The following is a 112,669-nucleotide window of genomic DNA, read 5'->3' as shown; positions in this document are numbered from 1 at the left end:
ATCGCCGGGGCGCGGCTCGCCGCCAGTCCACAGTGGACACTCAAGGACCTCGTCGGCGAGCTGGGGAACGAACGCACCCGGCTGGCCGGCCTGGACGTGACCGGAGCCGACGACGGCGTGCGGGCCGCGTTCGACGTCTCGTTCCGCGGCCTGCCGGACAGCCTCGCCAGGACGCTGCTGCGGCTCGGCGCGGTGCCCGCCCGGCACACCGGACCGCACCTGACGGCGGCCATCGCGGAGATCCCGGTCGCGCAGGCCCGCCGCGAACTCCGCACGCTCGCCGCGCACAACCTGATCGCCGAAACCTCGCGCGACGCCTTCGCCCCGCACGACCTGGTCCGGCTCTACCTGCGCGAGCTCGCGGAAACCGAACTAGACCCGGCTGAACGCGCGGCAGTGCTCGACCGGGCGATCCGCTACCACCAGGCCGCCTCGGACACCGCGCGCCGGAAAATGCTCCGGATCGTCGACCCGCTCGACCTCACCGGCCTTGTGCCGCCGGACGCGCTGCCGCCGCTGGAAACCTTCGCCCAGGCCCAGGACTGGTTCGCCGCGGAATGGCCGAACCTGCTCGCCGTACTGGACGCCGCCCACGCCGACGGCCGCTACGCCGACGTCTGGCGGCTCGCCCGAGTCGCGCACACCTACCGGGTCGTCTGCCCGCTGTACGAGGAATGGATCCGGCTGGTCGACCTCGGCCTGGCTGCCGCTGAGGCCGCTGACGAGCCGCTTGGCCAGTGCTGGATGTTGATCTCCCGCTGCGCCATCGCGCTCACCTTCGAGCTGTCGCAGGGCAGCATCGCCGATGCCGAACGCGCGGTCGGCCTGGCCACTCGGCTCGACGGGCGTTCGCTCATCGTCGCCAAGATCCACCTGGGCAGCGTGCTGACCCTGCTCGGCCGCTACGCGGAGGCGATCGAACGGCTGCTGGAGGCGGTCGCGGAGACCGAACGCACCGGCGATCTCGAACTGCGCGGGCAGGCGCTCAACAACTGCGCCGAGACGGAAAAGCGCGCCGGCCGTCCGGCGGAGGCGATCACCCACCAGCTGGCGTCGCTGAAGATCGACCGGGAGCTTGGCGACGACAGCTACGCCGTGGTGTCGCTGAACAACCTCGCGGAACTGCATCTGGACATCGGCGATCTGGAAGCCGCCGAGCGCTACGCGACCGAGGCTGTGTCGCTGGCGGTGGCGCGGCAGTTCGAGCTGCAGGAGGGAATCCTGCGGGTGACATTGGCGCGGATCCTGCGCGGCCAGGAGCGGCTCGACCCGGCACGGGAGCAGTACCGGCGGGCGGTCGCGTTGTACGAGCGGATGAATCCTCGGCAGGTCGAGGACTTGCGCAAGGAAGCGGCCGACCTGGGCTGAGCGGCGATGCCCGGAACCCAGGCGGCGCGGGCTGCGTCTCCGAGGTCCGTGAAGGGAACCTTCAGGGAATCAGAGTCCCTCAGGGTTCCCCTCACGGACAAACTCGGTCCCGCCAGCCGACGGTCCGGTCGGGAGCTGCCTTGGCGGTGCCCGCGGAGGCGCTGGCGTTCGGCGGCGCGGCAGGTGCGGCCGCGGTTCGCCGGTTCCGCGCGGGAGCGGCCGACCTGGAGTGAGCGGGCAGTCGGCGCGCTGCGCTCTTGTACAACGTTCAGCTGTGTTTTCGCAGGTCTGCGTGGTAATAATCGCGCCCGCTTAGCGGATTCTTAGCCATCGGGCGGTCAGCGCGCGTAGGGTCGGCCGCGACGCTGGCGGAGCCCTAGGGGAGGGGCAGGCTGTGAAGCCGGCGACGGGACCGCGGCAGTACCGCGCGGACCTGGAAGAGCCGCCAGGAGCGGCTCGGTGGCGGTTGGCCGGCCGAGATGGGGGTAGGCCGGCCGGCCGCCAGGCTCTATTCGACGTTCGACGTGCAGAGCGCGATCGAGCTGCCGCTGCTCTCGGCGACCTTCTTCCCGTCGACGAGGATCTGGCAGCTGATCTGGTTGGTCACGCCCGCGTTCGCGGTGTCCGCGGTCAGCGAAAGGATCGGCGCGCCTCCGCTGTAAGACGCGTGGCCGTGCCAGTCGTCGGTGCTCGGCGGGGTGGACGCGGTGCGCTGGTCGTTCAGCGTGCCGTAGCGAACGGTCGCGCCGCCCGCCGAGGTCACCACGAAGTCGACCGAATGCTTCTCGCCCGGCTGCGGCGGGATGTGCAGGTCGCCCGCCCGCGCGGTGCCGAACATCGACGGGTACAGCGCCATCGCGCCGCACAGCAGGACGGCGAGTGCGGAAAGCGCGGTTCCGGTGAGGGCGACACCCAATCCGCGCATTGTGCCCTTGGAGGAAAGTACGATTCCCGCAATTCCGCCGACCAGTCCGACACCGGCGAGCGGCCAGGCGAGGAAACCCCAATCCGGCAGGAACGCGACACCGGCCGCGCCGAGGCCGAGCGTGACTCCGAGGCCGCCGGGCCAGTTCGCCTGCCTCCGGGACGGCGCTTGCTGGGGCGGGCGGGGCGGCGTTTGCGTCGATGGACGGAGCGGACCAGGGCGAGTAGTGGTCCGGCTGTGTCGTGCGGGTGCGGCCGGATACGGCTGCTCGGTCGTCATGCGTGCCTCTTCCGCTGTGTTGGCGAAGACGCTAACGCAGATGCCCGCGAAGTTGGAATAATCGTTATCGAGAGATAATGTCATTCATTTACCGCGTCCGGCCAATCGGGGTCATTTCCCGCCGGATTGCGCGAAGCGGCGCCATTTGCTGGCCGAAAAGGACTTCCGCGATGATTCCGAAGAGCGACCGAGCGCTTACCCCACGGCCCTGACCTGGCGACGCGGTCGTCCCCGCGCGCCATTCACTGATCGAAAAGGCTGACTTCCGGAGTGATCTCGAGAAGTTCGTGCACCGGCCTGCCGCGCCGTCCGTCGATGGTCGTCGTGCGCACCACGCGCAACCGCGCGGTCACCGGGCGATCGAGATTTTCCTTGATCTGGTCGAGCAGATCCGGGGCGACCGCGCCCTGAATGGTTCCGCCGGATTCCCGTTCCAGATAGAAAATCCGACGCCGGGTGCGCACGCCGTCGAGGCGTCCGGTCACTGTCTCGTAGCCGACCGCTTCGCGCGATTCGCGCAGGCTGCCCTGCAGCACCCGGGCCTGCTCGGTGGTCATGCTCCGGGTCACCTGCTCGCCCGCGGTGGGCGTGAGCGCCATTCCGATGCCAGCGTGCTTGCTGACCGCGTTGACGACGTCGCTGACCGCGTTGCGCACCGTGTCGCGCTGCAGCAGCACCGCGTCGAGCGCACCGTCGTCGGAACCGTTGGCGGGCAGGAAATCGCAGAGTTCCTTCACCGCGCGCTCGGACAGCGTTTCGATGCCGTCGTGGATCAGCGCGTCGTCGACCGCCGGTTCCGGGAAACCGAAGAAGATCGCGTTGCCCGCCTGCCCTTTTTGGATCAACGGGGCCTTGTCGCGGTCCGCCTGCTGAACGAAGGTGACCTCATTCGACGGATTGCGGATGATGTGGCCGATCTTCGCCGTCGCGTCCTGCAGCGCCCGGCTGATGTCGGAAAAGGTGTACGCGTCGATGTGCGTTTCGCCGATCACCGACACGTGCAGCAGCGGCGCGCGGCAGGTGCGCTCGAACTTCGCGTTCGCCGCCATCGCCGAGGCGCGCGCGAGGTCGTCGAGCCACGTGCCGCCGGGAATCTCGTCGGCGATCCGCCGGAACTCGTTCCTCACCACACCATCTCCGGGACGCCTCTGCCGCCTTCGGCCCACACCGATTCCCACACGTCCTCGTCTCCGGGACGGCACAGGAAGCCGTCGAGCATGCCGCCGACGGGCTGGATCTGGTCGAGGTACATCGCGGGCTGGCCGACGATGATGCCGCGCAGGGTCAGCAGGCCGTACAGCGCGGTGCGGCCGCTGTCGTCGAGCCGCTTCAGCGCGCCCCATTCGTCGGGCAGCAGCACCACGTCGAGCCCGCGCGGCGGATGCGCCGTGCGGGTGACGAACGCGCCGCCGAGCCAGGCCCGCCCGGACGTGATCACCCGCTGGGCGACCCCGAGGTAGCTGTTGAGCGCGCTGAAGAGGATCTCGCGCTCATTCTGGTGCGGCGCGTCGTAGACCAGCCGCTCGTAGACGTCGGCGAGGTCGGCGTGGTGGCGGCCGGGCGGCAGCAGGTTCTGTGGCGTCCAGTGCGGAAGCGCCATCGGACCTCCTGACGTCGTCCGGGGCCCTCGGCGCCCGCTTACCGTGCGTAGCCGAATCTACCAGGTGGGTGTCAGCCACTGCGTCCAGGTCGGCGGGGCGCGGGTTCGTCGTGCGGCCAGTGCGGACTCCGCTGGTCGTCCTCGGGCCAGCTCAGTTCGCCGGACAGCCGCGGCTCGGGATCGGGCAGCGGATGCCCGGCCGGGTCGTGCGTCGCGTGCTGCCCGTTGTACGGCTCGTCCGGGTCGACGTCCGGATAGTCGTTGTAGACCCGCTCAGGCTGGTCGTCGTAGTGCGGGTACGCCGGTTCCTCGTAGTCCTCGTACGGGTTCGCCGGCGGGATGTGCCGGGTCTCCTCGGCCGGTGTCTCCGCCGGCGCGACGGCGGGCCGGTACGGCTCGGCCTCAGCGTCGGCCTTCGGCCGGGACGCGCGCGTGAACAGCCACATGACCGCCGCCCCGAGCAGGAACGAGACGAGCAGCCACAGCCAGATCTGCCCGAAGAGCCAGAGCATCCGCCATCACCTCTGTTCCACTGTGATCTCGACCCGCCGGTCGCTGTCGTCCCCGCTGCCCGTACCGCTCGGGCCGCCCGCGCTTGTGGTGCTGCCCACCGCGAGCAATCGGTCGGGCGGCACGTCCTCGCGGATCAGCAACCGGATCACGGCCAGCGCTCGGTTGCGGGAAAGCTTCAGCGCCGCGCTGCGCCCGCCCGGACCGTCGGCGACCCGGCCGACGAGGCGGTAGCGGAAGTTGTCCGGTGCGTCGCGCAGCAACGGCGCGAGGTCGCGCGCGGCCTGCTCGCCTTGATCGGTGAGCTGCGCGGTGTCCGGATCGAAAGTGATCGGCGCGGCAGCGAGTTTGCGGTCCAGTTCGGCCTGGATTCCGTCGCGGTCGGTCGGCGGCGCGGACGGCGGGGCGGACGAACTCGGCGGCGGGCTGGCCGGCGGCGCCGTCGACGGCTCGGGCGAGGGCGACGGCGCGGATTGTGCCGGCCCGGCGCCGCCGGAGGCCTGCGCCGACTCGACCCCGTCGACGCCCTGCACGATGCCGAGCGCGCGACCGGCGTCCTCGGCCGGGAACCCTTCGAGGGTCGCCTGCCGTCCGGAGAACTTCACGTCGCCGCCGCGGAGACCGGCCGCGTCGAGCGCGGAGCGTGATCGCGCGGCGAGGTCGTCCTGGATTCCGCTGCCCTGCAGCCAAGTGACGATGCCCGCGAGCAGCGCCGTGACCACCACTGCGACGGGGATCAAGCGAAGCCACCCTCGTGCACCGGACATAAAGGGACCCTATGCCGGGCCGCTCGGCTTGGCGACCTGGTAAAGGCCGCCGTTCGGGTGGCTCTCGCGAGCGTGCCGGTACCGGTGGTTACCGGTACCGGCACGGTCGAGGGAACGGCGGTCAGGAGGCGGTCGCGTTGCCCCGCAGGTCGAGGTTGCCCCGCACGTCGAGATCGAGACCCGCCGGGTCGTTCGGGACAAGCGGAGCCAGCTCCGGCCGCTTCGGCGACAGACCGTCGCCCATGGACTCGCCGCGCAGCTGGCGGCGGATCCACGGCAGCAGGTGCATCTTGGTCCACGCGAGGTCGGAGCGCCGCGACGTCATCCAGGTGGCGGGCTCGCTGCTCGCCGGGTACGGCTCGCGCCAGTCCTCGTCCACCGGGACGCCGAGCACCTCGGCGGTGAGCAGCGCGATCCGGCGGTGCGCGTCCGGCGTGAAGTGCAGCCGGTCGTCGCTCCAGGCACGCCGGTCGTGCAGCGGCTCCATGTGCCACATGTCGACCATCTTCGCGTCGTGCCGGGCCGCGATCGCCCACAGATGCGTGTTGTAGATCGCGACCTTGCCGCGCAGCACGCTCATCACCGACAGCTGCTTGGTGTCCGGCCCGTTGAAGATCACCACCGGGATCCCGGCCGCGCGCAGCTTCGCCACCCCCGCTTCGAAGCGCGCCGCGATGGCGTCGACGTCCGCGCCCGGCACGATCACGTCGTTGCCGCCCGCGCACAGCGTGACCAGGTCGGGCTTCAGCTCAAGGGCGATCGGGACCTGCTCGTCCATGATCTCGTCGAGCATCTTGCCGCGCAGCGACAGGTTCGCGTACTGGAAACCGGGCTCCCCGCCGGCCAGCATCTCGGCGAGCCGGTCGGCCCAGCCCCGGAACGTCCCGTCGCCCCGATGGTCGTTGAGGCCTTCGGTGAAGCTGTCCCCGATGGCTACGTAGCTGTTGATCCCGTACACGCTGGGTTCCCCTTTCCCGCTGGTGCGCGCCTGTTCCCCGTGAAGTCCCGGATGTAGTTGTACACCCCAACTAACAGTCGGATATCCCCATATCCTTCCCGCCGGACACGACTGGTTCGCGGCGATGTCACAGTCTCTTACCTTGTCGGGGTATTGCGCCTCCCTATTACGGCATTTTCACCGGGACGAACCTCACGATCGGGGCGATACCAGGCGCCGTGTGGGGTAGGTCTCCCGACCTGGGGGTCCGCGGCGAGTTGCGGCAGTCTGGAAGGTGTGACAGACGAGACTGCGAAGGGGCCGGCGCGGGAGTCGCTCACGCAGATCCTCGGCGGGCGGCGCGGCGCGATCGACGCCAGCATCCCGCCCGCCGCGTTCGTCGTCGGCTGGCTCTGCTCCGGCCAGTCGATCGCCTGGGGAGCCGGGGTCGCGATCGGCGTCGCCGTGCTGCTGGGCGCGTACCGGCTGATCCGCGGCGACAAGGCGCGCGCGGTGGTGGTGAGCCTCGCCGCGGTGGTGATCGCCGCGCTGATCGCGATGCACACCGGCCGGGCCGAGGATTTCTTTCTGCTGCAGCTGTTCTCGAACGCGGCGAGCGCGCTGCTGTTCGCGGCGAGCATCGCGGTGCGCTGGCCGTTGCTCGGCGTGATCGTGGGACTGCTCCTCGGGCAGAAGACCCGCTGGCGGCGCGATCCGGCCCTGCTGCGCGCGTACTCGTGGGCGAGCGGCGTGTGGGTGCTGCAGTACTTGCTGCGCGTGGTCGTTTACGGCCTGTTGTGGTGGACCGGGCAGGTGGTGGCGCTCGGAGTGGCGCGCACTGTGCTGTCCTGGCCGCTGGTGGCGGCGACCGTGGCGGTGAGCGGCTGGGTCCTTTACCGGAGCCTCCCAGCAGAACACCCGGGCCTTCGCCTGGCGAAAGACCCGGGTGCGGGCGAGTCCGAAAACGGACCCGGAAGTTAAGGCGGCCCCCGGCGAGGGGGGAGGGTCCGGGGGCCGGTTCCTACGGTACCCGGACCGGAGGGGTTGAGTCGACGGTTTCGACTCTTCCGCTCAAGTTTTGGTGGCATTCACCCGTCGGGATGGTCGCGGGGTGTCCTCGCCCCACGCGCCCACCGCCGCGAGCCACGCCGCGCCGAGCACGCCATCGGAGCTGGTCAGAACGGTGAGGCCGGCGAATTCGGCCCGCACGCGAGCCCCCGCCGGGCTGTTTTCGGCCAGCACGCTGCCCACGAGCACGATCGGAGTTTTTTCTCCCGGCTCGCGCGTGGCGCGAGCCACGCGCACGAGATGCCGGGCGCCGCGCGCGACGATTTCCTCCGCGACGGGCTCGCCCGCGACCGCCGCGGCACTCACCAGCGGCGCGTACCGGGCGAGCCGGACCGGGGGTTCCGCGTTGGAATGGGTCACCAGCTCCCACATGACGGCGAAGCGGTCCGACAAGTCCACTGCGGACGGTCCGAACGCTTCGGCGAGGACCGCCTCGGCCAATCCGCCGAGCGGGCCGTCGCCTTCGAGCGCGGCGAGCGTGGCGCGCACGGCTTCGCGGCCGAGCCAGAACCCGGAGCCTTCATCGCCGAGCAACCAGCCGTGACCGCCCGCGGTCGCGACCATCCGGCGGCCGCGGATGCGCCCGGCGATCGAGCCGGTGCCCGCGACGAGCACAGTCCCGTCCGGCTCGGCCGTCGCGGAGGCGTAAGCCACCTCGGCGTCGCCCGTGACGCGGACGAGGCCGCCCAGTCCGATGCGCTCCCACGCCGCGGTGAACTCCGCCGCGACCGCCGGGTCGGACAGCTTGCTCTCGCCCGCCATGCCGACCACGACGCCGAGCACGTCGGTCCGTCCGTCCAAAGCGGATTCGATGGCTCCGGCGATCCGGGCCGCCGCCTCCGCGGGCGGATGCGCGTTGGGGTTCGCGCCGCCCGCCGCCGCGGTGCCGTGCACGACGCCGGCGGCGTCGATCGCGATCGCTCGCGTCGAGGTGCCGCCGGCGTCCACGCCTACTACGAGACTCACCGGGTCTTGGTCACCTTCAGCAGACCGCGCGGGTTGTCCGGGTTGCCCCCGCGAGCGAGCGACAGCCCGAGCGCGATCCGCTGGATCGGCAGGATTTCCAGCACTGGAGCCAATTCCTCGACGGTCGGGGCGACCGGGATGCGCAGCGCGGCGGGCACGTCCTGGGCCGCCGAACCGACCGCGAGCACGTCCGCGCCGCGCTCGCCGACCGCTTCGAGAACCTCGCGCATGGCTTCGCCGCCGCGGCCGAGGCTGGTGGCGGCGAGCACGGCGGTCTCGCCGTCGACCGCCGCGACCGGACCGTGCAGCAGGTCCGCGCCGCTGTACGCGCGGGCCGCGAGGTAGCTCGTCTCGGCCAGCTTCAGCGAAGCTTCGAGCGCGCTGGCGTAGGAGTAGCCGCGGCCGGTGGTGAGTACGCGGTCGACAAAGCGATATCGGTCCACCGCGCGCTGCACGCCTTCGACGGAACCGTCGAGAGTCTGCTGGGCCAGCTCGCCGATCTTGTCGGCGTCCTCTCCCTTGCCGCCGCGGATCGCGTCGATGAAGAGGTACAGCGCCATCAGCGTCGCGGAGTACGTCTTGGTCGCCGCCACCGCCTTTTCGAGGCCGGCGCCGATGTCGACACCCAGTTCCGAAGCCGCGCGCAGCGGCGAATCCGGGGTGTTGGTGACCGACACGGTCAGCGCGCCCTGACGGCGGGCGGCCTCGGTGACCTCGATCAGGTCGGGCGAACCGCCGCTCTGGCTGACCGTGATGAAGAGCACGTCGCGCAGGTCCGGGCGAGCGCCGTAAAGCGTCGCGGTGGACGGCGACACGAGCCCCGCCGGAAGGCCCAGGAGTACCTCGATCAGGTATTTCGCGTACAGCGCGCCGTGGTCGCTCGAACCGCGAGCGGCGAGCAGGGCGAACCTCGGCGGGTTCTGTGAAATCTTTTCCGCGACTTCTGCGATGCCGGACCGCCGCTCGACCAGCCCGGCGAGAACGCTGGGCTGCTCCGAGATTTCCGCGGCCATGTGCTCGCCGGGACGTAGTTGGGTCATCACTTTCCTCTCCGCCGGGACGGGGGTCCCGGTGTGCTGAGCGGCGTCCGGTCAGGTCTAGACCAATGCTAGCCGGGCGGAGCGGGTCGGGAGAAGGGTACGTTTCCTCACGGGGCAGTGGCGCGTTTAATGTGGGAAGACTGAGGGAGCCGGGCATGCTGGAGACACCCCCCGCGAGCGAGGCGGGGACTGCTGCGCGAGGGCAGCGCGAACCCAAGTACTGGGCGCTGAAGCAGCATCTGCTGGACCTGCTCGACGCACTGCCGCCGGGATCGCCGATCCCGACCGAGCGGGCGCTGGCGGGAGAATTCACCGTTTCGCGCACCACCGTGCGCCAGGCGCTGGCGGATCTCACCGCCGAGGGCAGACTGCACCGCGTCCAGGGCAAGGGCACGTTCGCCGCCGAGCCGAAGCTCGCGCAGCGGCTGCAGCTGTCCTCTTATACCGAGGACATGCGCAAGCAGGGCCTGAAGCCGTCGTCCCAGCTGCTGGAGCTCGAAGAGCTGCCGGTCGAGGGCGAGATGACGAAGCTGCTGCAGCTGCGCAACGGCGCGAAGATCCTGCGGCTGCGCCGGCTCCGGCTCGCCGACGGCCAGCCGATGGCGCTCGAGACCACGCACCTGCCGCTCGGCCGGTTCCGCGGGCTGCGCAAGCACATCACCGCGGGCGGTTCGCTGTACGCGGTGCTGCGCGAGCATTACGGCGTCGAGCTGGAGCGCGCGGAGGAGACCATCGAGACGTCGCTGGCCGGGCCGCAGGAAGCGGAGATCCTCGGCGCGGACGTCGGCATGCCGGTGATGATGCTGACCCGGCATTCGTTCGCCACCGACGGCAAGCCGGTCGAGTTCGCCCGCGCGGTCTATCGCGGCGACCGGTACAAGTTCGTCACCACGCTGCTTCCCTGACCGCGTGAGCATCGCGGGGGACACTGGCATCCGCTGGGGCACGCCCGCGGCTCGCGGCGTGCTCTGGACGACCATCCTCGGTTCGGGGATGGCGATGCTCGACGGCACCATCGTGAACGTCGCGCTGCCCCGGATCGGCGAGGAACTCGGCGCGTCGGTCGCCGGTCTGCAGTGGATTCTCGACGGCTACCTGCTGGCGCTCGCCGCGCTGATCCTGGTCGCCGGGTCGCTCGGCGACCGCTACGGCAGGCGGCGCGTGTACCTGGTCGGCGTGGTGTGGTTCGGGCTCGCGTCCGGGCTGTGCGCGGCGGCGACGTCGACCGAGCTGCTCGTGCTGTTCCGCGTGCTGCAGGGAATCGGCGGGGCGTTGCTGACGCCGGGTTCGCTCGCGATCCTGCAGTCGTCGTTCTCGCACGAGGACCGGGCCCGCGCGATCGGCTCGTGGTCCGGGCTCGGCGGGATCGCGGCGGCGGTCGGGCCGTTGCTCGGCGGACTGCTGGTGCAGGCGTGGTCGTGGCGGCTGGCGTTCCTGATCAACCTGCCGCTCGCGGTGGTCGTCGTGCTGATGGCGCGGCGGTTCGTGCCGGAGTCGCGCGACACCGCGGCGACCGGGCATCCGGACTACGTCGCCGCGGCGGTCGGCGCGCTCGGGCTGGCCGGGGTCACCGGGGCGCTGGTCGAGGCTCCGGTGCGCGGGATCGGCGATCCGGTCGTGCTGGTCGCGTTGGTGGTCGGTGTCGCCGGGCTGGGGTTGTTTCTTTGGCTCCAGCACCGTGCTGCCGAACCGCTGGTGCCGCCCTCGTTGTTTCGCGACCGGACGTTCACGCTGTCGAACGCGCTGACGTTCGTGGTCTACGCGGCGCTCGGCGGCGTGATGATGCTGCTGGTTCTGCAGCTTCAGGTGTCGCTGGGTTATTCGCCGACGCTCGCCGGGCTGGCCGGATTGCCGATCACGGTGATCATGCTGCTGCTTTCCGGCCGGTCGGGGGCGCTCGCGCAGCGGATCGGGCCGCGGCTGCAGCTGGTGGTCGGGCCGATCGTGGTCGGCGTCGGGATGCTGCTGCTGACGCGGGTCGGGCCGGGGTCGTCGTACCTCGGGTCGGTGCTGCCCGCGGTGGCGGTGTTCGGGCTCGGACTGGCCACTGTGGTCGCTCCGGTGACCGCGACGGTGCTGGCCGCCGCGCCGGACCGATACGCCGGGGTCGCGTCCGGGGTCAACAATGCGATCGCCCGATCGGGTGGACTTCTGGCGGTGGCGATTTTGCCCGCCGCGGCTGGTTTGACGGGTTCGGCGTATCGGGATCCGGTCGCGCTGACTGCCGGGTGGCAGACGGCGCTGGTCATCTGCGCGGTGCTCGCGATCGCCGGCGGGCTTATCGCGTTGGGAATTCACAACGGGGTGCTCGGCGCCGTCGAGCCGGATGACGCGCCGCATCCCGGGGATTGTCTGCATTGCGGGGTGGAAGGGCCGCCCACGCACGTCCATCCAGGCGGGCGTCGCTGATCTTTCGGTGGGGGAAATGTGCTGGGGTTTGTCGGTGCCGGTGAGCTGACCGCTGCCATCGTGACCGGGCTCGACGGGAGCTTGCCGGTCGCGTTGTCGCCGCGCTCGCGGGAAATCAGCGCGGCGCTGGCTGCTCGCTATCCGGACGTGCGGGTGTGCGCGAGCAACCAGGAAGTGCTTGATCAGGCGGACACGGTGGTGCTGGCCGTGCGGCCGCCGGTCTTGCGGGAAGTGGTGGCTGAGCTGACTTTCATGCCGGAGCACGTGGTGATCAGCGCGGTGGCCGGCGTGCGGGTGGAGCAGTTGCGGGATTTGGTCGCACCGGCTTCGCGGGTGGTGCGGTCGATTCCGTTGCCGCAGGCAGCGCAGCGGCAGAGCCTGACGGCGATGTATCCGGAGGACGGCGTCGCGCGGGAGTTGTTCGAGCGCGTGGGCGGGGTGGTGGTGCCCCGCGACGAACCGGGCTTGGAAGCGTTCAGCGCGGCTACGTCGACGTTCGCCGCGCACCTGGACTATCTGGCGACTATCGCCGGGTGGATGAGCGCGCAGGGGGTCGAGGCTGAGGTGGCTTCGGCGTATGTGACGCACATCTTCGCGCAGGTCGGGAAGTCACTGGCCGGTGGCGGGCCGTTGGCGGAGTTGACTGCCCGGCATATGACTCCGGGCGGGATCAACGAGCAGTTGTTGACGCACCTTCGGGATGAAAGGGTGCCCGAGACAGTGCGGCAGGGGCTGGACGCGGTGCTGGCCCGGTTGCGCGGATCAGCCGCGGGAGCGGGCGACTAGCCGGGTCTCGATGCGCTGCAACGCCGTGATCAAGGTGCTGGCCTCTTCGGCATCGGTGAACGTGCCGTCGAGGAGTGCGGACCAGCTGTCGCGCAGCCGCTGCAGGTTCTCCGCCGCCTTTTCGGTGGGGTAGAGGCGGACGCGCCGGGCGTCGTCGGGGTCGGACTCCCGGCGCAGCAGGCCCTTGTTCTCCAGGCCGCGGACGGCCCGGCTGACGTTGCTGGAGATCATCTGGGTGGCCTCGGCCGCGGCGTTGACCGTGGTTCCCGGGTGCCGGTCGACGAACCGCATCACCGCGCCTTCCAGCGGCGTCCCCGACTCGGCGTCGGCTTCCTTGGCGGCGTTGATGTGCCGGGCCACCGCGAGGATCAGGTCGGCGAGCTCGAAGAGCTGTTCGTCTTTCACCCGGCCAGCATAGCTATCTTTTGACAGGTATCTCCTCGACGGCGTAGCTTAGCTATCAAATGATAGCTATGGAGGCGGTCATGACCGAAGGCAAGAACGCGCTGATCATCGGGGCGTCGCGGGGGCTGGGCTACGCGCTGGCCACCGAGTTCCTCCGCCGCGGCTGGCAGGTCACCGCGACCGAGCGCACGCCCTCCGCGCTGCACGAGCTGGCCGGGCTGACGGTGGAGACCGTCGACATCGCGGTGCCCGAACAGGTCGCGGCGCTGCGCGAACGGCTGGCCGGATCGGCGTTCGACCTGCTGTTCGTCAACGCCGGAACCAACTACACGACCGACCCGTCGGCCACCTTCGCCGACGTGTCCACCGAGGACTTCGCCCAGGTCATGGTGACCAACGCGCTGAGCCCGATGCGCGTCGTCGAGACCCTCCAGGACCTGGTCCCGGCGACCGGCACCATCGGCGTGATGTCGTCAGGCCAGGGCAGCGTCGCCGACAACACCAAGGGCGGCTTCGAGGTCTACCGGGCGAGCAAGTCCGCGTTGAACCAGCTCATGCGCAGCTTCGCCGCCCGGCACGCCGACGACCCGCGCACGCTGCTGCTCCTGGCGCCCGGCTGGGTGAAGACGGACCTGGGCGGGCCGGGTGCGCGGCTGACTGTCGACGAGAGCATCCCCGGCGTCGCCGACACGATCGAGGCTTGGACGGGCAAGGGCGGGCTGCACTACCTGGACCGCCAGGGTCAGACCGTCAACTGGTGACCGCTGCGGTCCCGTTAATCGCCCCAATGCCACTTTGGGTGCGCTGGACGCACCGAATGCCACTTTGGGTGCGCTGGACGCACCGAACGCCACATTGGGTGCGTCAGATGCACCCAATGTGGCATTGGGGCGCGGTCTACGCGAGCAGCTCGGCCAGCATCGCCGGGTCGATGTTCCCGCCGGAGACGACCGCGACGGTGCGTCCGCCGGGGAGCTCGTCCGCGTGGTGCAGGTACGCGGCCGGGGCGGTGGCCCCGCTTGGCTCGGCGACCAGGCGGCCTTGCCGGGCCAGCGCGCGGACGGTGTCGCGGATTTCGTCCTCGGTCACGGTGATCACGCCGTCCAGGACGTGCCGCAGGTGCGCGAACGTGAGCTCGGACGGTTGCGCGCGCAGGCCGTCGGCGATGGTGCGGGCGCGTTCGGCGATGGGCCAGTCCACGATCTCGCCCGCGGCGAGACTGGCCGCGGTGTCGCCGGCCAGTTCCGGCTCGACGCCGTAAACCTTCGCGTTCGGGCACTTCGCCTTGATCGCGGTGCCGACCCCGGAGGCGAAGCCGCCGCCGCTGACCGGCACCAGCACGGTCTCGACGTCCGGCAGGTCTTCCGCGATCTCGAGGCCGACGGTGCCCTGCCCGGCGATGATGTCCGGGTGGTCGAACGGCGGGATCAGCGTGAGACCGCGTTCATCGGCGAGCGCGAGCGCCGCCGATTCCCGTTCCGCGATCGGCACTTCGCGGACTTCCGCACCCCAGCGAAGAGTGGCTTCGACCTTCAGCCGCGGAGTCACGTCTGGCACCACGATCACCGCGGGAATCCCGAATTCGCGCGCGGCGTAGGCGACTGCTTGCGCGTGGTTGCCGCTCGAATACGCGACCACGCCGCGTTTCCGTTCGGTGTCGGTGAGTGCGGCGATCGCGTTGTACGCGCCGCGGATCTTGAACGCGCCGATCGGTTGCAGGCTCTCGGGTTTCACCCAGAATTCGCCGGGAACCCAGAGCTGGCGCAGCAGCGGGGTGTGCACCGCGGTGCCCTTCACCCGCTCGGCCGCGGCTTCGATGTCGGAGATCGTCACGAGGTGCATGAGGCGAGTATGTCAGGAAAGTGTGAGCTTTAGTCTATCCATTTTGGACAGTCAACGTGGCGTCCCTCACGCCGAGGCAACGAAGGGAGCGTCTCAGGCGACTTAACCGTTGAAGAAACAGGGACGACGACCGGGAACGATCAGATCGGAATCATGAGCGAGGAGCAGAAGGAAACCGCGGAGGACAAGAAGAAACTCCGGACGACCTCGGTGCTCGCCGCGGCGCTGGCGGCGGTCACCGCCGCGTTGCTGGGTTCGACGCTGGGGGTCGCGGGGACAGTCATCGGCGCCGGAGTGGCCAGCGTGGTCAGCACGGTCGGCGGCGAGTTGTACCTGCGTTCTCTGCAGAAGACTCGTGATGCCGCGCGGAAGGCCATGGAGACGGCCGCACGACGCAGCCGGGCCGGGCTTGCTCCGGTGCGGGTGCCGGTTGACGACGTGGCGTCGGCGAATCCTGGCGAGGCGCCGACGGTGTATCTGCCCGCCGATTTGGCGAATATGCCTACGGTTCGGTTGTCCGAGCTGAAGCCGACTGAACCGGAGAAGTCCGACAGCCTGGGCGAGAAGCTGCGGAAGATGCGGTGGCCGTTGATCATCGCTTCTAGCGTGGTGGCGTTCGTTGTCGCGTTGGTTGTCTTGCTCGGTCTGGATTGGACGACCAAGGGGAGCGTGTCCACTGGGTTGATTCCCCGGCAGCCGGATACCAGTCAGCAGCGGGATGACCATCCGGACAACACCCCGAGCACCGCACCGCAGACACCCCCGCCCGGTGAGTCGAAGCAGAACAACCCGACGTCCACTCCGACCACGACGCCGAGCGCTCCGCCGTCCTCACAGCAGCCGACGCAGCAGACGCGCCCGCCGTCCACGTCCTCGAACCCGCCCACGAGTTCACAGGCCCCCGCGACCAGCCAGACGCCGACCGCCCCCGCAGTCCCGTCAAACGCGGGCGAGTAACTCCCCGCGGCGGTCCGTGAGGGGAACCTTCACGGACTCTGAGTCCCTCAGGGTTCCCCTCACGGCCCACCTGAGTCCGCTACGAAAGCCGGGCCTTCAGCCCCTCCGCGGCGGCCTTGGGATCCTCCGCCTCGGTGATCGCCCGGACGACCACAACTCGTGAGGCCCCCGCGTCCAGCACCTCCGGCAACCGGGCCTCGTCGATCCCGCCGATCGCGAACCAAGGCCGCTCCGTCCCGAGAGCCGCGGTAGACCGGACCAAGCCCAGCCCCGGCGCGAACCGGCCGGGTTTCGTCGGGGTGGGCCAGCACGGGCCGGTGCAGAAGTAGTCCACGCCGGTCTCTGCCGCCGCAGCCGCGGCCTGCTCCTCCGAATGGGTGGAACGGCCGATCACCACGTCGTCGCCCAGGACGCGCCGTGCCAGCGAGACCGGGATGTCGTCCTGCCCCAAATGCAACACATCCGCCCCCACCGCCAGTGCCACATCCGCTCGATCGTTCACCGACAGCAGTGCGCCATGCCGTGCGCAGGCCTCCGCCAGCACCTCCAGCGCGGCGATCTCCTGCTTGGCCTCCAGCGGCGAGCCGCCCGTCTTGTCCCGCAGCTGCACGATGTCGACGCCACCGGCCAACGCGGCGTCCGCGAACTCGGCGAGGTCCCCACGCGAGGTGCGCGCGTCGGTGCACAAGTACAGCCGGGCGTCGGCGAGACGGGTGCGAATTTGGTCTCCGGTCAAGGCAGGCATGGCGGTGACGTTACCCGCGCGCTACGGTGTGGGAGTCCGCACGGGAGCCCGAGGCACGGGCTGAGAGGGAGCTGCCGCTCCGACCGTGGAACCTGATCCGGGTCATGCCGGCGCAGGGAGCGTGATTCCACTGTGAACACCAGCACCACAACCGTCACTGTCGTCGGCGGCGGCGTCATCGGGCTGTCCGCGGCCTGGCGCGCGGCTGCCCAGGGATGGCGGGTCACGGTCGTCGACCCGGATCCCGTGCGCGGCGGCGCGTCCTGGCTGGCCGGCGGGATGCTCGCCCCGGTCACCGAGGCGTGGCCGGGCGAGGAAGCCGTGCTCAGCCTGGGCGAAGCGTCGCTGCGACGCTGGCCAAGTTTCGCGCGGGAGTTAGCCGCCGAAGGAACCGATCCCGGGCTGGCCGAGCACGGCACGATCGTCGTCGGGTTCGACAGCGCCGACGCCGGGCACCTCGACATCCTCGCCGGGTACCTGCGTTCGCTCGGCCGCGACGTCGAGACGCTCACCGGGCGTGCGGCGAAGCGGCTCGCGCCGGGGCTTGGCGCGGTTCGCAGCGGCCTGCGGGTACCGGGCGATTTAGCCGTGGACAACCGGAAACTGCTCACAGCGCTGAGCGAAGCGGCTACAAAGCGTGGAGTCGAGTTCCGTCGTGAACGGCTCAAGAGCCTCTCCGAAGTCTCCGGCCCGGTGATCCTTGCCGCCGGCGCGTGGACCGGCCAGCTGCATCCGTTGCTGGAGCACGCCGTACGCCCGCTGAAGGGCGAGATTCTGCGACTGCGTCCGCGTCGGGGCTGTCTGCCCCCTCCGCCGTACACGGTGCGCGCGATGGTCGAGGGACGGCCGATCTATCTGGTACCACGAGAAGACGGCGAACTGGTTCTTGGCGCGACGCAGTACGAAGCGGGTTTCGACCAAGCTGTCACCGCGCGCGGCGTACGCGAGCTGTTGGAGAACGCGGAGCGGATTCTGCCTGGCATCACGGAGTACGAGCTGGTGGAGGTCGCCGCTGGACTGCGTGCCGCTAGCCGTGACGCTTTGCCGTACATCGGCGAAGTGAGCGAAGGCGTGTACGCGGCGACAGGACATCACCGCAACGGTTTGCTGATGGCACCCGCGACCGCGGACGCCGTGGTCGCGTGGCTGGCCGGCGAAGCCCCGTCGCCGGAGGTCGCCGCGGCGACGCCTGCCCGGCTGGTCGAGAAGGAGCGAGTCTGATGGAGATCAAGGTCAACGGCGAGTGGCGGGAGTTTCCCGACGACAGCACCGTTTCCGCGGTCCTGGACGCGCTGGGTGCGGAGCGCCGCGGCGTGGCCGTCGCGGTCAACGGCGAGGTCGTGCGGCGTGGCGAATGGGAAGAAGCGGTCGTGCCGAAGGGTGCGAACCTCGAAGTGCTGACCGCGGTTCAAGGAGGTTGAGCATGGACGACCTGATCATCGGCGAACACAAGCTGTCGTCGCGATTGATCATCGGCACCGGTGGCGCGGCGAATCTCGAGGTGCTGGAACGCGCGCTGGTCGCGTCGGGCACCCAGCTGACCACCGTGGCGATGCGCCGAGCCGACGCCGAGGGCGGCTCCGGAGTGCTGGAGCTGTTGCGGCGCTTGGACATCGAGCTGCTGCCCAACACCGCGGGCTGCCGGACGGCGGCCGAAGCCGTGCTCACCGCCCAGCTGGCCCGCGAGGCGCTGGAAACGAACCTGGTCAAACTCGAGGTGCACGCCGACGACCGGACGCTGCTGCCCGATCCGCTGGAGACGCTCGAAGCCGCCGAACGCCTGGTGGCGGACGGATTCACGGTGTTCGCCTACACCAACGACGACCCGGTGCTCGCCCTCCGTCTCGAGGAGGCGGGCTGCGCCGCGGTGATGCCGCTCGGCGCCCCGATCGGCACCGGGCTGGGCATCCGGAACCCGCACAACATCGAGCTGATCGTCTCGCGCGCGTCGGTGCCGATCGTGCTGGACGCTGGGATCGGTACTGCTTCGGACGCGACGCTGGCCATGGAACTCGGCTGCTCGGCGGTGCTTCTGTCGACGGCGGTGACCCGGGCCGCGGATCCGGAACGGATGGCGTTGGCGATGCGGAGCGCCGTGGAGGCGGGGTATCTGGCGCGAGGCGCGGGACGGGTGCCGCAGCGGTTTTGGGCGCAGGCGTCCAGTCCGCCTCGCTAGACCTCGACGACGATTTTGCCGCGCACACCGCCGTTTTCGAGCGTGCGGTGTGCCTCGGCGATGTCCGCCAGCGGAAACACCCGATCCACCAACGGCCGCACCAACCCGGCATTGACCCACCGGCTCAGATCAGCGAGCAGATCCGCCTTGGGGTTCCCGCTGAAACCGCGCACCCACCGCTTCGGGCGTAGCGAGTTCGCCGCGACATAACCGACCGAGCGGGCCGGACGGTCGAGGTCGAACGCGATCGCGACCATCCGCCCGCGCGGGGTCAGCAGCCGCCGGAACGTGTCGAGGTCGCGGCCGACGGTGTCGAGAATGACGTCGAACTTCCCCAGGTCGCCGGGATCGCGGTAGTCGAGTGCGACATCCGCCCCGAGTTCCCTTGCCAGCTCCAGGTTTTTGGCGCTCGTCAGCCCGGTCACGTGTGCGCCCATCGCTTTTCCGAGCTGCGTCGCCACAAAACCGACCCCGCCGGTCGCGCCGCGAATCAGCAGGCGTTCGCCGGGCTTGAGATGGGCTTTGTCGCGCAGCGCGGTAATCGCGGTGATGCCCACGGCCAGCGACGCGGCTTGCGCGGGGTCGAGGCCGGCGGGTACGTGGTCCAGCCGATCCGCGGCCATCACGTAGTACTCGGCGGCAGTGCCCATGCGCCGCCCGCCGCCCCAGACGAGGTCGCCGACGGCGAACCGGCTCGTCCCGGGTTCCACCACCTCGCCGACGAGGTCCACTCCGATCCGCTTGGGAAAACGCTTGCCGCTGAACGGAAGCAGCTTCCCGGACCGCATGGAGAGTTCGCCGCCGTTGACCGAGAGCGCGCGCACTCGGACGAGGACTTCGCCGGGACCGGGCACCGGTGTCGGGACCGTGGTCTCGCGCAGGACTTCCGGCGGTCCGTAGCGGTCGTAGGTGATGGCTCGCATCGAAGTGGAAGGCATGTTCCACTTCTAGCACGGAAAGTGGAAGGGGTCTTCCGATTCGCGTAAAGTGAGAGAGTGCTGGAAAAACCGACTCGGTTGCGCACCGACGCCGCCCACAATCGCGCGCAGATTCTCGAGATCGCGAAGCGCACCTTCGAGACCGAGGGCCTGGACGTGTCGATGAGCGAACTCGCGCGCCGCGCGGGGCTCGGCGTGGCCACGGTGTACCGCCATTTCCCGACCAAGGCCGATCTCGTCGCCGAAGCCTTCGCCGAGCCGATGGCCGAATGCGCGGGGATGCTCGACGAGGCGCTCGCCGACCCCGACCCGTGGCGCGGGTTTTGCCGGGTGATCGAGGAAGTGTGTGCGATGCAGGCACGCAACCACGGTTTCTCCGCCGCGATCGTGACCGCGCTGCCGGATCAGGCGCGTTTCGCGGAGCTGCGGGACCACGCGTTGCGGGGGTTCACCGAGTTGATCCGCCGGGCGCAGGAAGCCGGTGCGCTGCGGGCCGACTTCGCGGTTTCCGACCTGTCGTTGATCTTGCTGGCGAACGGCGGGCTGCGGTCGGGCGCGGGAGCCGCGGCACCGGCGGCGTCGCGGCGGCTCGCCGGTTATCTGCTGCAGTCGTTCCGCACGGAGACGGCCGCGCCGCTGCCGCCGCCCGCCGAGCTTCCGCTCGACGGGTCGGTGCTCTGAATGGGCGGCCAAGCTGCACAAATAGCCTGGTAATGGTGATTTCGCCCGCGCTTGACGCGGATTGTGCACGGGTACGCCGTATGGTTGACGGCACCCTTTCCGGCGCACCCAGCGGCGGGCACCAGCGTCAGAAGGAGCCGATCGTGACTCTTTCCTCGGTCCAGGACGTAACGGGCCGGTTGTATCTAGCGGTGGGACGGCTTTCCCGCTCGCTGCGCCAGGCCGGCGCGCCCGGGCCCGGACACGGGTCGATCTCGGCGCTGGCCACGCTCGTGCACTTCGGCGAGCTGCGCCTCGGCGACCTCGCCGCGAAGGAAGGCGTCGCCGCGGCCACGATGTCGCGGATCGTGGCCACGCTGGTGGAGGCTGGTTACGTCACCCGCGAGTCCGACCCGGTCGACCGCCGCGCCTGGCTGGCCCGCGCCACCGAGGAAGGCGAACGCCTCGTCTCCGGCGTGCGCTCCACCCGCGTGCAGGAGCTCAACCGCCGCCTCGACCGCCTCACGCCTGAAGCCCGGGAGTCGATCATCGCCGCTCTGCCCGCGCTGGAGGCCTTGATCTCCGACGAGGGTTAGCGCTCTTCGGGGGCCAGCCGCCAGAACGCCGACACGGGGCCGACTTTGGCGCCCATCGGGTACGAGTGTTCGACGGCCTGCGACACGAACCACTTGCCGTAACGCGCCGCTTCGATCACCGGCATGCCCTTGGCCAGCCCAGCGGTCAGCGCGGACGCCATGGTGTCGCCAGCCCCGTGCGTGTGCGGGGTCTGCCAGCGCGGGCCGGGCAGTTCCACGAACGTCGTGCCGTCGAAGAGCAGGTCGACGCACTCCGGGTCGGACTGCAGGTGGCCGCTCTTCACGAGCACGTACTTCGGCCCGAGCTGGTGCAGCACGACGGCCGCGGTGTGCATGCCTTCGCGGTCGGTCACGGTCATGCCGGTGAGCAGCCGCACCTCGTCCAGGTTCGGCGTGAGCACGGTGGCGCGCGGCAGCAGTTCGTCGCGCAGCGCGGCGAGGCCGTTGTCGTCGAACAGCGACTGGCCGGTCATCGCCGCGGCCACCGGGTCGACCACGAACGGAATCGAGCCGTCGCGCCCGATCCCGGCTTTGTCGCAGGCCGTCGCGACCGCGCGGATGATCTCCGCGGACGCGAGCATGCCGGTCTTCGCCGCGCCGACGCCCATGTCCTCGGCGACCGCCTCGATCTGCCCGGCCACGATGTGCGGCGGCAGATCGGCGCGGTCGTGCACGCCGAGCGTGTTCTGGACGGTGACCGCGGTGACCGCGACCAGGCCGTGCACCCCGCAGGCGAGGAAGGTCCGCAGGTCCGCCTGCAGCCCGGCGGCCCCGCCGGAATCGGATCCGGCGATGGTGAGCGCGGAGGGCGGGCTCGGGTTCTCAGTCATGTGCGCGTTCCGACTTCTGGTCTGGTCCATTGAGGCAACTGTGCTTCATTCACAGTCCACCACGATGGCACAGTAAGTGTTCGTGCTGGTCCCCGTGACGAAGGAGACATCAGTGAAGCTCGCCGCGGCCGGTCTCCTGCTCCTGTCCACGCTGGCGGTACCGGGGGTCGCCAGCGCGGACAGCCCCAAGCTCTCCCACGTGACCACGGTCGGCGTGCACAACACCTACGATCCCGCCGCGTACCCGTACCTCGCGCAGGCGCTGGACAACGGCTCGTCCCTGCTCGAACTCGACGTCTGGCCGGACTTCTTCACCCACGAGTGGAAGGTCAGCCACTCCAATCCGCTGGGCAACGGCAACAATTGCGTCGACGCGCATTCGGCGGCGGACCTTTACTCCGGCGGGACGAACAAGGATCTCGAATCGTGCCTGGACGACATCCGGATCTGGCTCGGCGCGCATCCCGGGCGCCCGCCGCTCACGCTGAAGATCGAAATGAAGACCGGCTTCTCGGCGAATACCGGCCTCGGCCCGGCCCAGCTCGATGCCGCCTTCCGCGACCACCTCGGCGACGCCGTGTTCAAGCCAGCCGATCTCCTCGGCACCCACGCCACGCTCGATGAAGCGTCCAAAGCGGACAATTGGCCAACGCTGGACGCGTTGCGGGGCAAGGTGCTCACCGAGATCATCCCGGGCACGGTCGAAGAGGGAAACCCGACCGACACGCTGCACACCGACGTCGAGTACGCCGGCTATCTGCTGGACCAGAAGGCAGCCGGAAAGCTGAATTCGGTGCAGATTTTCCCGACCGTGCACGGTGCCGCGGGCGGCGATCCGCGCGACAAATACTCCGCGGAGCAGAAACCGTGGTTTGTCGTTTTCGACGGGGACGCCAGCGAATGGCTCGCGAAGGCCGGGATGTCCTGGTACGACGAAAACCACTACTACGTGGTCATGACGGACGGGCAGAACGTCGCGCCCGCGATCGACGACCACAACCCGACCGTCGACCAGGCGACTCAGCGCGTGGCGGAGCTGGCCAAGCAGCACGCCTCCGTGGTGACGTCCGACTGGACCGGCCTCACGACCGTGCTGCCGACGGTGGATTCGCGCGGCTAGAACCGAGGCGGCGGTTTCAGCACGGACATCCGGTATTGGTACACCGCTTGCGCTTCGGCGATCCCCGGCCGCGGCGTGACGCCCGATTTGCGGATCGTTTTGACCGCCGAAGCGGTGCGATGTTCGGTGACCAGGCCGTCGACCTCGTGCTGAACCTCAAGCGGCAGCCTCGCCCACAACGCTTCCGGTGTCTCGCTCATCCGGCCAGTGTCGCATTCACTGCGGGTTCGCGAGCCGCCAGAACGGGGAAACCGGGCCGACTCCCGCACCCAGCGGATAAGCCTCCAGGACGCAGCGTTCGATGAACCGCTTCGCCTCCGCGACCGCAGTGGGCACGTCCGCGCCCTTCGCGAGCGACGAGGTGATCGCCGACGCCATGGTGTCGCCGCCGCCGTGGGTGTTTTCCGTGTCGATGCGCGGTCCGCTCAGCTCGATTACCGCCGAGCCGTCGGTGAGCAGGTCGACGCAATCGGCGGCGTCGTAGAGGTGCCCGCCCTTGACCAGAACCCACTGGGAACCGAACTCCAGCAACGCTTCCGCGGCTGTGTATTGGCTCTTTGTGTCGGTAACGCTGACGCCGGTCAGCAGCCGGACCTCGTCGAGGTTCGGCGTGATGAGCGTGGCGCGCGGGAACAATTCGGTCCGAATCGCTTCCAGTGCTTCTTCGCGCAGCAGAGCGTGGCCGGTCATCGACGCGGCCACCGGGTCGACCACGAACGGCGTGTCCGTGGTGCGTCCGATGTGGACTTCGTCGAGCGTTTTCGCCACTGCCTGAATGATTTCCGCGGTGGCGAGCATGCCGGTCTTCGCCGCGTTGACGCCCATGTCCTCGGCGACCGCTTTGATCTGCGCGGTGACGACGTCGACCGGAATCTCGGAGAACCCTTGCACGCCAAGCGAATTCTGCACGGTGACCGCGGTGAGCGCGACCAGCCCGTGCACTCCGTTGGCGAAGAACGTGCGCAGGTCCGCCTGCACGCCCGCACCACCGCCGGAATCGGATCCGGCGATGGTGAGGGCGGTGCGTGGGGTGACTGTCACTGGTTGACCACGGGCAGGTAGACCTTGTTGCCCTGCTCGGAAAACTCCGCGGACTTCTCGGCCATGCCCGCCTCGATCGCCTCCACAGAGGACAGACCGTGCTCCTCGGCGTACTTGCGCACGTCCTGGGTGATCCGCATCGAGCAGAACTTCGGCCCGCACATCGAGCAGAAGTGCGCGGTCTTGGCCGGTTCGGCGGGCAGCGTCTCGTCGTGGAAAGCCCGCGCGGTGTCCGGGTCGAGCGACAGGTTGAACTGGTCGTTCCACCGGAATTCGAAGCGGGCCTTGGACAATTCGTCGTCCCAGTCCTGCGCGTACTGGTGGCCCTTGGCGAGGTCGGCGGCGTGCGCGGCGATCTTGTAGGTGATCACGCCGGTCTTGACGTCGTCGCGGTTGGGCAGGCCGAGGTGCTCCTTCGGCGTTACGTAGCACAGCATCGCCGTGCCGTACCAGCCGATCTGCGCCGCACCGATCGCCGAGGTGATGTGGTCGTACGCCGGCGCGATGTCCGTGGCGAGCGGGCCGAGCGTGTAGAACGGGGCCTCGCCGGTGAGCTTTTCCTCCAGCTCGACGTTTTCCTTGATCTTGTGCATCGGCACGTGGCCGGGGCCTTCGATCATCACCTGCACGTCGTGCTCGCGCGCGATGTGCGTCAGTTCGCCGAGGGTCTCCAGTTCGGCGAACTGGGCGCGGTCGTTGGCGTCCGCGATCGAGCCCGGACGGAGGCCGTCGCCGAGGGAGAACGTGACGTCGTACTCGCGCAGGATCTCGCACAGCTCGGAGAAGTGCGTGTACAGGAAGGATTCCTGGTGGTGCGCGAGGCACCAGGCGGCCATGATCGACCCGCCGCGGCTGACGATGCCGGTGACCCGGCGCGCGGTCAGCGGGATGTAGCGCAGCAGCACGCCGGCGTGCACCGTGACGTAGTCGACGCCCTGCTCGCACTGCTCGACGATGGTGTCGCGGTAGATCTCCCAGGTGAGCTTTTCCGGCTCCCCGTTGACCTTTTCCAGTGCCTGATAGATCGGCACGGTGCCGACCGGGACCGGCGAGTTGCGCACGATCCACTCGCGGGTCTCGTGAATCCGCTTGCCGGTGGAGAGGTCCATGATCGTGTCGGCTCCCCAGCGGGTGGCCCACACCATCTTGTCGACCTCTTCCTCCACAGAGGACCAGACGGCCGAATTTCCCATGTTGGCGTTGATCTTCACCAGGAAGTTCTTGCCGATGATCATCGGCTCGGTCTCCGGGTGCTTGCGGTTGGCCGGAATCACCGCGCGCCCGCGGGCGACCTCGTCCCGCACGAACTCCGGAGTACAGCGTTCGCGCGCGGCGATGAACTCCATTTCCCGGGTGATCACGCCGGCTTTCGCCCAGCCGAGCTGGGTGTTGTGCTCCCGTCCGTCGGCCCAGCCGGACCGCAGCGGGTGGAGTCCATTGTGGACATCGATGTTCGCGTCCGGATCGGTATAGGGCCCGGACGTGTCGTACACGTCGAAGTGCTCCCCGTTCGACAGGTCGATCCGCCGCGCCGGAACCCGCAGTCCGGATTCGGTGCGGTGATAGACCTTGTGCGAGCCGGTGATCGGCCCGGTGGTGACGGACGGGGCGATGGCACCCTGGTTTTCCAGCGTCGTCAACGACGTTCACTCCCTACGCCGGCATTACCCGGTCAGGTTCATGCGGTCGGTGACGCCGGGTGTCCGCGAGATGGACACCAGCCACCCTCTCAGCCCGCCAAGGCGCGAGCTCCCGCGTTGCATTCGGTTGAGGTTGCTCTTGCGACGATGCCATGGCGCCTCGGTCGGACACAACCCCGCCGTGGTGTTTGATTGCCCCGGCTCTGCCGGGGCGCCGAGATCGCCGGGAAGCTGGTTTCTTCCCTCCCGATTTCGCCGGCCCGGGGGCCGTCGAAATCGCTCAGTCCAGAAACCAGCGCGATCTCGGGTTGTGGTCCGGAAGGTGCGGCGCGGGTCAGGCGTCGGCGGGTTCTTTCGGCGGCAGCCAGGTCAGGCCGGGCACACCCCACTTGTTTTTCTTCAGCATCTTCTTCGCCGCGCGCGCGTGGCGGCCGACTAGACGGTCCAGATAGATAAACCCGTCGAGGTGATCGGTCTCATGCTGCAGGCAGCGCGCGAAGTAGCCGGTGCCCTCGACCTCGATCGGATTTCCCTCGACGTCGAAGCCGGTCACCTTCGCCCACGTGGCGCGTCCGGTCGGGTACGACTCGCCGGGGGCGGAGAGACAGCCCTCCCAGTCGTCGTCCGGGTCCGGCATGGTCTCCGGGATCTCCGACGTCTCGAGCTTCGGGTTGACCACCACGCCCTTGTGCTCGACGCCCTCGTCATCCGGGCAGTCGTATACGAATACCCGCAGGTCGAGCCCGATCTGGTTGGCCGCGAGGCCCACGCCCTCGGCCGCGTACATGGTCTCGAACATGTCCTCGACGAGGGTGGCCAGCTTGTCGTCGAACTCGGTGATCTCGCGCGTGGGCTGGTGCAGCACGGGTTCGCCGGCGATGCAGATGGGGTGGACGGTCACGGACGCCGAGTTTAGTCGGACCCTTCTGGTACACCTGGATCGGACCGTGACGCGCCGTGTCGGATGCCCATGTCGAGCATGGGTTCCGTGGTTCAATGACGCCCGCGGAAGGACTGCCGACACCGATTGCGAGGACCGCATGGACGCCGCGGAGTCGATGGCTGGAAACCAGCCGTCGCCGCCGGAGAATGTCGGTGGCCTGACCGAACGCGAACTGGACATTCTCGCGTTCGAGCGGCAGTGGTGGCGCCACGCCGGGGCGAAGGAGAACGCCATCCGGGAGCGCTTCGGACTGTCCTCCACCCGTTACTACCAGTTGCTGAACACGCTGCTGGCCAAGCCGGAGGCCGTCGCGGCCGATCCGATGCTGGTCAAGCGGCTGCGCAAAACGCGCGCCGCCCGTCAGCGCAAACGCGGGGCCCGGCGGTTGGGGATCGAGCTGTCATGAGCGTCTTCTCGGGACTGTCCCGGCCGTTGAAGGCCGCGGGAGTCGCGCTGATCGGGATCGCGGTGGTCGCGGCCGTCATCGGCGGCGTCACCGTGCTCAACACGAGCGGCGACCAGAACGCCGGACCGAGCACGTCCGGCGAACCCACCGCACCCGGCGGATCGTCGTCCGCGCCGGAGCAGTCGTCCTCGGCCGCGCCCAGTTCCGCGCCGCCGTCGTCGCCCGCCTCGTCGGCCCCGGCCTCGTCGTCCGCCGCGTCGTCGGCTCCGGCGTCGGGCCAGCCCGGACAGCCCGGCGGCCAGCCGGGCCAGCAGCCAGGGCAGCCGGGCCAGGCGGGCCCGGACCAGCAGGCGTCGAACAAGTGGGTCACCCTGCGCGTCTACAACAACTCGCTGGTCAAGCACCTCGCCGAACAGGCCGCCGCCGACTTCCGCAATTCGGGCTGGAACGTCGCCGAGGTCGGCAACTACGCCCAGGGCAACATCCCGGCGACCACGGCCTACTTCCGGCCGGGCACCGACGAGGAAGCCGCCGCGAAGCAGCTGGCCAAGGAGTTCGGCTTCCAGGCCCAGCCCCGGTTCGACGGCATCCAGAACTCGAGCCCCGGCGTGATCGTGATCATCACGAAGGACTACCAGCCCGGCGGGCACAAGGGCAGCTGACCTTTCCCGATACCGGTGACGGCCCGCGCTACGGCGCGGGCTTTGTCATGTCCGCGGGGCCGCGCTCCGGGCGTTGGGCTGGTCCGCGTTCGGAGCGGCGAGCCGCGTGGCTCCTGCGGAGGTCCGTGAGGGGAACCCTGAGGGAATCAGAGTCCCTCAGGGTGGCCCTCACGGACCGCGACCTCGCGCGCCGCGCCGCTTCGGTCGGGTGCCGAGCGAGCGAAGCGGCGCCAACGCTCACGAGCAGCTCAACGCTCCTGCTGCGCCTGCGCGTAAGCCTCCAAAGTCGCCAACTGCGCCGCGTCCAGCGAAGGCCGCACCGCTTCCCGAGCCTTGTCCAGATGCGCCGCGGTCACCTCGCGTGCCTCCAGCGACTCGCGCATCGCCGTCAGCGCCGCCTCCCGGATCAGCGCGGCGCAGTCGGCGGCTGAGTAGCCCTCCAGCGCTTCCGCGGTGGCCGCGAGGTCCACATCGGACGCCAGCGGGGTGTGCTTGGCCGTCGCGGCGAGGATCGCGGCGCGGGATTCGGCGTCCGGCGGCGGCACGTAGATCCGCCGCTCCAAGCGTCCGGGACGCAGCAAAGCCGGGTCGACCAGCTCGGGCCGGTTCGTCGCGCCCAGCACGACGACCTCGCGCATCGGCTCCACGCCGTCCAGTTCGGTGAGCAGCGCGGCGACCACGCGGTCGGCCACGCCGGAGTCGGACGACTGGCCGCGGCGCGGGGCGAGCGCGTCGATCTCGTCGAGGAAGATCAGCGACGGGGCGGCGTCGGCGGCCCGGCGGAAGAGGTCGCGGACCGCGCGTTCCGATTCGCCGACCCATTTGTCCAGCAGCTCCGCGCCCTTGATCGCGAACACGTTGAGCGCGCCGGTGCCCGCGAGCGCCCGGACCAGGAACGTCTTGCCGCCGCCAGGCGGGCCGTACAGCAGCACGCCGCGCGGCGGTTCGATGCCGAGCCGGGCGAACGAGTCCGGGTAGCGCAGCGGCCACAGCACCGTCTCGGTGAGCGCTTCCTTGACCGACGTCATGTTGCCGACGTCGTCCAGGGTCAGGCCGCCGGTGGCCAGATTGTCCGAAGTGGACAGCGAGATCGGCCGGACGGTGGCCAGCGCGTCGAGCAGATCCTGCTGGGAGATCTTGGGTTCTTCGACGTCCCGCTGGCGCAGCGCGGCCCGCAACGCCGCGTCCCGGCGCAGGGCGAGCAGGTCGGCGGCGACGAAGCCGGGGGTTCGTTCGGCGAGGACGCCCAGGTCGGCCCCGGATTCGACCGGCACGTCGCGCAGCAGGATCCGCAGCAGTTCGACGCGCGTTTTCGCTTCCGGCAGCGGCAGCCCCAGCTCGCGGTCGAGCAGGTCGGCACCGCGCAGCCGCGGGTCCACCGACTCGGCCCGCGCGGTCGTCGCCACCACCGCCAGCCCGTCCTGGCGCAGCGCGGAGCGAAGTTCTTCCAGCACCACGGTGGCCACCGGAGGCGGCTGCGTGGCCGGGAGCAGCGCGTCGATGTCGTTGATCAACAGCACGCCGGGACCGTCGCCGTTCGTCGCCCGGTCGATGGCCTCGCGCAGCGAACGGTGTGCCGCATTCGGTTCCAGTACCGCGATATTCGGCGCGGTCACCGACACCACGCGCACCTTCTCGGCGGCGGCGACCGACCGCACCAGCGTGGCCTTGCCGACGCCTTCCGGCCCGGACAGCAGCACACCCAGATGCGCCGAAGTGCCCAGCTTCGCCAGCAGCTCCGGCCGGTGGAACGCCAGGTCGAACCACTCGGCCAGCTTGCGCGCCGCGCCTTCGGCTCCGACCAGATCGGCGACCGGCACCGGCTCGTCCAGCTCTTCCTCGCGAGCCTCGGTGACGACCTCTTCGACGATCTCCGCGTCGAGATAGTCCTCGGCGGCGGTGACCGCGGTGGTGCGGACGAGCGCGGTCGCGGTGCGCATCGGCGGTTCGCTAGTCGGCGCGCCGGTGCGGGCACCGTCTCGCCAGCTGACCACAGTGGACGGTCCAACCACGACAACGCCAGCCGGTTCGGTAGCGGTAACGGTCAGCAGTTCGTTGGTCCAGGTCGCCCCGATCACGCGGGACAACTGCCCGCGCACGGCGGCGACGTCCGATCCCGGCGCGGGCGCGAGGTCTTGCGGCAGCAAGGAAACCGCGTCGCCACGAGTGAGGACCTTGCCCGTGAGCGCGAGCCGCAACGTCTGCGGCGACACCGAAACGGACGCCAGCCGCGACCCGGACACGGTGACCGTGCGGGCAGCGGTGACCTCTGCCGGCGAGACCACGACCTCGCCGCCCTCGGCGACGCCGAGGTTCGACATGGTGACGTCATCGGTCAGCACGACACCCGGCATCGCTTCCTCGGCGGCGGGCGCGGCCAAGGCGGCGCTGCGCCGCGCGCCGGTGAGGTACACGGCGTCCCAGGCCCGCAGGCCGAGCGCGTCGAGCACTTCGGGGTGCAGCCGGACAACTCCCCGCCGCGCGTCGAGCGCGGACGGCGTGTGCCGGACGGTCAGGGTGATCTGCGGATCGCTCACGCTGCTCACCCTAATGAACCGGCGGGCGGTTGTGCGCGAACGAAAGGCCGCTTACGGCATCGCTGACCAGTCGCGGATCGCGGCGACGAACTCCTCGGGCGCGTCGGACTCCACGTAAAGCCCTACGCCGTCAAGGCTTACGGTCTGATGGTTCGGGAAGGACGCTTCCAGCCGCTCGCGTTCGCGGGGCCGGAAACCGATTTGAGCGTTGCCCCACACGATCAGCGTCGGCAGGTCGGGAAGGCCGGCCTCGATCTCGGCGAAGAAGGTCCGGCTGGCGAGGATCCGGCCGGGGAGCACGCCGGAGGCCTGGCGTCGCTCGGGCGTGTCCATCGCACGGCGGTAGTGGGTCATCTCGGCCTCGGTCAGCTTCCGTTTTCGGTGGCCCATCGGGAGAAACGCCTTGACGACGAGGTTGAGCCTGCGCGCCAGGAAGCGCATGGGAGGTCCGCCGGCGATGCGGCCGAAAGCCTCGAAGTACGGGTCGCCGTTGACCGGCCAGGCCCAGGCGTTGACGAGCACCAGCCGTTCGAAGACTCCGGGCAGGCGCTGTGCGGCGGCCAAGCCGATCGGACCGCCCCAGTCCTGTCCGACCAGCGTGACCCCGCCGAGGCCGAGCGCGTCGACGAACCCGGCGACCACGTCGGCGTGCTCCTCGGGCAGGCCGCGATAGCCGGGTTTCGGCGTCGACAGCCCGAAGCCCGGGTAGTCGAGGGCGACGCACCGGAAGTCGTCGCGCAGGGCGCGGATCACGTCGCGCCAGAGGAACGACCAGGTCGGATTGCCGTGCAGGAGCAGCAGCGTGGGGCCGGATCCCTCGTCGACGTAGTGCACGGTGTGCCCGTCGATGTCGACGAAGCGGCTTTCAAACGGGAACAGTTCGTCGTCGACCCAGCCGGGCCGTGCACTCTCAGCCATATCCGCCCCTCGAACTCGTCGGCTGTCCTTCGACACCCGAGCTACTGCTTCGCCCAGCCGTCGAAGGACAGGATGTCACCGACCGGCGGACGGGCGGCGGGGGAGAACTCCTGCTGGGTCGAATACGCGACCGCGAGCAGGCCGATCTGCGCGACCTCCTCCGGAATCCCCAGAATCCGCGCGACGTCCGCCTCCCTGCCGCCGAGGTGGTAGCTGCACAGCGAACTGGCCAGCCCGTGCGTGCGCAGGGCGAGCTGGAAGCTCCAGATCGCCGGGTAGATCGAGCCGTAGTACGCGGAAAGCTCGGCGGTGCCCGTCGGCACCGGGCCGGGCATGCACGGCAGGACGAGCGCGGGCACCTGGTCGAGGTGCTCGACGAGGTGGCGAGCCGAGTCCAGCATCCGCTTGTCGACGAGGTGCGCGTACTTCCGCCACGATTCCTCCGCGGCTTCCCGGGTGACGGCCGCGATTTCCTTGCGCATCGCGGGATCGAGCACGACCACCCAGCGTTGGGCGGCGAGCAGGGAACCGGCGGCCGGGGCCTGCTGCGCGATCCGCAGGCAGTCCTCGAGCACGGCCCGTGGAACCGGCCGCGCAAGGTCGAGCTTTCGCCGGACGGAGCGGGTTGTGGTGAGCAGGGTGACGGCATCCACTGTGGACCTCCCAGGCTGCGTACTTACAGCGTAAGCGTACGGTGTAAGTACGAGGCTGTCGAGGACTTACGCCGTAAGCTCGCGGGATGGCCCGGGAAACCCTGACGCGCGAGAAGGTGCTCGACGCGGCCCTCGCTTTCGTCGACCAGCACGGCATGGCGGCGCTGTCGATGCGCAAGCTCGCCGCGGAGCTGGGCGTCGAAGCGATGTCGCTCTACAACCACGTGCGGAACAAGGGCGACCTGCTGGACGGCCTCGTGGCTCGGATGTTCGAGGCGGTCCCCGTGCCCGATCCGGACGCGCCGTGGGACGTCCGGATCCGCGGCCTGGCCGAGGGGCTTTACGCGCAGTTCCGGCAGCATCCGGCGGTGCTACGGACCCTGGTCGCGGAGGAGGCCAACCCGCGTTCGCCGGGGGCGTTGAAGGTGATCGACAGCATGCTCGGCGCCCTGCTGGACGCCGGGCTGGACGACACCGAGGCCGTGCGCGCGTACCGCTCCCTGACCGGCCTCACATTCGGGGCCGCGCTCACCGAGGAAACCGGCCTGGCCGGGGCACCGCTAGATCGCGCCGAGCCGGTCGACGACTGGTTCCGCCGCATGGCGACGCCCAGCGAAACGCCGAACCTGCACCGCCTGTTGCCGGTGCTGACCGACGCTGATTGCCGACAGGACTTCGAGGCGCAGCTGGACCTGCTGGTGTCCGCGCTGGGAAAGGCCTGAAACTACCGGCGCCGAATGCCGATCCGACGCCAGCTGCGACGCCGCTGAGTCGGCCCGGACGTGGCCGAGCTGTGGTCCCGCTCCCGCAGGTTCCGGCTCCGCACCAGGTCCGAATTCGTCCGCCGCACCGCGCGCATCGCCGCACCGGCGACCCGGCCAGAGGCCGGACGCAACCGCAGCCGTCGGTGGCTGCGGGCCCGGCGGATCGCGCGGCGTTCCCGCGGCGGCACCTCCCAGGCCTCCGGGTGCGCGGCGAGCCAGCGGTGCCGGTAGACCGAATACGGGATGTGCAGCAGGTACAGCACCAGTGCGATCGCCAGCGCCACCAGCGGGAACACGATGATCGCGGCGGCCAGCAGGCCGACGCCCACCAGCAGCGGCGCGATCGCCTTCGCCGGGGCCTTCACGGTCTTGAGCGACAGCGTCGGGATGCGGCTGATCAGCAGCGCGGCGACCGCGATGGTCCACACCAGCACCACGTACTGCTCGGACCACCAGCCCTCGCCCCACTGCAGCGTGGCGATCAGCGGCAGCATCGCGACCAGTCCGCCGGCCGGCGCGGGCACGCCGACGAAGAACTCGGCGGCGTACGGCGGCTGGTCGGTGTCGTCGAGAAGCGTGTTGAAGCGGGCGAGCCGCAGGATCATGCAGACCGCGAAGATCAGCGACGCGACCCAGCCGATGCGGTCGCCGTGCGCCTGCCAGATGTAGAGCACCAGCGCGGGCGCGACGCCGAACGAAATGCCGTCCGACAGCGAGTCGAGTTCGGCGCCCATCTTGGACGTCGCGTCGAGCAGCCGGGCGATCCGGCCGTCGAGGCTGTCGAGGACGGCGGCGATGCCGATCGAGCCGATCGCCATCGCGTAGTTGCCGGTGAGGGCGAACTGCACCGAGGAGAGACCGGCGCAGAGCGCGAGCACGGTGATCGCGTTCGGCAGCAGCCGGACGCCCGGGGTGGTCACGCGGACCATGGTCAGCTTTCTCCCAGCGCAGGAAGTTCGGCGAGCACGGTTTCGCCGCCGACGGTGCGCTGGCCCTTGGCCACCACGACCCGGCTGCCCGGCGGCAGGTAGGTGTCGACGCGCGAGCCGAAGCGGATGATGCCGTAGGTCTCGCCCGCGGACACCTTGTCGCCCTCGCGGACGTCGCACCGGATGCGGCGCGCGACCAGACCGGCGATCTGCACGACGACGAGCTCGTGGCCGTCGACGGTGTGCAGCACCAGCGAATTGCGCTCGTTGACCTCGCTCGCCTTGTCGAGGTCCGCGGAAAGGAATTTGCCCGGCTTGTACGCGACCTTCGAGATCACGCCCGCCGCCGGCGTGCGCTGGACGTGCACGTCGTAGACGGAGAGGAACACGCTCACCCGCATCCGCGGCTCGGCAGGGAGGCCGAGTTCGGCGGGCGGAACCGCTTCTTCGATGAGCGAGACGGTGCCGTCGGCGGCCGAGATCGCGACGTTGTCCCGCAGCGGGGGCACGCGCTTCGGCTCGCGGAAGAACGCCGTCATGCCCGCGGTCGCGAGCGCGCCGACCACGCCGAGGCGCTTGGAGAACCGGCGCGCCACGATCGTCGCGGCCAGACCGCCGAGGAGGAACGGCCGTCCTGCCGGGTGCATCGGCGGGAACGTCTCGCGGGCCAGCTGGACAGCGTGCGCGAGGGGGTTACCGGTGGGCTGGCCGCTCATGGGTCGAGTTCCCCGCTGTTCGTCTCGGTCGGTGTAAGGGTCCGATTTGGGCTTCCCCACGCTACCGCCCGCCTGCGGCGGACCCGGCGGCCCCTGGTCGTAAGGGTTGCCCCGGCGCGGGTGGGCGCGACCACAAACCGGTAACGACGCGTCGAACAATCCGATAACACCGGGTAGTTGACGCCGCTCGGGACCGGTGCCCGGGCCGACCTGGCGAGGGAGACGATGGCGGTACCCGATCTGCTCGCGCAGTTGCTGCGCGCCTGGCGCCGGGATGTGCTTTCGGCGCCCGTTCCCCAGCTCGTCGACCCTGTGCACGCCGCCCGGCTCGTGCGCGACGCGGCCCGGGTGCATGCGTCCCCCGACGAAGCACGCACCCGGGCGCGGAACGGGTCAGTTTAGTCCGCGACCGGGGTGTTCTGACAGATCGTCGGGAAACCGTTACCAACGGTCACGATCGCGCCGGCCCGCGGTCGCGGCGCTGACCAGCCGCAACACGAGGAGCAGCACGATCGCGCCCAGGATGGCGACGCCGAAGCTCGGGAAATCGAACTCGAAGTGTTGCTGCTCACCGGTCGCGAGCCGGTAGACGAAGCCGCCGAGGGCCGCCCCGACCACGCCGACCAGCACGCTGACGAGACAGCCCTGCCGCTGCCGTTCCCGGCCGCCGACCACGAGGTTCGCGATCCAGCCGACCAGCGCGCCGAAGACGATCCACAGGATGATGCCCATGCTCGCGAGGATACCTTCGGGCTATTGCACAAGAACTGTTGTACAACTACTCTTGTGCATCATGGAGGTCCGCGATTCCCAGGTGCTGGCCGCGATGTCGCATCCGCTGCGCCGCCGCCTGCTGGACATGCTGAAACTCGACGGCCCGGCCACCGCGTCGGTGCTCGCGGAGAAAACCGGGCAGGCGGTGGGCAATGTGAGCCACCATCTGAAGGTGCTTTCCGGGGCCGGTCTGGTGGTCGAAGCGCCGGAATTGGCGCGGGACCGGCGGGAGAGGTGGTGGCGGCGTCCTTCTGAGGCGTTGTCCTGGGCCACCGCGGATTTCGCCGGGGATCCGGTGGCGGAGGTCGCGGAGACGGTGAGCCTCGATCGGCAGATGACCTTGTCCCGGGGCTGGCTTTCGGAATTGGAGACCGCTCCGGAGGAATGGCGTGACGCGTGGTTCTCGTCTGATGCGTGGATGCGGTTGACGCCTGCGGAATTGGCGGAGCTGAATGAGCGGATGGCCGCGCTGTTCGCGGAATTCGGTGCTAAAGCGGCTTCTGATCCTTCGGCGGAACGGCAGTCGGTATTCGTGTTTGGGCGTGGCTTCAGAGCTGAGCCGTGAAGGGTGCCGCGTTCCGTCTCTTGTGGACTGGGCAGACGGTCAGCACAGTCGGCAGTGCGGTGGCTAGTGCGTCGGTTCCGTTGGTGGCGTTGCTGGTGCTGCACGCGTCGACGTTCGAGGTCGCTTCGCTGACCGCTGCTGCGTGGATTCCCTGGCTTGCGGTGGGTTTGCCCGCCGGGGCTTGGGTTGACCGGTGGCCTAAGCGCCGGGTGATGCTGGTCTGCGACGCCATCCAGATGGCGGCTTTCCTTGTTGTGCCTATTTCGTGGGCCGCTGGATTTCTCTCTGTCGGGCTCCTGCTGGTCGCCGCTTTGGTCGGCGGCTTCGCTAAGGTGTTCTTTTCTCTTGCCTATCGGGCTTTCCTTCCTTCCGTTGTGGACGATGCCGATCTGCTGGGCGCCAACGTCCGGCTTCAGGGCGCGGAATCCGCGGCGCAGGTCGGCGGTCCTGGGTTGGCCGGGCTGCTGGCTTCGGCGTTCGGGCCGGTCAGCGGTGTGCTCGTGGACGCGTTGAGCTTCGGGTTTTCCGCACTGTGCCTGGGTTTCCTGCGTGCGGACGAACCGCCTCCGGGCCCGCGTACGCGTTTAGGTGTCGAAATCGCCGAAGGACTGCGAATCGTGACCCGGGATTCGTACCTGCGAGTGCTGGTCCTCTCCGGCGGGGTCGCGAACCTGGCCCTGAACGGTTTTTACGCCGTGGCAGTGGTTTTCCTGGTGGACGTGCTTGGCCAGGGCCCTGGTGCCGTCGGATTCGTGCTCGCCCTCGGCGAAGTCGGCGGAGTGCTCGGCGCGACGTTGGTGAGCCGGGTCGCCCGACGAACCGGCACCGCTTGGGGATTCCTGTGGTGCGAGGCGCTGGTAGTACCGGCGATGCTGCTCGGCCCGCTGGCTCGGCCAGGGTGGGGTCTGACGCTGTTCGTCCTCGCCGGAGCGGGAATCGCGGCGGGCGTGGTCGGATCGAACGTGCTGGGCGCGACGTTCCGGCAGCGGTATTGCCCGCGCCATCTTTACGGCCGGATCAGCGCGAGCTCGTCGATGGTCAACTACGGCACCATCCCGCTGGGCGCCTTGCTGGGCGGGGCGCTCGGACAGACCGCGGGGGTGCGGGTGGCGATGTTCGCGATGGTGGGCGTCCAGCTGGCGTCGCTTGTGGTGCTGTTGCTGGGACCGTTGCGGCGGGCACGGGACTTTCCCCAAGTCGCACTGGCTGTGGACAACCCGGCTGAAGTGGGCGGGGTTGTTGGTGGGGGCGGATAGACTGGACCAGGGCCGTCCCCCGGAGAGGGCGGGGGCTGCGTTGGCGGAGCGGACTCGCAGAAGCGATGGCAGAAGGCTTTGGGCGAACTGCGGGTGCTGTGGGTCGGCGTCCGATGCGACAGTGCGGTGGCCGCGGGCCGCGAGGTCGCACGAGGCGATCGTGTCATCGGCATGGCGGCGTCCCAGGCGGAGATGGTCCACCGCGGCATGGTCTATGACCTGGAGGTGGACACCACGCGCACCGAGTCGCTGGAGTGCGCACGGACCATCGCCGCACGGGTCGGCTGATCGGCGAGAAACGCTCGGCGGGGAAACCTCAGCCGAGCATTCTCGCCGAATCCGGCTGCGACGATCCCGCGAATTCGCCGAGTGCTTGGCGACAGAGAAAATCGCCGGGAGTGCGGCATCAACTTGCTGCGCCGTCAGAACGCGGCCTTGAAGCACGAGCGTGATGGGCACGGCAGCATCGGGGAACAGCCCACTCAGCAAGAAAAACCACCGAACAGACCACTGCTAAAGCAGCAGCACCTCAACCTCATCCCCCTCCGAAGCCGCCGAAACCTCCTCCGGCAACACGATCAGGCAATTAGCCTGCGTAAACGCCGCGAGCAAATGTGACCCCGGCCCACCCCGCGGCCCGACAACCCCAGTCACCTCACCAAGAACCGGCGTATAAAACCCCCGCCGGAACTGTCGTCGGCCGGCCGGGGACGTCATGTCCTCAGTCAACCGAGCCCGTACTCGCAGTCGGTCCACGTCCGAATGGCCCATCGCCGAAAGCACGGCCGGTCGCAAAAACGCCTCGAACGACACCAGCACACTCACCGGATTCCCTGGCAGCGTCACCACCGGCACGCCATTCCACCGCCCGCACCCCTGCGGCCCGCCTGGCTGCATCGCGATCTTCTGGAATTCCACGCCCTGTCCGGTCAGCGCGTCCTTCACCACTTCGTACGCCCCGGCCGACACTCCGCCAGACGTAATCAGCAGATCCACCGACTCCAGCCGCGGCTCGATGATTTTGCGGAATTCCTCCACATCGTCGACCACGCTGCGCACGACCTCGACCTGGCAGCCGAGCCCCCGCAAAGCCGCCGCCAGCATCACGCTGTTCGATTCGTAGATTTGCCCGTGCTGCAACGGGTTCGGGGCTTCCACCAGCTCCGTGCCGGTCGACACCACCAGCACCGACAGCGGCCGGAACACCTCAAGCTCAGCCAAACCGACCGCGGCGGCGAGGCCCAGGTGCGCGTGGCTCAGCACGGTGCCCGCGTGCAGCGCGGTGGTCCCCTTCGTGACGTCCTCGCCAATCCGGCGGATGTGGCTGCCGACAGCGGCCGCGCGGGAGATCTGGACTTCCGACGTACCGCGGTCGGTGTCCTCCACCATCACGATCGCGTCCGCGCCCGGCGGCAGCGGCGCGCCGGTCATGATCCGCTGAGCGGTACCCGATTCGAGCGGGTTGACCTCGACCCGGCCGGCCGGGATGTCGTCGGCCACCGGCAGCGTCACCGGGACCTCGGCGACGTCCGCGGCGCGCACGGCGTACCCGTCCATCGCGGAGTTGTCGAAGGGCGGCAGCGCCACGTCGGCGAGCACGTCGCGGGCCAGGACGAGCCCGGCGGCTTCGGCCACCGGAACAGTGCGGACGGGCGCGCGGCCGAGCAGTTCGGTCACGGTCTCGCGGTAGGCGTCGACAGAGATCACGCGGACCATCCTCCCTCTTGCTGCCCGTCGTGCAACACTCTCCCGGCACAAGCCGGGGAGTACGGGGAGAGTTCTGATGCAGTTTCGGGTCCGCAACCAGGCCGGGCGCGCCGCGCTCGCGAACCCCCGCTGACATGCGCGTCCACACCAGGCACACGCCGGGGTTCGGCGTCGCCCGCGTGCTGCTCGCCCCCGGCGAAGCCGTGCAGGCGGCCGCGGAATCGTTGCTGGCCAGCAGCTTCAACGTGGCCGAGACGAACCAGAACCGCGGCCGCAAGGGCGGCCCTTCGGTGTTCACCGCGCCGCAGGAAGGCGGCTGGGTCGATCTCGCTCCGCTCGGTCCCGGCGACGTCTATCCGCTCGAATTGACCGGTTCCACCGGCTGGTCGGTGCACCGCGAGGGCGTGCTCGCCCGGCCGAGCACGGTCCGCGTCGACCAGAACTGGGCCCCGCTGCAGCAGTTGTTCGGCGCCGATTCCGGGTTCCTCGAGCATTACAGCGGCCGCGGCCCGCTCCTGCTCACCGCGCCCGGCCCGGTGGATTCGTTCGACCTCGGCCGCGGCGAGATCGTGACCGTGCGCCCGGACTATCTGCTCGCCTATCCCGACACCTTGCAATGCCGGTTGCGCGCGCTTGACCCGAGCGGTCCGCAGTCGCTGCGAACCGGCGAAGGACTCGTCCTCGATTTCGCCGGACCGGGAACCGTGCTCGTCCAATCGCGCAACCGGCGAGTGTCGCAGGCGTAAGGGGAATCTGCCGATTACCCCATTGCCGGGAGCGCTGATTCCGGTAGCGTGAACTCCACTTCGCACGCTGATGGACAGCGGATTCTTGTCCCGAGGGAGGGCGCCGTGGCAGTCGGCACCGTCAAGTGGTTCAACTCGGAAAAGGGCTACGGGTTCATCGAATCCCCCGAGGGGCCGGACGTCTTCGTCCACTATTCGGCCATCCAGGCCGACGGATTCCGCACTCTCGACGAGGGCGATCGGGTGGAGTTCGAAGTCCAGTCCGGCCGCGACGGCCGAAGCCAGGCCGCGGACGTCCGCAAGGTCTAGCGAGGCAGGTCCGCTGACCGGTTGGGCGAACCGGCAGTGGCAGCGGATACCGGCGCGTTAAGCTGCGCTGCGTGACAGGCGACGTGTCGGGGGACCTCACCGGTCGCCAGCTGGGCCACTACCGCATCGACTCGGTGCTCGGCAAGGGCGGCATGAGCGTGACCTACCAGGCCACGGACACGCGGCTCGGCCGCAAGGTGGCGCTGAAGGTCATCGGTGACCACCTCGGCGCGGACGCCGAGTTCCGCGAACGGTTCGTCGACGAGGCACGCAACACCTCCGCGATCGACCACGCCAACGTCGTCCCGCTGTACGACTTCGGCGAACTCGACGGCATGCTCTACATCGCCATGCGGATGGTCGACGGCGGCGACCTCGCCGGCCTGATGTCCGCGGGCCCGATCAGCCCGTCCCGCGCGCTCAGCCTGCTCGACCAGGTCGCCGACGCTCTCGACACCCTGCACAACCACGGCCTCGTGCACCTCGACGTCAAACCGGCCAACGTCCTCGTCACCAGCCGCGAGACCTCGCGCGAGCACGTCTACGTCGCCGACTTCGGCCTCACCCGCCGCGGCGCCACCGGCCACCGCACGCGCGGCGGCGACTTCCTCGGCTCGCCCACCTACGCCGCCCCGGAGCACCTGCGCGGCGAACCGCTCGACGGCCGCACCGACCAGTACGCCCTCACCTGCGTGCTGTTCGCCTGCCTGACCGGCAACCCGCCGTTCCGCGGCGACGTCCCCACCGTCATCAAGGGCCACCTCGGCGGAGAGCCGCCGTCGGTGGCGAGCGTGGTGGCGCTCCCCGCGGCCGTGGACGACGTGATCCGCAAGGGCATGGCGAAAAGCCCGAACGACCGCTACCCCAACTGCGTCGCGATGATCGCCGCGGCCCGGGTCGCGCTCGGCCCGCTCGCGACCTCGGACACCCCGCCGGGCCCGGCCCGGCCGAACGGACTTCCGGAGGCGGGCATGCAGCAAGGACCTGGCGGCGCGGGCGGAACCGGTGTTCCCGGCGGAGCTGGTGGTGCTGGCGGACCTGGTGCCGGTGGACCTGGTGCCGGTGGACCGGCCGGTCCTGGCGGGCCAGGCGCTCAGCCGGGCGGCCCCGGGGCTGCGGGACAAGGTCCTGGCGCTCCCGGCGTCGGCGTACCGGGTGCGCCCGGCGGCCAGGCCGTTCCCGGCGCGTGGGCACAGCCCGGCCAGCCCGGATACGCCACCCAGGGCGGCTACGGCGGCCCCGCCGGTTACGGCAACCAGCCGCCGCCCGGTTATCCAGCACAGCCCGGCCAGCCCCAGCCGGGTCAGCCGCAGCCCGGACAGCCACAGCCCGGACAACCCGGCCAGCCGCAACCAGGCCAGCAGGGCTACCCCGGCCAAGCACCGGCAGGCCCGCCTCCCGGCTACGGCTACCCCGGCCAGCCCGGCCCCGGCCAACCAGGTCAGCCGGGACAGCCAGGTCAACCGGGCCAGCAACCTCAGCAAGGCCCCCCGCCCGGCTACGGCGGCTACCCGAACCAGCCGGGCTACCCCGGTCAGCCGAACCAGCAGGGCCACCCGCCGCAGGCCTTCGGCGACCCGATGCGGCTGCGCCCGCCGTCCCCGGCAGGCGGCGCGGGCGCGTTCGAGAAGCAGTCCAAGAGCGGCGGCCTGAAGTGGCTGTGGATCGCGCTGGGGTTGCTCGTCGTGGCCGGACTGGTCGTCGGCGCGATCTTCCTTTTCAGCGGGGACGACAACGGCACCGGCGGAACGGCTCCGACGTCGTCCGCGCCCAACATCCCGGTCGGCCCCGGCGGCTCGAAGTCCGCCGGTCCGTCGTCGCTGCGCCCGCCGCCGTCGTCGATCCACATCCAGCCGAGCCACTGACCCGGCCGACCTGCTCTCCGAAGAGCACCGACGCTGACCTGCGCTCCTTGCACTCGACCCCGGAGAGTGCTAAACACGGCATTGGCACTCGACGCCGTCGAGTGCTAGGCGAGCGGTCACCGACCGCCTGCCTGAAGGTCGGGACGGTGAGGCTGACCCACCGGTCAGTCGTCCGTCGCGGGCACCGAGCCTGGCCGAGGACGTGTCCTGCTGCCGCCGCTGGAGACAGCGCGGCGGTGGCGCCCAATACCGGAGGACCACACCGCAATGGCCAAACTGATCGCGTTCGACGAGGACGCCCGCCGCGGTCTTGAGCGCGGCTTGAACACCCTCGCCGAAGCCGTCAAGGTGACCCTCGGCCCGCGGGGCCGGAACGTCGTGCTCGAAAAGAAGTGGGGCGCGCCGACGATCACCAACGACGGTGTCTCCATCGCCAAGGAGATCGAGCTCGAGGACCCGTGGGAGAAGATCGGGGCCGAGCTCGTCAAGGAAGTTGCCAAGAAGACCGACGACGTCGCGGGCGACGGCACCACCACCGCCACCGTGCTCGCCCAGGCGCTCGTGCGCGAGGGCCTGCGCAACGTCGCGGCCGGCGCCGACCCGATCTCGCTGAAGCGCGGCATCGAGGCGGCCGTCGAGGCCATCACCGAGCAGCTGCACAAGGCCGCCGTCCAGATCGAGACCAAGGAGCAGATCGCTGCTACCGCCTCGATCTCGGCCGCTGACCGCACCATCGGCGAGCTGATCGCCGAGGCGCTGGACAAGGTCGGCAAGGAAGGCGTCGTCACCGTCGAGGAGAGCAACACCTTCGGGCTCGAGCTGGAGCTCACCGAGGGCATGCGCTTCGACAAGGGCTACGTGTCCGGTTACTTCGTGACCGACCCGGAGCGCCAGGAAGCCGAGCTGGAGGACCCGTACGTCCTGCTCTTCGGTTCCAAGATCTCCAACGTCAAGGACGTCCTGCCGCTGCTGGAGAAGGTCATCCAGTCCGGCAAGCCGCTCCTGATCATCGCCGAGGACGTCGAGGGCGAAGCCCTGGCGACCCTGGTCGTCAACAAGATCCGCGGCACCTTCAAGTCCGTCGCCGTCAAGGCCCCGGGCTTCGGCGACCGCCGCAAGGCGATCCTGCAGGACATCGCGATCCTGACCGGCGGCCAGGTCATCTCGGAAGAGGTCGGCCTCAGCCTGGACAAGGCGGACCTGTCGTGGCTGGGTCGCGCCCGCAAGGCCGTGATCACCCGTGACGAGACCACCATCGTCGAGGGTGCGGGCGACGCCGACCAGATCCAGGGTCGCGTCAACCAGATCCGCGCGGAGATCGAGAACTCCGACTCGGACTACGACCGCGAGAAGCTGCAGGAGCGGCTCGCGAAGCTGGCCGGCGGCGTGGCCGTCATCAAGGCCGGCGCCGCGACCGAGGTCGAGCTGAAGGAGCGCAAGCACCGCATCGAGGACGCGGTGCGCAACGCCAAGGCCGCCGTGGAAGAGGGCATCGTCGCCGGCGGTGGCGTGGCCCTGATCCAGGCTGCCGAGGCCGCGTTCGCGGGCCTGAAGCTGACCGGTGACGAGGCCACTGGCGCGAACATCGTCAAGGTCGCCGTCGAGGCTCCGCTCAAGCAGATCGCGATCAACGCCGGCCTTGAGGGCGGCGTCGTGGCGGAGAAGGTCAAGTCGCTGCCGCAGGGCCACGGCCTGAACGCCGCCACCGGCGAGTACGAGGACCTGCTCGCGGCCGGCGTGCCGGACCCGACGAAGGTCACCCGCTCCGCGCTGCAGAACGCCGCTTCCATCGCGGCGCTGTTCCTGACCACCGAGGCTGTCGTCGCGGACAAGCCGGAGAAGGCTGCTGCCGCTCCGGCCGACCCGACCGGCGGCATGGGTGGCATGGACTTCTGAGTTCGGCTGCTTTCCGGCGAAGCCCGGTTCACCTTCGCGGTGGGCCGGGCTTCGCCCGTTTCTGCACTAGCTCCCGGGGCACGGCGCCGGGCGATCAGTCTTCGGGCGTCAGCACGGCCGCGGCGGCGTAGACCGGGAGGATCACCCCGGCCGACAGCACGGCCCCGGCGACCGCGGCGATGCGCACCATCGAAGGGTCGACGTTGAGGTAGTTGGCCCATCCGCCGCACACGCCGGTGAGCATGCGGTCGGAGCGGCTGCGGAAGATCTTCTTGGCCGGTGCGGCCTGCACGTTGTCCGTCATGCCAGCAATACTCCGCGACCGGGGCGCGCCGCACATCCGGGATCGCCCCGGAGATAGCCCCGGGGCCGCGACCCTGAAGTCTCCCTTACCCGCTGATCCGGCGGACCCGCTCGAACCGGTCCAGCCACGCCGCGGCCACCTCGGGCGACGCGGCGAATTCGGGGTACCGGTCGGGTTCCGGGGCCTGCCGCGGCACTGGCAGATAACCGTCCACAGGGGACAGAGTGTCGGTGCAGACATCCCCGCGCAGCAACGACATCGTGCCGAGTCCGCAGGCGAAGTCCAGCTCCGGCAACGCCCCGGCGAGCGCGAGCCCGGCGGCCAGCCCGACGCTGGTTTCCACCGCCGACGACACCACGCAGGGCAGCCCGCACGCCTCCGCGACCTCCAACGCACGCCGCACGCCGCCGAGCGGGGCGACCTTGAGCACGGCGATGTCGGCGGCTCCGGCGACCGCGACCTTCAGCGGATCTTCCGCGCGGCGGATCGATTCGTCGGCCGCGATCCGCACTGACACGCGACGCCGGACGGCAGCCAGGTCGTCGATCGTGGGGCAGGGCTGCTCGGCGTACTCCAGTCCACCGGCCGCGCGGTCCAGTTCGCCCAGCGCGTGCACGGCGGTGTCGACATCCCACGCAGTGTTGGCGTCGACCCGGATCGCGCCGGACGGACCCAGGGCGTCGCGCACCGCTTCGATGCGCGCGCAGTCCTCGGCGAGCGTCGCGCGTTTGTCGGCGACCTTGACCTTCGCCGTGCGGCAGCCAGAGGTACGGACCAGTTCGTGCGCGCGCTCGGGCGACACAATCGGGACTGTCGTGTTCACCTCAATACGGTCGCGGACCGGCGCGGGCCAGCCTTCTTCGCTCGCTTCGAGAGCGGCGGCGAGCCACGGCGTGCTCTCGATGTCCGAATAGTCGGCGAACGGGCAGAACTCGCCCCAGCCGGCGGGGCCGCGGAGCAACAGTCCTTCACGGACGGTGATGTCCCGGAACCGGGTGTGCAGCGGGAGCGCGTAAACCTGCATGACTGCCGATCATGCCATCGCGGCGGGGACGGGAACCGAGGTGCCGCGGGGGCCGTCTCAACGCCACAATGGAACGTGTGGACGGCCTCGATTTCCGGGTGCTCGGCCCGGCCGAGGTGCTGGCCGGGGACCAGGTGGTGCCGCTGGGCGGCAGCCGCCCGCTGATCGTGCTCGCCGGACTGCTGCTGCGGGCGAATCGGCTGGTGTCGGTCGACGTGCTCAGCCACTGGCTGTGGGGCGACGACCAGCGCCGGTCGAAGGGCGCGCTGCAGACATATGTCCTGCGGCTGCGCCGGGCGCTCGGCGACGGCGCGGCGATCCGCACCGAACGCGGCGGCTACCTGTTGGAAGTCGACGAGAACGCGGTGGATCTAGGCCGGTTCCGGCAGTTCGCGGCGCGCGGCCGCAGCGCGGCGGAGCGAGGCGAACACCGGCGGGCGGCGGGGTATTTCGAGGACGCGCTGGGGCAGTGGCGGGGTTCGGCGCTGCAGAACGTGGAGTCGGACGCGCTGCACCGGGACGAGGTCGGACAGCTCGCCGAGGAACGCACGCGGGTGCGCGAGCAGTGGGCCGAGACGCTGGTGACCGTCGGCGAGTACGACACCGTCGTGCCTGAGCTGGAGCGTCTGACGCGCGAACATCCGCTGCGCGAGAGGCCGCACGAGCAACTGATGTACGCGCTGCTCCGCTCCGGGCGGCAAGCCGAAGCTTTGGACGTCTACCGGCGGATCAGCGGGTTGCTCGCCGAGGAACTGGGCTTAGACCCCGGTGCCGGTCTGCAGCGCGCACACCGGCTAGTACTGGGCGGCGACGAGGGCACCCGATTCCGAACCCCTCTGGAACCTCATGTGCCGCACCAGCTTCCGGCCGACCTCGGCGCTTTCGCGGGCCGGGCGGCGGACTTGAAGGCCCTGCGCGCGTTGCTTCCGGAAGCCCTGGACGACGGCACCTCCACACCGATCGCCTCGGTGGAAGGCATGGGCGGACAAGGGAAAACCACCCTGTCTGTCCACTTCGCACACCAGATCGCCGACCGATTCACGGGCGGCCAGGTATTTCTGGACCTGCGCGGCTACGGCCCGGGCGCGCCAGTGTCGCCGATCGCCGCGCTGGAAACGATGCTCGCCGCGCTGGGCGTCCCCGCCGACCGCATTCCGTCCGGTTTGGACGAACGCGCGGCGACTTGGCGTACTTACACCACCGGCCGGCGCTTGCTGGTGGTGCTGGACAACGCGAACAGCACCGAGCAGGTGCGTTCGCTGCTGCCCGGACCCGGATGTCTGGTGGTGGTGACGAGTCGCTGGCAACTGCGCGGACTGGTGGCGACTCACGGCGCCCGCCGAATCGCTCTGTCCGAATTGGACAGTGAAGAGGCAGTGGAACTTCTCGCGTCGGCCATCGGCGTCGAACGAGTACACGAGGATCCCGTCGCGGCCGAGCGCTTTGTCCAGTATTGCGGCGGACTTCCGCTGGCGATCCGAATCCTCGCCGTGCGCGCGGCCCAGTTCCCCAGGCTGCCGCTGGACGAGTTCGTAGCAGCCTTGCCCTCGGACGCGGGCCGGTTGAGCACCTTCGACCTCGGCGACGGCGACGAGACCAATATCCGCACAGTTTTCTCCTACTCCTACCGGGTTCTGTGCCCGGCCGCGGCCCGGCTTCTGCGATTGCTGGCCCTGTCCGCCGGTCCGGATTTGTCGCTGGGCATGGCAGTCGCGCTCAGCGGCCGGTCCGAAAAGGAGACTCGCGGCGCTCTCGACACGCTCGTTTCGACTCACTTGCTCATCCAGCCGAAGCCCGGCCGGTACCAGTTCCACGACCTGATCCGCGCCTATGCGAATGAATTGTCGGAGCAGGAGGACGACGCCGCGGAGCGTGCGGCAGCCAGCTCGCGGCTGCTCGACTGGTTCATCGCGTCGGCACGGAACGCGGGTTTGGCGATGCGCCCGAACCAGCTGATGGACGAAATCGGCTCGATCCCGTCGGCTGGTGCACTGGAATTCTCGGACTTCCACCGAGCTTTGGCCTGGTTCAGCGAAGAGCACGGGAACCTGATTTCGGTGATCCAATGGTCGTTCCGGATCGGCCGACACGCGCAATGCTGGCGGCTGGTCTGGTCGCTGTTCACCTATTTCGCCGGACGCGCGCGAGTCGACGAATGGCGGTACGTCTTCGAGATCGGCCTGCGAGCAGCGCGAAACTCCGGCGAACGGCATGGTGAAGCGGCGATCCTCAATGGACTCGGAGTGATCGAGGGAGTCGCCCGGAATTACGTGCTGGCGCGCGAATACCTGGAGCAGGCGCTAACCGTGCAGCTAGAACTGGGCTCGCTGCCAGGGGAGGCGCGGGCGCGCTACAACCTGGCGATGACCGCGCAGGGCATCGAAGATTTCCCCGAGGCGTACCGACATGGCCTGCGTTCACTGGAAATCACGCGGGAGCTGGGTCTCACCTCGGTGGAAGCGAACGTTTTGCGCGCTTTGGGCGACCTGTGCGCGATGATGGGCGACTACCCGCAGGCACTGTCGCTAGCAGACGAGGCGCTGGCCTTGGTCCCGGCGGACGATTTGCCACAGGGCCGCTTCTCGCTGGCCGCCCGCGCCCGCGCGCTGCTGGGCTTGGGCCGGCACGTGGAGGGCATCGAGTGCCTGTCGGAAGCGGTCGACATGTTCTTCGCGATGGACGAGGAGTACGAGGCCGCGGATGTCCTGTCAGAACTGGGAACAGCGCATTTGCGCTACGGCCGAACCGCCGCCGCACGAGACTGCTGGCTGCGCGCGGTCCGGTTGTTGACTCGGTTGGATCACCCGGATGCCGATCGGGTGCGGGCGCAGCTGGCTGGGTTGGTGCGGGGGTAGCTTCGGCCCCGCCGCTCCTGAGGGGCGGTTGGTTGCGTGGCTGGACCATCCGGATCGCGGTGCGGTCGCACTTGGTTGGTTCGATGCGACGGTGCCGCGGTGGCTTTGGACTGCTGGTTGCACGCGGACGGCATTGACGCGGCTGAAACATCCGGACGCGGTTCGGGCTGGGTTGGCGCGGGGAAGTTTCGGTGGTACTGCGGCGGCACGGGACTGCGCGTTGCAAGCAACTCGGGCTGGGCCGTCTCGGCGAGGGCCGGGCGTGAGCGCAGCTAGTGGGCTTGGTGCGGGGAGGCTTCGGCTGCGTCGCTGGCGTGCGGGCTGTTGTTTGCTCGGTCTGGATTGGGCACAGGCGCAGATGGCTGGTAGTTCCAGTCGCATTGCGGTGGCGAGGGCTGGATCGAGTTCGGGCGCAGGCTGCTGGTTTGGCTTGGGCGGGCTTCGGCCGGATTGCGGTGGCGCGGATCGTGTGCGAATGCAGGTGGCTCTCGTGGTGCGGGATTAGCTGCAGCCGTGCTGATGCGGCGCGGGACTGGTTTGAACCATCCCAACGCGGGCGGGCGTAGTTGGCCGACTTGGTGCGGGGAGGCTTCGGCCGTTTGGCGGAGCGGCTCTCCCGATGGTCGCCTGAGGGCGCCGGGCGCGGTGGTCCGCGTGCCGACCCCCAGTGGCAGCACGTAGACCACCGGCGGCCCGTACCGCCACCCAACCGAAGTGCGCTCACTGTCCGCTCACTGTGCCGGGCCTGTTTCGGTGGCAAGGTCCAGCATGCGGGTGAGCGTGACGGCATTGTGCGGGGCCGCGGCATTGCTGTCGTTGTCGAAGTAGACATGCACGTCTCGGCGGCCGCCGTCGTGCCATTCGGTGATCTTCGCGGCCCAGGCGCGCAGGGCTGCGTCGGAGTAATTGCTGGTGTAGAGGTCTTCCGAGCCGTGCAATCGGAGGTAACTGAAATCAGTGGTCTGGTCCTCCCGGTACGGCCACGGCGCGGCGGCATCGGCGGTGACCAGGGCGACTCGATGTTCTTTGAGCAGGTCTGTTGCCTCGGTCGTGGTGAAGCTGGGGTGGCGCACTTCGAGCGCGTGCCGCACTGGTCGATCGGGGCCGGATTCCAGGAAGGATTCGGACTTGAGTTTGTCGTCGTGCTTCGCTCCGAGCGCGGCTGCTTCGCTGGTGGTGTGCGGGAGCTGGCCTAGAAACGTGGAGACTCGATCGGGGTCGAAGGCCAGTCTCGGCGGGAGTTGCCAGAGGAACGGGCCCAGTTTGTCGGCGAGCGCGAGGACGCCGGAGGCGTAAAAGTTGGCGAGCGCGGTTTCGACGTCGCGCAGCTGTTTGAGATGGGTGATGAACCGGCCGCCCTTGACCGCGAACAGGAATCCGGCCGGGGTTTCGGCGTGCCAGCCGCGGTATCGCTCCGGGCGTTGCAGTGAGTAGAAGGACCCGTTGATCTCGACGGCGTTCGTCCGGCGGGAGAGGTACTCGAGTTCGCGCCGTTGCGGCAGGCCGGAGGGGTAAAACGCGCCGCGCCACGGCGGGTATCGCCAGCCGGACGTGCCCACTCGGATCTGGCCGATCTCGCTCACCGCCTTTCGCCGCCGAGGGTTCCCGTGCGGACGGTTGCGGTAAACCCGTCCGCGCGGCTGCTTTCCGGACAGGTGGGCTAATGATTGGGACATGCGTCCTGATCGAAGGGACGTGGGTCTCATGGGGTTGACTCCGTTGCCTGGCCGTCGGGTCGGGACGCGGAGGGGACGGCGAGAACGCGAATGGGCGGACGGCGGCGATTGCCGCGGCAGAGAAGGAAGATCGCGGGAGCCCGGGCCGATGGGGCGAAGTTTCGACGGGGTGCGCGACGCGAACTGGAGGTGCGAGCGCGGCGCGAGGACACGGACGGCGGTACGAGGCAGGGGAACGGCAGGAGGGTGGCGGGCACCGCTTCTCCCCGTTCGGCGGGGCGACTCTTGCCTGAGTCGTGGCTCGTCGAATCTGCCGGACCTGGCTGAGGCAAGTGCACGCTCGTCCCAGCCGCCCAGCCGCCCAGCCGCCCAGCCGCCCAGCCGCCCAGCCGCCCAGCCGCCCAGCCGCCCAGCCGCCGGAGGGGAGTTCGCGTTCGTCGCAGCTGGCCTGGCCAGCCCCGTCATGGGTCCGGCGATGCTCGCCTGACCCGGCAGGCCGCGCCACCCAGCCGGAGGCAAGTTCACGTCCGTCCCGGCTGGTCCGGCTAGCCCTGACCGAGTCCGGCGGAACCTGCCCAGTGCGGCAGGCTGCTCCGCTGAACCAGGCAGGACTGTCGGGTCCGTCAGATCCGCGAGGCCTGCGAAGCCCGCCAGATCTGCGGGGTCCGCCGAATCCGCCAAGCCCCCAGATCCGCGAGGCCCGTCGAATTCGCCACGCCCGTCACGGGATCGGCGGAACCCGAGCAAGCCCCGGCCCAGCCGCCCCGCTCCGCGCTTCATTACTTCCTCAGGCCCACGAGAACCTCCATCGGCGGCTCTGTACCAGGGAACTCGCGTACTCCCGCAGGTTCCCTGGCTGGGCCAGGTACGTCGGGAGGCTGAAGGCGCGGTGTTCGGCGGCCACCGTCAAGGCCCTGGCGTGGGTGCGGGGCGGGGCGGAGACCGACAGTTCCAGCGTGTCGAAGCCGAGCGTCACCAGGGTGGCGCCGAAGCGGTCTTCCCAGCTGCGCAAGATCGCTGACAGTTCCGCGACCTGGTCCGTCGACTTGATCATGCCCGTCCAGCCGATGAGAGCGGGGACATCCGCTGGGCGGTCGGCTTGCACCAGGCCCAGCCGGTGGGGCGTGCGGGCGGCCAGGATCGAGCCGGTGTTGCCTGCTTCGGCCAGCGGGTCCGAGCGGCGGTGCGAGCGTTTCGCCAGCCCGGGGAAGCGGGTGCCGAACGGGCGCAGGCAGGCTCCATCACAGCAGGAACCGTCCCACCAGCGGGCCAGGACTTCGGCTGGGTCGGCGTTGCCGACGCGGTGGCCGGCGGGTGCGAGGCGGCCTCGGTCGTCCAGCCAGTCTTCGCCGCGGGCGGTGAAGCGCTGGTCGGGCGGGATCAGCACCGGCCACAGCCCGGAGCGCTCGAACTCGGCGACGCAGCTCAAGTACCGCTGCGGCCGCGCGAGCGGCTCCTCCGACACCCAGATGCGCCCGTGCCAGCGCCCTGGCGGCAAGGTCTGGACCGGCGGTGCCCCGACGCCGGGGCGGAACGGTGCGATCGTCATGAGCTTCCCCTCGAACTGGTGTTCGGTGCCTGCATATCGAACAGTAGTTCGAATCACCGACAATTTCCAGCGCGCAGCTCGCTCATCCGTTCGAGTGAATCTGGAGGAAGCCCAGGTCGAGGACAGAAAAGTCAGTGCCGGGAGACTCGGCGCACCCGGACCGCCACGAAGAGGCCGATCGCGATCGCCACCGCGGCCAGCACGACGTACTGGAACACCGACGCGTACCGGTCCACCAGCGACCAGCTCTCGCCGAGCAGGTAGCCGGCCACGACGAACGCCGTGTTCCACAGCAGGCTGCCCGCCGTCGTCAGCAGGAGGAACCGGCCGAACGGCATTCGTTCGACGCCCGCCGGCAGCGAGATCAGGCTGCGGAAGATCGGCACCATCCGGCCCAGGAACACGGCCTTGCCGCCGTGCCGGGTGAACCACGCTTCGGTCCGGTCGAAATCCGTGGCGTTCATCAGGGGCAGGCGGCTGAGCAGGGCCCGGCATCGGTCGCGGCCGAGCAGGGCGCCCAGCCAGTAGACGATCACGGCGCCGGCCAGCGAGCCCAGGGTTGTCCAGAAGAGGGCACCGGCGAGGCTGAAGGTGCCGCGGCTCGCGGAGAAACCGGCCAGCGGGAGGACGAGTTCGCTGGGGATCGGCGGGAAGAGGTTGTCCAGGCCGACGACGATCGCGGCGCCGATGCCGCCAAGAGAGTCCATCAGGCCGACGGCCCAGCCCGCGAGTCCGGTCAGGGGTTCGGCGGGGGCGGCGAGCAAGAGGTTCACGGGAGTCCTTTCACTTCGGATGCGACGCTTTCGAAGGTAGAAAGGCAAGGCGCGCAACACATTGCTGTCAGCCACCCGGAGAAATGCGGGAAACCGCAGCAGGGCTGGTGGCGGAGGAATCGACGCATTGCGCTCGCTCGCGCGGAGAACGCGGGAACGGCGGCAGGGTGGGTGGAGTTCGCTGGTCTGGGAAAACTGCGCAGCGAGGTCGGTGGGGTGCTCGCTGATCTGGAGAAGCGCGGGAAGTCGCAGCCGGGTGGGTTGAGCTGGTCCGAAGAACCGAGGAAACCGCCGCGGGCGGACGTAGCCGGATCACCGGCGTCGCGTCGTGCAGGCTCGCGCGGGCGGAGGCCAAGGCATCGACGCCCACCTGGAGAAATGCGGAAAACCGCAGTACTCCGCCCCCGCCCGGCTGGCTAGCCTGATCACCGTGAACAGACCGCGAGTGCTGCGCCGGACGGCGGGCGTCGGCCTAGGTGCCCTGACGGCGCTCATTGAGGTGCCGTACGTGGTCCTCACCGTGCCGCTCCTCGTCATCCCTAAAGCACGGCCAAAGGTGCTCCGCGGCGCACGCAGGCTCGCCGAAATAGAACGCACCCGCCTGCAGCGATTCTTCGACGCCAGCAACGGCGACGACTACGACGGTCGCCGAGCCCTGCAGTACCTCGTTCCGCGCAGTCTCACCGGGCTTCTCGCGCTGGGCGTATGGGTGTGCATCGGCGCAGGTGCAGTGGCTGGCGCGCTCTACTTCGCCCAATTGGTCACCGGGCGAGCGCCTGGCGGAACTCCAGACGGGACGTTTCTGGACTGGCTCCCGGTACTGGCCCTCGGCGCGATCGCGGTATTCCTTTGTGGACATGGCCTGATCGGAGCAGCCGCGCTCGACAGGAGGCTGGCGAGGCGGTTCTTCGGGCCGAGCAGTCAAGAACTGTTGCGGCGCAGGGTGTCCGAACTGGCGACGACCCGGAGCGAAGTGGTCGAGGCGGTCAACGGCGAACGGCGTCGCATCGAGCGGGATTTGCATGACGGGGTGCAGCAACGGCTGGTCGCGCTCGGGGTACTGCTCGGCCGCGCGCGTCGGGCTGGCGACGCGGAGAGGGCGGCTGAGCTGGTCCGGCAGGCGCACGAAGAATCGCAGGAAGCGTTGCGCGAGTTGCGAGAGGTGAGCTGGCGCGTATACCCGATCGCGCTCGACGAAAGCGGTCTGGAGGCGGCGCTGGAGTCCTTGGCTGAGCGCGCCACGATCCCGGTCGACCTTCGCTACGCGCTCGACGAGCCGTCGCCGGAGGTGTCCACAGTGGTCTACTTCGTGGCATCGGAGTCGGTCACCAATGCGGCCAAGCATGCCGGTGCCAACAAGGTCACTATCGACGTCCGCGGTGAAGAAACCGGAATCCTCGCAGAGATCACTGACGACGGTCGCGGCGGCGCGAGAATAGGCGAGAGCGGCGGATTATCCGGGCTGGCAAGGCGCGTAGCGGCGATGGACGGCGAGTTCTCCGTACAGAGTCCCGAAAACGGGCCGACCGTAGTGCGGGTGACGCTGCCGTGCGAGTGATCCTGGCTGAGGACGCGACGCTGCTCAGGGAAGGCCTCGTACGGCTCCTGGCGGAGGAAGGTCACGAGGTACTCGCCGCGGTCGGTGACGGCGAGAAGCTCCTCGAAGTGACCGCCGAACACCAGCCTGACGTGGTCGTCACGGACGTCCGCATGCCGCCGACCCACACCGACGAAGGGCTGCGCGCCGCTCTCGAAATCCGCGAACGCTGGCCGGACACCGGTGTGCTCGTGCTGTCCCAATACGTCGAGAAACGCTACGCGGCCAAGCTCATCGGAGGCGGCGACGGCGGCCGCGTCGGCTACCTGCTCAAAGACCGGGTGGCGCAGGTCGGCGACTTCCTCGACGCACTGGACCGGGTCGGTGCCGGCGGCGCGGCGTTCGACCCGGAGGTGGTGCGCAGGCTGGTCGCCCGCACCTCGCACGAGGACGCGCTCGCCCGGCTGACCCCGCGCGAGCGCGACGTGCTGGAGAAAATGGCGCAGGGCCACACGAACGCGAGCATCGCGACGCTGCTGTACATCTCGCAGAGCGCCGTGGAGAAGCACGTGAACGCGATTTTCGACAAGCTCGACCTGCCGCAAGCGAAGGGGTACAGCCGACGAGTGCTGGCCGTTCTCCGTTACCTCGGTTCGTAAATCACAGTGGTCGGCGCAAATCCTCCGCGTCGACGATGTGGTACGCGTACCCCTGCTCGGCGAGGAATCGCTGCCGGTGCGCCGCATACTCGGTGTCCACTGTGTCCCGCGAGACGATCGAATAGAAGTGCGCCTGCCGTCCGTCGCCCTTCGGGCGCAGCAGCCGGCCAAGGCGTTGCGCTTCCTCCTGGCGCGAGCCGAACGTGCCCGACACCTGGATCGCCACCGACGCTTCCGGCAGGTCGATCGAGAAGTTCGCCACCTTCGACACCACCAGCGTGCGCAGTTCGCCGCGGCGGAACTTGTCGAACAGTTCCTCCCGCTCCTTGTTCCGCGTCGCGCCCTGGATCACCGGGGCTTCCAGTTCCGCGCCCAGCATTTCCAACTGGTCGAGGTACGCGCCGATCACCAGGGTCGGCTCGCCGGCATGCTTGTCCACAATGGACCGGATCACCGGGATCTTCGTCATCGCCGTGGCCGCGAGCTTGTACCGCTCGTCGGCGTCCGCGGTGGCGTACTGCAGCCGTTCGGACTCGGTCAGCGTCACCCGCACCTCGGTGCATTCCGCGGGCGCGATCCAGCCCTGCGCCTCGATGTCGCGCCAGGGCACGTCATACCGCTTCGGGCCGATCAGCGAGAACACGTCGCCCTCGCGGCCGTCCTCGCGCACCAGCGTGGCGGTCAGCCCGAGGCGGCGCCGCGACTGCAGGTCCGCGGTCATCCGGAACACCGGCGCGGGCAGCAGGTGCACCTCGTCGTAGACGACCAGGCCCCAGTCGCGCGAATCGAACAGGTCGAGGTGGCGGTACTCGCCCTTGGTCTTGCGCGTGACCACCTGGTACGTCGCGATGGTGACCGGCCGGATCTCCTTCTTCTCCCCGGAGTATTCGCCGATCTCGTCCTCGGTGAGCGACGTGCGCGCGACCAGTTCGCGCTTCCACTGCCGCCCGGCGACGGTGTTGGTGACCAGGATCAGCGTGGTCGCCTTGGCGTGCGCCATCGCGGCCGCGCCGACCAGCGTCTTGCCCGCGCCGCACGGCAGCACGACGACGCCGGAACCGCCCGCCCAGAACGCTTCCGCCGCCTGCCGCTGGTAGTCGCGCAGGTGCCAGTCTTCCTCGGCGAGGTCGATCGGGTGCGCTTCGCCGTCCACGTACCCGGCGAGGTCCTCGGCGGGCCAGCCGACCTTCAGCAGGGCCTGCTTGAGCCGGCCGCGTTCGGACGGGTGCACGATCACCGTGTCGTCGTCGATCCGCGAGCCCAGCATCGGGCTGATCTTCTTGTTGCGCGAGACCTCTTCCAGCACCGCGCGGTCGGTCGTGGTCATCACCAGGCCGTGCGCGGGGTGGTTGGCGATCTGCAGCCGCCCGAACCGGCCCATCACGTCCACGACGTCGATCAGGAGCGGCTGCGGCACCGGGAAGCGCGAATAGGTGGTGAGCGCGTCCACCACCTGTTCCGCGTCGTGCCCGGCGGCGCGCGCGTTCCACAACGCGAGCGGTGTGATCCGGTAGGTGTGCACGTGCTCGGGCGCTCGTTCCAGTTCGGCGAACGGCGCGATGGCGATCCGCGCGTCGCCGGCACGCGGATTGTCGACCTCGAGCAGCACGGTTTTGTCGGACTGGACGATCAGGGGGCCATCAGTCACCTCTCCTTTATACGTTCCCTCCCGGACCGCGGCCCGGGGATGCCAAGATGACGGGACGAAGCCGCGGGAGGGGACCCAGTGACCACACCACCGTTCGGCGTGCCGCCGGCCGCGAACCCGTACCAGGCGCCCCCGCGGCTGCCGGTCCAGGGCGGCCCGAAACGGGTGTCGGGCAAGCAGAAGGCGCTCTTCGCCGGGCTCGTCGTCGTGGCGCTCGGGCTCGGGACGCTCGGCGCGTTCGGGTTCGCCGCGATCGCGCGTTCGGCAGGACCGCCGGTCGCGGGCAGCTGCCTCTATCTCTCGTCGTTTGGCTCGGAGACGCAGACCTACACCGGCGCGGACTGTTCGTCGCAGGCCGCCACCTACCGCGTCGACACCGTCGTCAAGGGCCGGGCTTCCTGCCGCGGCGAGGACTACGTGCGGTTCGAGCTGTACTCGTCGTCGTCCCGCACCAGCGGCAGGCCGACCCAGACGCTGTGCCTCGCGCTGAACGTCGCGTCCGGCGAATGCGTGCGCGACGTTTCGGACGAATCGAAGGTCGGCAAGGTCGCCTGCGACGACCCCAAGGCGGAAGCGCGCGCGGTCGTGCACGACGGCGCGAAGTCGGCGTCGAGCTGCGGTGACAAGGACTTGTCGTTGGTCTACGCGGGGCCGCCGGTGCGCACGATCTGCCTGCAGCCGACCGGGGCGAGCATCTGACGCCCTCGTGCGCGGTTAAGCCGATTAGAACCGGCTTAACCACTACAACGCATTGGGCAGCATCGCCGCCACGTCGAGCCGGTTGGCGAGCTGCCCGGAGCTGTGCATGAGGTCGGCCACGCGCTGCAGCCGGGTCGCCGACAGCGTGGTCGGGTAGCTGCCGAGCGAGATCAGCGCGGCGGTGGTCTGGTCGATGTCGGAGAACGACGGCAGCGCGTCGCGGATCTTCGCCGAATCGGACGCGGCGAGCTGGGCCTGGGTGAGGACGTTCCGGAACGCCGTCAGCGTGCGCGGGTTCGCGGCGGCGAACTGGCCGGTCGCCGCGTAGCCCGACGCCGGGAAGTCGAGGGTCGCGCCGGTCGAGCCGTCCGCGAGCACCTGCGCGCCCAGCTCCTTTTCCGCGCGGGTGATGTAGGGCTCGACCATCAGCGCCGCGTCCGCGTCCCCGGACTGCAGCGCGGCGGGCATCTGCCCGAACGGCCGGGCCACGAATTGGATCTTCGATTTGTCGACGCCCGCCGTGCCGAGGACTGCCCGCGCGGTGAGCGCGCCGATGTCGTCGGGGGAGTCCACGGCGATCGTCGGCGACTTCTTCGCGGTCGGTTCGGTGTAGTCGGACCCGGGCAGCGTGACGAGCGCGATAGTCGTGCGGCCGAAGGTGTACGCCTCGCCTTGCAATTGCAGCGCGGTACCCGATCCCGCGGCGCGGAACAGGGACACGTCGCTGCCGAATGTCACATCGACCTGTCCGGCTTTCAGTTTTTCGACGCCGTCGCTGTCGCCGAGTTCCACCAGTTGGACGTTCAGCCCGGCCTGGCGGAACTTTCCGGCCGCGACGGCGATCCGCAGCGGGGCGGTGTCGATCGGGCTCGCGACGCCGACCCGCAGTGTCGCGCGTTCCGGCGGTTGCGCTTGTCCGGCGTCACTGGATCCGAACATGGAACAACCGCTGAGTGCGAACAACGTCGCCACCAGCGCAAACCTCAGACCGGTCGCTTTCACTCGCCATCCCCTGCCGGGAGAATCTCTGCCTCGTGCTGGATCGTATGGGCCGCTGCCCATACGATCGCCCGCAGGGCCGTGCCCCCGCCAGGGTGGCTTCCCGATCTTTTCGCTGGAAGCTACCGCTTGGTAGTTTTCGGCCGGAGCCCGAGGACGTCCGTGGGCAGAGGTTCCCGCGGCGGAAAAGGAAGCACAGGTGACCCGTCGCGACGACCGTCCCCGTTCGGGTGACGCGACGGATCCGGCTGCCTCGCGCCCGGTCGGCGGCCGGTGGCGGCTGCGGAACTGGCGGCTGCGCACCAAGCTCTTCGTCGTCCTGCTGATCCCCGCGCTCGCCGTGGTCGTGCTGGTCGGCCTGCGGGTCAACAGCGACCTGCGCGACGCCCGTCAGCTCGCCGAGTTCGCCGCCCGCTGCCGCGTCGACACGACGGTCGCCGAGGTCGTGCACCAGCTGCAGCGGGAACGCGACGTCACGGTCCGGTTCGTCGCGGGCGACCGCAAGGGGGCCACCGACGTCCTCGTCGGCCAGCGCACCCGGGTCGACCTGGCGATCGGCGCGTTCGAGCGGTCGCTCGCCGACAGCAAATCGCGGCTCGACGATGCCGCGGCGGGCGATCTGCAGCAGAGCGACGACCGGCTGCGAGTACTGGGCGGCCTCCGGTACTCAGCCGAACACTCGGCGTATCCGGCCGACGCGGTGCTGCGCTCCTACAGCGAGCTGATCTCCGGCCTCCTCGACATCAGTGACACCGCCGCGGCCGACGTCACCGAACCCGATCTCGCGCGGCTGCGGCTGGCCGGGAACGCGCTCGCGCGGATCAAGGACCAGATGTCGGTCAAGCGCGCGGTCATGTCCGAGGCGATCGCGCAGGGCACGCTCAACCGGGACCGGACGCGCGCGTTGCTCGGCGCGGAAGCCGAACTGGCCGCCGCGCGCAGCGACTACCGCACCTTCGCCACTCCCGATGAGCAGCGGATGTACTCGGACACGGTGATCGGCATCGTCGTCGACATCGGCAACGACATGGTCGAGTCGGCGCTCACGCGGACGGAGAACAACCAGTCGCTGTCCGGCCTGGACGCGAACCAGTGGGACACCGCGTCGACGTACACGGTCAATCTCGCCCACCAGGTCCAGCAGGCGCTGCTTGTCCAGCTCCAGGAGAAGACGGACGCCCGAGCCGCCAGCGCCCGCGCGTCGACGATCTGGGACGGCGGAATCGTCATCGGTGTCCTGTTGGTCGCCGGTGTCCTGTCGGTGGTGATCGCGCGTTCGCTGCTGCGGCCGTTGCGGATCCTGCGCCGCACCGCGCTGGAGGTCGCCGACCACCGGCTGCCCGAGGCCGTGCAGCGGCTGCTCACCGAGCCGGATCCGGCGCCGGAAAACCTGCGGCACCGGGCGGCGGTCGCGCCGGTGCCGATCTTCACCCGCGAGGAAGTCGGCCAGGTCGCGCGCGCGTTCGACGCGGTGCACGGCGAGGCGGTCCGGCTGGCCGCCGAGCAGGCGATGCTGCGCGAGAACGTCAACGCGATGTTCGTCAACCTGTCGCAGCGCAGCCAGGACCTGGTGGAGCGGCAGCTGTCCGTGCTCGACCGGATGGAGGCGGGCGAGCAGGACCCGGACACCCTCGGCGGGCTGTTCGAACTGGATCACCTCGCCACCCGGATGCGGCGCAACAGCGAGAACCTGCTGGTGCTGTCCGGCACCGATCTCGTGCGCGAGGACAGCGGACCGGTGGTGGCCGACGAGATCATCGGGGCCGCACTGTCCGAAGTGGAGGATTACCAGCGGATCGAGGTCGGCCCGGCCCCGGCGCTCGCGGTGCGCGGCGAAGCGGTGAACGACCTGGTGCACGTGGTGTCCGAGCTGCTGGAGAACGCCACCCGGTACTCCGGGCCGCAGGCGGCGGTCACCGTCGAGAGCGCGCGGACTCCGGACGGGGCGTGGCGGATCGAGATCACCGACCGCGGCGCGGGCATGCCGCAGGCGGAGATCGACCGGACCAACGCGCGGCTGGCGCATCCGCCGGAGGTCGACGTCGAGGTGTCGCGCCGGATGGGGCTGTTCGTGGTCGCGACGCTGGCCGAACGGCACGCCATCGCGGTGAAGCTGAGCCCGGCCGAGGGACGCGGTCTCACCGCGACGGTCGTCGTCCCGGCGGCGTTGATCACCGAAGCCCCGCCGCTGCCGCAGCCGCCCGCGCCGATCGAACCGGAACCCGCGCCGGAGCCGGAGCTGCTGGCCCCGCTCGCGCCGCTGACGCCGGTCGAAGAGCCGGAGGAGCCCGCCGAACTGGTCGCGCCGACCCTCGACGACGCCGGTCCGCTGCGCCGCGCGCCGGTGGTCGAGGAAGCGCCGTCGTGGCCGGTCGAATCGGCGCGGTCGCACCTGGAGATCGACGCGCCGACGGACCGGATGCCGGCTTATCGCGACGTGCTGTCGCGCTGGTTCGACCTCTCGGCCCCGGCCGAGGAGCCGGTGGCGCCGGAGCCGCGCGTCGTCGCGCCGATGCCGGAGGTGCCCGCCTTCGAGCCGGACTACCAGGCAGCCGAGCCGAAGCACGCTTACGAAGCACCGCCGGAGTTTCCGACCGACGACCCGGACGAGGCGGCCCCGGAATGGCCGGCCCCCGCGCACGCGGAACAGCCGGAGTGGCCGTCGCCGGAGCACCTGGAACAAGAGGACGGGGCCGAGGACACCTGGCCGTTCCTGCGGGTCGCCGACGTGGCGGGCGGCCCCGCAGCGGCGCAGGAGCGGCGGCCGATACTCTCGCTTTCCCCCGACGCGGTGCGCGCCCGGATGACGAGCCTGCAAGGCGGCTTCCGGCGCGGCAGGCACGCCAGGGGGGAAGACACCCCGCCACTGGATCGAAACGGATGAGGCATGAGGTCGAACACCGCCCTGCTGGAAGTGATCGCGCTGGGCTCCCAGGACGCGGAGCGGGCGCAGGAGGGCGGAGCGGACCGGCTCGAACTGGTCGCCGACATGGCCAGCGACGGGCTCACCCCCAGCGAGGCGACGGTGCGCGAGGTGCTCGCGGCCACTGATCTGCCGGTGCGCGTGATGCTGCGCGCGGAGAACACTTTCGACGCCCGTGCGATCGACGAGGTGCGCGCCTCGGCGGCCCGGCTGGTGTCCGCGGGCGCGCGGGAGTTCGTGTTCGGCTTCCTGACCGAGGACGGCGAAGTCGACGTCGACGCGTGCCGTGCGCTGCTGAAGGAGATCGACGGGCTGCCGTGGACGTTCCACCGCGCCATCGACCGCTCGCGCGATCCGATCGCCGCGTACGACGTGCTGACCGAGCTCGGCTGCGACACCGTGCTGGCGGCCGGGCACGCGAACGGTGTCGCGAGGGGACTGTCGGTGCTGCAGCAGCTGGCGCGGCGCACCGACGGCCCGGCCCTGTTGGTCGGCGGCGGGTTGCGGGCGCAGCAGGTGCATTTGCTGCGGGCGGGCGGCGTGCGCGGATTCCACGTCGGCGGCGCGGTGCGAACGTCCGGTTGGGACGCTCCGGTGGACGCGGCGGCCGTGCGGGAATGGGCCGAACTCGTCAAAGGCTGACGCTCTAGTCCATTCGAGAAGGGAACCTCGCCGGGAATTCCAATTCCGGCAAGGTTCCCTTCTTCGCTTGACGACCACAGTGCGCGTGTGCGCGCAAGCGGTCCGGATTGTCCGGGGCTTCCGCCTCGCGCCTTACGATGGTTTCCGGATTCGGCGGGACATCGCGGCGTGAATCAGGCATAAATCGTGCAAGTGGAAAACAAACCAACCCGGATAAGGTCAGCCAAAAGTAGGTTTCTTTGGTTCGAGGGGTTTTTTAGGGTCGTGATACGGGTCGGTACCGCGATTTAGCCGGCTCGGTCCCCGCCTCTCGAGAGGAATTCTCATGCGCTTGCGCAAGCTCGTCGCCGCCGCGGTTCCGCTGCCGGCGTTGCTGTGCCTGTCCGTGGCCGGCGTCGCGAACGCCGACCCGCTGGTCGCCCTTTCCGGCAACGCCGCACCGCTCGCCGCCAGCGCGCGGTCCGGCGATGTCGCCGCTGAGCAGCAGATTCCCGCCGCACTGTCCCTCAAGCTGCACAACCAGCAGGCGCTGGCCCGGTTCCTTTCCGACGTGCAGGACCCGGCCTCGCCGCAGTACCACCGATTCCTCTCTCCGGAGCAATTCACTGCTGCATTCGGCCCAACGCAGGCCGAAGCCGAGCAGGCGGTCAATTTCCTCAAGCGCAGCGGCGCGCAGGGTATTCAGGTTTCCGGAAACCGTCAGGCGATCACCTTCTCGGCGACTGCCGGACAGCTGGAATCCGCCTTCCATACGCGTCTCGGCAATTACACCGACACCGTCACCGGCCGGAAGTTCTACGCGAACGACTCCGCGCCGGAACTGCCCGCGTCGGTGTCCTCTGTGGTCGATTCGGTCGTCGGCCTCGACAACCACGCGGTGAAGCACCACGCGAAGCCGGCGGCAGCGCCGCGCACGGTCAAGCCGGTCACGCCGACCATCCTCAAGACCGCGTACGGCACCAGCGGCATGACCGCCACCGGCGCGGGCGTGAATGTCGGTTTCGTGGAGTTCGACGGCTACAAGAAGTCCGACATCACCGCGTACGACACGAAGTACGGCCTCAAGAGCGGATCGGTCAACACGGTCTCGGTCAGCGGGGCCAACTACGACTCCAGCCCCGGCGACGGCCAGACCGAGGTCGACCTGGACATCGAGGTCGTGCACGCGCTCGCCGCCCCGGCGAACGACTACGTGTACGAGGCCCCGAACTCCAACGCGGGCGAGCTGGCGATGTACCAGAAGATCGCGTCGGACAAGAAGGTCAGCGTCGTCTCGATCTCGTGGGGCTCCTGCGAGGCGGCGGAAGGCTCGGCCGCGGCCAACAGCGTCGACAAGGCGCTCGCGACCGGCACCGCCGAGGGCATCAGCTACTTCGCCGCCGCGGGCGACGACGGCACCACCGACTGCGCCCGCCAGACCGGCAGCAAGTCCCAGGCCGTCGACTTCCCGGCGTCGAGCCCGAACGTCTCCGGCGTCGGCGGCACGCAGCTGACGGTGAACTCGTCGAACGGCTACAGCAGCGAGACGACGTGGAACGACGGCGCCTCGGGCGGAGCAGGCGGCGGTGGCATCTCGACGATCTTCGCCGCGCCGTCGTGGCAGTCGAAGCAGAGCACGACCAAGCGCAAGGTCCCGGACGTCGCTGGTGACGCCGCGCAGGGTTCGGCGTACACGATCATCTCCGGCGGACAGACCGGCAACGTGTGGGGCACCTCGGGCGCGGCCCCGCTGTGGGCGGGCTTCGCGGCGCTGCAGAACGAGGTCCACAAGGGCGGCCTCGGCAACCTGAACGCGAAGTTCTACAGCATCGGCAACGGGTCTTCGTACGGTTCCGGTTTCCACGACGTGACCACCGGCAACAACACCTTCAACGGCACCACCGGCTTCTCCGCCGGCAAGGGCTACGACCAGACGACCGGCTGGGGTTCGTTCAACGGCTCCGGACTGTCCAAACTGATCGGCTGAGCACGGCTGTCGCGAGCGCCTGTCCCGGTCGCCGGGGCAGGCGCTCGCGCGTGTCTTGTGGACTGAAGCGGCTACGGACAATGGCTGATTGACCAAGATCCGGGACGCTGTTTTGATGGCCGGGTGCAGCCTCTCCTGACGCCGAAGCAGCAGGCCCTCGTCGACCGCGCCGGCAAGCTCGCGGACATTTTCGCCGAGCGCGCGGCCGAGCACGACCGGGACAACACGTTCCCGCACCAGAACTACGACGACCTGCGCGAGGCGGGCTTCCTGCGGCTGTCGGTCCCGGAGGAACTCGGCGGCTCCGGAGCCGGGCTGCCGGAAATCCTGCCGGTGCTGGAACGGCTGGCGATGGGCGACGGCGCGACCGCGCTGGCGTTCACGATGCACTTGTCGCCGCTGGGACAGTGGGCGAGCGTCTGGCGGCGCACGAAGGCTCCCCGGCTGGCGCAACTGCTGCGCAAAGCGGTGGACGGCGAACTGGTCTGGGCGTCGATCACCAGCGAAACGGGCCTGCGCAACGACATGACGGACGCGAAGACCCGTGCGGTCCGCGTCGAAGGCGGCTTCGAACTGACCGGCCGCAAGAGCTTCGCGACCAACTCGGCGGTCGCCACGCACTGCTCGACCACCGCCCGCTACGAGGACGCCGACGGCGGCCCGCGGCTGCTGCTGTGCCAGATCGCGCTGGACCAGCCCGGCGTCACGATCCACCAGACGTGGAACACCATGGGCATGCGCGGCACCCAGAGCAACGACGTCGAACTGGACAAGGTGTTCGTCGAGGACGCCGCGGTCGTGCACTCGCTGCCGGTGAAACACCTCGACTCGCGGGTACTGGAAACCGTGTGGGCGTGGGCGATGCCCGCGTTCTCGGCGGTCTACACGGGAGTCGCGGCGGGCGCGCTGGACTGGACCGTGCAGACGCTGATCCAGCGCGGCAAGGCGGAAGACCCGGTGCTGCAGGACGTGATCGGCGAATGCCAGATCCTGCTGGAGAGCTCCCGCGCGCTGATCTACCGCCAGGCCGACGAGGTGACGAGCCGCCGCCTGTTCACCGGGGACATCCAGGACGGCGTGGCCCGCAGCGCGGTGGTGAAGTACACGGCGGCCAACAACGCGGTCCAGGTGATGCAGCGGCTGGTCGACGCGCTGGGCGGCATGTCTTACACGAAGGCGCTGCCGTTCGAGCGCATGTGGCGGGACGTGCAGGCGAGCACGTTCATGCCGATGGGAAACCTGGCGACCCGGAGGCTGGTGGGGGCCAACGTGCTCGGCGTCCGGACGCTGCCGGAGATCGGTCCGGACGAGACCGGGCCGGATTCCCGGGCTAAGGGCTGAACGGGTGAACCCGGCCGGAACCGGGTGAGTTCTCGCTGCTCAGGGGCTATCTTGACCGCTTCGGTCTTGGTGTCCAGGGGAGGGACAGCGAGTGGCGAAGCCGATTATTCGAGAGGGCCCGAACGGTCCGCACATCATCACGCCCAAGAAGGGCGGCGGAGCAAAGGTTTTCGTAGCCGGGGTGGCGGTAGTCGCCGCCGCTGGCGGCGGAACCGCGGCCGGGCTCGGCGGTGCGGCGAGCGTGGAATCCGGGGCAGCGGCCGAAGCCTTGCCTGGAAATCTCGCCGGTGACGTAGCGGATTCCTTGCCCGGCCGCAGTCTTGAGACCCGCAAAGCCGAGGGCAAGAAGTCCGCGAAGCGCGGCCGCAAGGACGAGACCTTCAGCCGCTTCAAGCTCAAACAGCTCAAGCAGGCGGCCAAACACGAGATCGACTGCCTCCTGAACTCCACCGACCGCGTCCGCGACTATCTCGCGGAGCACCGCTGCACCTCATTGGACCGAAACCTCTTCGCCGTCGGCGACGGACACGGCAACGCCGCGGTGATTTCCGTTGCCCGCGTGGGCTTTCCGAAGAAAAGCGACGCCGAGGGCTGCGAAAAGGTCGAAGAGGTGCAGGGCAGCGGGGACATCAAACCCCTGGGCGCTGCCCTGCTCGGCCTCGACGGCGTGAAATTCTCCGGCCACCACTTCCAGTCCCGAGTGGACGGTCGGGCGATGGTGGTCGCCGAAACGGAAACCGTTGCCGGACAGGTAGATTCCGGCACCCTTGACGCCCTTGCCGACGTCTCGGTCTGGTTCCCGAAGCTGTGACTACTTCTTCTCCGAAACGACGGTCTCCGAAGCCTCGGAAGCAGCAGCCTCCGCCGCCTCCTGCTCCGCCAAATCCGCCGCCGCCTGAACCGCCGGGCCGTGCAGCAACCGCGCCACTTCACCGCGCAGCGAAACGAATTCCGCCGATTCCCGCGTAGTGATCTGGTCCCGCTGCGCAGGCAGGTCCACCTTCAAATCCGCCACGATCCGGGCCGGCGACTTCGACAGCACCAGCACCCGGTCGCCCAGGTACACGCTCTCGTCGATGTCGTGCGTCACCAGCAAAACCGTCGTGCCCTGTTCGACCTGGACCCGGCGCAGCAGGTCCTCCAGCTCGAACCGGGTCTGCGCGTCCACCGAAGCGAACGGCTCGTCCATCAGCAGCAGCGCCGGACGGCTCGCCAGCGCGCGGGCGATCGAAACCCGCTGCTGCATGCCGCCGGACAGCTGCCACGGGTACTTGTTCACCGCGGCGGAGAGCCCGACCGCTTCGAGCGCTTCGGCGGCCCGGGCGCGCCGGGTCGCTTTGTCGAGTTTGCTCCAGCGCAGCGGGAATTCCACGTTCTTCGCGACCGACAGCCACGGGAACAGGGAACGGCTGTAGTCCTGGAACACCACGGCGAGATCGTCCGGCACCGAGGTGACGCGGTCGCCGTGCAGGCTCACCGTGCCGCCGGACGGCGGGATCAGGCCGGCGATCGCGCGCAGCAGCGTGGACTTGCCGCAGCCGGACGGGCCGACGATGCACGCCAGCTGCCCGGTCTCGACCGTGAACGACAGTTCGTTGACCGCGACGTGCGCGGATTCGCCGCTGCCGTAGCGGTGGCTGAGGCCGGAGACCTCGAGCATGGTCGACATAACGGGAAAACCTTCCTAGTTCCGGCCGGGCTGCCAGCCGAGCACCCGGCGTTCGATGCCGAGCAGCGCGGCGTTGAACCCGTACCCGAGGATGCCCAGCAGCACGATCCACGCCCACATCTGGTCGAAGTCGTACGAGCGCTGGGCGGCGAGCAGCGCGTAGCCGATGCCGTTGAGCGCCCCCACCAGTTCGGAGATCGCCATCAGGATCAGCGCGATGGAGAGCGACAGCCGCAGCCCGGCGAAGATCTTCGGCAGCGCCGCGGGCAGCACGACCAGCCCGATCCAGTACCGCTTCGGCGTGCGGAACGCGCGCGCCGTCTCCACCTTGACCTTGTCGACCGAGCGGACCCCGTCCACGGTGTTCATCAGGACCGGCCACAGCGAACCGAAAATGATCGTCGCGGTCTGCATGCCAGGGCCGATGCCGAACAGGATGATGAACACCGGCACCAGCGCGGGCGGCGGAATGGCGCGGAAGAACGCGAACAGCGGTCCCACGTAGTCCATTCCGGTGCGCGAGCGGCCCAGCGCGGTGCCGAGCGCGACACCGATCACCACCGACAGCAGCCAGCCGCCGAGGACCCGGCCGAGGCTCGGCAGGATGTGGTCGAACACCGGGTCTCCGAGGAACAGCTGCGAAGCCGGTCCGGAGAGCCACAGTTTCGCCGCCGCGGCGGCGATCTTCGACGGCGGCGGGAAGAACACGCTCTCGCTCAGCCGCGTCGCGATCTCCCACAGCACCACCAGAATCACGAACAGCAGCCACTTGCGGGCGAACCCGCTGATCCCGCGGCTCATCCGGCGCGTCACGGTGGACGGCTTCTCGACCACACTCACGCGGCGGCTCCTTCGACGGCGCTGCTCCAGCGGAACAGCCGGTGGCCCAACCGTTCCAGGCCCTCGTTGACGAGGAAGCCGAGGATCCCGGCGATGACCGTTCCGGCGAGCACCAGGTCCATCCGGCCCGGCCCGGAACTGGCCTCGAGCACGAACTGCCCGATGCCGAGTTTCGCACCGGCCAGGAATTCCGTGCTGATCACCAGGATCAGCGAAATCGCCGCGGACAACCGGATCCCGGTGAACACGAACGGCGCGGCGTGCGGCAGCGCCACCGAGGTCAGCACCCGCGAGCGCGGAGTTCCGTACGTGCGCGCGGTTTCCAGCAGCAGCGGATCGATCTCGGCCAGCGCGTAGATGGTGTTGAAGAGGATCGGCCACACCGCCGCGTACACGGCGAGCGTGATCTTCGCTTCCGGGCCGCCGCCGACGACGATCAGCACCAGAGGAATCAGTGCCACGGAAGGGATCGGGCGGAGGAATTCGACGATCGCCTTGGTCGCGTCGCGCAGCCAGGGGATGCTGCCGAGCAGCAGGCCGGCGGGCACCGCGATGGCGATCGAGATGAGCAGCGCGATCATCCACGCGAGCACCGAGGCGACCACGTCGCGGACGAATTCGACGTCGCCGAGCAGTTCGCCGATCCGGGCGAACACGACGGTCGGCGGGGGAAGGTCGTTCTGGTCGATCAGACCGGCCCGCACGACGGCCTCCCAGATCAGGAGGAAGCCGAGCAGGCCGGTCAGGTTCCGGACGAGGCGCACGTCAGGACGCGTTCGCCTGCGGGACGATCATCGACTGCACGTCGATCTTCGACTGGATGGAACCGAACTGCTGCAGCAGGTCCGGCACGCGCTGGATGCGCCGCGCGTCCAAAGTGGACTGGAAGGTGAGCAGCGTGGTGAGCTTCGCGGTCGCCTCGTCCACCTTCGAGAACTGGATCATCAGCGGCTCGATCTTGGAGCGGTCGGACGCTTCCTTGGTGGCCTTGAGCATCGCGCGCTGGAACGCGGCGACGGTCTTCGGGTTGGCGTCGGTGAACTTGCCGAGCGAGCCGTAGCCCGCGGTCGGGAAGTCCTTCGTGCCGCCGGAAGCGGTGTCGATGACCTCGACCGTCCCGTTGACCTTCGCCGACTGCGTGATGAACGGCTCGGTGAGGAAGCCCGCGTCGATGTCTCCGCGCTTCACCGCGGGGCCGATGTCCGGGAACCGCAGCGAGACCCACTTGACGTCGTTGAAGTTCACGCCGTTGTCGCGCATGACCGACTTGGTCAGGGTGTCGCAAATCGTGTTGGTGGCGGTGATCCCGATCTTCTTGCCCGCCAGGTCGTGCACGTTCTTGATGTTGCTGTTCGGCATCGCCACGACCTCGGTGCTCTTCGGGCCGGCCGAGGAGGCGTCGGCGACGAGCTTGATGTCCGCGGCGCCCTTGCTCTTGGCGATGAAGAACGGCGTGTAGCTCGCGTAGGCGATGTCGACCTCGCCCGCCTGCAGCTTCTGCAGCGAGGCGTCGCCGCTGGCGGCGTCGACGGCTTCGACCTCGAGTCCCTCGTTCTTGAAGTAGCCGTTCTGTACCGCGAGGTGGAAGGGCACCACGTCGATCGTCGGCATGATCGAGACCTTGATCTTGGCCTTCTCGACCCCGGAGCCGCCCTTCGAGCTGCCCGAATCGTCCGATCCGCCCAGCAGGCCGCATCCACTGGCAGTCAAGGCCACGCCGCCCGCCATCGCGAGCGACAGGAACCCGCGCCTGCCGTAATCGCGCCGGCTGCTCACCGCTTCTTCAAACAAGGTCGCTCCTAGCAAATGGGCCCGCGTCTGGCATGGACGCGGGGGGAAGGTGGCTCATTGTCCGGAGTCACGCGGCTACTGTAGAGAACCAGGACGATCACTCACAATGGGTGTTCATATACGATTCAGAAGTGGCACTGGTCACTCGATCAGGTGATCGAATCCGCTGGTATGCCGGGGTATGTGAACGACCCGTGGGTGCCCGAAGGGCCTTGATCCGCTGCCTGGGTGCTCTCCGGGCAACTTCTGGAGGGTTACAAATCGGCCAGGCGTTCGCTACCCTCTGCTCCTGCAGTGTGAGGTGTGGACCACCGATGTAGTGAGAGCAGGACATGCGAAAAGGCTCTCCGCACACGCCGGCGACAAGTCGGCGGAGGGTGGCCTCGGCCGAACGGACCAAGAGATCGACCACGTGCGGGGACCGAACGTCATGCCAGACCTGAACCGATTCCGCGCCCGAGGCGACGGGCAGCCGCAGCGGGAAGTCGATCTTTTCACTCGAAAGGGTGTAACAGTCCGGGGCGCGGTCCAGACCACTCAGGTGGCGGATTACCTGCCGGGAGCGTGCGCGTAGTGGCCACGAGCACGGCAGGTTCGGAATCAACGGGCCCCTCGGGCCCGGACGGTGGTGCGGCGGTGCCGAACGAAGACACCGCGGGGGCAGGGGAGGCCTCCGCTCAGGAGAACGCGGGGACCGCGCAGCAGCGGTCCTGGCTCGCGCTCGGCAACTGGCGGCTGAGGTCGAAGCTCGCGCTCATTCTCCTCATTCCCACGATCACCGCGCTGGTCCTCGGTGTCCTGCGCGTGGTCGACGACGTGCGGTCGGCGATCGAGCTCAACCACACCGCCAACCAGGTCGCCTTCGCCGAGAAGGTCACCGCGGTGGTGCACGACCTGCAGCGCGAGCGCGCGCTGGCCGTGGTCCGGATCTCGTCGGCCGACCCGCTGCGCCAGACCGGCCTCGACGCGCAGATGGCGAAGGTCGACCGCGACGTCGACGACCTGCGCAACGCCGCGGTCAACCTCGAGAGCGACGACCAGGCGGCCAGCGACCGCTACGCGCACGGCCTCCAGCGCCTCGACGCGCTGCGCCCGCTGCGCGCGGCGATGACCACGTCGGCCTACTCCGACCGCGCGGTGCTCGACACTTACTCCTCGGTCCTCGACTCGCTGATCCAGCTCGGCCGCGAGGTCTCCACCGCGACCACCGACCGCGACCTGCTCCGCCTCGGCACGAGCACCCAGTCGATCAGCGAGGCGAAGGAGTTCATCCTCCGCGGCGACTCCGCGCTGCAGATCGCCGCGTTCCGCGACAACTTCCCCGGCAACCTGATCGACGAGACCCGGGCCGCCGAGGCCAGCGGCGACGCGTCGATCACCGCCTTCCTGGCCAACGCCACCGGCGACCAGGTCCAGCTCTACAACGACACCTACTCCGGACCCGAGGTCGACGAGCGTCGGCGTTTGCAGACGCAGGCCTTCTCCTTCGCCCAAGGCGGCCAGCCGCTCAACCTCGACGGCACCAAGCTCGGCCAGGACTCCACCGTCGCCGCCGACAAGCTGCGCGCGGTCGAGGTCAACCTGCTGACCCAGCTGCGCGCACAGGCCGACGAACTGGCCAGCAACGCGGTGCGGTCCGCCTGGGTCGGCGGGGTCATCGTCATCGCCGCGCTGGTCGCCGCGCTGATGCTGATGCTCGTCATCGCCCGCCTGATGCTGCGCCCGCTGCGGGTGCTGCGGAAGACCGCGCTGGACGTCGCCTACACCCGGCTGCCGGAAACCGTGCAGGCCATCCTGGACGACCCGGACCCGGTCAACGCCTCGAAGAAGGCGGTCGACCCGGTCCCGGTCCTCACTCGCGACGAGATCGGCGAAGTGGCGCGCTCGTTCGACGTGGTGCACGAGCAGGCGGTCAAGATGGCCGCCGAACAGGCACTGCTGCGCGAGAACGTCAACGGCATCTTCGTGAACCTCTCCCGGCGGTCGCAGCGGCTGGTGGAACGCCAGCTCGGCGTGATCGACCGGCTCGAGGCCGACGAGCAGGACCCGGACCATCTCGCGAGCCTGTTCGAGCTCGACCACCTGGCGACCCGGTTGCGCCGCAACGGCGAATCGCTGCTGGTGCTTTCGGGCGCGGGCCTCGCGAAGTCGGTGCCGAAGCCGGTGCCCGCGGCCGACGTGATCGGCGCGGCGGTGTCGGAGATCGAGCAGTACGCCCGCATCGAGATCGGCATCGTGCCCGAGGTGGCGGTGCAGGGCCTCGCGATCCACGACCTCGTGCACGTGCTCGCGGAACTGCTCGACAACGCGACGTACTTCTCCGAACCGGAAACCAAGATCACCGTCCGCGCGGTCATCACGCGCAAGAAGGCGCTGGCGATCCAGGTCACCGACCACGGCGTCGGGATGACCGAGGAGCGGCTCGCCGAGGTCAACGAGCGCCTCGCCGACCCGCCGGACCTGGACGTCTCGGTGACCCGGCGGATGGGCCTGTACGTGGTCGCCCGGCTGGCCCAGCGGCACGGCATCGAGGTGCGGCTGCGCGAGAACGAGGACATCGAGGGCGGCGTGATCGCCCGCGTCGTGGTCCCGGTCGAGCTGCTCACCCAGGTCCGGATGGTTTCGCCGACGATGCGGAACACCCCGCCGCCGCCGAACCGCAACGAGGTTTCGCACCCGAGCCTGCCGCCGCTGAACCGCGAGCCGGAACCGCCGAACCCGCTTCCGCTCGCGCCGCCGCCCGCGGCCGCCGAGCTGACCGAGGCGATGGGCTCGGCAGGCGGAGCGTCGGAGAACGGCGGGCTCGTTCCGCTCGACCAGCCGATCAGCCTCGACGACCTCGTCGCGGGCAACCGCGCGGCCGGTCCGTTCCTCAGCCCGGCGACGCCTGCCTCGGAAACGCCCGCGTGGCCGACCGCGGAGGACCTCGCGCCGCTCACTCGCGAGTCGTACGGCGAGGGCGCGAGCCTGGCCCAAACCGAATTCCCGCCGCTGGTGCTGCCGAAGCGGGAACCGAAGTACGTCGCGCCGGAAGCGCCGAAGGAGCAGCCCGCCGCCGAGCCGGACGGTTCCGCCGCGCTCGAGGACGACGTGCCCACCCGGCGGCTGCCGATCTACCAGTCGGTGCTGTCGCGCTGGTTCAGCGAGGGCGAGGACGGCGAGAACGGCGCGGCGACGCCCCAAACCGCGACGCCGGAACCGGAAGCCGCCGAGGCCTCCGCGGTCCAGGAGACCCCCGCGGCTCCGGCCGAACCGGAGGAGACGAGAACAGCCGCCGAGCCCGAGCGGCGGTCCGCGCCCGCGGCGCTCGAATCGACGCCGCTCTACCCCGGCTCCGACGAGCCGGAGGACGACAGCTGGCACAGCGTCTCCGACGAGGGCTGGCACGCGGCGCAGTCGCTGCTCGAGTCCAAGAACGAGGAGATGACGTCCGCCGGGCTGCCCAAGCGCGTGCCCAACGCGTACCTGGTCCCCGGCTCGATCGGCAACGCGCCGGAACCGGCGCAGGCGCAGAACTCGTTCACCGACGCGACCGCCGGAATGCCCGGAACGGGTGCGATGACCCGCTCGGCGACGGCTGCCCGCAGCCGGATGGCAAGCTTCCAGCGTGGGTACAAGTCCGGTAGGCACGCACTGAAGGAGCGGCCGCCGGACGCCCGGCTCGACGACGACGGGGTTCGCGTCACCGGGGCCGGGTATGTGAGCGACAGCAGTGAGGAGCGAGAGTGACACGGGCGGGAGTGCAGCCGGGAGGCGGCTCGGTGCAGCCGAACGGCAGGCAGGCCGGCGGCAGCGCGGCGAGCAGCTTCGCGTGGCTGATCACGGACTTCGTCCACCGGGTGCCCGGTGCGGCGCACGCGGTGGTCGTCTCGGCCGACGGTCTGCTGCTCGCGTCTTCGCGCGGGCTGCCGAAGGACCGGGCGGACCAGTTGGCAGCCGTTGCCTCGGGGCTGACCAGCCTCGCGCGCGGGGCGGCGAAGGTGTTCGAGGGCGGCCCGGTCGCGCAGACCGTGGTCGAGATGGCGAACGGATTTCTCTTCCTGATGTCGGTGTCCGACGGCTCGTGCCTCGCGGTGCTGGGCTCGCCGGAGAGCGACATCGGCTTGGTGGTGTACGAGATGACTCTGCTGGTCGAACGGGTCGGCCAGCAGCTGACACCGGAGATGCGGGCACAACTGCAGGGCGCTGCGGTCCGTCGCTAGGCGGACCTAGGACTACAGGAGTAAACCGTGGACGACGGGCGCTTGCGCGGCGACGGCCGGCTCGGTGACGAGCACACCGGGGGCTGGGGCGATCGGGACCAGAGCCGGGAGGACTGGAAGTCCTTCCGGGACCGGGTCGACCGCGAATGGCGTTCGAGGGACGTCCAAGCCGCGGATTCCGAGCCGGTGCGCGAACCGCCGAACTGGCTGACCGATTCCAACGCCGGCCAGCAGCCGGGCATCACCGCGGTGCCCGGGTACCGCGAGCGGCTGCTCGGCGGGCCCGGCTCGGAGCTGTTCGGCGGGGCGAGCGGACCGCTGTACGACTCGGCCGAGTTCGCCGCGTTCAGCGCCGAACGAGACGGGTCGCCGGGACCGTCTTCGAACGAGCTGGCCGCCGCGCTGCCGATGCAGGCGGCCGGCGAATACGCGGACGAGCCCGCCGAGGTGGAGACCTCCGGGCTGGTCCGGCCTTACTTCCGCACCCGAGGGCGCACGAAGCCGACCTACGACCTCGCGATCGAGGCCCTGGTCTCGACGAGCGAGCAGGGCCGGGTGCTTGACCGCGTCCGCGTGCCGGAGCACCGGTCCATCTGCGACCTGTGCCTCGACACCCGGTCGGTCGCCGAGGTGGCCGCGCTGCTGCGGCTGCCGCTCGGCGTGGTGCGAGTGCTGATTGGTGACGTGGCGGGCCTCGGCCTGGTGCTCGTGCACACGAGCAGCAGCACGAATTCGGGCGACCGCCCCAGTATCGAGTTCATGGAAAGGGTGCTCAGTGGGCTTCGGAGAATTTGACTCCGACGCGAACACACCGCATACGGGTCCGACCTCGTCGGCCAAGATCGTGGTCGCGGGTGGGTTCGGTTCGGGCAAGACGACTATGGTCGGGGCGATCTCCGAGATCGACCCGCTGACCACCGAGGCCATGATGACCGAGGCCAGCGTGGGCCACGACGACGTGTCGGCGACGCCGAACAAGTCGACGACCACGGTGGCGATGGACTTCGGCCGGATCTCGCTCGACTCCGACCTGGTGCTGTACGTGTTCGGCACGCCGGGCCAGCACCGGTTCTGGTTCATGTGGGACGACCTCGCCGTCGGCGCGATCGGTGCGGTGGTGCTCGTGGACACGCGGCGGCTCGCGGACGCGTTCCCGTCGATCGACTTCTTCGAGAACCGGAAGCTGCCTTACGTCGTGGCGATCAACTGCTTCGACCGGCTGCTGCACCACCAGATCGAGGACGTGCGGCACGCGCTCACCATCTCGCCGTCGGTGCCGATCATGGCGTGCGACGCGCGGGAGCGGGAGTCGGCGAAGCAGGTGCTGATCTCCGTCGTGCAGCACGCGATCGCGCACGACACGGCTTTGCGGGCGGGCTAGTCCCGTCCGCGGTCCCCGCCGCCGTCTGCGAAGGAGGCGTTCGCCGACTCCCAGATTCCCGTTACACCCCGGCTCGGGTGCGGCCGTTGGAGTGAACTCCGCGCGCTTCACCCGCTTCGGGGAGTGGTGCCTCCGAGCGGGGCGGGCTGAGTAGTCCTGTCCCCTCGCGGCCGAGGCCGGCCGCCCCTGATCGGGGAGCCGGACCGGCGGTGACCTGCACGGACATCCCGCTGCGCACGGTGGCCGCCGCCACCACCGAGTGACCCGCGAATGCGTGGTTGTGCATGCGTTCGCGCGACGTTACATCCGGCAGACACGTACCGTGCCCGGGCACACGCTCGACACGACCGGGTGCGTGAATACGCTGGAACGACGACTTCACCGCGGCCGGGCGAGGATGGCCGGCAGACGGCGAACGGGCGTCCGGCAGCGTTCGAGGAGCTTGGAGGGGCAGTGACCGATTCCGACCGGCCAGCGGACCAGGGCACGTTCAGCTGGCTGATCTCGGATTTCGTGCGCCGGGTCCCGGGTGCGGCGCACGCGGTGCTGGTGTCGGCGGACGGACTGATGCTCGCGCCTTCGGAAGGCTTGCCGCAGGAGCGCGCCGAGCAGCTCTCGGCGGTGGCGTCCGGGCTGATCAGCCTGACCCAGGGCGCGGCGCGGTGCTTCGAGGCGGGCGGCGTGAACCAGACCGTGGTCGAGATGGAACGCGGGTACCTGTTCCTGATGTCGGTCTCGGACGGGTCTTGTCTCGCGGTGCTCGCCGCGCCGACGTGCGACATCGGGACGGTGGCGTACGAGATGACGCTGCTGGTCGAGCGGGTCGGCGAGCAGATCACGCCGGAGCTGCGCGCGCAGCTGCAAGGCGGCGGGGTGCTGGGGTAGCCGATGAAGATCTCGGGATTCGGAGACCAGGACACGGGCGCCTGGGACGCCCTCCACAAAGGCACGGAACGGGAGTCGTTCGACTCGCCGAGCCGGTACGAGCTGAGTTCGCTGAGCATGCGGTTGCCGCATCGGCAGCCGCGGCCTTCACCGCCGCCTCCGCCGCCTGCTGCCCGGCGTCCGGAGCCCGCGCCTCGGCCTGCTCCGGCACCTGCTCCGCGTCCGGTGCAGCAGGCTGTTGCCCCGCCTCCTCCGGTTGAGGAGGAAAACTGGGACGACGGCTACGAATGGGTCGAAGACGGCGAATCCGGTTACTGGGAAGAGCCTCAGCAGACCCAGCGCTGGGAAGAGCCGCCGCCCCCTCCGCCCCCGCCTGGCCGCCCCGCCGCGCACGACCCGTACTCATTCGACGAGTACGCCGGTTCGCCCGGAGCGGACGACCGCGTGGTGCCGGAAGGCTCGGCGTACCAGCGTCAGCACGTCGAGCAAGCCACTCGGAGCAGGCACGCGCTGGTCGAAGAGCCCGAGGACCGGTACCCCGACCCCGGCCCGGCCTCCGGAGTGTCCGAATTGGACCGATTCTGGTCCAACGAGGAGCCCGCACAGCCGGAACCGCCTGCGCAGCCGACGAAATCGCGTGTGCGGCCGTATGCGCGGACTCGCGGCCGGACTCGTTCGGACCACAACCTCGCGCTCGAGGCGTTGGTCTCCACGAGCGACGAGGGCCGCCGCTATCGCGGGGTGCGCTCGATCGAGCACCGGCGGATCTGCGATCTGTGCTTGGACACCCGGTCGGTCGCTGAGATCGCGGCGCATCTGCATCTGCCGCTCGGCGTGGTGAAGGTACTGGTGGGCGACATGGCCGACATCGGTCTCGTGATGCTGCACCAGACCGATCTGGTGCTGGGGGACCGGTCGTCGAGGGAGTTCATGGAACGGGTGCTGCAGGGGCTCCGCAACCTCTGACTTTGCCTCGCCCGGCTCTCTCGCACGCGGAGCGTGCAGTTCGCCCTCCTTGCCTCGCTTGCTGCACCCTGCTCTGCTTCGCGCCGCGCTCGCCTTGACTCGCCCTGCTCTGTTCCGCCCCGCGTTCGCCCGCCCCGCCCGTTCCGCCCCGCCCCGCCCGTTCCGCCCCGCCCGCGCGATTCCGGTGCCCTAGACCGAAACCGCCCCAACGCCACATTGGGTGCGTGGGATGCACCGAACGCCACATTGGGTGCGTGGGATGCTCCCGAAGACGTCCGTGAGGGGAACCCTGAGGGAATCAGATTCCCTCAGGGTTCCCCTCACGGACATTTGCTTCGCGCACCGCGGACCTTTGCGGGACAGGCAAGCCGCGCGGACCAGCATCGCGGTAGCGGGTCCTGCGCAGCTCCTGCTGAGAAGACCGGATCAGGGCGACGTCAGTCCTCGACCAGCGCCGCGGAAGTGATGCGGTGCAACGGATACCGCTCATGGTTCGCACCCTCCAGCACCCCGCCGCCGACCCGCAGCGGGCGCACTACGCGCTGGCTCGCCGTACCGCGCGAATCGACGAAACCGATCCACACCTCGCGCTGCTCGAGCGTCGCACGTGACAGCAGATCCAACGTCGCTGTCGTGTCCGCACCGCCGCCACCGGGCGCGCGCACCGTGGAACCCCGGCGCCGCGCCGAAGCCTGGTCTCCCGCGCGCAGATTCGACACGATCCGCGTCGCCTGGTCGTCGGTCAGCACCGCCTGTTCGCCCGGACGCGCGCGAGCCGCGCGGGCGCGGGCGGGCAGCCGACGTCCGGTGGGGCGCAGGTCGACCACCCGGCCGTCCGGGCCTTCCGCCGCAGGAGCGAAACCCGCGCCGCGCAAGGCTTCCAGTACCTCGGCCAGCGGTGCGGAGCTGATCAGCACCGTCGGCGCGATCAGGCGCAGGTCATATTCCGTGGCCACCGGGTGAGCCAGCACTTCGGCGAGCAGGGCCTCGTCGTCGCAGCGCAGGAATGATCCCGCGGTGCCGCCGCGCAACCGGCCGTGGCGGCGGGCGACGTCGTCGATCAAATACGTGAGGCCTTGCGGCACCGGAGTCGCCGACTTATTGCGGAACATCGCGTGCAGTTCGTCCGCGGTCCGTCCGGTGTCGAGCGCGCGCCGCACCGATGGCTCGGTGACGCGGTAAACCGTTGCATGGCCAGCGGATTCGACGTCCGCGACCGCAGCCATGTCCGCCGCCAGTTCCGGCTCCAGCGGGCCCGGCGCGACCACGGTCAGGTCGGCTTGCACCAGCACGTGGTCAACCGGCGCGGGCAGCGCGTCGTGCATCGCTTCGACCGCGCCAGGGCGGTCGTCTTCCAGCAGCAGCCGGGTGGCGGTGGTGAGCGCGCCGAGGCCGACGAGGCCCAGCGCGGTCGCCTCGGCCATCGTCCAGCGGACGGTTTCGTCGCGCAGCCGGCCACCTCGTCGAGGCGCGCGCCAGGCAAGGACGGCGACCAGTTCGTCAATGCTTTTCACGCCTGCGCCTGGGTTTAGCGCCGCCAAAGCGCTGAGCACGCGATGCCGCGAAACCGGCGCGAGCGGTCGTCGCAGTTCCTCGGACAACGGCGCGATCGGCTTGTCTTTCGCGTCGCGGCCACCGGCGAGACCGGGCAGCCGCGGCAGCTCCAGCCACGCCTGCGCGAGCGTCATCCACCGCTGCACCGAGGGCGACGCGAGCCAGCTGTCGGTGAGCATGGTGGGCACGTACTCCGGAGCGGTGTTTTCGCTGTCCGCGACGAGTCCCGCGCCGACGACCAGCTCGACGAGCAGCGTCGCACGGGTTTCGTCGACTTCAAGATCCTTGGCGACCTTCTTCAGCTCGCGGACTCCGAGCCCGCCCGCTTTGAGCACTGGCGGCGGCGAATCCGACCACATCCGCAGCAGAGATTCCGTCTGCCGCAACAACTCCATCGCTTCGCCGGCCGCCGTCTGGTCCACCGTGTCCGTCCGATGTGGATTGACGGGCAGCTCCGGCTCGACCAGGGTGTCCGGCTCGAACGCGTGGCCGCCGCGCAGCAGGAGGCCGAGTTCGCGGGGAAGTTCGACGGTCTGGTCGTCCCGGCGCAGCAGCAGGCCGCGGGCGAGGAGTTTCTGCACCGGGGTGGCCGCGTCGGACAGGCTGACGTCGAAGCTCGCGTCGCGGGTGCGGCCGATCGGCGGCCCGGCGGCCAGCGCGGTGAGCACGGCCCGCTCGTCCTCGCCGACCTCCGCGAGCCGCGCGTCGATGTCGGTGGCGGCCAGCGCGGGCGACGGCGCGCCGAGCCCGGCCGGGAACGGACCGAGCGCGTCGCGGGCCGCGGGCGGCACCCGCAGCTCGTCGTCGGTGCCCCAGACGAGCGCCCGGGCACGCAGCCGCGCGAGCGGTTCGCTGACGTCGCGGCCGATCAGCGCCGTCACCGCGGACACCGGCGTCGGCTCGACGTCGGCGCCGGCGACCAGGAGCGCGTCGATCACCGCGAGGGTGAACGTGTCGAGGTCTTCGCAGGCGCGAGCGACCGACCCCGGCGTGCCCGCGCGGGTGGCGAGCACGGTGGTGTCGGACGGAGGAGGGGTGGACAGATCGCGACGCGTGCGCAGCAGTTCGGCGAGTGCGTCGTCGGACACCGCACGCAGCCAGTCCGCCAGGGAGGTCGCGGGCATAGACACCCAGGATACCGGGCGGGTGCGCGCGCACGAGACGTGTTCGGGCAGACTGTGGTCGAGTTTGCCGGACGAGGGCCTCGGAGGAAGCAGTGGCGAAGGGCGACAAGCAGAGCAAGGGCATCGACCCGACGTGGCCGGGCGAGCCGGGAGAGCACCCGGTCACCGAGCTGTCCTCGGACCGGCAGGGAGCGCTTTCGCCGTTCGGCGACCTGACCTTCCCGCTCGAGCAGGTGCCCTACGTGCACCCGGAGACCGAGATCAACCGCTGACCTGCGGACCGCGTCCGGGAACGCCGCGAGCAGCGGCGGCCCGGGCGTGAAGTTACTGGTCAGTCACCCGGTTGGGGTGTGGTGGCGCGGGTCACCGGACTAGATTCGAGCCGTCCTAACCCACTCCACCAGCGGGGAGTACGTGTCATGCCGGTTCCCGGTCCCGGGTATTCGATCACCGTCCGGGTCGAGGCCCCGGCCTCGTCCACGGCCGCGGGCGATCTCACCACCGCGGTCGGCCGCGTCGGCGGCGTGCTGACGGCGTTCGACGTCGTCGAATCGCACGCGGACACGATCGTGATCGACATCAGTGCCAACGCGCTGTCGGAAAACCACGCGCAGGACATCACCGCGGCGCTCGATTCGCTGCCGGGCGTGCGCGTGCGCAAGGTCTCGGACCGGACGTTCCTGATCCACCTCGGCGGCAAGATCGAGGTCAGCCCCAAGGTCGCGCTCCGCAACCGTGACGACCTCTCCCGCGCGTACACCCCGGGCGTCGCCCGCGTGTGCCAGGCGATCGCCGCGAACCCCGAGGACGCGCGCCGGCTGACCATCAAGCGCAACACCGTCGCGGTGCTCACCGACGGGTCCGCCGTGCTCGGCCTCGGCAACATCGGCCCGGCCGCCGCGCTGCCGGTGATGGAGGGCAAGGCGGCGCTGTTCAAGAAGTTCGCCGACGTCGACGCGTGGCCGGTCTGCCTGGACACCCAGGACACCGAAGAGATCATCATGATCGCCAAGGCGCTCGCACCGGTGTACGCGGGCATCAACCTCGAGGACATCGCCGCGCCGCGCTGCTTCGAGATCGAGAAGCGGCTGCGCGAGCAGTTGGACATCCCGGTCTTCCACGACGACCAGCACGGCACCGCGATCGTCGTGGTCGCCGCCCTGCGCAACGCGCTGCGCGTGGTCGGGAAGAACATCGAGGACTGCAAGATCGTGGTCAGCGGCGTCGGCGCGGCGGGTTCGGCGATCATCCGCCTGCTGCTGCGCAAGAACCCGGGCGACATCGTGGCCGCCGACATCGACGGCATCGTCTACCCCGAGCGCGGCAACCTCGACGACAACCTGACCTGGATCGCCGAGCACACGAACAAGGACCGCAAGTCCGGCACCCTGCACGACGCGCTGGTCGGCGCGGACGTCTTCGTCGGCGTCTCGGCCCCGAACCTCTTCGGCGCGGAGCAGGTCGCCACGATGAACGACGACGCGGTCGTCTTCGCGCTGGCCAACCCGGACCCGGAGATCGACCCGCTGGAGGCGCAGAAGCACGCCGCCGTCGTCGCCACCGGCCGCAGCGACTTCCCGAACCAGATCAACAACGTGCTGGCGTTCCCCGGCGTCTTCCGCGGCCTGCTCGACGCCGCCGCGCACAACATCGACGACAACATGCTGCTGGCCGCCTCCGACGCGATCGCCGACGTGGTGGACAACGGCAAGCTCAACGCGTCGTTCATCGTGCCGAGCGTGTTCGACAGCGCGGTGGCCCCTGCGGTGGCGGAAGCGGTGCGCAACGCCGTCCGCGCCGAACGCGCCAGCTGACCCAGCCTCGTTCCGTCCGTGAAGGGCTCCTTGAGGGAATCAGATTCCCTCAAGGAGCCCTTCACGGACTTTGGGCGAAGTTGCGCAGTAGCCTCGCGGACGTGAGTGAACTCAGCCATGTCGACGAGTCCGGCGCTGCCCGGATGGTCGACGTTTCCGGCAAGACGGCGTCCGCGCGCACCGCGCTCGCCGGCGGGACCGTCCACACCACGGCGGAGGTCGTCGGCCTGCTTTCGGCCAACGGCCTTCCCAAGGGCGACGCGCTGGCGACCGCGCGGATCGCCGGGATCATGGGCGCCAAGCGGGTGCCCGAGCTGATCCCGTTGTGCCACCAGATCGCGCTGTCCGGGGTCAAGGTGGAGTTCGAATTGGACGGCGCCGCGGTCCACATCAGCGCGACGGCCAAGACCAAGGACGTCACCGGCGTCGAGATGGAGGCGCTCACCGCCGTCGCGGTCGCCGGGCTGACGCTGCACGACATGATCAAGGCTGTCGACCCGGCCGCGACGCTCGACAACGTGCGGCTGCTGCGCAAGGACGGCGGCAAGACCGGAACCTGGGAGCGGCCATGAGCACCGCGCGCGTCATCGTCGCGTCCAACCGCGCCGCCCGAGGCGTCTACGAGGACAAGACCGGCCCGGTGCTCGTCGCCTGGCTGGCCGGCCGCGGCTACGACGTGCCGCCGCCGGTCGTCGTCGAGGACGGCGACCCGGTGGGCGTCGCGCTGCGGGCCGCGGTGGCCGACGGCGTCCAGGTGATCCTCACGACCGGCGGCACCGGCATCTCACCGACCGACCGGACCCCGGACGTCACCCGCGGCGTGCTGGATTACGAGCTGCCCGGCGTCGCGGACGCGATCCGCGCGGCCGGGCTGCCGAAGGTGCCCACCGCGGTGCTCTCGCGCGGCGTGGCCGGCGTCGCGGGCCGAACCCTCGTCGTGAACCTTCCGGGGTCGAGCGGCGGCGTGAAGGACGGTCTGCGGGTCCTGGAGGACATCCTCGACCACGCGGTGGACCAGCTCGCCGGCGGCGACCATCCGCGCGAGACGGCGAAGGCCGGCCCCGCGGTCCGGATCCTGCGGGCGGACGTGAGCGACCAGCCGCTGTCGGTCGAGGAGCACGCGCAACTGGTGGAGGACGACGCGGCGGGCGCGGTGGTCACGTTCTCCGGCGTGGTCCGCGACCACGACGGCGGCAAGGGCGTGCGCGATCTGACCTACGAGGGCCACCCGACGGCGGGCGAGGTGCTCGCCGAGGTGGTCAACGACCTCGCGGCGCGCTGGAAGGGCGTGCGGGCGGTGGCGGTGAGCCATCGCGTCGGCGCGCTGGCGATCGGCGACGTCGCGCTCGCCTGCGCGGTCGCCGCCGAGCACCGCGGCCAGGCGTTCACCGCGTGCGCGGAACTGGTGGACGAGGTGAAGGCGCGGCTTCCGGTGTGGAAGCACCAGCACTTCACCGACGGCACCGACGAATGGGTCAACTCGCCTTGACCCCTTCGTGAGTGGCGAAGCCGGTTCTAACCGGCAGGAACACTCACGAGCCCGGACATGACGAAGGGCCCCACCGCCAGGGGATTTGACGCGGTGGGGCCCTTCGGACGTTCTGTCACAGCAGTCGCTGCGCCGGAACCAGCCTCACGAGGAGGCCAGGGTTCACTTGGTGGCGAGCTTCTGGCCGACCACGATGAAGTTCGCGTTCGACACGTACTGCTTGTTCAGGTCCTGCAGCTTCTGGTAGCCGCCCTGGACGCCGTGCTCCTTGGCGATCTTCGAGAGCGTGTCGCCAGCCTTGACGGTGTAGTCACCGTTCGGGTTGGAGTTCGCCACCAGCGCGGCGACCGGCTCGGCAACCTTCTTCGGGGCAACGCTCTTCGGAGCCGCCTTCTTGGTGGCGGTGCTCTTCTTCGGGGTCGCCTTGTGCGCGGAGGCCGAGCTGCCGGCCTTCTTGCTGCACACCGGCCACGCGCCGGGGCCCTGGCCCTGCATCACGCGCTCGGCGACAGCGATCTGCTGGTCGCGCGACGCGCCCTGCGGGCTGCCGGTGCCGCCGTAGGCCTTCCACGTGCTCTGGGTGAACTGGAGACCACCGTAGTAGCCGTTTCCGGTGTTGGTGTTCCAGTTGCCGCCGCTCTCGCACTGCGCGATGGCGTCCCAGTTGGTCGCCGACGCGGGGGTCGCGGCGATCGCGAGAGGGGCGCCGACCGCGATACCCGCGACTGCGACACGGGCGATGGTGCGGGTGGCAGCGGACATCTTGCGGTGCTTGCCTCGGTACGACATTTGAGAACTTCTCGATTCCTGCGCCTACGAGCTTGCTGCTGCGGGTCGGGTTGGGAGCCCGTCCGCCCGTTGCCGGGCGGCTGACGCGGACGTCGCACGACGCGCCGTCTTCGTCCCCTCGTCTCTGTCCGGAAATGCTTTCGCTCGGGGTATGGGTCCGGGGATCCGTTGGACAGAGCTGGGCGCTACGGATTCCCGGTGTTGCTTGGTCGGTCGGGGCCAACCGAAAAGCGACGGTACGTAATTCCGAGCGTGATCGGAAATCATTCGAGGTGTGACCTACGTCACAGTAACGGCATGCAACCTCGCTCGATCCGCCTGTTTTCGCAGTTCAGAGCGCCGTTATCTGGCCGTTTTCTTGCCGAGATATTTCACGGATCGTGAGGCTTGGGTCACGTCGATAACGCGTCAAGGGGCCATTCGCAGCAGATAAGTGCGGGCACTCTAAACCACTCGTCAACCGTCGGCCACTGCCCGCCGAGTGGTTCTTTGAGCTGCGCAAATACGCCGTGAGCGAAACACTTCGGAGCGTAGGGATAAAGCGTGCCGACCGCTCAGCGCGCCAGTGCCGCCATTCACCGTGGTTCGGACCAATCGGCCGGGAACGGCGGCTCCGCCGGTCAGTGCGGCGCTCAGCCGGGTGCACGGGGGCTTTCCGGGAGTTCACCCGCCGGCGAACGGCGGGAGGACGTCCAGGTGGGAGCCGTCACCGAGCGCACGGCCGCGATCGCGGACCGCCACCTCGTTGACCAGGAAGCTCGCCGCGTCGAGAACGCGGGAAAGTTGCCCGGGGTGCAGCTCGCGCAGCGCCTGGACGGCGTCCGCCACCGTCGCGCCCGCCGCCAGCTCCACCTTCTCCTCTTCGGTGCCCGCCGCGGCCCGCGCCGAGGCGAAGTACCGGACGACGACCGTCACCGGGGAAGGGGACAGAGAAGGAGAGGTCATGGGCTCAGCCGCCGATCGCGCTCATCGGCCGGATCGGCTGCGCGAAACCGGCCTCGTTGATCTCGTGGCCCGCGAGCTTGCGCCACATCGTGTCGCGCCACGCGTCCGCCACCTCTTCATCGCGCGCGCCCGCGCGCACGAGGGAACGCAGGTCCGTCTCGTCGTTCGAGAACAGGCAGGAGCGGACGGCTCCGTCGGCGGTCAGCCGGGTGCGCTCGCAGGCGGAGCAGAACGGCCTGGTCACCGACGCGATCACGCCCACGTCGCCGGGGCCGCCGTCAACCAGCCAGCGCTCAGCGGGCGCACCGCCGCGGGGAGCGGGGAACGGGCTGAGGGTGAAAGCCTCGCCGAGCATCGCGAGGATCTCCTCGGCGGTGATCATGTCGCGGCGGTTCCAGCCGTGCTGCGCGTCGAGCGGCATCTGCTCGATGAACCGCAGGTGGTAGCCCTCTTCGAGGCAGAACTTCAGCAGCGGGACCGCTTCGTGCTCGTTGTACCCGCGCATCAGCACCGAGTTGATCTTCACCGGCGACAGCCCGGCGTCGCGGGCGGCGGCGAGGCCGGCCAGCACGTGCGGCAGCCGGTCGCGGCGGGTCAGCTCGGCGAAGCGCTCGCGGTCGATGGTGTCCAGCGACACGTTGATCCGGTCGAGCCCGGCCGAGACGAGGCCGGGGGCGCGCTTGGCCAGCCCGATCCCGTTGGTGGTCATGGAGACCCGGGGGCGCGGTTCGAGCGCGGTGATCCGCTCGACGATCTGCTCCAGGCCCGGGCGCAGCAGCGGTTCGCCGCCGGTGAGCCGGATGTCGGTGACGCCGAGCATCTCCACCGCGATCCGCATGAGCCGGACCAGTTCGTCGTCGGAGAGCACCTGGTCGGCGGGCATCCAGTCGAGACCCTCGGCGGGCATGCAGTACGTGCAGCGGAGATTGCACCGGTCGGTGAGCGAGACCCGCAGGTCGGTCGCGACACGGCCGAAGGAATCGACGAGACCGGGGTGCTCGGGCCGGGGCGTGCCGGACGGGCCTCGGTTGCCGGGGACGCGAGGAAACCCGAGATGTACTGCTGTCATTACTCTCAGGATAGCTTGCGGCGTCGGAAAAGGCAGTCTTGCGAAAAACCTGGAAACCACCCTCGGTTCCGATGTGGAGGCACTCGGTGAGCACCGGCGAGACGAATAGTGAGCTGACTCACTTCGCGGCGCGGGCGGCGAGACTGCGCACGCACACCGTCCTCCGGCACGCGCGCGACGCCGCTCTCGAAGGGCTCTCGGCGACCGAGCTGCAGGCTCTCGAACTCGCCGGGCAGGCCGCGGATTTCCTTACCCCAGGCCGAATCGGGCAGCTCACCGGCTTGTCGACGGGTGCGGTGACCGGCGTGCTGGACCGGCTGGAGAAGGCCGGACTGGTGCTGCGCGAACGCGACCGGGCCGATCGCCGGAAGGTGCTCGTGACGATCACCGGGGCCGGTCGCGAACGGCTCGACGCGATCTCCGGGCGGGAGCTGGCGCGGCTTGCCGAGGTGCTCGCGGAGTTCACTTCCGCAGAACGGAAAGTCCTCGGGCGTTATCAGTTCGCAATGCTCGAAGCGTTACGCGAAAATGCGCATCCCGCATAGCTTTTCCGCATCTGCGGGGATAATGTTCCGGCCATGCCGCAATTTCGGTTGTCCGAGGCCGCTCGGCTGCTCGGCGTAAGCGACGACACCGTCCGCCGGTGGGTCCGCGCGGGTCAGCTGACCGCGACGGACGACGCCGCGGGCCGCAAGGTCGTCGACGGCGCTCAGCTCGCCGGGTTCGCCCGCGCGCAAGCGTCCGAACCGGACGACCCGTCGGCGGTCGGCCGCTCCGCCCGCAACCGCTTCGTCGGGCTCGTCACCGAGGTCGTCGCCGACAAGGTGATGGCGCAGGTCGAACTGCAGTGCGGGGCGCACCGAGTGGTGTCACTGATGAGCACCGAGGCGGTCCGCGAACTCGGGCTGCGCCCGGGCGTGCTCGCGGTCGCCGTGGTCAAGGCGACCACCGTCGTGGTGGAAACCCCGGAAGGATCCAGATGAAGAAGCTCGCTCTCGCCGTCGCCGGAACCGCGGCGATCGCGTTGTTCGCCGGCGCCTGCAGCTCCGGCGACCAGCCCAGCTCCAGCCAGGGTGCGGGTTCCGCGTCCGCCCCCGCTCCGGGAGGCGGCACGCTGACCGTGTTCGCCGCGGCCTCGCTCACCGAATCCTTCAACGTGCTGGGCAAGCAGTTCGAGGCCGCGCACCCGGGCGTCAAGGTCACCTTCGACTACGAGGGTTCCTCCGCGCTCGTGCAGAAGCTGGACAACGGGGCCAAGGCCGACGTGTTCGCCTCGGCGGACCAGAAGAACATGGACAAGGCCGTGCAGGACGGCGTGATCGACGGCCAGCCGACGGTGTTCGCCACCAACAAGCTCGCGATCGCCGTGGCCAAGGGGAATCCGAAGGGCATCAAGACCTTCGCCGACCTGACCAAGCCCGGCCTGAACGTGGTGGTGTGCGCGCAGCAGGTGCCGTGCGGCGCGGCCACGCGGAAGGTCGAGCAGAGCACCGGCAAGTCGCTCAAGCCGGTGAGCGAGGAGACGAACGTCAAGCAGGTGCTGGCCAAGGTCCAGTCGGGCGACGCCGACGCGGGCCTGGTGTACGTCACCGACGCGACGTCGGCCGCCGGCAAGGTGGACAAGGTCGACTTCCCGGAGTCCTCGGGCGCGGTGAACCAGTACCCGATCGCGGTGGTCAAGAACGCCCCGCAGGCGGCGCTGGCGAAGCAGTTCAACGACTTCATCCTTGGCGCCGAGGGCAAGGCCGAACTGGCCAAGATCGGGTTCGGCCCTGGCAAGTAAGGCGGGCGCGGCGGCCGAGACCCGGCCGCCGCACGCCCGGGTTCCGCTGATCCTCTGGTTCCCCGCCGTCGCCGCGCTCGCGCTCGTGGTGCTGCCGGTCGTCGGCCTGCTGGTGCGGTCCGATCTCACCCGGCTGCCGTCGCTGCTGGTCACGTCCTCGTCGCTGAACGCGCTCCGGCTGTCGCTGGTGACCGCCGCACTGTCCACAGTGGCCTGTGTGCTGCTCGGCGTCCCGCTGGCGATCGTGCTGGCCCGCTCCCGGGTGCCGGGCGTGCGGATGCTGCGGTCGATCGTCTTGCTGCCGCTCGTGCTGCCGCCGGTGGTCGGCGGCCTGGCCCTGCTGTACCTGCTGGGCCGCAAGGGTTTCCTCGGCATCTTGATCAACTGGCTGACCGGCGAGCAGGTGCCGTTCACGACGGCCGCGGTGGTGATCGCGCAGACGTTCGTGGCGATGCCGTTCCTCGTCGTCAGCCTGGAAGGCGCGCTGCGCGGCTCCGGCGACCGCTACGAGCAGGTCGCTTCGACGCTCGGCGCACGCCCGTGGACGGTGTTCCGCCGGGTGACGCTGCCGTTGCTGCTTCCGGCGCTGGGTTCCGGCGTGGTGCTGAGCTTCGCCCGCGCGCTCGGGGAGTTCGGCGCGACCATCACGTTCGCGGGCAGCCTGGAAGGCGTCACCCGGACGCTGCCGCTCGAGGTCTACACGCAGGCCGAAGTGGACATCGACAGCGCGGTCGCGCTCGCGTTGCTGCTCATCGCGGTCGCGGTCCTGGTCATCGCGGTCGCGCGGCCGCGGTCGTGGGAAGGCGGGCTGCGGTGACGCTTTCGGCGAGGCTGGCGCTCACCCGCGGCGAGTTCTCGCTCGACGTCGAGTTCACCGTGCCCGGCGGGTCCGTGCTCGCGCTGCTCGGACCCAACGGCTCCGGGAAGTCCACTGTGCTCGGCAGCCTCGCCGGTCTGCTGCCGGTGACCTCGGCCGACGTCACGCTCGCCGATCGGCGCCTCGCCGGGGACGGGGTCGACTTGCCGCCGCACGAACGGCGGATCGGCCTGCTGTCCCAGGACGCGCTGCTTTTCCCGCATCTGTCCGCAATGGACAACGTCGCGTTCTCGCCGCGCTCGACCGGTACCGGCCGGGCGGACGCGCGGGCGATCGCCTCGCGATGGCTGTCCGAAGTGGACGCGGCGGAGTTCGCGAACCGGCGGCCGAGCCAGCTGTCCGGCGGGCAGCAGCAGCGGGTGGCGATCGCGCGGGCCTTGGCGTCCGCGCCGGATCTGCTGTTGCTGGACGAACCGTTCGCCGCGCTCGACGTGGACTCGGCACCGGCGATCCGCGGCCTGCTGCGCCGGGTGCTGCGCGATGGCCCGACCACCGTGCTGGTCACGCACGATCCGCTGGACGCGCTGGCCTTGGCCGACCACGTCGCGGTGATGAACGGCGGCCGGATCGTGGAACGCGGGCCGACGCGGGAGGTGCTCGCGGCGCCTCGGACGCCTTTCACCGCGCGGATCGCCGGGCTGAACCTGGTGTCCGGAGTGGCGGTGACGGAAGGATTGCGCACGCCCTCGGGCGAGGTGGTGACGGGTTTGCTGACGCCGGACACGGTGGTCGGCGAGGCGGCGGTCGCGGTGTTCGAGCCGAACGCCGTCGCTGTCTACCCGCACGACGGCGAACATCGCGGCAGCCCGCGCAACACGGCCGACGCCCTCGTCGCGGCGCTGGAACCGCACGGCCCGGTCATCCGCGTCCGGACCGAGGGCGACGGCTGGGCACACGGCCTGACCGCCGACCTCACCCCGGCCGCGGTCGCCGAACTCGCGCTGGAGCCCGGCTCGGCGGTGACGCTGTCGGTGAAGGCCGCGACCGTAGCGGTGCATCCGGCCGCGGCCTCCTGAGGTTTTCTCCGCAGCCGCTGTGCGCGGCCCTGCTCCGGCAGAGGTCCGTGAGGGGAACCCTGAGGGACTCAGAGTCCCTCAGGGTTCCCCTCACGGACAGCACACTGCGCAGCCGCAGCGGTGGCGGATTGCGTTGAGCGGCTGGGGAAAACGCCGCGTTCAGGCGGCACTGCGCCCGCTGCGGAGACACGCCGAGGTGGAGTTGTGGTCCCGGGACGCGCCGAACGCCGCATCGAGTGCGCGCGGTGCCTCCGTTGAAGGCGGCACAGTCGGTGGAGGCCGCGACCGTGACGGTGCGCCCGGCCGCGGCCTCCTGAGCCGAGCGCCCCCCACGTGCGCTCGGCTCCCGGGTCAGCCGCCGTGGTGGTGGCCGCCGCCCGGGTGGACGTGGAACTTCGCCACCTCGGGCGGGTGCACGACGAACGGCCGCATCATTCCCTCGTCCTCGTGGTCGAGGATGTGGCAGTGGTACATGAACTCGCCGGTGCCGCCGCCGAACTGGCCGGCGACGCTCACCCACTGGCCGGGGTTCACGATGATCGTGTCCTTCCAGCCTTCCTCGTACTTTTCCAGCGGGACGTCGGCGAACCCGTCGATCGGCTTGGTGGTGCGCTCCGAAGCCGGGTCGAACGTCGTGGTGAAGCCGCGCCGGAAGAGCGCCTGGAATTCGGTCAGGTGAATGTGGAACGGATGCGCGGGCCCGCCGTTCGCGACGTGCACGATGTTCCACACCGCCCACTTGTCGTGGTTGATGAAGATGCCGGTGGTGTCGTCGAAGAGCCGCCCGATCATCCGGAACGTCTTGAGCCCGCCCGCCGGGTCCTTGATCTGGATGATCCCCTTGCCGCCCGGATCGGCGTCGACCTGTTCGAGGTCCCACATCTCCGGATGCCCGCTCGCGTTGAGCAGCAGCGCGACCCAGACGTGGTCGTGGTCCTCCGGCAGCGTCGAACCGTGCTTGATCCGGACGTAGGACGTCGAGAGCTTTTCCGGCAGTTCGAACGAATCGTGCTTCGGGCGGCTGTCCACCCGGAACTCCATCACGTCCGGCTCGACCCCGCCCGGTTTGGCGTTGCGCAGCTTGACTTTCCGCCCCTTGAACCGGCTGAAGTCGATCAGCACGTCGAACCGCTCGGCGGGCGCGACGGTCAAGCCGCCGGACGGCAGCGGCGCGGGCGCGGGCAGCAACCCGCCGTCGGTGCCGATCAGGCGGACGGCGTCGTTCTGCGGCACGTTGTTCTCGTCGACCAGGTTGAGCGTGAAGAACCGGTCGTTGGCCGCGTTCAGCACCCGGAAGCGGTACCACCGCGCGCTGACCTCGAGATGCGGCCAGATCACGCCGTTGACCAGAGTGAACGGGCCGGAGAACGGGATCATCGGCCCGTTCGGCACGTACGGGAACTTGTACAGCAGCTGCCCGGTGAGCTGGCCGGTCGCCGGATCGATGTCGAGGTTGCGGTCGGCGAGGATCAGCGGGAGCTCCCGATCGCCGCGCGGCAGGTCGAGTTCGTCCTCCTCGTCGTCGCGGATCAGGTACATCCCGGCCAGGCCCGTGTGGACGTTGAAGCGCGTGATCGCCATGGCGTGGTCGTGGTACCAAAGCGGCATCGCCTGCTGCCGGTTCTGGTACTCGACGAGCTGCGAAGTGCCCTGGAGACCGGCGTTGTGCGCCCAGCCGTCGTTGCCCGCGTTGGTGCGGGCTCCGTGCAGGTGGACGACGGTCCAGGCGGGCAGGTCCGCGACGCCGTCGACGATCGAGTAGCCGGGCCGGTCGAGTTCGCGGCCGGGGCGGGTGGTCGGCCCGTCGGTCACCGGACCCTGCACGGCGACCAGCGGGATCTTGCCTTCTATTTCGTTCGACCACGATATCCGCAGCTGTTTGCCGCTGCGCACTTCGATTGTCGGACCCGGGAAATGTCCCGCATAAGTCCACAATGTCGTCGGCGGCAATTGCGAGTGCAGCTGCTGCTGCTTCGCCGTCATCGGAATGGTGATCATGTCCTGTCCCCACCACGGCGGCCGCAGCACCGGCGGAACCGGAAGCGGGTCGAGGAACTTGGTCAACCCCCAGGTGGGCCCGGTGATCGGGCCCACGGTTGCCGGACGTTCGGCAATTTCTGTCATGTGCTTTCTCCCCTTCAAAGCAAGGGGCAGGAAGAATTGCGCAACGACCATTAAGCCGATGCTTACGGAAAAGATTCCCCCGAACCCCCTCGGTGACCGGGAGCGCGACTCCCCTCGCGTTGCCCGGCAATTTCCACTGTAGCCGTTTTCCTCGTATGCCGCAGACGTCTCGCGCGCGTGATAGATTTTCGCGCATGAGCGAAGGCCGGTGGACGTATCTCTCCGACATGGACGGTGTGCTGGTCAGGGAGGAACACCTCGTCCCGGGGGCGGACGAGTTCCTCGCCGAACTGCGGGACAACGATATCGACTTTTTAGTGCTCACCAATAACTCGATCTACACCCCGCGCGACTTGCGCGCGCGGTTGTTGCGCACCGGATTGGACATTCCGGAGGAGTCCATCTGGACCTCGGCGCTGGCCACCTCGAAGTTCCTCGCCTCGCAGCGGCCGAACGGCTCGGCGTTCGTGATCGGCGAGGCCGGGCTCACCACCGCGCTGCACGAGGTCGGCTACGTGCTGACCGAACGCGACCCGGACTACGTCGTGCTCGGCGAGACCCGCACGTACAGCTTCAGCGCGATCACCCGCGCGATCCGGCTGATCGAGGGCGGCGCGAAGTTCATCGCGACCAACCCGGACGCGACCGGCCCGAGCGTCGAGGGCTCGATGCCCGCCACCGGTTCGGTCGCGGCGCTGATCGAGCGGGCGACCGGCCGCTCGCCGTATTACGTCGGCAAGCCGAACCCGCTGATGATGCGCTCGGCGCTGCGCAGGCTGGGCGCGCATTCGGAGTCGACGCTCATGATCGGCGACCGGATGGACACCGACGTGCACTCCGGGATCGAGGCCGGGCTGCAGACCATCCTGGTGCTCACCGGCATCTCGAACGAGGAGTCGGTGGAGAATTACCCGTACCGGCCGACGAAGGTGATCGGCTCGGTCGCCGACCTGATCGGGCGAACGCTCGACCCGTTCGGCGAAGGCTGACCGCCCACCGCCCGGGATCAGGGCATATCGTCGAGCGATGAGCGTCTATGTGGTGGGCGACGTCCACGGGCACCGGGACGCCCTGGTTGACGCACTGCGCGCCGAGGGCCTTGTCGACAGCGACGGCAAGTGGGCCGGCGTCGACGACCGGTTGTGGTTCCTCGGCGACTTCACCGACCGCGGCCCGGACGGCGTCGGGGTGATCGATCTCGTGCGCGAACTCCAGGAGCAGGCGGAGGAGTCGGGCGGCTCGGTGCAGATGCTGCTCGGCAACCACGAGATCCTGCTGCTCGGGATGTACCACTTCGGCGACCGCCCGGTGCCGTCCGACTTCGGGCCGCGCAGTTTCGCGCGCAGCTGGGAGATCAACGGCGGCCTGCTGTCGGACCAGGACCGGCTCACCCCCGAGCACATCGAATGGCTCACCGAACGGCCGCTGGTCGCGGTCGACGAGGACCATCTGCTGCTGCACTCGGACACCCTCGAGTACCTCGACTGGGGCGAGGACCTCGACGCCATCAACGCGACCGCGCGCGACATTCTCTCCGGCAGCAACATCGAGGCCTGGTGGGACGTGTGGCGCCGGATGACCACCCGGTACGCCTTCCGCGGCCCGGACGGCGAGGAGAACGCGGACCGCCTCCTCGACGCGCTGGGCGGTTCGCGGATCGTCCACGGCCACAGCGTGATCGCCGACCAGCTGGGCATCCACCCGACCCAGATCGAAGGCCCGTACCTCTACGCCGGCGGGAAAGCGCTGGGCATCGACGGCGGCCTGTTCGTCGGCGGGCCGTGCCTCGTGGTGAAGCTGCCCTTCGAGCCGGAGGATTAGTCCGCCGGGGCGTACCGCAGTTCGAGGATTCCGGACGGGAAGGCCGTGCTTTTCACCAGCCGCAGCCGTCGGGCCTCGTCCAGTTCCGGGAAGAGGGCAGCGCCCTTGCCGGTGACGGCTGGGAGCACCCACAGCCGGTACTCGTCGACCAAGCCGAGCTTGATCAGCGAGTGCAGGAACTCGGTGCCGCCGGCGGCGACGAGATCCTTGCCGGGCTCGGCCTTGAGCTTGGCGATCTCCACCGCGAGGTCACCGCTGGCGATGCGGGTCTCGGGCCAGTCGGCGGTGGCCAGGGTTCGGGAGAAGACGACCTTGGGGATCGTGTTCATGGCCTTGGCCGACGGATGGTCCGAGGTGGGCCAGAAGGCCGCCATGGCCTCGTAAGTGTTGCGGCCCATGAGGAAAGCCCCGGCGTCCCAGAGCTGGTCGACGAAGTATTCCTCCTGTTCGGGGTCGTCGGTGGCCGTCATGACGTCGCGGATGCCGTTGTCGGCGTCGGCGCTCTTGCCGTCGAGCGAGACGTAGAAACCCAGGACCAGCTTGCGTGTCGTTGTCATGCGGCTCAGCTTGCTGCCGATGATTTGAGTTGTCAAGACAAAATTATTTTTCGGTTGGAAGTGCTGATCCGCCGCGAGGTGAACCGGGTGTCCGGTTGACCTCGGGCGGATCAGGACCTCACGCGTCCACGATCTCCTTGCCCAGCGGCATCAGCGAGATCGGGATCATCTTGAAGTTGGCCAGTCCCAGCGGGATGCCGATGATCGTGATGCACTGCAGCACCCCGGTGACCAGGTGGCCGATGCTGAGCCACAGCCCGGCGACCAGGAACCAGATCACGTTGCCGACGAACGAGCCGACCCCGGCCTCGCGCCGGTCGACCACCGTGCGGCCGAACGGCCACAGCGCGTAGTTCGCGATCCGGAACGACGCGATGCCGAACGGGATCGTGACGATCAGGACGCAGCAGATGACTCCGGCCAGCAGGTAGCCCAGCGCCATCCAGAAACCGGCGAGGACCAGCCAGATCACGTTCAGAATCAGTCGCATCAGACGTACAGCTCCCCGCTCGCTACGGTGACGGCCTGTCCGCGCAGCAGCACGCGGTCGCCTCGGACTTCGGTGCGCACGGTTCCGCCCCGCGCGGAGATCTGCTGTCCGACGAGAGTGTTCTTGCCCAGCTGCCCGGCCCAGTACGGGGCCAGCGAGCAGTGCGCGGACCCGGTGACGGGGTCCTCGTCGACGCCTACGCCGGGGCCGAAGAACCGGCTGACGAAGTCGTCGCCCTGTGCGGTGATGATGAGCCGTCCGGTCCAGGTGGCGCGCAGGGCGTCGAGGTCCGGCGCGGCGTCCCGGACCGCTTCGGCGCTTTCGAGCACCACGAAGAGGTTCTCGCGCGCTCGCCCGGTGAATTTCGCGGGCAGGTCGAGGATGTGGGTGAGGTCTTCGCCGGTCTCGACGGGCGGGTCGGCGGGGAAGTCCAGCTCGATCCAGCCGTCGGCCTTGGTGCAGGTCAGCTGGCCGCTGAGAGTGTCGTAAACCTGATGCCCGCCAAGGACATGCGTGACGGCGATGGTGGCGTGCCCGCAGAGCGAGACCTCGTCGGTCGGCGTGAACCAGCGGAGCGATTTCGCTCCTTCGCCGGTGTTGACGACGAAGGCGGTCTCGGAGTGCTTCATCTCCGCCGCGACCTGCTGCATCCACCTGGCGTCCGCGGGCTGTTCGAGCACGACGACGCCCGCCGGATTGCCGGCGAAGGCTTGGTCGGTGAAGGCGTCGACGAGGTGGAATTCGTTCTGGGCACTCGGGTCCATGGCACCGATCCTGCTCCGCTGAGCGGGCGAAGGCATCGGGGATTAGCCCTGAATTCTCAGCGCACGCCCTCTTCGATGGTCTCCAGCAGCCATTTCCGCAGGTGTGTGCCCGTAGAAGGCGTGAAGTGCAGCCGGAAGCCGCCGTCGGCCAATGGTTCCGAAAACGTCAGGTACCGCCCGCCGTCGGTGTCCACGAACGTCGCCGTCGAGATCGGGCGCAGCGTGCCTTGTCCTGGCCGCAGCGAAAGTTCCACGGTTCCGTGCCGGTGCAGCGGCCACTGCGAGTACCCCGCCAGCGCGTCGCGGTCCTGGCGCGAGGGGGCCGGCACCGGGGCGTTGCGTTTCGGCGCCGGGGCTTGGGTGATCGCGACCGGGGAAACGGGCAGCGCCGGATACGGCGGGAACATGCTCAGCACCAGATCCACCAGCCGCTCCGGCCGGACCTGCCGGAAGCGGAGCCCGTCGTCGACCTGCTCCGAGAACACGCCGAGACCCTCGCCGATGCACGCGCGGTACAACACCGTCTCGGACGGCAGTTCGGCCGCGCGCACGATGATCAGCACGTCCGGCCTCGTCCAGGCGCGCAGGGTCGCTTCGACGTCCCGGTCGAGTTTCTCCGCGTCGGCGAGGCCCCGGCCGCGCAGCGCGGTCCACGCTTCCTCGGTCAGCCGGTTGTGCTCGGTCATCGTCGCGCCCGCGCTGCGGATCTCGAACGGATGCCACGACGCGGGCAGCCCGGTGCGCCGCACCGCCACGTCGGTCTCGGTCCAGCCCAGGGAAAATTCCTCTGGCAACGTCCCAGTCCCCTCGTGCACGAAACAACCCGCACCGAGGGTAGCGGAACGCGCACGGCGTCCGGTCGTTCGTGCGAGCGCACCCCATAACGAGGGTGGCGGAAAGGTCCGAAATCAAGCTTAGACTCAGGCTCGTCGACGAAGACCGCCATCGGGAGGCACCCATGCCTGACGCGCCTGCACTGCCGAGTTACGCCTCCGGGACCTCCAGCGTCCCCCTGCTCGGCGACACGATCGGGGACAATTTCGACCGCACCGTGGCCGCGTTCGGCGACCGGGACGCGCTCGTCGACCGTGAGGCAGGCGCCCGCTGGACCTACCGCGAACTCGCCGCCGAGGTCGACACTCTCGCGCACGGGCTGCTCGCGTCCGGCATCGGCAAGGGCGACCGGGTCGGCATCTGGTCGCCGAACCGGGCGGAATGGACGTTCCTCCAATACGCGACGGCGAAAATCGGCGCGATCCTGGTCAACATCAACCCGGCCTACCGTTCGCACGAATTGCAGTACGTGCTCAACCAGGCGGGCATCCGGATGCTCGTGGCGGCGGACAAGTTCAAGACGTCTGACTACGCCGCGATGATCGAGGAGGTGCGGCCGAACTGCCCCGGCGTCGAGGCCGTCGTGCTGCTGGGCACTTCCTCGTGGACCGCACTGATGGATTCCGGCCGCGGCGGCGACCCGGCGAGGCTCGCGCAACTGCAGGCCGGGCTGTCCGCGGACGATCCGATCAACATCCAGTACACGAGCGGCACCACCGGATTCCCCAAGGGCGCGACGCTCAGCCACCACAACATCCTCAACAACGGCTATTTCGTCGGCGAGTTGTGCAATTACACCGAGCAGGACCGGGTCTGCATTCCGGTGCCCTTCTATCACTGCTTCGGCATGGTGATGGGCAATCTCGCGTGCACCAGCCACGGTTCGTGCATGGTCATCCCGGCCCCGGCGTTCGACCCGAAGGCGACGCTCGCCGCGGTCGCCGCCGAACGCTGCACGTCGCTCTACGGCGTGCCGACGATGTTCATCGCCGAGCTGAACCATCCGGAGTTCGAGACGTTCGACCTCGGCTCGCTGCGCACCGGCATCATGGCCGGATCGCCTTGCCCGGTCGAGGTGATGAAGCAGGTCATCGACCGGATGGGGATGACTGAAGTGTCCATTTGCTACGGCATGACCGAGACGTCGCCGGTGTCCACGCAGACCCGCGCCGACGATTCGGTGGAGCGCCGGGTGTCCACTGTGGGCCGCGTGGGCCCGCATCTGGAGTCCAAAGTGGTCGATCCGGAAACCGGGCTGACCGTGCCGCGCGGCACTCCGGGCGAACTGTGCACCCGCGGCTATTCGGTGATGCTCGGCTATTGGGAGGAACCGGAAAAGACCGCCGAGGCGATCGACGAGGCGCGCTGGATGCACACCGGCGACCTCGCGATCATGGACGACGAGGGCTACCTCAACATCACCGGCCGGATCAAGGACATGGTGATCCGCGGCGGCGAGAACATTTACCCGCGCGAGATCGAGGAATTCCTCTACACGCACCCGGATGTGCTGGACGCACAGGTGATCGGCGTGCCGGACGTCAAGTACGGCGAGGAATTGATGGCCTGGATCCGCATGCGCGAGGGCGCGGAAGCGCTGACCGCGGAGGCGGTGCGCGAGTTCTGCCAGGGCAAGCTGGCGCATTACAAGATCCCGCGTTATATCCACGTGGTGGAGGAATTCCCGATGACGGTGACCGGGAAGGTACGGAAGGTGGAAATGCGCCAGCAGTCGGTGACCTTGCTCGGGCTGGAGCAGGCGGCGTCGCAGAAGCACGCGTGACCCTGATGAGTGTTTAGGCCGGTTAGCGCGGATACCCGGGCTGGCTGCCTGCGGTAGCGACCCAATGAGGTTTTCTCAGTGGTGCGGTGTGCGGCGGGTTCGTTGTAGCGGTGGCTGGCCAGGGGATGCGGAGCACCGCCTGGCCAGCCGGGTCGCGTGGCTCTGCTCCTGCCGAAAGTCCGTGAGGGGAACCCTGAGGGACTCTGATTCCCTCAGGGTTCCCCTCACGGACCTCTGCATCACGCGTCAGGCCGGCCGCACGACGCGAGAACCCCGCGCAAACCGGGGTCTCCCGCAAGGCTGCGCGGTGGCATGCGGCGCGGGGCGGCTGACAGCTGCGGCGGCGGCCGACCCTCGCCACGACGCGCCGCTCTCCGCGCCCGCAGGCGTCCTTCACGGACCTCCCCAAGGCCCGCTGCTGAGAAAACCCCAATGTGGCATTGGGTGCGTCAGACGCACCCAATGTGGCGTTCGGTGCGTCCAGCGCACCCAATGCCACATTGGGGCGCAAGACCGCGCACCACCCGAACCCGCAAAGCACCGCGGCCTTGTGAGTGTTTATGCCGGTTAGAACCGGCATAAACACTCACAAGAGGGTCAGGCGGAAGCGGCCGCGGCGGCCTCAGCGAGGGCCTTTTCGTCTTCCTCGCCGAAGGTGTCCTCGAGCTGCTCAGGCGAGTAGTCGAGGTCGATCTGCTCGACCGGCGTGCCCCGCGCGGATTCGATCGCGCCGAGGCGGCGCTGGGCGCGGTCGGCGGCGTACTGGATCAGTTCCTCGGGGTCGTTGTCGAACGGGACTTCCTCGAACTGGTCCTGCACCCACTGGATCATGCCGAGCGCGTGCGGCAGCAGTTCGCCCATGCGTTCCTGCACGGCGTCCCACATCGCGTCGTCCGCCGCGACGTGCCGGCGGCAGGTGAACGTGCCCCACGCCATGTGCCTGCGTTCGTCGTCGCCGATGCGGCGCACCAATTCTTGCATTCCCGGCAGGATCTGGTTCTGCGTGCAGATCAGCTGCCACGAGTAGTACCCGGTGAGCGCGAGGCTGCCTTCGATCACATGGTTGTACGTCACGCTCGCACGAATCTGGTTGAGCGGACTGGGATCGGCCTCCAGCGCGCGCAGCGACTGCGGCAGCTCCTCGTAGAAAAGCTTGCGGTAGTGCGGGTTTTCCGCGACGTAGGGGTGCAGGTCGTCGTCCAGCCCGACGGCGTCCATCCAGCGCCGGAAGACCTCGACGTGCTTGGCCTCCTCGAAGCAGAACTGCGTCAGGTACATCTCGTCGCCGAACCGGCCGGTGGACGACATCGCGCGCATGAACGGCTGGATGTCCTCGGTCACCGCCTCCTCGCCCGCGATGAACTGCGCCACGAGGTAGGTGGTGGAGCGCTGCTGTTCGGGTGTCAGGCTTTCCCAGCCCGCGCGTTCCTGGCTGAAGTCGAGGTCCGCCGGGTTCCAGAACTTCTTGTTGCCCTTGACGAACAGCCGCAACGGGAACGAGTCCCAGTTCAGCCCGCCCTTGCGCAGGGACGAGAATCCGCTGCGCAGCTCCGGAAGCGTCTCGGTCATGACTGGCCCTCTCGTTTCACTCCATTGTGGACGAATTGGTCGATGGCGGGGGCGAGCACCGCGAGGACCGACTCGGCGGCCTCGGACGCGGTGTGCGTCGGCAGCACCAGATGGCTCAGCGACAGCCGGACCACCGTTTCGGCGAGCAGCGCGGCGGCGTCGGCCGTGAGCCGGGGTTCGAGCGCGAGGTACTGCTGCGTCGCGAGTTCGGCCGACGCGGTGAGGATCGGCTCGCCGCGCGAAGTCAGCAGGGGCAGCAGATCCTCGCCGGCCTCGGTGCCGAGCGCGGCGGCGATCAGCCGGTTCTCCCTGGCGTGTTCGATCGTGTAGACGACTGCGCCGCGGATGCCCGTGAGCAAACTCTCGGCGTCCTCGAACCGGCAGCGGATGCCGTCGAGGAATTCCGCCGCGACGCGCAGCGCGACGGCCTGCGTGAGCGCCGCCTTGCTGCCGAACTCGTTGTAGACCGTCTGCCTGCTGACCCCGGCTTTCGCGGCCACGTCGGCCATTCGCAGGCCCTGGTGGCCGCGGTCCGGGAGAAGATCCGCGGCCGCGTCCAGCAGCGTCTCGCGAAGCGTCGCCTTGGTCCGCTCGGTGAAGCTGGTCACACCGCCAGCTTGACACAGACTGAATCTGTGTCAAGAACCTTTACCTGGATGGTGCACGTGTACACATGCGCGCCGGAATTGTCGGTGCGGACGGCTACCGTGTGGGACGTGGGCATCACGGTGGGGTTCGACCTCGACATGACATTGATCGACCCGCGGCCGGGCATGGTCGCGGCGATGAACGCGCTGGGAAAGAAGTCCGGGCTGCCGTTCGACGGAGAGGCGTTCGCCGCCAACCTCGGGCCGCCGCTCGACCAGGCGCTGCGCGAGTTCGGCGCGCCGGAGGACCGGATCCCCGAGCTGATCTGGCAGTTCCGCGAGCTGTATCCGGAGACGGTCGTGCCGAGCACGGTCGCCCTGCCGGGCGCGGCCGAGGCGCTGGAGGCGGTCCGGGCGGCGGGCGGGCGGACGCTCGTGGTCACCGGCAAGTACGGGCCCAACGCGCAGATGCACCTCGACGCGCTGGGGATGAAGGTCGACGACCTGGTGGGCGAGCTGTGGTCCACGCAGAAGGCGGCGGCCCTGCTGGAACACGGGGCGCGGGCGTACGTCGGCGATCACCTGGGCGACGTGCGGGGCGCGCGAGCGGCCAACGCGGTGTCGGTGGGCGTGGCGACCGGGCCGTGCACCCGGGAAGAACTGACCGCCGAGGGCGCGGACGTGGTGTTCGATTCGCTGGTCGAATTTCCGGAGTGGTTCGCCAGGACGTTCGTGGAGACCGCGGTGTAACCCCAGCTCAGCCGTGCTTCCCGGCGCGGGCTTCCTGGATCAGGGCGATGAGCCCGAGCAACAGGCCGAGCGGGGTGATCACCCCGGCGGCCGCGCTGAGCCACACCGGCAGGTTTTCGAGTCCGGCGGCGAACAGCACGAACACCGTCGCCACGGCGAGCATGCCGATGGCGAACAGGCCGATGCCGAGCCGCATGAGGATCGGTTTGCCGGTCTGCTTCGCTGCGTTCTCCATGGGGTGAGAGTAACGGGACTATCCGCTTCTCCCCAGCGCCTGTGGCGAGATACGCTTGTCGGACGCGCGCCTCGAGATCGCTCGGGGCGCGTTCGTCGTGACCTGCACAGCAGAAGGACTGGTGAGGGAAGTGCCGACCGGCAAGGTCAAGTGGTACGACGCGGAGAAGGGGTTCGGCTTCGTCACGCAAGACGGCGGCGCCGACGTCTACATCCGCAAGGCCGCGCTGCCGCAGGGCGTGGAAGGCCTGAAAGCCGGCCAGCGGCTCGAGTTCGGCGTGGCCGACGGCAGGCGCGGGCCGCAGGCGCTCTCCGTCCGGCTGCTGGACCCGCCGCCGTCGGTCGCCGAGGCGCGCCGCCGTCCCGCGGAGGAATTGCACGGCCTCGTCGAGGACATGATCAAGCTGCTGGAGCTGAAGGTCCAGCCGGATCTGCGGCGCAACCGGTACCCGGATCGCAAGAACACGAAGCAGATCGCGGAGATCATGCGCGCGGTCGCGCGCGACCTCGACCCGTGATCGGCCACGCCACCGCTTGAAAAACGGTGAAGGGCTCCGCGCGGGAATCCCGGCGCGGAGCCCTTCACTGCTTTGCGAAGAAATCAGGCAGGCTGGACCTGCAGCGACCACAGCGCCGTCGTGACCGCTTCGGCGTCGTTCGGGTCGCCGGTGCGGCTGATCACCGAGGCCTGCGCGATCTCGACCACCACGATCTGGTCGTCCTTCGCGGGCGGGGTCGCGGTGTAGGCGTAGCGGTCGCGGGAGGTGATGATCTCCTCCTTGAGCGGTTGCGGCTCGCCCTTGCTGTTCACGAACTGCACGGTGACTTTCCACGGCGTCTCGGCGATTTCCTTCGGCACCGAGATCTGCACCGACCGGCCAGGGCGCACCTTGAGCTTGCCCGTCGCGCCGGGGTTGGCCGCGCAGACGCCGGATTTGATGTCGCAGTTGCCGATCGGGGCGGCGGTGATCGTGTGCCCGTCGGCGTAGAAAGTCACCTCGGCCGGGCCGGGCGCGGAACAGCCGGCCACCGCGAAACCACCGGCCGCGAGCACGGCCACCACCCGGGAACGTCGCATGGCCCGAGATTACCGGCGGCCTCGCGCCGGGCCGGGAGCGGGGAAGCTGCCCGTCGGCTCTGGGCGCAATGGGCGATTGCCGCCGAGGCCGGGCAGGAGCGAACCGCCGCGCTGCACCAGGAAGGTCTGCGCCAGGCCGACTGCCAGCAGCAGCGTCACGGTGAGGAAGCCGATCCAGTACGTCGGAGGCAGCAGCAGCCCGACCGCGCCGCCGAAGCACCACGACAGCTGCAGCACCGTCTCCGAACGTCCGAACGCCGACGCGCGGGACTGTTCCGGCAGATCCTCCTGGATCACCGCGTCGAGGCTGATCTTCGCCAGCGCACTGGCCGTCGCGCCGATGAGACCCACGATCGCCGCCGTGGCGAGGCCGGGCAGCAGCGTCGCGATCAACGTCGTCACGACACACGCCGCCACGCAGGCCACGATCACCTGGTCCGCCGAACCGAAGTGCAGCCGCGACCCCAGCGCGTTGCCGACGAATCCGCCGACGCCCGCCGCCGCGCCGATGATGCCCAGCAACAGCAGCTGCACGAACGGACTGTGCCCGGCGTGCTCGGTCTGCGCCTTCACCGCGAAGGCGGCGAACATCATCAGGAACCCGGTCAGCACGCGGACGGAACCGTTGCCCCACAAGGCAACGACGATGTGCCGTCCCATCGGCTGGCGCTGCCGCTTCTGTTTCGGCTCCGGCCGCGCGGACAGCGACGTCGGGACCTCGCCCTCGGTCACCTCGACCCACGCCGGGATCCGCATCGACTGCACGGCCGCGGCCACGCAGATCGCGGCGGTGAACCACAGCGCGCCGGAGGAGTTGGTGAGGCCGCTCACGCCGCTGGCCAGCGCGCCGAACGCGCCGCCCGCGATCAGGCCGAACACGGTGATCCGCGCGTTGGTCTTCGACAGCGTGATCTCCGGCGGCACCACGCGCGGCGTGACCGCCGCCTTCAGCACGGTGAACGACTTCGAGAGCACCATCATCCCGAGCGCCGCCGGGTACAGCAGCCAGTCGTCGAAGTGCAGCGCCATCACCACGGCCATCAGGCCCTGTCCGACCGACGAGACGCACATCGCCAGCCGGCGGCCGCGCTGGATCCGGTCCAGCGCCGGGCCGATCACCGGCGCGACGAGCGCGAACGGCGCGATCGTGATCAGCAGGTACAGCGCGACCTTGCCCTTGCTCTCGCCGCTGGTCGCGGCGAAGAACAGCGTGTTGGCCAGCGCGATCGCCATCGCCGCGTCGCTGGCGTAGTTCAGCATCACCGCGTACATCAGCGAGGTGAGACCGGACTTGTCCGCGCCGTCTGCCTTGGTGGCGCGCTGGAACGCGCCGACCGCCTTCCCGCTCAGCTGACGGCTGCGCAGCGCGGCGACCCGCGTGACGGTGAGCTTCTTCGGCAGCTTCGGAACCGACCCCGCGCCGGCGACCGCGGTGGTGTTGAAAGCCTCGTCCTGCTCGTCCTCGACGCGGGGCTCGCCCGCGTAACCGCCGGTGTCGTAGTGCTCGTAACCGGCGCTGCCGGGACGGTCGTCGTACGGCCGCGGGTGGACGGGCTCGGTGCGGTGCTCGCGAGGCGGGTACGGCCGCGCGCCGCGCGGGGGCGGCGGCGGACGGTGTCCCATCGGGACCGCGCCAGTGGGTGCTTCCTCTGCGTTCGGCGGGAACGGCGGCGCGTCGTCGTAGAACGCGCTGCGCGGCTCCGGCCGCCCGGGGTAAGCGCGCGGAGGACGCTGATCGACGTGCTCGGTCCGCGGTTCGGCCGGGCGGCCGCGGGGCGGTTCGGGCGGGATGCGCTCCGGCCGGGCCCGTGGCGGCTCCGGCGCGTACTGCGGCGGAGCCTGGCGAACGCGCTGGTCAACGGACTGATCGACCCGGGTCGGCGGGGTGTCGCGCCAGGACCGGGCCTGCGCCGCGCCGGGCTCGGGAGTCCAGCGGCGCTTCTTCTTCCCACGGCCTTTGCCCGACTGCCCGCCGAGGGGGCTGTCGGAACCGGAGCGCGAGCTGAAGAGTGCCACGGTTCAATCCTGCCTCATCGGGGTCCCGCCCCGCCCGCTCACGTGCCGGTTCGCTGATTTTCCGGGACGAACTTCACGCGGAACGACGACGGCCACAGCTTCCCGGTGAGGAGGAATTCGTCCGTGCCGGGGATCGCGGCGATGCCGTTCAGCACGTCCTCGCCGGGCCGGGTCGGCGTGCGGAGCCTGCCCGCGTCGATCTTCGCGGTGATCCGTCCGGTATTGGCGTCGATGCGCAGAATGGTGCCGGTCTGCCAAACGTTCGCGTAGACGGTGTCGCCGACGCACTCCAGTTCGTTCAGCTGATCCTGGCCGACCTCGACGGAACCGGTAACCGCAAACGTTTGCGGGTCACGGAACGTGAGCTGTGACGACCCATTGCTCATCACCAGCCGCCCGTTGGGCTGGTGACAAAGGCCCCAGCCCTCGCCGTCGTAATGCACGCGCCGCAGCTCGGCGAGCGTCTGGGAGTCGCGTTCGATGGCGATTCCGTCCCGCCAGGTCAGCTGCCACAGCTTCGGCCCGAGCACGGTGATGCCCTCGGCGAACAACGGCGAAGCGACTGTCACCTGTTTGGCTGGTGTTCCGCCGGCCGGGCCAGCGGTGAGTGCGGACTGCCCTTCGAGGCCGCGGCTCTCGTAGAGCGTGCTGCCCGAGTACTCGAGCCCTTCGGTGAAGGCGGTCGAGTCGTGCGGCAGCGTCCCGAGCACCTGGACGGTGAGCCGTTCGGGCTGGGCGGGCGTGGCTTGAGTGCCCGCGCATCCGCCGAGCAGGGCAGCGGCCACCAGGGGCCAGACGATCCGGGTTCGCACGAGGAACAGCCTGGCACGGGCGGCGCGGATGCGTGCGGCACAATTGGGGGTATGACGCTGCTGTTGACCCTGGACGACGGCTCTCTCCACCGGAAGCTCGCGGACGCCGTGGCGGTCGCGCGGGAGGCCGTACTGGCGGAAGCCCCCGCTGAACAGGTCGGCGAGCACGTCGGGGTGGGGCGCGAGGACGCGGTTTCCGCGAGCCACCTCTTCGAAGCGTCGGTGCCCGGCTACCGGGGCTGGCGCTGGTCGGTCACCGTCGCGGTGGCCGGACCGGACGAGCCGGTCACGGTGAGCGAGCTGGTGCTGCAGCCGGGCCCGGAGGCCTTGGTCGCGCCCGCCTGGGTGCCGTGGGAGCAGCGGGTGCGCGCCGGCGACCTCGGCGTCGGCGACCTGTTCCCCGCGGACAAGGACGACCCGCGCCTCTCGCCCGCGTACCTCCAGTCGGACGACCCGGCCGTCGAGGAAGCGGCCCACGAGGTCGGCCTCGGCCGGGTGCAGGTCCTCTCGCGCTACGGCAGGTCCGACGCGGCCGCCCGCTGGCACGGCGGAGAGTTCGGCCCGCGCTCGGACATGGCCCGAAGCGCCCCCGCGACCTGCGGGACCTGCGGTTTCTTCGTGCCGCTGGCGGGGTCGCTGCGCGGCGCGTTCGGTGCGTGCACGAACGACATCGCGCCCGCGGACGGGCATGTCGTGGACGTGGCCTACGGGTGCGGGGCGCACTCGGAGGTGCGGGTCGAGGTGACTTCCTCGGTCCCGGTCGCGGAGCTGGTTTACGACGATTCGCTGATCGACTTCACGCCGGTCCCGGAGCCTGCCCCGGAGCCGGAGGTCGTCGCGGACCCAGTCGTGGTGGAGGAAGCGGCGGCTGCTGCGGCTGAGGAGACCGCGGCGGTCGCGGCGGTGGAGCCGGAGGCGGCCGCGGAAGTGGCTGTTGAGGAGGCTGCGGCTTCGGAGGCGGCTGAGGTTTCGGACGCGGTTGAGCCGGTTGCGGCGGAGACTGCGACCGAGGAGACGGCGGCGAGCGAGCCGGTTGCGGCGGAGGTTGCGCCGGAGGCGGCGGGAGAGAAGCCGGTTGAGAATGCGGTGGCCGAGCCGGTGGTTGCTGAGGAGCCGGCTGCGGATGCTGCCGAGCCGGTCGCCGCTGAGTCTTCGACGGCAGACACTGCCGCGGAACCGGAGACCGCGGAGACGCCGGCCGAGCCCGGAGAGCCGGAGACTGGTGCGGTTGCCGAGCCGGTCGTCACTGAAGAACCGGCGGCGAGCGCTGCTCCCGAGCCGGTCGAGGGTGTTGTCGAGGCTTCGGCGGCGGGTACTGCCGCGGACGTTGTCGTCGAGTCGGTCGCTGCTCCGGCCGGCGGCGAAGAGAACTCCGCGCAGCAGCACGGCGACGACTCCGACGGGAGCGATGTCCTCCGGTGAGCGAAGTCGCTGGGGGAGCGGCTGATCCTTTCGGGACAGCTCGCCTGCGGGAAGCGGTCCTGAGCGCCTGGCGCGACTCGCCCACCCGCTTCATCGAGGACACCAACTCCGAGCGCGACCTTCGCGTCGGCGCCTACCGTGATCGGCTGTTCGTCGAACTCGCGCAGAACGCCGCCGACGCCGCGCAGATCGCCGGTGAGCCGGGGCGGATTCGGGTGTCCGTTGTGGACGGTGAGTTGCGGTTCGCGAACACCGGCGCGCCGTTGGACAACCGAGGGGTCGAATCGCTGGCGTCGTTGCGGGCGTCGGCTAAAGAAGGGACTGTCGGGCGGTTCGGGGTCGGCTTCGCGGCCGTTCTCACTGTCACGGACGAGCCGCGAGTCGTCTCTGCTACCGGCGGGGTCGCGTTTTCGGCGCAGCGCACGCGGGAGGAATCCGGGCGGGACGGCGACGTTCCGGTGCTGCGGCTGCCGTTTCCCATCGAGGAACAGCCGGCCGACGGGTTTGTCACCGAAGTGCGGTTGCCGCTCAGGGAATCCGGGCAAGAGCTGCTCGACGGGCTGGCGAACGAGATCGAGGATCTCCTGCTGGCGCTCCCGTGGCTCGCCGAGGCCGAAGTGGACGGTCGCAAGTGGACTCGAAGCGGCGAGGAGATCGTCGAGATCACTTCGCCGAGCGGGCACAAGCGTTGGCTGAAGCACGGGTCCTGGGCGGTTCCGGTCGACGCCGACGAGGTTCCGCAGCCGCTTGAGGAAGATTTGCTGCACGCGCCCACGCCGACCGACGAAGGGCTTTCGCTCCCGGCTCGGTTGATCGCGGAAGTGCCGCTGGAGCCGTCTCGGCGGCGGGTGCTTCCCGGGGAAGAGCTCACTCGTGCGCTGGAGAAAGCAGCGAGCGAGTATGTCGAGCTGGTTCGGGCGGTAAAGGCAGAACACCGACCAGCGCTGGTTCCCGCAGCGGGCTTTCCGCAGTCCACTGTGGACGCGAAGCTGAAAGAACTGGTGTATGCCGAGCTTGCGCGGAAACCTTGGCTGGCCACAGTGGACGGTCAGGAAGTCTCCGGACAGCAGGCTCGGGTGCTCGACATCGACGGGCTGGCTCCGTTGCTCGCGGACGTCATCCCGGGTCTGGTGCAGGCGAATCCGCGACTGCTCAAGCCAGTCTCCGCGAACATTCTCAGTATCGGCGACGTTCTTGAAGTCCTGACTGGCATCGACCGCGAACCCGGTTGGTGGCAGAGGCTGTACGCCGCGCTGGCGGTCGCCGTCGAAAGTCACGCGCTCAGCGCGAATCAGCTGGACGGCCTGCCGGTTCCGTTGTCGGACGGGCGGACGTTGCCGGGCGTCAAGGGCGCGCTGCTGGTCGACGGAAGCAGCGAGCTTCGCGAGCTTCTGTCCGATGTGGACGTTCCGGGGCTGAGGTTGGTGCATCCGGGCGCGGCGCACCAATTGCTGGAACTGCTGGGGGCCAAGCACGCTGACGCGCAGCAGTTGCTCGAAGCGGAACAGCTGCAGTACGCGGTGGAGCACAGTGTCACCGACGTTCAGTCCGGTTTGGACGGAATGAACCTCGCCGGTGCGGTACTCCGGCTGGTCGCGGATTGCGGGAACCAGGCGCCGGAGTGGATCGGCGCACTCGCCCTTCCTTCGGAGGACGGCTGGCGGCGCGCGGACGAGTTGATGCTGCCGACGTCGCCGTTGCTGGAAGTGATCGACCCCGAGGTTTTCGAGCCCGGTGGCGCGCTTTCCGTGCTGGACGAGGAATTCGCCGAGGATTGGCTGGCCGAGACCCTCGTCGCGGCGAAGGTGCTCGACTCGTTCGCGGTTGTGCTGGACGAGGAGCCGCACGAACCCGATCATCACCTGCCGGACGAGGAGCAGTGGTGGGACTCGTTCGAGCAGCCGCCGACGACGGTGGTGTCCATTCGGGACCTCGACCTTGTCGCGGACGACGCTTGGCCCGACGCGCTGCGGCTGATCGCGGCGCGGCCGGAAACGTGGCAGGCGCTGCACAGCCCGGACGGTCACGCGGGCTGGTGGCTCGCGCGCTACGCCCTGCTGGCCGGGGAAGCGCCCGGCGCGTGGCGGCTCGCTTCGGCGACCGCGCTGGCGGGGCTGTACGACCCGGTGCCGGATCTTGAGCTGAGCGACGATCTGCTCCGCGCCGTCGGTGTCCGGACCGGGCTGGATCTGGAGACCGCGGAAGACGTCACCGATCTGCTCGAACGGCTCGGCGATCCGCAGCGCACGCCGACGCCGGGGCTTGTCGCCCGTGCGCACGCGGCGTTGGTGGCCGCGCCGATAGCGGTGTCCGACGTCGACGCGCCGGCACGAGTCCGCGCGGCGGACGGGAGCGTCGTCGAGGAAGCCGTGGTGCTGGACGTGCCGTGGGTCGCGGCGGCACTCGAACCGGCGAGGATCCTGGTCGCGCCGGTCGAGCCGGAGCGGTTGGCGGAACTCCTCGACGTCCCGGTCGCGAGCAGTCTCAAGGCCGAGGTCGAGAGCACCGGCGAGTACGTCGCGTGGGCGGACCTGCCTGCCCTCGCGCTCGCGGCGGATCAGCTCGGCATCCCGCTGCCGGACGGTGGCGTGCTGCTGCACGATCCGCTCACCGTGACGGTCGACGGCGAAACGACTGAGGTGCCGTGGTGGTCCGACGACCGGCTGCACGCGGCGGACACGTCCGAGGGGCTGGCGCGCGCCTTCGCCTGGGCGAGCGACCACTGGGGCGAGCGCTACCGCATCACCGCGCTGCTGGAAGACCCCGCGCCGCGCACCCTGCTGAACTGAGGTCGTGAGTGGCAAAGCCGGTGAGAACCGGCGTAGCCACGCACGAGCCCTAAAGCCGCTGCGCCGATTTGGACCCGCGCCGGGCCGCCGCGCGCTGCCAGAAAATGATCCCGAACCCGATGAACCCGAGCGCGATCCCGGCGACACACGTCTGTAACCACACGCCCCCGCTGGTGAAGAAAAGCACCACGAGCGCGACAAGCCAGAGCGCAGTACCTACGATCACCACCGGCGTCAGGTCGGTGAGCCGCTTCGGCAGGTCCGGCGTGTGCCGCAAGGCGGCCGGAGCGTCCGGGGCACTGGTCGGTTCGTCCACGAGCCAGAGTTTACCCGGACGGAAACAGCGAGACAGGCGGGGAAATGGCGGAGCAGCGCGAACGGGCGGGGTCCACTCTGGACCGCTTCTTCCGGATCAGCGAACGCGGGTCGAGCACCGGGCGGGAGATCCGCGGCGGCGTGGTCACGTTCGTGACGATGGCCTACATCGTGGTCCTCAACCCGCTGATCATCGGCAGTTTCGCGGCGGACACCCCGTCCGCGCACAAGGACGTGCTCGGCCACATCCTCCCGGTGCCGCAGGTCGCCGCGGTGACCGCGCTGGTCGCCGGCGTGCTGACGATCCTGATGGGGCTCGTCGCGAACTATCCGTTCGGCATCGCCACCGGGCTCGGCATCAACAGCCTGCTCGCGGTCACCATCGCGCCGCAGATGAGCTGGCCGGAGGCGATGGGCCTGGTGGTCATCGAGGGCGTGATCATCGTCCTGCTCGTGCTCACCGGGTTCCGCACCGCGGTGTTCCGCGCCGTGCCGCCCGCGCTGAAATCGGCGATCGCGGTCGGCATCGGGCTGTTCATCTGCCTGATCGGCCTGGTCGACGCCGGGTTCGTGCGCCGGCTGCCGGACGACGCGCACACCACGGTGCCGGTCGGGCTCGGCATCGGCGGCTCCATCGCCTCGTGGCCGACCGCGGTGTTCGTCGTCGGGTTGCTGCTCACCGCGGTTCTCGTGGCCAAGCGCGTCAAGGGCGCGATCCTGATCGGCGTGCTCGGTTCGACCGTGCTGGCGATCGTGGTCGAGGCGATCGTGAAGGCCGGGCCGTCCAACGGCACCGACCCGAAGGGCTGGAACCTCGGCTATCCGGCGCTGCCGAGCAAGGTCATCGGACTCCCGGACCTGTCGCTGGTCGGCGACGTGTCGTTCGGCGCGTGGACCCGGCTGCCGATCATCACCGTGGTGCTGCTGGTCTTCACCCTCGTCCTCGCGGACTTCTTCGACGCCATGGGCACGATGACCGGCCTCGGCAAGGAAGCGGGACTGGTCGGCAAGGACGGCCAGTTGCCGAACGTCGGCAAGGCGCTGTTCGTCGAAGGCCTCGCGGGCGCGGCCGGCGGGTTCGGCTCGGCCAGCTCGAACACGGTGTTCGTGGAATCCGCGTCCGGCATCGCGGAGGGCGCGCGGACCGGCTTGGCGAACGTCGTCACCGGCCTGCTGTTCATCGCCGCGATGTTCCTGACCCCGCTGTATCAGGTGGTGCCGGTCGAGGCGGCCGCTCCGGCGCTGGTCGTGGTCGGCGCGCTGATGATGGCGCAGGTCCGCGACATCGACTTCACCGATTTCAAGATCGCGCTGCCCGCGTTCCTCACCATCGTGGTCATGCCGTTCACCTACTCGATCGCCAACGGCATCGGCGCCGGATTCGTCAGCTACGTCGTGATCCAGGCGGTCACCGGCAAGGCCAGGAAGGTGCATCCGCTGATGTGGGTGATCGCGGTGGCGTTCATCGCGTACTTCGCCGTTGGCCCGATCGAGGCCGCACTCAGCTGACCGGCGTAAACCGACCGCCCAGGTCGTGAGGTATGCTAACTATATGTCCGGCGACCCGCACGAGCGTTCCTTGGCGAGCCGCTTGCGTCTCGCGGTGGTGCGGCTCAACCGCAGGCTCCGGGCACAGCGGGTGGCTGACGACGTGTCGCTCACGCAGATCGCGGCGTTGTCCACCCTGCACAAGTGCGGCCCGCTGACCCCAGGTCAGCTCGCCGCGAAGGAAGGCGTCCAGCCGCCCTCGATGACGAGGGTCATCGCCGCGCTCGAGGAGATGGGGTTCGTCGAGCGCAGGCCGCACCCGACCGATGGCCGCCAGGCCATCGTCGAGCTGTCCGACGACGGGCTCACGTTCGTGCGCAAGGCCATCTCGGTGCGGGAGGCGTGGCTGGACCGGCAATTGGCCGAACTCGGCGAGGAAGAGCTCGAAGTGCTCTCCCGAGCCGCGGAGATCATCGACAGGATGGCGGGGAACTAGCACAGGTGACCACCACGGGTAGCGAAACAGGATGTCCGGCCCAATCCACTGCTACCCGGGACACGGCACCGCCGCCGTCCGGCTCCGCTCCACCCGGCACCTCCGCACCGGCCGGGAAATCGTCTTCCGCGGCTGAGACCGCCCCGGAAGCTAGCGGCCCATCGGGAACCAAGACCCGCCGCACGATGTTTTCGTCGCTGCGCGTGCGGAACTACCGGCTGTTCTTCAGCGGCCAGGTCATCTCGAACATCGGCACCTGGATGCAGCGCATCGCCCAGGACTGGCTGGTGTTCACGCTGTCGGGCAACGACCCGGTGGCGCTCGGCGTCGCGGTCGCGCTGCAGTTCATCCCGACGCTGCTGCTGTCGCTGTGGGCGGGCGTGCTCGCCGACCGCGTCGACAAGCGCAAGCTGCTGATGCTCATCCAGGCGGTGAACTGCCTGCAGGCCGTGCTGCTCGGCGTGCTCGACCTGACCGGCGTGGCCCAGCTGTGGCACGTGTACCTGCTCTGCGTGATGCTCGGGACGACCTCGGCGATCGAGGTGCCGACGCGCCAGTCGTTCGTCGCCGAGATGGTCGGCCGCGACCAGGTGGCGAACGCCGTCGCGCTGAACTCGTCGATCTTCAACATGGCGCGCATCGTCGGACCGGCCATCGCCGGGTTCGCGATCACCTGGGTCGGCACCGGCTGGCTGTTCATCGCGAACGCGGCGAGCACGCTCGCGGTGATCACCGGGGTCGCGCTGATGAACCCGGCGAAGCTGTTCCGCGGTCCGGCGATCCCGCGTGCCAAGGGCCAGCTGATGGAGGGCCTGCGCTACGTGCGTGGGCGGCCGGATCTGGTGACCGTGATGGTGCTGATGTTCTTCGTCAGCACGTTCGGCATCACCTACTTCACGTCGCTGCCGATCGTGGCCGCGAACGTCTTCCACACCCAAGCCGACGGCTACGGCCTGCTGTCCACCCTCGTCGCGGTCGGCACCTTCACCGGTGCGCTGGCGTCGGCGAGACGTGGGGTGAAGAGCCAGCCGAGGGTTCGGCTGATGCTGGTGTCCGCGGCGCTGCTCGGGGTGTTCGAGTTCGCCACCGCGTTCATGCCGACGTACCTGGCGTTCGGGATCGGGCTGATCCCGCTCGGCTTCGCCACGATCACCTTTCTGAACACGGCGAACGCGCTGGTTCAGACATCGGTGTCGCCGGAGATGCGCGGCCGGGTGATGGGCATTTACGTGCTGGTGCTGATCGGCGGGAACCCGATCGGCGGGCCGATGACCGGCTGGATGGCGGACGCGTTCGGCGGCCGGTCGCCGTTCTACATCGGCGGCGCGGTCTCGGCGATCGCGGCGGTGGTGTGCGCGGTGGTGCTGATCCGGCGCGGCGGCGTGCGGCTGCCCCGACGGCTCGGCAACGGCCTGCGGATCCTGCCCCGGGAACGGGTCTGACCTGCGGTAATGGCTGTCAAAGAGGGCGGAGGCCGCCGAAAGTTGTCACTCGGGCGGGTGAGACTGAGGTCTCCGCTGGGACGGTCTTGCTTCCATTGGTGAGGTTAGGCTAACCTCATGCATGTCCGCTTCGTGGTGGGAGCGGCAGTCAGTTCGGGAACGGACAGAGCCCCGCAACCTGGGAACCCCGGGAGGCGGGGCTCTGTTCATGGTCGGGGGACCGGGCGGATGGGGCAAGGGGGTCCAGTGGCTGGGTTCTCGTGAGTGGCTAGGCCGGTTCTAACCGGCTTGAACACTCACGACGTAGTCAGCGCGTCGCCAGAGGCCCCGAGCGGGTGCTCGCCCGGCCGCACCGGCAACCGGCGCAGCCGCAGGCCGAAGTACACGTGATACGCCAGCCGCACGGCCTCGTCGTTCGGCAGCAGCACCTCGTGCCGCACGCCGTCCACCGTCTCGATCAGCCGGTCTCCGGACAGCGTCACCCGGCCTTGGGCGGTCGGCCGGGAGCAGGTCAGGGTCTGCGTGAAGTGCGATTGCGGCGACGTCGACTGCCACCACGCCATCGGCCCGAAGTCCGACAGCTGCCGCGGGCGGCGCTCCAAGCGGTACTCGGGCTTGCCGTCGCGCAGGACGTCCACGTCGCCGTACGGAGCGTCCAGGATGAGGTAGTCGCCCTCTGGGTCGCTCTGCGGCTCGACCGCGGACAGCGCCAGCGGCTGCCGGCTGAACTTGCCGAAGCCGACGTCCACCAGGTACTGCTCGTCGTCGAGCTGGACGAGGATGGCGGCGTGGTCCAGCGGCGGGCCGGGCACGCCGGCGTCGTTGAAGACGCGAGCCGCGTGCAGCGTCGCGGCGAAGCCCAGCTCTCGCAGCAGGGCGACGAAAAGACCGTTCAGCTCGTAGCAGAATCCGCCGCGACGGCGGCGCACGAGCTTGTCGAAGAGTGCTTCTTCGGTGAGTTCGACGGGTTCCCCGAGGTGCACGCTCAGGTTCTCGAACGGGACGTGCATCAGGTGTCGTTCCTGCAGCTGGCGCAGCGCGGCCAGGTCTGCCGCCGGAGGCACCGGCAGGTCCAGGCGAGCGAGATAGGCGTCGACGTCCATGGGTTCCACTCTCACACCTCCAGTGCACTCCAGGTCAAGCGAAATAAAGGGGGCCCGGCCGTGGCGAGGCCGGGCCCCTGGGGCGCAGCGGGCCTCAGCCGAGCAGGAGGCCGTTGCCGCCGGCGACGGCGTTGTCGAAGCGCTTGGAGATCTCG

The 112,669-nt window shown here is 69.5% G+C and carries 109 protein-coding genes, 1 pseudogene and 1 riboswitch (1 of these 111 cut by a window edge); of the genes and pseudogenes, 58 read left to right on the top strand and 52 right to left on the bottom strand.

The genetic code is table 11. The features are described 5' to 3' along the window. A protein-coding gene (locus tag ABD156_RS01520) for an AfsR/SARP family transcriptional regulator (protein ID WP_344265095.1) crosses the window boundary here: on the top strand, window positions 1–1,368 show its 3' end. 1,380 nt of this gene lie to the left of the window's left edge; only the last 1,368 of its 2,748 coding nucleotides appear in the window; the start codon falls outside the window, past its left edge; the stop codon is at window positions 1,366–1,368. Window positions 1,369–1,876: 508 nt separating this feature from the next. Here ABD156_RS01520 and ABD156_RS01515 read toward each other — a convergent pair. The 6 genes from ABD156_RS01515 to ABD156_RS01490 form a co-directional block, all read right to left on the bottom strand. Next, on the bottom strand, window positions 1,877–2,572 hold the full coding sequence (locus ABD156_RS01515) for a hypothetical protein (RefSeq protein WP_344265093.1): 696 nt from the start codon (window positions 2,570–2,572) through the stop codon (window positions 1,877–1,879). A gap of 242 nt (window positions 2,573–2,814) precedes the next feature. Next, entirely contained in the window at window positions 2,815–3,699 is an 885-nt protein-coding gene (locus ABD156_RS01510; protein ID WP_067580198.1) for a hypothetical protein, read from the bottom strand. Continuing rightward, window positions 3,696–4,172 (bottom strand): DUF6932 family protein, encoded by a 477-nt coding sequence (locus ABD156_RS01505; protein WP_344265085.1) that lies wholly within the window; start codon window positions 4,170–4,172, stop codon window positions 3,696–3,698. Before ABD156_RS01505 ends, ABD156_RS01510 begins: the two co-directional genes overlap by 4 nt. Before the next feature lie 71 nt (window positions 4,173–4,243). Then, window positions 4,244–4,684 carry a LapA family protein gene (locus tag ABD156_RS01500; RefSeq protein WP_344265082.1) on the bottom strand — a complete coding sequence of 147 codons (441 nt, stop codon included), beginning with the start codon at window positions 4,682–4,684 and terminating at the stop codon, window positions 4,244–4,246. A gap of 6 nt (window positions 4,685–4,690) precedes the next feature. After that, window positions 4,691–5,422 (bottom strand): OmpA family protein, encoded by a 732-nt coding sequence (locus ABD156_RS01495; RefSeq protein WP_344265079.1) that lies wholly within the window; start codon window positions 5,420–5,422, stop codon window positions 4,691–4,693. Window positions 5,423–5,570: 148 nt separating this feature from the next. Next, a complete protein-coding gene (locus ABD156_RS01490; RefSeq protein ID WP_344265076.1) occupies window positions 5,571–6,407 on the bottom strand; it encodes an SGNH/GDSL hydrolase family protein in 837 nt (278 codons plus the stop codon). Window positions 6,408–6,683: 276 nt separating this feature from the next. Between ABD156_RS01490 and ABD156_RS01485 the strand changes: the two genes are divergently transcribed. Beyond that, a complete protein-coding gene (locus ABD156_RS01485; RefSeq protein ID WP_344265073.1) occupies window positions 6,684–7,367 on the top strand; it encodes a DUF3159 domain-containing protein in 684 nt (227 codons plus the stop codon). 90 nt (window positions 7,368–7,457) lie between these two features. Here ABD156_RS01485 and ABD156_RS01480 read toward each other — a convergent pair whose 3' ends face one another. Together ABD156_RS01480 and ABD156_RS01475 are read right to left on the bottom strand one after the other, a co-directional pair. Further along, window positions 7,458–8,420, bottom strand: coding sequence for an N-acetylglucosamine kinase (locus ABD156_RS01480; RefSeq protein WP_344265070.1), 963 nt, complete (start codon window positions 8,418–8,420; stop codon window positions 7,458–7,460). Further along, complete coding sequence (locus ABD156_RS01475; RefSeq protein ID WP_344265067.1) at window positions 8,417–9,460, bottom strand: SIS domain-containing protein; 1,044 nt, start codon at window positions 9,458–9,460, stop codon at window positions 8,417–8,419. Before ABD156_RS01475 ends, ABD156_RS01480 begins: the two co-directional genes overlap by 4 nt. Window positions 9,461–9,615: 155 nt before the next feature. Here ABD156_RS01475 and ABD156_RS01470 point away from each other — a divergent pair, with 155 nt between their 5' ends. The 3 genes from ABD156_RS01470 to ABD156_RS01460 are packed head-to-tail and all read left to right on the top strand — an operon-like array spanning window position 9,616 to window position 12,655. Next, window positions 9,616–10,365 (top strand): GntR family transcriptional regulator, encoded by a 750-nt coding sequence (locus ABD156_RS01470; protein WP_009084055.1) that lies wholly within the window; start codon window positions 9,616–9,618, stop codon window positions 10,363–10,365. Window positions 10,366–10,369: 4 nt separating this feature from the next. Then, a complete protein-coding gene (locus ABD156_RS01465; RefSeq protein ID WP_344265062.1) occupies window positions 10,370–11,869 on the top strand; it encodes an MFS transporter in 1,500 nt (499 codons plus the stop codon). An 18-nt stretch (window positions 11,870–11,887) separates the two neighbouring features. Then, complete coding sequence (locus tag ABD156_RS01460) at window positions 11,888–12,655, top strand: NAD(P)-binding domain-containing protein (RefSeq protein WP_344265059.1); 768 nt, start codon at window positions 11,888–11,890, stop codon at window positions 12,653–12,655. Here ABD156_RS01460 and ABD156_RS01455 read toward each other — a convergent pair. Further along, a complete protein-coding gene (locus ABD156_RS01455) occupies window positions 12,632–13,060 on the bottom strand; it encodes a MarR family winged helix-turn-helix transcriptional regulator (protein ID WP_344265056.1) in 429 nt (142 codons plus the stop codon). The two genes, ABD156_RS01460 and ABD156_RS01455, sit on opposite strands and share 24 nt — an antisense overlap. A gap of 80 nt (window positions 13,061–13,140) precedes the next feature. On the opposite strand from ABD156_RS01455, the gene ABD156_RS01450 reads away from it, so the two are divergent. Then, complete coding sequence (locus tag ABD156_RS01450; RefSeq protein ID WP_344265053.1) at window positions 13,141–13,821, top strand: SDR family NAD(P)-dependent oxidoreductase; 681 nt, start codon at window positions 13,141–13,143, stop codon at window positions 13,819–13,821. Window positions 13,822–13,957: 136 nt separating this feature from the next. Here the strand turns inward: ABD156_RS01450 and ABD156_RS01445 are convergent, their stop codons facing one another. Then, window positions 13,958–14,902 (bottom strand): threonine ammonia-lyase, encoded by a 945-nt coding sequence (locus tag ABD156_RS01445; RefSeq protein WP_344265050.1) that lies wholly within the window; start codon window positions 14,900–14,902, stop codon window positions 13,958–13,960. A gap of 153 nt (window positions 14,903–15,055) precedes the next feature. Here ABD156_RS01445 and ABD156_RS01440 point away from each other — a divergent pair, with 153 nt between their 5' ends. Then, window positions 15,056–15,859, top strand: a complete 804-nt coding sequence (locus ABD156_RS01440; protein WP_344265047.1) for a hypothetical protein — start codon at window positions 15,056–15,058, stop codon at window positions 15,857–15,859. A gap of 79 nt (window positions 15,860–15,938) precedes the next feature. Here the strand turns inward: ABD156_RS01440 and thiE are convergent, their stop codons facing one another. Next, on the bottom strand, window positions 15,939–16,604 hold the full coding sequence (thiE, locus tag ABD156_RS01435; RefSeq protein ID WP_344265044.1) for a thiamine phosphate synthase: 666 nt from the start codon (window positions 16,602–16,604) through the stop codon (window positions 15,939–15,941). A 30-nt stretch (window positions 16,605–16,634) separates the two neighbouring features. After that, window positions 16,635–16,740: riboswitch (TPP riboswitch) on the top strand. Between thiE and thiO the strand changes: the two genes are divergently transcribed. From thiO to thiG, 3 genes are all read left to right on the top strand, one after another. After that, on the top strand, window positions 16,737–17,825 hold the full coding sequence (thiO, locus tag ABD156_RS01430) for a glycine oxidase ThiO (protein WP_344265041.1): 1,089 nt from the start codon (window positions 16,737–16,739) through the stop codon (window positions 17,823–17,825). Its footprint overlaps the riboswitch before it by 4 nt. After that, window positions 17,825–18,025: a sulfur carrier protein ThiS gene (gene thiS, locus ABD156_RS01425; protein ID WP_344265038.1), complete on the top strand. Its 201-nt coding sequence runs from the start codon at window positions 17,825–17,827 to the stop codon at window positions 18,023–18,025. The genes thiO and thiS overlap by 1 nt, the downstream gene beginning before the upstream one ends. Before the next feature lie 2 nt (window positions 18,026–18,027). Beyond that, the gene (gene thiG / locus ABD156_RS01420) at window positions 18,028–18,780 is read left to right on the top strand and encodes a thiazole synthase (RefSeq protein WP_344265035.1); all 753 of its coding nucleotides are present in this window, start codon (window positions 18,028–18,030) and stop codon (window positions 18,778–18,780) included. On the opposite strand, the gene ABD156_RS01415 is transcribed toward thiG, so the two are convergent. Then, on the bottom strand, window positions 18,777–19,718 hold the full coding sequence (locus tag ABD156_RS01415; protein ID WP_344265031.1) for an NAD(P)-dependent alcohol dehydrogenase: 942 nt from the start codon (window positions 19,716–19,718) through the stop codon (window positions 18,777–18,779). The genes thiG and ABD156_RS01415 overlap by 4 nt on opposite strands. Window positions 19,719–19,775: 57 nt before the next feature. On the opposite strand from ABD156_RS01415, the gene ABD156_RS01410 reads away from it, so the two are divergent. Both ABD156_RS01410 and ABD156_RS01405 read left to right on the top strand, forming a co-directional pair. Next, window positions 19,776–20,399 carry a TetR/AcrR family transcriptional regulator gene (locus tag ABD156_RS01410; protein WP_344265028.1) on the top strand — a complete coding sequence of 208 codons (624 nt, stop codon included), beginning with the start codon at window positions 19,776–19,778 and terminating at the stop codon, window positions 20,397–20,399. Window positions 20,400–20,542: 143 nt separating this feature from the next. After that, window positions 20,543–20,974, top strand: a complete 432-nt coding sequence (locus ABD156_RS01405; protein WP_037718524.1) for a MarR family winged helix-turn-helix transcriptional regulator — start codon at window positions 20,543–20,545, stop codon at window positions 20,972–20,974. Here ABD156_RS01405 and thiD (ABD156_RS01400) read toward each other — a convergent pair. Continuing rightward, window positions 20,971–21,804: a bifunctional hydroxymethylpyrimidine kinase/phosphomethylpyrimidine kinase gene (gene thiD, locus ABD156_RS01400; RefSeq protein WP_344265019.1), complete on the bottom strand. Its 834-nt coding sequence runs from the start codon at window positions 21,802–21,804 to the stop codon at window positions 20,971–20,973. The two genes, ABD156_RS01405 and thiD (ABD156_RS01400), sit on opposite strands and share 4 nt — an antisense overlap. A 112-nt stretch (window positions 21,805–21,916) precedes the next feature. Here thiD (ABD156_RS01400) and ABD156_RS01395 point away from each other — a divergent pair, with 112 nt between their 5' ends. Continuing rightward, window positions 21,917–22,924 (top strand): phosphatidylinositol-specific phospholipase C domain-containing protein, encoded by a 1,008-nt coding sequence (locus ABD156_RS01395; protein ID WP_377926692.1) that lies wholly within the window; start codon window positions 21,917–21,919, stop codon window positions 22,922–22,924. Here ABD156_RS01395 and ABD156_RS01390 read toward each other — a convergent pair. The 4 genes from ABD156_RS01390 to ABD156_RS01375 form a co-directional block, all read right to left on the bottom strand. Then, on the bottom strand, window positions 22,921–23,124 hold the full coding sequence (locus tag ABD156_RS01390) for a hypothetical protein (RefSeq protein ID WP_116200384.1): 204 nt from the start codon (window positions 23,122–23,124) through the stop codon (window positions 22,921–22,923). The two genes, ABD156_RS01395 and ABD156_RS01390, sit on opposite strands and share 4 nt — an antisense overlap. Before the next feature lie 16 nt (window positions 23,125–23,140). Next, entirely contained in the window at window positions 23,141–23,965 is an 825-nt protein-coding gene (gene thiD, locus ABD156_RS01385) for a bifunctional hydroxymethylpyrimidine kinase/phosphomethylpyrimidine kinase (RefSeq protein WP_344265012.1), read from the bottom strand. After that, the gene (thiC, locus tag ABD156_RS01380) at window positions 23,962–25,605 is read right to left on the bottom strand and encodes a phosphomethylpyrimidine synthase ThiC (RefSeq protein WP_344265009.1); all 1,644 of its coding nucleotides are present in this window, start codon (window positions 25,603–25,605) and stop codon (window positions 23,962–23,964) included. Before thiC ends, thiD (ABD156_RS01385) begins: the two co-directional genes overlap by 4 nt. A 334-nt stretch (window positions 25,606–25,939) precedes the next feature. Continuing rightward, window positions 25,940–26,506 (bottom strand): peptide deformylase, encoded by a 567-nt coding sequence (locus ABD156_RS01375; protein ID WP_182896458.1) that lies wholly within the window; start codon window positions 26,504–26,506, stop codon window positions 25,940–25,942. A 139-nt stretch (window positions 26,507–26,645) separates the two neighbouring features. Here ABD156_RS01375 and ABD156_RS01370 point away from each other — a divergent pair, with 139 nt between their 5' ends. Both ABD156_RS01370 and ABD156_RS01365 read left to right on the top strand, forming a co-directional pair. Beyond that, window positions 26,646–26,954: a DUF3263 domain-containing protein gene (locus ABD156_RS01370; RefSeq protein WP_009084016.1), complete on the top strand. Its 309-nt coding sequence runs from the start codon at window positions 26,646–26,648 to the stop codon at window positions 26,952–26,954. Further along, entirely contained in the window at window positions 26,951–27,616 is a 666-nt protein-coding gene (locus tag ABD156_RS01365; protein ID WP_344265002.1) for a LytR C-terminal domain-containing protein, read from the top strand. The genes ABD156_RS01370 and ABD156_RS01365 overlap by 4 nt, the downstream gene beginning before the upstream one ends. A gap of 248 nt (window positions 27,617–27,864) precedes the next feature. On the opposite strand, the gene ABD156_RS01360 is transcribed toward ABD156_RS01365, so the two are convergent. The 3 genes from ABD156_RS01360 to ABD156_RS01350 are packed head-to-tail and all read right to left on the bottom strand — an operon-like array spanning window position 27,865 to window position 31,724. Further along, window positions 27,865–30,153 carry an AAA family ATPase gene (locus tag ABD156_RS01360; RefSeq protein ID WP_344264999.1) on the bottom strand — a complete coding sequence of 763 codons (2,289 nt, stop codon included), beginning with the start codon at window positions 30,151–30,153 and terminating at the stop codon, window positions 27,865–27,867. A gap of 51 nt (window positions 30,154–30,204) precedes the next feature. Continuing rightward, entirely contained in the window at window positions 30,205–31,071 is an 867-nt protein-coding gene (locus ABD156_RS01355) for an alpha/beta fold hydrolase (protein WP_344264996.1), read from the bottom strand. Between the two features lie 41 nt (window positions 31,072–31,112). Continuing rightward, window positions 31,113–31,724, bottom strand: a complete 612-nt coding sequence (locus tag ABD156_RS01350; RefSeq protein WP_344264993.1) for a nitroreductase family protein — start codon at window positions 31,722–31,724, stop codon at window positions 31,113–31,115. A gap of 86 nt (window positions 31,725–31,810) precedes the next feature. On the opposite strand from ABD156_RS01350, the gene ABD156_RS01345 reads away from it, so the two are divergent. Next, window positions 31,811–32,446 carry a TetR/AcrR family transcriptional regulator C-terminal domain-containing protein gene (locus ABD156_RS01345; RefSeq protein WP_344264990.1) on the top strand — a complete coding sequence of 212 codons (636 nt, stop codon included), beginning with the start codon at window positions 31,811–31,813 and terminating at the stop codon, window positions 32,444–32,446. Between the two features lie 2 nt (window positions 32,447–32,448). Here ABD156_RS01345 and pssA read toward each other — a convergent pair whose 3' ends face one another. Next, entirely contained in the window at window positions 32,449–33,417 is a 969-nt protein-coding gene (gene pssA, locus ABD156_RS01340; RefSeq protein ID WP_344264987.1) for a CDP-diacylglycerol--serine O-phosphatidyltransferase, read from the bottom strand. 2 nt (window positions 33,418–33,419) lie between these two features. After that, entirely contained in the window at window positions 33,420–34,133 is a 714-nt protein-coding gene (locus ABD156_RS01335) for a phosphatidylserine decarboxylase (protein WP_344264984.1), read from the bottom strand. A gap of 225 nt (window positions 34,134–34,358) precedes the next feature. On the opposite strand from ABD156_RS01335, the gene ABD156_RS01330 reads away from it, so the two are divergent. Continuing rightward, complete coding sequence (locus ABD156_RS01330; RefSeq protein ID WP_344264981.1) at window positions 34,359–34,535, top strand: hypothetical protein; 177 nt, start codon at window positions 34,359–34,361, stop codon at window positions 34,533–34,535. A gap of 39 nt (window positions 34,536–34,574) precedes the next feature. Here the strand turns inward: ABD156_RS01330 and ABD156_RS01325 are convergent, their stop codons facing one another. After that, window positions 34,575–34,865: a GlsB/YeaQ/YmgE family stress response membrane protein gene (locus ABD156_RS01325; protein ID WP_344264978.1), complete on the bottom strand. Its 291-nt coding sequence runs from the start codon at window positions 34,863–34,865 to the stop codon at window positions 34,575–34,577. 61 nt (window positions 34,866–34,926) lie between these two features. On the opposite strand from ABD156_RS01325, the gene ABD156_RS01320 reads away from it, so the two are divergent. The 3 genes and pseudogenes from ABD156_RS01320 to ABD156_RS01310 all read left to right on the top strand — a co-directional run. Beyond that, window positions 34,927–35,472 carry an ArsR/SmtB family transcription factor gene (locus ABD156_RS01320; protein WP_344264975.1) on the top strand — a complete coding sequence of 182 codons (546 nt, stop codon included), beginning with the start codon at window positions 34,927–34,929 and terminating at the stop codon, window positions 35,470–35,472. Beyond that, window positions 35,469–36,728 (top strand): MFS transporter, encoded by a 1,260-nt coding sequence (locus tag ABD156_RS01315; RefSeq protein ID WP_344264972.1) that lies wholly within the window; start codon window positions 35,469–35,471, stop codon window positions 36,726–36,728. The genes ABD156_RS01320 and ABD156_RS01315 overlap by 4 nt, the downstream gene beginning before the upstream one ends. Window positions 36,729–36,782: 54 nt before the next feature. Continuing rightward, window positions 36,783–37,016 (top strand): annotated as a pseudogene (locus ABD156_RS01310) (phosphotransferase-like protein); the annotation flags it as partial. A 225-nt stretch (window positions 37,017–37,241) separates the two neighbouring features. On the opposite strand, the gene moeA reads toward ABD156_RS01310, so the two are convergent. After that, window positions 37,242–38,435, bottom strand: a complete 1,194-nt coding sequence (gene moeA / locus ABD156_RS01305) for a molybdopterin molybdotransferase MoeA (RefSeq protein WP_344264969.1) — start codon at window positions 38,433–38,435, stop codon at window positions 37,242–37,244. 134 nt (window positions 38,436–38,569) lie between these two features. Here moeA and ABD156_RS01300 point away from each other — a divergent pair, with 134 nt between their 5' ends. From ABD156_RS01300 to groL, 4 genes are all read left to right on the top strand, one after another. After that, window positions 38,570–39,181 carry an AIM24 family protein gene (locus ABD156_RS01300; protein WP_344264966.1) on the top strand — a complete coding sequence of 204 codons (612 nt, stop codon included), beginning with the start codon at window positions 38,570–38,572 and terminating at the stop codon, window positions 39,179–39,181. Between the two features lie 105 nt (window positions 39,182–39,286). After that, window positions 39,287–39,490: a cold-shock protein gene (locus ABD156_RS01295; RefSeq protein ID WP_009083993.1), complete on the top strand. Its 204-nt coding sequence runs from the start codon at window positions 39,287–39,289 to the stop codon at window positions 39,488–39,490. Between the two features lie 71 nt (window positions 39,491–39,561). Next, entirely contained in the window at window positions 39,562–41,355 is a 1,794-nt protein-coding gene (locus ABD156_RS01290) for a serine/threonine-protein kinase (protein WP_344264961.1), read from the top strand. Between the two features lie 267 nt (window positions 41,356–41,622). Then, window positions 41,623–43,251 carry a chaperonin GroEL gene (groL, locus tag ABD156_RS01285; protein ID WP_344264958.1) on the top strand — a complete coding sequence of 543 codons (1,629 nt, stop codon included), beginning with the start codon at window positions 41,623–41,625 and terminating at the stop codon, window positions 43,249–43,251. 94 nt (window positions 43,252–43,345) lie between these two features. Here groL and ABD156_RS01280 read toward each other — a convergent pair whose 3' ends face one another. Beyond that, window positions 43,346–43,555 carry a PspC domain-containing protein gene (locus ABD156_RS01280; protein ID WP_037807882.1) on the bottom strand — a complete coding sequence of 70 codons (210 nt, stop codon included), beginning with the start codon at window positions 43,553–43,555 and terminating at the stop codon, window positions 43,346–43,348. 85 nt (window positions 43,556–43,640) lie between these two features. After that, window positions 43,641–44,579, bottom strand: a complete 939-nt coding sequence (locus ABD156_RS01275; RefSeq protein WP_344264951.1) for an o-succinylbenzoate synthase — start codon at window positions 44,577–44,579, stop codon at window positions 43,641–43,643. Between the two features lie 68 nt (window positions 44,580–44,647). Here ABD156_RS01275 and ABD156_RS01270 point away from each other — a divergent pair, with 68 nt between their 5' ends. Next, window positions 44,648–47,434 (top strand): AfsR/SARP family transcriptional regulator, encoded by a 2,787-nt coding sequence (locus ABD156_RS01270; protein ID WP_344264948.1) that lies wholly within the window; start codon window positions 44,648–44,650, stop codon window positions 47,432–47,434. 731 nt (window positions 47,435–48,165) lie between these two features. Here the strand turns inward: ABD156_RS01270 and ABD156_RS01265 are convergent. The 3 genes from ABD156_RS01265 to ABD156_RS01255 form a co-directional block, all read right to left on the bottom strand. After that, window positions 48,166–49,017, bottom strand: a complete 852-nt coding sequence (locus ABD156_RS01265; protein WP_344264945.1) for a DUF72 domain-containing protein — start codon at window positions 49,015–49,017, stop codon at window positions 48,166–48,168. 880 nt (window positions 49,018–49,897) lie between these two features. Continuing rightward, on the bottom strand, window positions 49,898–50,659 hold the full coding sequence (locus ABD156_RS01260; RefSeq protein WP_344264942.1) for a DUF4253 domain-containing protein: 762 nt from the start codon (window positions 50,657–50,659) through the stop codon (window positions 49,898–49,900). A 131-nt stretch (window positions 50,660–50,790) separates the two neighbouring features. After that, window positions 50,791–51,432: a DedA family protein gene (locus tag ABD156_RS01255; RefSeq protein ID WP_344264939.1), complete on the bottom strand. Its 642-nt coding sequence runs from the start codon at window positions 51,430–51,432 to the stop codon at window positions 50,791–50,793. A gap of 430 nt (window positions 51,433–51,862) precedes the next feature. On the opposite strand from ABD156_RS01255, the gene ABD156_RS01250 reads away from it, so the two are divergent. Together ABD156_RS01250 and ABD156_RS01245 are read left to right on the top strand one after the other, a co-directional pair. Continuing rightward, on the top strand, window positions 51,863–52,990 hold the full coding sequence (locus ABD156_RS01250) for a sensor histidine kinase (RefSeq protein WP_344264937.1): 1,128 nt from the start codon (window positions 51,863–51,865) through the stop codon (window positions 52,988–52,990). Beyond that, window positions 52,981–53,628 carry a response regulator gene (locus tag ABD156_RS01245; protein ID WP_344264934.1) on the top strand — a complete coding sequence of 216 codons (648 nt, stop codon included), beginning with the start codon at window positions 52,981–52,983 and terminating at the stop codon, window positions 53,626–53,628. The genes ABD156_RS01250 and ABD156_RS01245 overlap by 10 nt, the downstream gene beginning before the upstream one ends. Window position 53,629: 1 nt before the next feature. Here ABD156_RS01245 and ABD156_RS01240 read toward each other — a convergent pair whose 3' ends face one another. Then, complete coding sequence (locus ABD156_RS01240; RefSeq protein ID WP_344264931.1) at window positions 53,630–55,276, bottom strand: DNA repair helicase XPB; 1,647 nt, start codon at window positions 55,274–55,276, stop codon at window positions 53,630–53,632. A gap of 78 nt (window positions 55,277–55,354) precedes the next feature. On the opposite strand from ABD156_RS01240, the gene ABD156_RS01235 reads away from it, so the two are divergent. Continuing rightward, window positions 55,355–55,975 (top strand): LppU/SCO3897 family protein, encoded by a 621-nt coding sequence (locus ABD156_RS01235; protein WP_344264928.1) that lies wholly within the window; start codon window positions 55,355–55,357, stop codon window positions 55,973–55,975. Window positions 55,976–56,017: 42 nt separating this feature from the next. Here ABD156_RS01235 and ABD156_RS01230 read toward each other — a convergent pair whose 3' ends face one another. Continuing rightward, a complete protein-coding gene (locus ABD156_RS01230) occupies window positions 56,018–56,914 on the bottom strand; it encodes an ABC transporter substrate-binding protein (protein ID WP_344264925.1) in 897 nt (298 codons plus the stop codon). Window positions 56,915–57,173: 259 nt separating this feature from the next. On the opposite strand from ABD156_RS01230, the gene ABD156_RS01225 reads away from it, so the two are divergent. From ABD156_RS01225 to ABD156_RS01205, 5 genes are all read left to right on the top strand, one after another. Further along, window positions 57,174–59,858 carry a nitrate- and nitrite sensing domain-containing protein gene (locus ABD156_RS01225; protein ID WP_344264922.1) on the top strand — a complete coding sequence of 895 codons (2,685 nt, stop codon included), beginning with the start codon at window positions 57,174–57,176 and terminating at the stop codon, window positions 59,856–59,858. Window positions 59,859–59,861: 3 nt separating this feature from the next. Continuing rightward, the gene (locus ABD156_RS01220; RefSeq protein WP_344264919.1) at window positions 59,862–60,539 is read left to right on the top strand and encodes a copper homeostasis protein CutC; all 678 of its coding nucleotides are present in this window, start codon (window positions 59,862–59,864) and stop codon (window positions 60,537–60,539) included. A 325-nt stretch (window positions 60,540–60,864) separates the two neighbouring features. Then, window positions 60,865–62,505 (top strand): S53 family peptidase, encoded by a 1,641-nt coding sequence (locus ABD156_RS01215; RefSeq protein ID WP_344264916.1) that lies wholly within the window; start codon window positions 60,865–60,867, stop codon window positions 62,503–62,505. 123 nt (window positions 62,506–62,628) lie between these two features. Next, window positions 62,629–63,846: an acyl-CoA dehydrogenase family protein gene (locus tag ABD156_RS01210; protein ID WP_344264913.1), complete on the top strand. Its 1,218-nt coding sequence runs from the start codon at window positions 62,629–62,631 to the stop codon at window positions 63,844–63,846. A gap of 91 nt (window positions 63,847–63,937) precedes the next feature. Further along, the gene (locus ABD156_RS01205) at window positions 63,938–64,657 is read left to right on the top strand and encodes a hypothetical protein (protein ID WP_344264910.1); all 720 of its coding nucleotides are present in this window, start codon (window positions 63,938–63,940) and stop codon (window positions 64,655–64,657) included. Here the strand turns inward: ABD156_RS01205 and ABD156_RS01200 are convergent, their stop codons facing one another. The 4 genes from ABD156_RS01200 to ABD156_RS01185 are packed head-to-tail and all read right to left on the bottom strand — an operon-like array spanning window position 64,658 to window position 68,083. Next, complete coding sequence (locus ABD156_RS01200) at window positions 64,658–65,515, bottom strand: ABC transporter ATP-binding protein (protein WP_344264907.1); 858 nt, start codon at window positions 65,513–65,515, stop codon at window positions 64,658–64,660. 15 nt (window positions 65,516–65,530) lie between these two features. Continuing rightward, window positions 65,531–66,355, bottom strand: a complete 825-nt coding sequence (locus ABD156_RS01195; protein WP_377926679.1) for an ABC transporter permease — start codon at window positions 66,353–66,355, stop codon at window positions 65,531–65,533. Then, complete coding sequence (locus ABD156_RS01190) at window positions 66,352–67,119, bottom strand: ABC transporter permease (protein ID WP_344264904.1); 768 nt, start codon at window positions 67,117–67,119, stop codon at window positions 66,352–66,354. Before ABD156_RS01190 ends, ABD156_RS01195 begins: the two co-directional genes overlap by 4 nt. A gap of 1 nt (window position 67,120) precedes the next feature. Further along, the gene (locus tag ABD156_RS01185; RefSeq protein ID WP_344266653.1) at window positions 67,121–68,083 is read right to left on the bottom strand and encodes an ABC transporter substrate-binding protein; all 963 of its coding nucleotides are present in this window, start codon (window positions 68,081–68,083) and stop codon (window positions 67,121–67,123) included. Window positions 68,084–68,782: 699 nt separating this feature from the next. Between ABD156_RS01185 and ABD156_RS01180 the strand changes: the two genes are divergently transcribed. From ABD156_RS01180 to ABD156_RS01155, 6 genes are all read left to right on the top strand, one after another. Then, window positions 68,783–71,875, top strand: coding sequence for a sensor histidine kinase (locus ABD156_RS01180; protein ID WP_344264901.1), 3,093 nt, complete (start codon window positions 68,783–68,785; stop codon window positions 71,873–71,875). Further along, on the top strand, window positions 71,872–72,348 hold the full coding sequence (locus ABD156_RS01175; RefSeq protein ID WP_369871052.1) for a roadblock/LC7 domain-containing protein: 477 nt from the start codon (window positions 71,872–71,874) through the stop codon (window positions 72,346–72,348). Before ABD156_RS01180 ends, ABD156_RS01175 begins: the two co-directional genes overlap by 4 nt. A gap of 27 nt (window positions 72,349–72,375) precedes the next feature. Beyond that, on the top strand, window positions 72,376–73,143 hold the full coding sequence (locus ABD156_RS01170; RefSeq protein ID WP_344264898.1) for a DUF742 domain-containing protein: 768 nt from the start codon (window positions 72,376–72,378) through the stop codon (window positions 73,141–73,143). Then, complete coding sequence (locus tag ABD156_RS01165; RefSeq protein ID WP_116204130.1) at window positions 73,124–73,729, top strand: GTP-binding protein; 606 nt, start codon at window positions 73,124–73,126, stop codon at window positions 73,727–73,729. The genes ABD156_RS01170 and ABD156_RS01165 overlap by 20 nt, the downstream gene beginning before the upstream one ends. A gap of 453 nt (window positions 73,730–74,182) precedes the next feature. Then, window positions 74,183–74,614: a roadblock/LC7 domain-containing protein gene (locus tag ABD156_RS01160; RefSeq protein WP_009083953.1), complete on the top strand. Its 432-nt coding sequence runs from the start codon at window positions 74,183–74,185 to the stop codon at window positions 74,612–74,614. A gap of 3 nt (window positions 74,615–74,617) precedes the next feature. Further along, entirely contained in the window at window positions 74,618–75,580 is a 963-nt protein-coding gene (locus ABD156_RS01155) for a DUF742 domain-containing protein (protein WP_344264888.1), read from the top strand. Window positions 75,581–76,017: 437 nt separating this feature from the next. Here ABD156_RS01155 and ABD156_RS01150 read toward each other — a convergent pair whose 3' ends face one another. Beyond that, a complete protein-coding gene (locus ABD156_RS01150) occupies window positions 76,018–78,258 on the bottom strand; it encodes a helicase-associated domain-containing protein (RefSeq protein ID WP_344264885.1) in 2,241 nt (746 codons plus the stop codon). 92 nt (window positions 78,259–78,350) lie between these two features. Between ABD156_RS01150 and ABD156_RS01145 the strand changes: the two genes are divergently transcribed. From ABD156_RS01145 to ABD156_RS01130, 4 genes are all read left to right on the top strand, one after another. Beyond that, window positions 78,351–78,530, top strand: a complete 180-nt coding sequence (locus ABD156_RS01145) for a hypothetical protein (protein ID WP_037361511.1) — start codon at window positions 78,351–78,353, stop codon at window positions 78,528–78,530. 147 nt (window positions 78,531–78,677) lie between these two features. Further along, window positions 78,678–80,072 (top strand): NAD-dependent malic enzyme, encoded by a 1,395-nt coding sequence (locus tag ABD156_RS01140; protein ID WP_344264875.1) that lies wholly within the window; start codon window positions 78,678–78,680, stop codon window positions 80,070–80,072. Window positions 80,073–80,173: 101 nt separating this feature from the next. After that, a complete protein-coding gene (gene moaC / locus ABD156_RS01135) occupies window positions 80,174–80,644 on the top strand; it encodes a cyclic pyranopterin monophosphate synthase MoaC (protein ID WP_116203502.1) in 471 nt (156 codons plus the stop codon). Further along, window positions 80,641–81,561 (top strand): molybdenum cofactor biosynthesis protein MoaE, encoded by a 921-nt coding sequence (locus tag ABD156_RS01130; RefSeq protein ID WP_344264866.1) that lies wholly within the window; start codon window positions 80,641–80,643, stop codon window positions 81,559–81,561. Before moaC ends, ABD156_RS01130 begins: the two co-directional genes overlap by 4 nt. A gap of 162 nt (window positions 81,562–81,723) precedes the next feature. Here ABD156_RS01130 and ABD156_RS01125 read toward each other — a convergent pair whose 3' ends face one another. The 3 genes from ABD156_RS01125 to moaA form a co-directional block, all read right to left on the bottom strand. After that, window positions 81,724–82,350: a transglycosylase family protein gene (locus tag ABD156_RS01125; RefSeq protein WP_344264864.1), complete on the bottom strand. Its 627-nt coding sequence runs from the start codon at window positions 82,348–82,350 to the stop codon at window positions 81,724–81,726. A 663-nt stretch (window positions 82,351–83,013) separates the two neighbouring features. Then, entirely contained in the window at window positions 83,014–83,295 is a 282-nt protein-coding gene (locus ABD156_RS01120) for a MoaD/ThiS family protein (RefSeq protein ID WP_344264861.1), read from the bottom strand. A 4-nt stretch (window positions 83,296–83,299) separates the two neighbouring features. Continuing rightward, complete coding sequence (moaA, locus tag ABD156_RS01115) at window positions 83,300–84,364, bottom strand: GTP 3',8-cyclase MoaA (protein WP_344264858.1); 1,065 nt, start codon at window positions 84,362–84,364, stop codon at window positions 83,300–83,302. 86 nt (window positions 84,365–84,450) lie between these two features. Here moaA and ABD156_RS01110 point away from each other — a divergent pair, with 86 nt between their 5' ends. The 5 genes from ABD156_RS01110 to ABD156_RS01090 are packed head-to-tail and all read left to right on the top strand — an operon-like array spanning window position 84,451 to window position 88,040. After that, window positions 84,451–84,909: a MarR family winged helix-turn-helix transcriptional regulator gene (locus ABD156_RS01110; RefSeq protein ID WP_344264855.1), complete on the top strand. Its 459-nt coding sequence runs from the start codon at window positions 84,451–84,453 to the stop codon at window positions 84,907–84,909. A 33-nt stretch (window positions 84,910–84,942) separates the two neighbouring features. Beyond that, a complete protein-coding gene (locus ABD156_RS01105) occupies window positions 84,943–85,347 on the top strand; it encodes a TOBE domain-containing protein (protein WP_009083933.1) in 405 nt (134 codons plus the stop codon). After that, complete coding sequence (gene modA / locus ABD156_RS01100) at window positions 85,344–86,147, top strand: molybdate ABC transporter substrate-binding protein (RefSeq protein ID WP_344264842.1); 804 nt, start codon at window positions 85,344–85,346, stop codon at window positions 86,145–86,147. The genes ABD156_RS01105 and modA overlap by 4 nt, the downstream gene beginning before the upstream one ends. 49 nt (window positions 86,148–86,196) lie before the next feature. Beyond that, window positions 86,197–86,964: an ABC transporter permease gene (locus tag ABD156_RS01095; RefSeq protein ID WP_344266648.1), complete on the top strand. Its 768-nt coding sequence runs from the start codon at window positions 86,197–86,199 to the stop codon at window positions 86,962–86,964. Continuing rightward, window positions 86,961–88,040: a sulfate/molybdate ABC transporter ATP-binding protein gene (locus tag ABD156_RS01090; protein ID WP_344264839.1), complete on the top strand. Its 1,080-nt coding sequence runs from the start codon at window positions 86,961–86,963 to the stop codon at window positions 88,038–88,040. The genes ABD156_RS01095 and ABD156_RS01090 overlap by 4 nt, the downstream gene beginning before the upstream one ends. A 351-nt stretch (window positions 88,041–88,391) precedes the next feature. On the opposite strand, the gene ABD156_RS01085 is transcribed toward ABD156_RS01090, so the two are convergent. Then, window positions 88,392–90,164 (bottom strand): multicopper oxidase domain-containing protein, encoded by a 1,773-nt coding sequence (locus tag ABD156_RS01085; protein ID WP_344264836.1) that lies wholly within the window; start codon window positions 90,162–90,164, stop codon window positions 88,392–88,394. A gap of 194 nt (window positions 90,165–90,358) precedes the next feature. Here ABD156_RS01085 and ABD156_RS01080 point away from each other — a divergent pair, with 194 nt between their 5' ends. Both ABD156_RS01080 and ABD156_RS01075 read left to right on the top strand, forming a co-directional pair. After that, entirely contained in the window at window positions 90,359–91,153 is a 795-nt protein-coding gene (locus ABD156_RS01080) for an HAD-IIA family hydrolase (protein WP_344264833.1), read from the top strand. A gap of 37 nt (window positions 91,154–91,190) precedes the next feature. Continuing rightward, the gene (locus tag ABD156_RS01075) at window positions 91,191–91,985 is read left to right on the top strand and encodes a metallophosphoesterase (protein WP_344264830.1); all 795 of its coding nucleotides are present in this window, start codon (window positions 91,191–91,193) and stop codon (window positions 91,983–91,985) included. Here the strand turns inward: ABD156_RS01075 and ABD156_RS01070 are convergent. The 4 genes from ABD156_RS01070 to ABD156_RS01055 form a co-directional block, all read right to left on the bottom strand. After that, a complete protein-coding gene (locus tag ABD156_RS01070; protein WP_344264827.1) occupies window positions 91,982–92,542 on the bottom strand; it encodes a dihydrofolate reductase family protein in 561 nt (186 codons plus the stop codon). The two genes, ABD156_RS01075 and ABD156_RS01070, sit on opposite strands and share 4 nt — an antisense overlap. Window positions 92,543–92,660: 118 nt before the next feature. Continuing rightward, a complete protein-coding gene (locus tag ABD156_RS01065; protein ID WP_344264824.1) occupies window positions 92,661–93,032 on the bottom strand; it encodes a YccF domain-containing protein in 372 nt (123 codons plus the stop codon). Next, window positions 93,032–93,796: a PhzF family phenazine biosynthesis protein gene (locus ABD156_RS01060; RefSeq protein WP_344264821.1), complete on the bottom strand. Its 765-nt coding sequence runs from the start codon at window positions 93,794–93,796 to the stop codon at window positions 93,032–93,034. The genes ABD156_RS01065 and ABD156_RS01060 overlap by 1 nt, the downstream gene beginning before the upstream one ends. Window positions 93,797–93,852: 56 nt before the next feature. After that, window positions 93,853–94,611, bottom strand: coding sequence for an ESX secretion-associated protein EspG (locus ABD156_RS01055; protein ID WP_344264818.1), 759 nt, complete (start codon window positions 94,609–94,611; stop codon window positions 93,853–93,855). Between the two features lie 143 nt (window positions 94,612–94,754). Between ABD156_RS01055 and ABD156_RS01050 the strand changes: the two genes are divergently transcribed. Continuing rightward, a complete protein-coding gene (locus ABD156_RS01050; protein ID WP_344264815.1) occupies window positions 94,755–96,413 on the top strand; it encodes an AMP-binding protein in 1,659 nt (552 codons plus the stop codon). Between the two features lie 597 nt (window positions 96,414–97,010). Here ABD156_RS01050 and ABD156_RS01045 read toward each other — a convergent pair. Then, the gene (locus ABD156_RS01045; protein ID WP_344264812.1) at window positions 97,011–97,982 is read right to left on the bottom strand and encodes a R2-like ligand-binding oxidase; all 972 of its coding nucleotides are present in this window, start codon (window positions 97,980–97,982) and stop codon (window positions 97,011–97,013) included. Beyond that, on the bottom strand, window positions 97,979–98,590 hold the full coding sequence (locus ABD156_RS01040; RefSeq protein ID WP_344264809.1) for a TetR/AcrR family transcriptional regulator: 612 nt from the start codon (window positions 98,588–98,590) through the stop codon (window positions 97,979–97,981). The genes ABD156_RS01045 and ABD156_RS01040 overlap by 4 nt, the downstream gene beginning before the upstream one ends. 108 nt (window positions 98,591–98,698) lie before the next feature. On the opposite strand from ABD156_RS01040, the gene ABD156_RS01035 reads away from it, so the two are divergent. Further along, window positions 98,699–99,319, top strand: a complete 621-nt coding sequence (locus ABD156_RS01035; RefSeq protein WP_344264806.1) for an HAD family hydrolase — start codon at window positions 98,699–98,701, stop codon at window positions 99,317–99,319. Window positions 99,320–99,326: 7 nt separating this feature from the next. Here the strand turns inward: ABD156_RS01035 and ABD156_RS01030 are convergent, their stop codons facing one another. Continuing rightward, window positions 99,327–99,554 carry a hypothetical protein gene (locus tag ABD156_RS01030; RefSeq protein WP_037807785.1) on the bottom strand — a complete coding sequence of 76 codons (228 nt, stop codon included), beginning with the start codon at window positions 99,552–99,554 and terminating at the stop codon, window positions 99,327–99,329. A 130-nt stretch (window positions 99,555–99,684) separates the two neighbouring features. Here ABD156_RS01030 and ABD156_RS01025 point away from each other — a divergent pair, with 130 nt between their 5' ends. Beyond that, entirely contained in the window at window positions 99,685–100,071 is a 387-nt protein-coding gene (locus ABD156_RS01025) for a cold-shock protein (protein WP_240601315.1), read from the top strand. A gap of 83 nt (window positions 100,072–100,154) precedes the next feature. Here ABD156_RS01025 and ABD156_RS01020 read toward each other — a convergent pair whose 3' ends face one another. From ABD156_RS01020 to ABD156_RS01010, 3 genes are read right to left on the bottom strand one after another with little or no spacing between them, the layout of a single operon-like run. Further along, window positions 100,155–100,631, bottom strand: coding sequence for a DUF2771 family protein (locus ABD156_RS01020; RefSeq protein WP_344264801.1), 477 nt, complete (start codon window positions 100,629–100,631; stop codon window positions 100,155–100,157). 9 nt (window positions 100,632–100,640) lie between these two features. Next, window positions 100,641–102,647 (bottom strand): MFS transporter, encoded by a 2,007-nt coding sequence (locus tag ABD156_RS01015; protein WP_344264798.1) that lies wholly within the window; start codon window positions 102,645–102,647, stop codon window positions 100,641–100,643. 38 nt (window positions 102,648–102,685) lie between these two features. Beyond that, entirely contained in the window at window positions 102,686–103,459 is a 774-nt protein-coding gene (locus tag ABD156_RS01010) for a glutaminyl-peptide cyclotransferase (RefSeq protein WP_344264795.1), read from the bottom strand. A gap of 51 nt (window positions 103,460–103,510) precedes the next feature. Between ABD156_RS01010 and ABD156_RS01005 the strand changes: the two genes are divergently transcribed. Next, on the top strand, window positions 103,511–104,881 hold the full coding sequence (locus ABD156_RS01005; RefSeq protein WP_344264792.1) for a DUF3027 domain-containing protein: 1,371 nt from the start codon (window positions 103,511–103,513) through the stop codon (window positions 104,879–104,881). Next, window positions 104,878–107,670: a sacsin N-terminal ATP-binding-like domain-containing protein gene (locus tag ABD156_RS01000; RefSeq protein WP_344264790.1), complete on the top strand. Its 2,793-nt coding sequence runs from the start codon at window positions 104,878–104,880 to the stop codon at window positions 107,668–107,670. Before ABD156_RS01005 ends, ABD156_RS01000 begins: the two co-directional genes overlap by 4 nt. A 49-nt stretch (window positions 107,671–107,719) precedes the next feature. Here ABD156_RS01000 and ABD156_RS00995 read toward each other — a convergent pair whose 3' ends face one another. Then, the gene (locus tag ABD156_RS00995) at window positions 107,720–107,947 is read right to left on the bottom strand and encodes a DUF2530 domain-containing protein (protein ID WP_344266641.1); all 228 of its coding nucleotides are present in this window, start codon (window positions 107,945–107,947) and stop codon (window positions 107,720–107,722) included. A gap of 83 nt (window positions 107,948–108,030) precedes the next feature. Here ABD156_RS00995 and ABD156_RS00990 point away from each other — a divergent pair, with 83 nt between their 5' ends. From ABD156_RS00990 to ABD156_RS00980, 3 genes are all read left to right on the top strand, one after another. Continuing rightward, window positions 108,031–109,494 carry an NCS2 family permease gene (locus ABD156_RS00990; RefSeq protein WP_344264787.1) on the top strand — a complete coding sequence of 488 codons (1,464 nt, stop codon included), beginning with the start codon at window positions 108,031–108,033 and terminating at the stop codon, window positions 109,492–109,494. A gap of 43 nt (window positions 109,495–109,537) precedes the next feature. After that, window positions 109,538–109,969 carry a MarR family winged helix-turn-helix transcriptional regulator gene (locus tag ABD156_RS00985; protein ID WP_037807762.1) on the top strand — a complete coding sequence of 144 codons (432 nt, stop codon included), beginning with the start codon at window positions 109,538–109,540 and terminating at the stop codon, window positions 109,967–109,969. Window positions 109,970–110,154: 185 nt separating this feature from the next. Continuing rightward, on the top strand, window positions 110,155–111,411 hold the full coding sequence (locus tag ABD156_RS00980) for an MFS transporter (RefSeq protein WP_344264778.1): 1,257 nt from the start codon (window positions 110,155–110,157) through the stop codon (window positions 111,409–111,411). 296 nt (window positions 111,412–111,707) lie between these two features. On the opposite strand, the gene ABD156_RS00975 is transcribed toward ABD156_RS00980, so the two are convergent. Beyond that, window positions 111,708–112,514 carry an arylamine N-acetyltransferase family protein gene (locus tag ABD156_RS00975; RefSeq protein WP_344264773.1) on the bottom strand — a complete coding sequence of 269 codons (807 nt, stop codon included), beginning with the start codon at window positions 112,512–112,514 and terminating at the stop codon, window positions 111,708–111,710. Window positions 112,515–112,669 lie beyond the last annotated feature (155 nt).

Origin of the sequence: Amycolatopsis albidoflavus (genome assembly GCF_039525725.1) — a bacterium.
Taxonomy (GTDB): Bacteria; Actinomycetota; Actinomycetes; order Mycobacteriales; family Pseudonocardiaceae; genus Amycolatopsis; species Amycolatopsis albidoflava.
The sequence above is the reverse complement of the archived record's forward strand: the minus strand, read 5'-3'. Positions and strand labels throughout refer to the sequence as shown.

Coding starts and splice junctions, on each gene's coding strand:
- ABD156_RS01140 (WP_344264875.1), top strand. CDS start 78,678: ATGCCGGTTCCCGGTCCCGGGTATTCGATCACCGTCCGGGTCGAGGCC.
- ABD156_RS01505 (WP_344265085.1), bottom strand. CDS start 4,172: ATGGCGCTTCCGCACTGGACGCCACAGAACCTGCTGCCGCCCGGCCGC.
- ABD156_RS01330 (WP_344264981.1), top strand. CDS start 34,359: ATGGCGGTACCCGATCTGCTCGCGCAGTTGCTGCGCGCCTGGCGCCGG.
- ABD156_RS01370 (WP_009084016.1), top strand. CDS start 26,646: ATGGACGCCGCGGAGTCGATGGCTGGAAACCAGCCGTCGCCGCCGGAG.
- ABD156_RS01185 (WP_344266653.1), bottom strand. CDS start 68,083: ATGGCGGGCGGCGTGGCCTTGACTGCCAGTGGATGCGGCCTGCTGGGC.
- ABD156_RS01440 (WP_344265047.1), top strand. CDS start 15,056: ATGAGCGAGGAGCAGAAGGAAACCGCGGAGGACAAGAAGAAACTCCGG.
- ABD156_RS01260 (WP_344264942.1), bottom strand. CDS start 50,659: ATGACGATCGCACCGTTCCGCCCCGGCGTCGGGGCACCGCCGGTCCAG.
- ABD156_RS01390 (WP_116200384.1), bottom strand. CDS start 23,124: ATGAGCGAGACACCGGAAGCGTTGTGGGCGAGGCTGCCGCTTGAGGTT.
- moaA (WP_344264858.1), bottom strand. CDS start 84,364: ATGACAGCAGTACATCTCGGGTTTCCTCGCGTCCCCGGCAACCGAGGC.
- thiG (WP_344265035.1), top strand. CDS start 18,028: ATGGACGACCTGATCATCGGCGAACACAAGCTGTCGTCGCGATTGATC.
- ABD156_RS01020 (WP_344264801.1), bottom strand. CDS start 100,631: ATGCGACGTTCCCGGGTGGTGGCCGTGCTCGCGGCCGGTGGTTTCGCG.
- ABD156_RS01200 (WP_344264907.1), bottom strand. CDS start 65,515: ATGTCGACCATGCTCGAGGTCTCCGGCCTCAGCCACCGCTACGGCAGC.
- groL (WP_344264958.1), top strand. CDS start 41,623: ATGGCCAAACTGATCGCGTTCGACGAGGACGCCCGCCGCGGTCTTGAG.
- ABD156_RS01445 (WP_344265050.1), bottom strand. CDS start 14,902: ATGCACCTCGTGACGATCTCCGACATCGAAGCCGCGGCCGAGCGGGTG.
- thiS (WP_344265038.1), top strand. CDS start 17,825: ATGGAGATCAAGGTCAACGGCGAGTGGCGGGAGTTTCCCGACGACAGC.
- ABD156_RS01280 (WP_037807882.1), bottom strand. CDS start 43,555: ATGACGGACAACGTGCAGGCCGCACCGGCCAAGAAGATCTTCCGCAGC.
- ABD156_RS00975 (WP_344264773.1), bottom strand. CDS start 112,514: ATGGACGTCGACGCCTATCTCGCTCGCCTGGACCTGCCGGTGCCTCCG.
- ABD156_RS01085 (WP_344264836.1), bottom strand. CDS start 90,164: ATGACAGAAATTGCCGAACGTCCGGCAACCGTGGGCCCGATCACCGGG.
- ABD156_RS01120 (WP_344264861.1), bottom strand. CDS start 83,295: ATGACCTCTCCTTCTCTGTCCCCTTCCCCGGTGACGGTCGTCGTCCGG.
- ABD156_RS00980 (WP_344264778.1), top strand. CDS start 110,155: ATGTTTTCGTCGCTGCGCGTGCGGAACTACCGGCTGTTCTTCAGCGGC.
- ABD156_RS01105 (WP_009083933.1), top strand. CDS start 84,943: ATGCCGCAATTTCGGTTGTCCGAGGCCGCTCGGCTGCTCGGCGTAAGC.
- thiD (WP_344265019.1), bottom strand. CDS start 21,804: ATGACTGAGAACCCGAGCCCGCCCTCCGCGCTCACCATCGCCGGATCC.
- ABD156_RS01155 (WP_344264888.1), top strand. CDS start 74,618: ATGAAGATCTCGGGATTCGGAGACCAGGACACGGGCGCCTGGGACGCC.
- ABD156_RS01230 (WP_344264925.1), bottom strand. CDS start 56,914: ATGTTCGGATCCAGTGACGCCGGACAAGCGCAACCGCCGGAACGCGCG.
- ABD156_RS01005 (WP_344264792.1), top strand. CDS start 103,511: ATGACGCTGCTGTTGACCCTGGACGACGGCTCTCTCCACCGGAAGCTC.
- ABD156_RS01345 (WP_344264990.1), top strand. CDS start 31,811: ATGGCCCGGGAAACCCTGACGCGCGAGAAGGTGCTCGACGCGGCCCTC.
- ABD156_RS01220 (WP_344264919.1), top strand. CDS start 59,862: ATGAGGTCGAACACCGCCCTGCTGGAAGTGATCGCGCTGGGCTCCCAG.
- ABD156_RS01050 (WP_344264815.1), top strand. CDS start 94,755: ATGCCTGACGCGCCTGCACTGCCGAGTTACGCCTCCGGGACCTCCAGC.
- ABD156_RS01450 (WP_344265053.1), top strand. CDS start 13,141: ATGACCGAAGGCAAGAACGCGCTGATCATCGGGGCGTCGCGGGGGCTG.
- ABD156_RS01215 (WP_344264916.1), top strand. CDS start 60,865: ATGCGCTTGCGCAAGCTCGTCGCCGCCGCGGTTCCGCTGCCGGCGTTG.
- ABD156_RS01075 (WP_344264830.1), top strand. CDS start 91,191: ATGAGCGTCTATGTGGTGGGCGACGTCCACGGGCACCGGGACGCCCTG.
- ABD156_RS01320 (WP_344264975.1), top strand. CDS start 34,927: ATGGAGGTCCGCGATTCCCAGGTGCTGGCCGCGATGTCGCATCCGCTG.
- ABD156_RS01030 (WP_037807785.1), bottom strand. CDS start 99,554: ATGGAGAACGCAGCGAAGCAGACCGGCAAACCGATCCTCATGCGGCTC.
- ABD156_RS01415 (WP_344265031.1), bottom strand. CDS start 19,718: ATGCCTTCCACTTCGATGCGAGCCATCACCTACGACCGCTACGGACCG.
- ABD156_RS01335 (WP_344264984.1), bottom strand. CDS start 34,133: ATGAGCGGCCAGCCCACCGGTAACCCCCTCGCGCACGCTGTCCAGCTG.
- ABD156_RS01070 (WP_344264827.1), bottom strand. CDS start 92,542: ATGACAACGACACGCAAGCTGGTCCTGGGTTTCTACGTCTCGCTCGAC.
- ABD156_RS01080 (WP_344264833.1), top strand. CDS start 90,359: ATGAGCGAAGGCCGGTGGACGTATCTCTCCGACATGGACGGTGTGCTG.
- thiE (WP_344265044.1), bottom strand. CDS start 16,604: ATGCCTGCCTTGACCGGAGACCAAATTCGCACCCGTCTCGCCGACGCC.
- ABD156_RS01355 (WP_344264996.1), bottom strand. CDS start 31,071: ATGGCTGAGAGTGCACGGCCCGGCTGGGTCGACGACGAACTGTTCCCG.
- ABD156_RS01365 (WP_344265002.1), top strand. CDS start 26,951: ATGAGCGTCTTCTCGGGACTGTCCCGGCCGTTGAAGGCCGCGGGAGTC.
- ABD156_RS01275 (WP_344264951.1), bottom strand. CDS start 44,579: ATGCAGGTTTACGCGCTCCCGCTGCACACCCGGTTCCGGGACATCACC.
- ABD156_RS00990 (WP_344264787.1), top strand. CDS start 108,031: ATGGCGGAGCAGCGCGAACGGGCGGGGTCCACTCTGGACCGCTTCTTC.
- ABD156_RS01470 (WP_009084055.1), top strand. CDS start 9,616: ATGCTGGAGACACCCCCCGCGAGCGAGGCGGGGACTGCTGCGCGAGGG.
- ABD156_RS00985 (WP_037807762.1), top strand. CDS start 109,538: ATGTCCGGCGACCCGCACGAGCGTTCCTTGGCGAGCCGCTTGCGTCTC.
- ABD156_RS01125 (WP_344264864.1), bottom strand. CDS start 82,350: ATGTCGTACCGAGGCAAGCACCGCAAGATGTCCGCTGCCACCCGCACC.
- ABD156_RS01515 (WP_344265093.1), bottom strand. CDS start 2,572: ATGACGACCGAGCAGCCGTATCCGGCCGCACCCGCACGACACAGCCGG.
- ABD156_RS01130 (WP_344264866.1), top strand. CDS start 80,641: ATGAGCACCGCGCGCGTCATCGTCGCGTCCAACCGCGCCGCCCGAGGC.
- ABD156_RS01045 (WP_344264812.1), bottom strand. CDS start 97,982: ATGACCGAGACGCTTCCGGAGCTGCGCAGCGGATTCTCGTCCCTGCGC.
- ABD156_RS01500 (WP_344265082.1), bottom strand. CDS start 4,684: ATGCTCTGGCTCTTCGGGCAGATCTGGCTGTGGCTGCTCGTCTCGTTC.
- ABD156_RS01150 (WP_344264885.1), bottom strand. CDS start 78,258: ATGCCCGCGACCTCCCTGGCGGACTGGCTGCGTGCGGTGTCCGACGAC.
- ABD156_RS01475 (WP_344265067.1), bottom strand. CDS start 9,460: ATGACCCAACTACGTCCCGGCGAGCACATGGCCGCGGAAATCTCGGAG.
- ABD156_RS01065 (WP_344264824.1), bottom strand. CDS start 93,032: ATGCGACTGATTCTGAACGTGATCTGGCTGGTCCTCGCCGGTTTCTGG.
- ABD156_RS01300 (WP_344264966.1), top strand. CDS start 38,570: ATGCGCGTCCACACCAGGCACACGCCGGGGTTCGGCGTCGCCCGCGTG.
- ABD156_RS01060 (WP_344264821.1), bottom strand. CDS start 93,796: ATGGACCCGAGTGCCCAGAACGAATTCCACCTCGTCGACGCCTTCACC.
- ABD156_RS01325 (WP_344264978.1), bottom strand. CDS start 34,865: ATGGGCATCATCCTGTGGATCGTCTTCGGCGCGCTGGTCGGCTGGATC.
- ABD156_RS01270 (WP_344264948.1), top strand. CDS start 44,648: ATGGAACGTGTGGACGGCCTCGATTTCCGGGTGCTCGGCCCGGCCGAG.
- pssA (WP_344264987.1), bottom strand. CDS start 33,417: ATGGTCCGCGTGACCACCCCGGGCGTCCGGCTGCTGCCGAACGCGATC.
- modA (WP_344264842.1), top strand. CDS start 85,344: ATGAAGAAGCTCGCTCTCGCCGTCGCCGGAACCGCGGCGATCGCGTTG.